At 72.0% G+C, this 96,049-nt stretch carries 82 protein-coding genes and 8 pseudogenes; 39 read left to right on the top strand and 51 right to left on the bottom strand.

Annotated elements, in window-relative coordinates:
- Positions 1-1,801: 1,801 nt before the first annotated feature.
- Complete coding sequence (locus ABZ854_RS12340) at positions 1,802-1,957, bottom strand: hypothetical protein (protein ID WP_361208304.1); 156 nt, start codon at positions 1,955-1,957, stop codon at positions 1,802-1,804.
- Positions 1,958-2,169: 212 nt separating this feature from the next.
- A complete protein-coding gene (locus ABZ854_RS12335; RefSeq protein ID WP_361208301.1) occupies positions 2,170-2,349 on the bottom strand; it encodes a DUF6233 domain-containing protein in 180 nt (59 codons plus the stop codon).
- A gap of 168 nt (positions 2,350-2,517) precedes the next feature.
- On the opposite strand from ABZ854_RS12335, the pseudogene ABZ854_RS12330 reads away from it, so the two are divergent.
- Positions 2,518-2,852: pseudogene (locus tag ABZ854_RS12330) on the top strand (transposase); the annotation flags it as partial.
- A 34-nt stretch (positions 2,853-2,886) separates the two neighbouring features.
- On the opposite strand, the pseudogene ABZ854_RS12325 reads toward ABZ854_RS12330, so the two are convergent.
- Positions 2,887-3,090: pseudogene (locus ABZ854_RS12325) on the bottom strand (hypothetical protein); the annotation flags it as partial.
- A 220-nt stretch (positions 3,091-3,310) separates the two neighbouring features.
- On the opposite strand from ABZ854_RS12325, the gene ABZ854_RS12320 reads away from it, so the two are divergent.
- A complete protein-coding gene (locus tag ABZ854_RS12320) occupies positions 3,311-3,937 on the top strand; it encodes an ABC transporter ATP-binding protein (RefSeq protein WP_361208298.1) in 627 nt (208 codons plus the stop codon).
- Positions 3,934-4,707, top strand: coding sequence for an ABC transporter permease (locus ABZ854_RS12315; protein ID WP_361208295.1), 774 nt, complete (start codon positions 3,934-3,936; stop codon positions 4,705-4,707). The genes ABZ854_RS12320 and ABZ854_RS12315 overlap by 4 nt, the downstream gene beginning before the upstream one ends.
- A 3-nt stretch (positions 4,708-4,710) precedes the next feature.
- On the opposite strand, the gene ABZ854_RS12310 is transcribed toward ABZ854_RS12315, so the two are convergent.
- From ABZ854_RS12310 to ABZ854_RS12280, 7 genes are read right to left on the bottom strand one after another with little or no spacing between them, the layout of a single operon-like run.
- Entirely contained in the window at positions 4,711-6,009 is a 1,299-nt protein-coding gene (locus tag ABZ854_RS12310) for an aldehyde dehydrogenase family protein (protein WP_361208292.1), read from the bottom strand.
- A gap of 42 nt (positions 6,010-6,051) precedes the next feature.
- Complete coding sequence (locus ABZ854_RS12305) at positions 6,052-6,888, bottom strand: hypothetical protein (RefSeq protein WP_361208289.1); 837 nt, start codon at positions 6,886-6,888, stop codon at positions 6,052-6,054.
- A 21-nt stretch (positions 6,889-6,909) separates the two neighbouring features.
- Entirely contained in the window at positions 6,910-8,133 is a 1,224-nt protein-coding gene (locus ABZ854_RS12300) for a beta-ketoacyl-[acyl-carrier-protein] synthase family protein (RefSeq protein WP_361208286.1), read from the bottom strand.
- A gap of 42 nt (positions 8,134-8,175) precedes the next feature.
- Complete coding sequence (locus tag ABZ854_RS12295; RefSeq protein WP_361208283.1) at positions 8,176-9,405, bottom strand: beta-ketoacyl-[acyl-carrier-protein] synthase family protein; 1,230 nt, start codon at positions 9,403-9,405, stop codon at positions 8,176-8,178.
- Positions 9,402-9,701 (bottom strand): phosphopantetheine-binding protein, encoded by a 300-nt coding sequence (locus ABZ854_RS12290; protein ID WP_361208280.1) that lies wholly within the window; start codon positions 9,699-9,701, stop codon positions 9,402-9,404. Before ABZ854_RS12290 ends, ABZ854_RS12295 begins: the two co-directional genes overlap by 4 nt.
- Positions 9,698-10,906, bottom strand: coding sequence for an SDR family oxidoreductase (locus tag ABZ854_RS12285; protein WP_361208277.1), 1,209 nt, complete (start codon positions 10,904-10,906; stop codon positions 9,698-9,700). The genes ABZ854_RS12290 and ABZ854_RS12285 overlap by 4 nt, the downstream gene beginning before the upstream one ends.
- Positions 10,903-12,123: a cytochrome P450 gene (locus tag ABZ854_RS12280; protein WP_361208274.1), complete on the bottom strand. Its 1,221-nt coding sequence runs from the start codon at positions 12,121-12,123 to the stop codon at positions 10,903-10,905. The genes ABZ854_RS12285 and ABZ854_RS12280 overlap by 4 nt, the downstream gene beginning before the upstream one ends.
- Before the next feature lie 555 nt (positions 12,124-12,678).
- Here ABZ854_RS12280 and ABZ854_RS12275 point away from each other — a divergent pair.
- Positions 12,679-13,608 carry an acyl-ACP desaturase gene (locus ABZ854_RS12275; RefSeq protein WP_361208271.1) on the top strand — a complete coding sequence of 310 codons (930 nt, stop codon included), beginning with the start codon at positions 12,679-12,681 and terminating at the stop codon, positions 13,606-13,608.
- Positions 13,609-13,956: 348 nt separating this feature from the next.
- Here ABZ854_RS12275 and ABZ854_RS12270 read toward each other — a convergent pair whose 3' ends face one another.
- On the bottom strand, positions 13,957-14,967 hold the full coding sequence (locus ABZ854_RS12270; protein WP_361208325.1) for a M20/M25/M40 family metallo-hydrolase: 1,011 nt from the start codon (positions 14,965-14,967) through the stop codon (positions 13,957-13,959).
- A gap of 325 nt (positions 14,968-15,292) precedes the next feature.
- On the opposite strand from ABZ854_RS12270, the pseudogene ABZ854_RS12265 reads away from it, so the two are divergent.
- Positions 15,293-15,534, top strand: a pseudogene (locus tag ABZ854_RS12265) (NADP-dependent oxidoreductase); the annotation flags it as partial.
- Between the two features lie 368 nt (positions 15,535-15,902).
- Here ABZ854_RS12265 and ABZ854_RS12260 read toward each other — a convergent pair.
- Positions 15,903-16,601, bottom strand: a complete 699-nt coding sequence (locus ABZ854_RS12260; RefSeq protein ID WP_361208269.1) for a TetR/AcrR family transcriptional regulator C-terminal domain-containing protein — start codon at positions 16,599-16,601, stop codon at positions 15,903-15,905.
- Between the two features lie 105 nt (positions 16,602-16,706).
- On the opposite strand from ABZ854_RS12260, the gene ABZ854_RS12255 reads away from it, so the two are divergent.
- Complete coding sequence (locus ABZ854_RS12255; RefSeq protein ID WP_361208267.1) at positions 16,707-18,101, top strand: serine hydrolase domain-containing protein; 1,395 nt, start codon at positions 16,707-16,709, stop codon at positions 18,099-18,101.
- Positions 18,102-18,216: 115 nt separating this feature from the next.
- Here ABZ854_RS12255 and ABZ854_RS12250 read toward each other — a convergent pair whose 3' ends face one another.
- A complete protein-coding gene (locus ABZ854_RS12250; RefSeq protein ID WP_361208264.1) occupies positions 18,217-19,074 on the bottom strand; it encodes a class I SAM-dependent methyltransferase in 858 nt (285 codons plus the stop codon).
- A 48-nt stretch (positions 19,075-19,122) separates the two neighbouring features.
- Here ABZ854_RS12250 and ABZ854_RS12245 point away from each other — a divergent pair, with 48 nt between their 5' ends.
- Positions 19,123-19,695 carry an XRE family transcriptional regulator gene (locus ABZ854_RS12245; protein ID WP_361208261.1) on the top strand — a complete coding sequence of 191 codons (573 nt, stop codon included), beginning with the start codon at positions 19,123-19,125 and terminating at the stop codon, positions 19,693-19,695.
- Between the two features lie 82 nt (positions 19,696-19,777).
- Here the strand turns inward: ABZ854_RS12245 and ABZ854_RS12240 are convergent, their stop codons facing one another.
- From ABZ854_RS12240 to ABZ854_RS12225, 4 genes and pseudogenes are all read right to left on the bottom strand, one after another.
- Entirely contained in the window at positions 19,778-20,842 is a 1,065-nt protein-coding gene (locus tag ABZ854_RS12240) for a helix-turn-helix domain-containing protein (protein WP_361208258.1), read from the bottom strand.
- Between the two features lie 207 nt (positions 20,843-21,049).
- Positions 21,050-22,846: a putative Ig domain-containing protein gene (locus ABZ854_RS12235; protein WP_361208255.1), complete on the bottom strand. Its 1,797-nt coding sequence runs from the start codon at positions 22,844-22,846 to the stop codon at positions 21,050-21,052.
- A 432-nt stretch (positions 22,847-23,278) separates the two neighbouring features.
- On the bottom strand, positions 23,279-23,665 hold the full coding sequence (locus tag ABZ854_RS12230; protein WP_361208252.1) for an SDR family oxidoreductase: 387 nt from the start codon (positions 23,663-23,665) through the stop codon (positions 23,279-23,281).
- A gap of 77 nt (positions 23,666-23,742) precedes the next feature.
- Positions 23,743-23,874: pseudogene (locus ABZ854_RS12225) on the bottom strand (SDR family NAD(P)-dependent oxidoreductase); the annotation flags it as partial.
- 89 nt (positions 23,875-23,963) lie between these two features.
- On the opposite strand from ABZ854_RS12225, the gene ABZ854_RS12220 reads away from it, so the two are divergent.
- The 4 genes from ABZ854_RS12220 to ABZ854_RS12205 all read left to right on the top strand — a co-directional run bounded on the left by ABZ854_RS12220 (position 23,964) and on the right by ABZ854_RS12205 (position 29,037).
- The gene (locus tag ABZ854_RS12220) at positions 23,964-24,299 is read left to right on the top strand and encodes a hypothetical protein (protein ID WP_361208249.1); all 336 of its coding nucleotides are present in this window, start codon (positions 23,964-23,966) and stop codon (positions 24,297-24,299) included.
- 729 nt (positions 24,300-25,028) lie between these two features.
- The gene (locus ABZ854_RS12215; protein ID WP_361208246.1) at positions 25,029-26,324 is read left to right on the top strand and encodes an alpha/beta fold hydrolase; all 1,296 of its coding nucleotides are present in this window, start codon (positions 25,029-25,031) and stop codon (positions 26,322-26,324) included.
- Positions 26,325-26,336: 12 nt separating this feature from the next.
- Positions 26,337-27,929, top strand: coding sequence for an alpha/beta fold hydrolase (locus tag ABZ854_RS12210; RefSeq protein WP_361208243.1), 1,593 nt, complete (start codon positions 26,337-26,339; stop codon positions 27,927-27,929).
- 28 nt (positions 27,930-27,957) lie between these two features.
- A complete protein-coding gene (locus ABZ854_RS12205; protein WP_361208240.1) occupies positions 27,958-29,037 on the top strand; it encodes a winged helix DNA-binding domain-containing protein in 1,080 nt (359 codons plus the stop codon).
- Positions 29,038-29,125: 88 nt separating this feature from the next.
- Here the strand turns inward: ABZ854_RS12205 and ABZ854_RS12200 are convergent, their stop codons facing one another.
- The 3 genes and pseudogenes from ABZ854_RS12200 to ABZ854_RS12190 all read right to left on the bottom strand — a co-directional run bounded on the left by ABZ854_RS12200 (position 29,126) and on the right by ABZ854_RS12190 (position 31,891).
- Positions 29,126-30,772: a ricin-type beta-trefoil lectin domain protein gene (locus ABZ854_RS12200; protein WP_361208237.1), complete on the bottom strand. Its 1,647-nt coding sequence runs from the start codon at positions 30,770-30,772 to the stop codon at positions 29,126-29,128.
- Between the two features lie 154 nt (positions 30,773-30,926).
- Positions 30,927-31,061: pseudogene (locus tag ABZ854_RS12195) on the bottom strand (beta-1,3-glucanase family protein); the annotation flags it as partial.
- A gap of 491 nt (positions 31,062-31,552) precedes the next feature.
- Complete coding sequence (locus tag ABZ854_RS12190; RefSeq protein WP_361208234.1) at positions 31,553-31,891, bottom strand: hypothetical protein; 339 nt, start codon at positions 31,889-31,891, stop codon at positions 31,553-31,555.
- Between the two features lie 536 nt (positions 31,892-32,427).
- Between ABZ854_RS12190 and ABZ854_RS12185 the strand changes: the two genes are divergently transcribed.
- Positions 32,428-33,858: a DUF4157 domain-containing protein gene (locus ABZ854_RS12185; protein WP_361208232.1), complete on the top strand. Its 1,431-nt coding sequence runs from the start codon at positions 32,428-32,430 to the stop codon at positions 33,856-33,858.
- A gap of 139 nt (positions 33,859-33,997) precedes the next feature.
- On the opposite strand, the gene ABZ854_RS12180 is transcribed toward ABZ854_RS12185, so the two are convergent.
- On the bottom strand, positions 33,998-34,357 hold the full coding sequence (locus ABZ854_RS12180) for a hypothetical protein (RefSeq protein ID WP_361208229.1): 360 nt from the start codon (positions 34,355-34,357) through the stop codon (positions 33,998-34,000).
- Between the two features lie 329 nt (positions 34,358-34,686).
- Between ABZ854_RS12180 and ABZ854_RS12175 the strand changes: the two genes are divergently transcribed.
- Positions 34,687-35,397: a VC0807 family protein gene (locus ABZ854_RS12175; RefSeq protein WP_361208226.1), complete on the top strand. Its 711-nt coding sequence runs from the start codon at positions 34,687-34,689 to the stop codon at positions 35,395-35,397.
- An 85-nt stretch (positions 35,398-35,482) separates the two neighbouring features.
- On the opposite strand, the pseudogene ABZ854_RS12170 reads toward ABZ854_RS12175, so the two are convergent.
- The 4 genes and pseudogenes from ABZ854_RS12170 to ABZ854_RS12155 all read right to left on the bottom strand — a co-directional run.
- Positions 35,483-35,908, bottom strand: a pseudogene (locus ABZ854_RS12170) (carboxymuconolactone decarboxylase family protein); the annotation flags it as partial.
- Between the two features lie 712 nt (positions 35,909-36,620).
- Positions 36,621-36,944 (bottom strand): annotated as a pseudogene (locus ABZ854_RS12165) (aromatic acid exporter family protein); the annotation flags it as partial.
- Positions 36,945-37,123: 179 nt separating this feature from the next.
- A complete protein-coding gene (locus ABZ854_RS12160) occupies positions 37,124-37,993 on the bottom strand; it encodes a class II glutamine amidotransferase (protein WP_361208223.1) in 870 nt (289 codons plus the stop codon).
- A gap of 99 nt (positions 37,994-38,092) precedes the next feature.
- Complete coding sequence (locus ABZ854_RS12155) at positions 38,093-38,329, bottom strand: DUF5133 domain-containing protein (RefSeq protein WP_361208220.1); 237 nt, start codon at positions 38,327-38,329, stop codon at positions 38,093-38,095.
- A gap of 162 nt (positions 38,330-38,491) precedes the next feature.
- On the opposite strand from ABZ854_RS12155, the gene ABZ854_RS12150 reads away from it, so the two are divergent.
- Positions 38,492-38,692 carry a type II toxin-antitoxin system VapB family antitoxin gene (locus tag ABZ854_RS12150; protein WP_129305048.1) on the top strand — a complete coding sequence of 67 codons (201 nt, stop codon included), beginning with the start codon at positions 38,492-38,494 and terminating at the stop codon, positions 38,690-38,692.
- Between the two features lie 159 nt (positions 38,693-38,851).
- Here the strand turns inward: ABZ854_RS12150 and ABZ854_RS12145 are convergent, their stop codons facing one another.
- On the bottom strand, positions 38,852-39,022 hold the full coding sequence (locus ABZ854_RS12145; protein ID WP_129305049.1) for a hydrophobic protein: 171 nt from the start codon (positions 39,020-39,022) through the stop codon (positions 38,852-38,854).
- A 172-nt stretch (positions 39,023-39,194) separates the two neighbouring features.
- On the opposite strand from ABZ854_RS12145, the gene coaD reads away from it, so the two are divergent.
- Positions 39,195-39,704 carry a pantetheine-phosphate adenylyltransferase gene (coaD, locus tag ABZ854_RS12140; RefSeq protein ID WP_361208216.1) on the top strand — a complete coding sequence of 170 codons (510 nt, stop codon included), beginning with the start codon at positions 39,195-39,197 and terminating at the stop codon, positions 39,702-39,704.
- Between the two features lie 3 nt (positions 39,705-39,707).
- On the opposite strand, the gene ABZ854_RS12135 is transcribed toward coaD, so the two are convergent.
- The 5 genes from ABZ854_RS12135 to ABZ854_RS12115 form a co-directional block, all read right to left on the bottom strand.
- Positions 39,708-40,202, bottom strand: coding sequence for a GNAT family N-acetyltransferase (locus ABZ854_RS12135; protein ID WP_361208214.1), 495 nt, complete (start codon positions 40,200-40,202; stop codon positions 39,708-39,710).
- A gap of 42 nt (positions 40,203-40,244) precedes the next feature.
- Complete coding sequence (locus ABZ854_RS12130) at positions 40,245-41,378, bottom strand: ferritin-like protein (RefSeq protein WP_361208211.1); 1,134 nt, start codon at positions 41,376-41,378, stop codon at positions 40,245-40,247.
- 221 nt (positions 41,379-41,599) lie between these two features.
- Positions 41,600-42,811 carry a glycosyltransferase gene (locus tag ABZ854_RS12125; protein WP_361208208.1) on the bottom strand — a complete coding sequence of 404 codons (1,212 nt, stop codon included), beginning with the start codon at positions 42,809-42,811 and terminating at the stop codon, positions 41,600-41,602.
- Positions 42,808-43,608 carry a MerR family transcriptional regulator gene (locus ABZ854_RS12120; RefSeq protein ID WP_361208206.1) on the bottom strand — a complete coding sequence of 267 codons (801 nt, stop codon included), beginning with the start codon at positions 43,606-43,608 and terminating at the stop codon, positions 42,808-42,810. Before ABZ854_RS12120 ends, ABZ854_RS12125 begins: the two co-directional genes overlap by 4 nt.
- A 263-nt stretch (positions 43,609-43,871) precedes the next feature.
- Positions 43,872-44,471, bottom strand: coding sequence for a TetR/AcrR family transcriptional regulator (locus tag ABZ854_RS12115; RefSeq protein WP_361208203.1), 600 nt, complete (start codon positions 44,469-44,471; stop codon positions 43,872-43,874).
- A gap of 288 nt (positions 44,472-44,759) precedes the next feature.
- Here ABZ854_RS12115 and ABZ854_RS12110 point away from each other — a divergent pair, with 288 nt between their 5' ends.
- The 3 genes from ABZ854_RS12110 (at position 44,760) to ABZ854_RS12100 (ending at position 46,895) form a co-directional block, all read left to right on the top strand.
- Positions 44,760-45,194 carry a hypothetical protein gene (locus tag ABZ854_RS12110; protein ID WP_361208201.1) on the top strand — a complete coding sequence of 145 codons (435 nt, stop codon included), beginning with the start codon at positions 44,760-44,762 and terminating at the stop codon, positions 45,192-45,194.
- Positions 45,195-45,235: 41 nt separating this feature from the next.
- Positions 45,236-46,312, top strand: coding sequence for an acyl-CoA desaturase (locus ABZ854_RS12105; RefSeq protein WP_361208198.1), 1,077 nt, complete (start codon positions 45,236-45,238; stop codon positions 46,310-46,312).
- A gap of 127 nt (positions 46,313-46,439) precedes the next feature.
- Positions 46,440-46,895, top strand: coding sequence for a pyridoxamine 5'-phosphate oxidase family protein (locus tag ABZ854_RS12100; RefSeq protein ID WP_361208195.1), 456 nt, complete (start codon positions 46,440-46,442; stop codon positions 46,893-46,895).
- A 40-nt stretch (positions 46,896-46,935) separates the two neighbouring features.
- Here the strand turns inward: ABZ854_RS12100 and ABZ854_RS12095 are convergent, their stop codons facing one another.
- Positions 46,936-47,595 carry a maleylpyruvate isomerase N-terminal domain-containing protein gene (locus ABZ854_RS12095; protein WP_361208192.1) on the bottom strand — a complete coding sequence of 220 codons (660 nt, stop codon included), beginning with the start codon at positions 47,593-47,595 and terminating at the stop codon, positions 46,936-46,938.
- A 383-nt stretch (positions 47,596-47,978) separates the two neighbouring features.
- On the opposite strand from ABZ854_RS12095, the gene ABZ854_RS12090 reads away from it, so the two are divergent.
- The gene (locus ABZ854_RS12090) at positions 47,979-49,940 is read left to right on the top strand and encodes an ABC transporter ATP-binding protein (RefSeq protein WP_361208322.1); all 1,962 of its coding nucleotides are present in this window, start codon (positions 47,979-47,981) and stop codon (positions 49,938-49,940) included.
- 52 nt (positions 49,941-49,992) lie between these two features.
- On the opposite strand, the gene ABZ854_RS12085 is transcribed toward ABZ854_RS12090, so the two are convergent.
- Positions 49,993-51,306, bottom strand: coding sequence for a phosphatase PAP2 family protein (locus tag ABZ854_RS12085; protein ID WP_361208190.1), 1,314 nt, complete (start codon positions 51,304-51,306; stop codon positions 49,993-49,995).
- 200 nt (positions 51,307-51,506) lie between these two features.
- On the opposite strand from ABZ854_RS12085, the gene ABZ854_RS12080 reads away from it, so the two are divergent.
- Positions 51,507-52,019, top strand: coding sequence for an SRPBCC family protein (locus ABZ854_RS12080; protein WP_361208319.1), 513 nt, complete (start codon positions 51,507-51,509; stop codon positions 52,017-52,019).
- Positions 52,020-52,055: 36 nt separating this feature from the next.
- Here ABZ854_RS12080 and ABZ854_RS12075 read toward each other — a convergent pair whose 3' ends face one another.
- The 3 genes from ABZ854_RS12075 to ABZ854_RS12065 all read right to left on the bottom strand — a co-directional run bounded on the left by ABZ854_RS12075 (position 52,056) and on the right by ABZ854_RS12065 (position 56,575).
- The gene (locus ABZ854_RS12075; protein ID WP_361208186.1) at positions 52,056-52,919 is read right to left on the bottom strand and encodes an NmrA/HSCARG family protein; all 864 of its coding nucleotides are present in this window, start codon (positions 52,917-52,919) and stop codon (positions 52,056-52,058) included.
- Positions 52,920-53,034: 115 nt separating this feature from the next.
- Positions 53,035-54,486: a cytosine permease gene (locus tag ABZ854_RS12070; RefSeq protein ID WP_361208183.1), complete on the bottom strand. Its 1,452-nt coding sequence runs from the start codon at positions 54,484-54,486 to the stop codon at positions 53,035-53,037.
- 226 nt (positions 54,487-54,712) lie between these two features.
- Positions 54,713-56,575, bottom strand: a complete 1,863-nt coding sequence (locus tag ABZ854_RS12065) for an arabinofuranosidase catalytic domain-containing protein (RefSeq protein ID WP_361208180.1) — start codon at positions 56,573-56,575, stop codon at positions 54,713-54,715.
- 330 nt (positions 56,576-56,905) lie between these two features.
- On the opposite strand from ABZ854_RS12065, the gene ABZ854_RS12060 reads away from it, so the two are divergent.
- The 3 genes from ABZ854_RS12060 to ABZ854_RS12050 are packed head-to-tail and all read left to right on the top strand — an operon-like array spanning position 56,906 to position 60,505.
- The gene (locus ABZ854_RS12060) at positions 56,906-58,288 is read left to right on the top strand and encodes a solute carrier family 23 protein (RefSeq protein WP_361208177.1); all 1,383 of its coding nucleotides are present in this window, start codon (positions 56,906-56,908) and stop codon (positions 58,286-58,288) included.
- Positions 58,289-58,328: 40 nt separating this feature from the next.
- On the top strand, positions 58,329-59,798 hold the full coding sequence (locus ABZ854_RS12055; RefSeq protein ID WP_361208174.1) for an amidohydrolase family protein: 1,470 nt from the start codon (positions 58,329-58,331) through the stop codon (positions 59,796-59,798).
- Complete coding sequence (locus ABZ854_RS12050; protein WP_361208171.1) at positions 59,795-60,505, top strand: sulfite exporter TauE/SafE family protein; 711 nt, start codon at positions 59,795-59,797, stop codon at positions 60,503-60,505. The genes ABZ854_RS12055 and ABZ854_RS12050 overlap by 4 nt, the downstream gene beginning before the upstream one ends.
- A gap of 54 nt (positions 60,506-60,559) precedes the next feature.
- On the opposite strand, the gene ABZ854_RS12045 is transcribed toward ABZ854_RS12050, so the two are convergent.
- Together ABZ854_RS12045 and ABZ854_RS12040 are read right to left on the bottom strand one after the other, a co-directional pair.
- Positions 60,560-63,190, bottom strand: coding sequence for a SpoIIE family protein phosphatase (locus tag ABZ854_RS12045; protein WP_361208168.1), 2,631 nt, complete (start codon positions 63,188-63,190; stop codon positions 60,560-60,562).
- Positions 63,191-63,323: 133 nt separating this feature from the next.
- Positions 63,324-64,424, bottom strand: a complete 1,101-nt coding sequence (locus tag ABZ854_RS12040) for a LacI family DNA-binding transcriptional regulator (RefSeq protein WP_361208166.1) — start codon at positions 64,422-64,424, stop codon at positions 63,324-63,326.
- A gap of 159 nt (positions 64,425-64,583) precedes the next feature.
- Here ABZ854_RS12040 and ABZ854_RS12035 point away from each other — a divergent pair, with 159 nt between their 5' ends.
- Positions 64,584-64,739: a DUF6131 family protein gene (locus tag ABZ854_RS12035; RefSeq protein WP_361208163.1), complete on the top strand. Its 156-nt coding sequence runs from the start codon at positions 64,584-64,586 to the stop codon at positions 64,737-64,739.
- Positions 64,740-64,765: 26 nt separating this feature from the next.
- Here the strand turns inward: ABZ854_RS12035 and ABZ854_RS12030 are convergent, their stop codons facing one another.
- The gene (locus tag ABZ854_RS12030; protein WP_361208316.1) at positions 64,766-65,911 is read right to left on the bottom strand and encodes an MFS transporter; all 1,146 of its coding nucleotides are present in this window, start codon (positions 65,909-65,911) and stop codon (positions 64,766-64,768) included.
- Positions 65,912-66,153: 242 nt separating this feature from the next.
- Between ABZ854_RS12030 and ABZ854_RS12025 the strand changes: the two genes are divergently transcribed.
- Complete coding sequence (locus ABZ854_RS12025; protein ID WP_361208160.1) at positions 66,154-66,567, top strand: SRPBCC family protein; 414 nt, start codon at positions 66,154-66,156, stop codon at positions 66,565-66,567.
- 27 nt (positions 66,568-66,594) lie between these two features.
- On the opposite strand, the gene glpK is transcribed toward ABZ854_RS12025, so the two are convergent.
- A complete protein-coding gene (glpK, locus tag ABZ854_RS12020; protein WP_361208157.1) occupies positions 66,595-68,109 on the bottom strand; it encodes a glycerol kinase GlpK in 1,515 nt (504 codons plus the stop codon).
- A gap of 44 nt (positions 68,110-68,153) precedes the next feature.
- Complete coding sequence (locus ABZ854_RS12015) at positions 68,154-68,921, bottom strand: IclR family transcriptional regulator (RefSeq protein WP_361208154.1); 768 nt, start codon at positions 68,919-68,921, stop codon at positions 68,154-68,156.
- Between the two features lie 242 nt (positions 68,922-69,163).
- On the opposite strand from ABZ854_RS12015, the gene ABZ854_RS12010 reads away from it, so the two are divergent.
- The gene (locus tag ABZ854_RS12010; protein WP_361208152.1) at positions 69,164-69,589 is read left to right on the top strand and encodes an ATP-binding protein; all 426 of its coding nucleotides are present in this window, start codon (positions 69,164-69,166) and stop codon (positions 69,587-69,589) included.
- Positions 69,590-69,618: 29 nt separating this feature from the next.
- On the opposite strand, the gene ABZ854_RS12005 is transcribed toward ABZ854_RS12010, so the two are convergent.
- From ABZ854_RS12005 to ABZ854_RS11990, 4 genes are all read right to left on the bottom strand, one after another.
- Entirely contained in the window at positions 69,619-70,941 is a 1,323-nt protein-coding gene (locus tag ABZ854_RS12005; RefSeq protein ID WP_361208149.1) for a PP2C family protein-serine/threonine phosphatase, read from the bottom strand.
- A 97-nt stretch (positions 70,942-71,038) separates the two neighbouring features.
- Positions 71,039-71,797 (bottom strand): IclR family transcriptional regulator, encoded by a 759-nt coding sequence (locus ABZ854_RS12000; protein WP_361208146.1) that lies wholly within the window; start codon positions 71,795-71,797, stop codon positions 71,039-71,041.
- Positions 71,798-71,887: 90 nt separating this feature from the next.
- Positions 71,888-72,712, bottom strand: coding sequence for a transferase (locus ABZ854_RS11995; protein ID WP_361208143.1), 825 nt, complete (start codon positions 72,710-72,712; stop codon positions 71,888-71,890).
- Complete coding sequence (locus ABZ854_RS11990; RefSeq protein ID WP_361208141.1) at positions 72,709-73,974, bottom strand: glycosyltransferase family 4 protein; 1,266 nt, start codon at positions 73,972-73,974, stop codon at positions 72,709-72,711. Before ABZ854_RS11990 ends, ABZ854_RS11995 begins: the two co-directional genes overlap by 4 nt.
- 105 nt (positions 73,975-74,079) lie before the next feature.
- Between ABZ854_RS11990 and ABZ854_RS11985 the strand changes: the two genes are divergently transcribed.
- The gene (locus ABZ854_RS11985) at positions 74,080-74,799 is read left to right on the top strand and encodes a DUF6215 domain-containing protein (RefSeq protein WP_361208138.1); all 720 of its coding nucleotides are present in this window, start codon (positions 74,080-74,082) and stop codon (positions 74,797-74,799) included.
- Positions 74,800-74,824: 25 nt separating this feature from the next.
- Here the strand turns inward: ABZ854_RS11985 and ABZ854_RS11980 are convergent, their stop codons facing one another.
- The gene (locus ABZ854_RS11980) at positions 74,825-77,437 is read right to left on the bottom strand and encodes a SpoIIE family protein phosphatase (protein WP_361208313.1); all 2,613 of its coding nucleotides are present in this window, start codon (positions 77,435-77,437) and stop codon (positions 74,825-74,827) included.
- 293 nt (positions 77,438-77,730) lie between these two features.
- Here ABZ854_RS11980 and ABZ854_RS11975 point away from each other — a divergent pair, with 293 nt between their 5' ends.
- From ABZ854_RS11975 to ABZ854_RS11955, 5 genes are all read left to right on the top strand, one after another.
- Complete coding sequence (locus ABZ854_RS11975) at positions 77,731-78,222, top strand: peptidylprolyl isomerase (RefSeq protein ID WP_361208135.1); 492 nt, start codon at positions 77,731-77,733, stop codon at positions 78,220-78,222.
- Positions 78,223-78,382: 160 nt separating this feature from the next.
- On the top strand, positions 78,383-79,108 hold the full coding sequence (locus ABZ854_RS11970; protein WP_361208132.1) for a TetR-like C-terminal domain-containing protein: 726 nt from the start codon (positions 78,383-78,385) through the stop codon (positions 79,106-79,108).
- Positions 79,109-79,148: 40 nt separating this feature from the next.
- Positions 79,149-80,309 carry an MAB_1171c family putative transporter gene (locus tag ABZ854_RS11965; protein WP_361208129.1) on the top strand — a complete coding sequence of 387 codons (1,161 nt, stop codon included), beginning with the start codon at positions 79,149-79,151 and terminating at the stop codon, positions 80,307-80,309.
- A 346-nt stretch (positions 80,310-80,655) separates the two neighbouring features.
- Entirely contained in the window at positions 80,656-81,096 is a 441-nt protein-coding gene (locus ABZ854_RS11960; protein ID WP_361208126.1) for a helix-turn-helix transcriptional regulator, read from the top strand.
- Positions 81,093-81,689 (top strand): toxin, encoded by a 597-nt coding sequence (locus tag ABZ854_RS11955; protein WP_361208123.1) that lies wholly within the window; start codon positions 81,093-81,095, stop codon positions 81,687-81,689. Before ABZ854_RS11960 ends, ABZ854_RS11955 begins: the two co-directional genes overlap by 4 nt.
- Before the next feature lie 10 nt (positions 81,690-81,699).
- On the opposite strand, the gene ABZ854_RS11950 is transcribed toward ABZ854_RS11955, so the two are convergent.
- The 4 genes from ABZ854_RS11950 to ABZ854_RS11935 form a co-directional block, all read right to left on the bottom strand.
- A complete protein-coding gene (locus ABZ854_RS11950; RefSeq protein ID WP_361208120.1) occupies positions 81,700-85,506 on the bottom strand; it encodes an aminotransferase class I/II-fold pyridoxal phosphate-dependent enzyme in 3,807 nt (1,268 codons plus the stop codon).
- Positions 85,507-85,546: 40 nt separating this feature from the next.
- Entirely contained in the window at positions 85,547-86,488 is a 942-nt protein-coding gene (locus ABZ854_RS11945) for an NAD-dependent epimerase/dehydratase family protein (protein WP_361208117.1), read from the bottom strand.
- Positions 86,489-86,577: 89 nt separating this feature from the next.
- Entirely contained in the window at positions 86,578-87,471 is an 894-nt protein-coding gene (locus tag ABZ854_RS11940) for a YegS/Rv2252/BmrU family lipid kinase (protein WP_361208114.1), read from the bottom strand.
- A gap of 128 nt (positions 87,472-87,599) precedes the next feature.
- Positions 87,600-89,192: an FAD-binding oxidoreductase gene (locus ABZ854_RS11935; RefSeq protein ID WP_361208111.1), complete on the bottom strand. Its 1,593-nt coding sequence runs from the start codon at positions 89,190-89,192 to the stop codon at positions 87,600-87,602.
- 82 nt (positions 89,193-89,274) lie between these two features.
- On the opposite strand from ABZ854_RS11935, the gene ABZ854_RS11930 reads away from it, so the two are divergent.
- Complete coding sequence (locus tag ABZ854_RS11930; RefSeq protein WP_361208109.1) at positions 89,275-89,874, top strand: TetR/AcrR family transcriptional regulator; 600 nt, start codon at positions 89,275-89,277, stop codon at positions 89,872-89,874.
- The gene (locus ABZ854_RS11925; protein WP_361208106.1) at positions 89,871-91,448 is read left to right on the top strand and encodes a glycerol-3-phosphate dehydrogenase/oxidase; all 1,578 of its coding nucleotides are present in this window, start codon (positions 89,871-89,873) and stop codon (positions 91,446-91,448) included. The genes ABZ854_RS11930 and ABZ854_RS11925 overlap by 4 nt, the downstream gene beginning before the upstream one ends.
- An 18-nt stretch (positions 91,449-91,466) precedes the next feature.
- Here the strand turns inward: ABZ854_RS11925 and ABZ854_RS11920 are convergent, their stop codons facing one another.
- The gene (locus ABZ854_RS11920) at positions 91,467-92,126 is read right to left on the bottom strand and encodes a family 16 glycosylhydrolase (protein WP_361208103.1); all 660 of its coding nucleotides are present in this window, start codon (positions 92,124-92,126) and stop codon (positions 91,467-91,469) included.
- Between the two features lie 184 nt (positions 92,127-92,310).
- On the opposite strand from ABZ854_RS11920, the gene ABZ854_RS11915 reads away from it, so the two are divergent.
- From ABZ854_RS11915 to ABZ854_RS11895, 5 genes and pseudogenes are all read left to right on the top strand, one after another.
- Positions 92,311-92,595, top strand: coding sequence for a hypothetical protein (locus ABZ854_RS11915; protein WP_129305084.1), 285 nt, complete (start codon positions 92,311-92,313; stop codon positions 92,593-92,595).
- A gap of 175 nt (positions 92,596-92,770) precedes the next feature.
- Positions 92,771-93,559: a polysaccharide deacetylase family protein gene (locus ABZ854_RS11910; protein WP_361208100.1), complete on the top strand. Its 789-nt coding sequence runs from the start codon at positions 92,771-92,773 to the stop codon at positions 93,557-93,559.
- Between the two features lie 321 nt (positions 93,560-93,880).
- Positions 93,881-94,636 (top strand): GNAT family N-acetyltransferase, encoded by a 756-nt coding sequence (locus ABZ854_RS11905; protein WP_361208097.1) that lies wholly within the window; start codon positions 93,881-93,883, stop codon positions 94,634-94,636.
- Between the two features lie 106 nt (positions 94,637-94,742).
- Positions 94,743-94,835, top strand: a pseudogene (locus tag ABZ854_RS11900).
- A gap of 65 nt (positions 94,836-94,900) precedes the next feature.
- Positions 94,901-95,902: a phosphotransferase gene (locus ABZ854_RS11895; protein ID WP_361208094.1), complete on the top strand. Its 1,002-nt coding sequence runs from the start codon at positions 94,901-94,903 to the stop codon at positions 95,900-95,902.
- Positions 95,903-96,049 lie beyond the last annotated feature (147 nt).

Raw genomic sequence — 96,049 nt, 5'->3', positions numbered from 1 at the left:
CTGCAACAACCCCTCCCCCGCCCCCGGGCACCCGCGCTCCGCGCGGCGGCCGGCAGCTCCGCTGCCGGGCGGACAACTCCGTTGTCCGGGGCTCGAATTGCTCCGCAATTCGAGCTGAACGGAATTCGCTCCGCGAATTCCGTTGGCTGGCTACAGGGTGGGCTTGTCGGGGTACCCAGTGGATTCGGTCTTCCTGATGTCTCGTCATTTTGGTTTGCAAAGAGGGCTGTTGGAATTCGTGATGAGAGTACGTTGTGCTGGCATTCCCGGGCAACCTGTGGCCAGAGGTCAAACGAGCCGTCCTCGCGCACTAGGTCCACTGCTGTCTCCGCTATGCCGGAGCTTCTCCGGCGAGGGAACGGTCCGTGAGAAGACGAAGGAGTAGTGTCGAACGACTCGGCTGGTGTGCAGCGTGCGGCTGCAGTGGGGGGTCTGTTCGGGCTGGTGGCCCGTGATGAGCTGGCGTCTGCTCATGTCCCGCTGGCGGCGGAGGCGTTGGGGTGTTCGGAGCGGACGGTGTGGCGGTGGCTGTCCGCTGGCCGCGCGAGCGTCCAGGGTGGGTGTCGGGCCGGCCGGTTCACGGTGACGGCGCAGATGCGGCGGCTGCTGGCTCTGTGGGTGGCAGGGCTTCCCGTGTGCACGCTGAGTTTGTCGAGTGCGCTCGGCTGGACACCCGTCGCACGGGTCGGTGCCGTCGTTGGCCACGCTGCATCGGGCGATCCGCCGGGACCCTGACGACGGGTGAGCGCCCGGGGCTGCGGCAGGGTGAAAGAGCGGCGGCGGGTTCATGGTGTGTCTGCCAGTCGGCCGGCTGGTCATCGTGATGCGGTGTGGCAGAGCGATCACAAGCGTGTCCCGGACGAGGCCGGCGTCGAGGGGGGGTTGGTCTGTGCGCGGGTGACCTGGCTCATCGACTGTGGGGCCAAGGTGATCGTCGGGGTGGCTGTCACGCCGCATGAGCCCAGCCTGGATGCGGTGCTGACGGTTGCGGTGTGCGATCGACCGGCGTGCCGACCTCGCCCCGTATCCTGTCCGCACACACCAACCCAACCACTGACAGATCAGTGACGAAAACCCACTGATAGAACAGCACAGAATATGTGCTCCGTTGCCGGGCGGACACCTCCGTTGTCCGGGGCTCGAATTGTTCCGCAGCTCGAGCTGACCGGAATTCGCGCTCCGTGAACTCCTGTGGCCGGTTGCAGGGTCGGCCTGCCGGGGTCTTTCCCTGGAATGAGTAGTTCTGGCTTTCCGTCATTTCAATGCGGAGTCCTCTGCTGTCTCCGCTGGTGACGGAGCTTTACCCGTGATGGGGCGGTCCGTGAGAAGACGAAGGGGTACCGGACGACTCGGCTGGTGCGCAGGGGTGCGGCTGTGGTGGAGTGTCTGCTCGGGCTGGAGGCTGGCGGTCAGCTGACCTCTGCTCATGTCCGCGTGCTGACCGAAGTGTCGGGGTGTCAGGGGCGGGACGTATAACGGTGGCTGGAGGCCGGCGCGCGCGGGGTGTCTCGGACGGGTGCCGGCGGGCCGGTGCACGGTGTCGGCGCGGCAACTGCCGGTTTGTGGGGGGGATCGCGCTTGCCGTGTGGACGCCAGGCTCGTCGAGCGCTCATGCGGGGTGCCACCCGCGGCGTCATCGCGGCCTGCCCCAGTAGCTACCGCCCGCAGCGGACACTACGAAGGGCCCAGCTGACGTGGCGGTGAGCTGGGCTGTTGGCACAGTCCGAGACACGGCGGCAGCCCACCAGCTAGGGGTGTACCGCCGTGTCTCGTTGTCCGACCAGCGTGATCCTTGTAGCGCTCAGCGGCCGAGCTCGATCAAGGCCGCGAGTGGGTCGCCGCTGGCGGCAGCCAGCGCCTTGACGGCTTCCTCCCTGCTGACATTGCCCTGGGTGCTGACCACGTGGATGTCCTCTTCACTGAACTCAGCATGCTCGGCGTCTCCGTGATCGCTCATGAAGCCCTTAACTCCTTTCAACGGCAGGCGCAGCCGGACGGCTGCGCACCAGTCCCAAGCTACGAACAACGCGTCCGCCACATGATCATTGCCGCAGCCGGTACATACGGACGAGGGGCGGTCTCGCACCCAAATGGAGATCGAGTCGCGGCCCCTGACAAGAGCTGCGGATCGCACGCGTCAGCCGCTTTGCTCATCGAGCGGATACGCGATCACCCGTCGAAGTAGCGCAGCTCCGTGTCCGGCTGGCACGCGCCGCACGCCGCGACTGCATCCGCGGGGGCCCACAGCGCCTCGTCCCGGCTGATGCCGCGGCTACGTTTCCCGAAGTTCCAGTAGTCGCCGCAGTGCACGTACACGGGCGGGCTGTGCCCGTTCAGGTCCTGCTCCAACAACCAGTCCGGCTGCGGGGGCCGGGCTGCCAGAAGGCGTTACCGTTCGGTTTCCCGGAGTTGCTCATCGGCGATCCACCGCCGGGTTTGTTGAAGGTCGCGCTGCTGTACGCGCTCTAGGAACCGGAGCAGCGCGAGACGCGACAAAATCTTCGTTCACGTGTTCGAGTCACTCTTCAGTCATGCCGGCGGTTCCGCAAGAACACCGTGCTCATCGTGGACGGCACTCTCGTCCCCACCCGCGACGGCACGATCGCCGAGCAGTCCAAAAACTGCCGCTGCTCCACCGCCCACCAGCTCGTCATCGACGCCCGACACCCGTCTGGTCGTCGTAGTCGGCCGGCCCTTGCCCGGCGACCGACATGACTCCCGAGGCTGGGAGGAATCTGGCGCCAAGGCCGCCGTGGGCGCCACGATGACGATCGCCGGCGACGGCTACCCAGGCACCGGCCTGGTTATCCCGCACCGCCGCCAGAGACGGGAGAGAGCTCCCAGCCTGGAAGCTAGCGGCACACACACCGCACGTTGCAATCCTGATCAGATATCTGACCAGGCTTGTATGGGTGTCAGAAGACGGCGGCCAAGAAGCAGCCGTCGGCCAAGAAGCCGGCGAAGAAGACACCCGCGGGGAAGAGCGTGCGTGAGCTGCCATCGGGCGGAGATGCCAGCGAGGGCCAGCGTGGCTTCGGCGAGCCCGAAGCGGTCGCCGATGCATTTGCGGGCACCGCCGGTGAAGGGGATAGGTCGTTCTGTACGCCATGGTCGCCCCGGGCACGGATCAGCACTGGAACCGGGACCTGGCCCGGGCAGGCGTCGAGTGTATGCCCATGGGTGATCATTCATGACGCGGTGCAGATGCCAACGGCCGGGCCGTCCATGGCGATGGGATTCACGGAACTACGGTCAGAGCCGTTTTCAAAGATTCCCATCACCGGCGGGTGGTGCCGTTCGTTGGCAGTGCATGAAGAACGTGAAGGTGCCGGTGGGGGCGGCCATGAGGGCTGTCGGGTTGCGGTACGCATACCGGCGGCATGCTGTGCTTGACGGTGTGGACCTGACGCTCGGCCGGGGTGTGCTGGCGGGCGTGGTCGGCGAGAACGGCGCCGGTAAGTCGACGTTGCTGCGGGTTCTTTCTGGTGAGCTGCGGCCGGATGGCGGTGCTGTCCAGATCGAGGGCCGTGTGGGGACGTGCCCGCAGCGTGCCGTCCTCCACCCGCACCTGTCAGTCAGGCAGCACCTTGATTTCTTCCGCAGTGCTTACCGGTTGCCGGGGCTGGGCCGTTCCGCAGAGCTGGTGGAGATGCTTGGTTTCGGTGATTTTCTGGATGTGCCGACGGGGCAGTTGAGCGGTGGCACGCGGCAGAAGGTGAATCTGACGCTGGCGTTGATGCATGATCCGCAGGTGCTGCTGCTCGATGAGCCTTACCAGGGCTTCGACTGGGAGACGTACCTGAGGTTCTGGGAGATCGCGGGGCGGCTGCGTGACGAGGGCCGCTCGGTGTTGGTGGTGTCTCACCTGGCCCATGACGCCGAGCGCTTCGACGAGTTGTGGCGGCTTTCCGACGGCGTCCTGCGGTGTGGGCGGTGATGGGCGGCATGAGGAGCGGTGGTCTGCTCACCGCGGCCCGGTACGCGCTGGTGGAGCAGGGCCGCAATCGCTTTGCGCTGCTGCTGGTTACGCTGTTCGTTCCGGGGTGGATCACCCTGGCGGGGTTCATGCTGCCCAGTGCGCCGGCGGTTTTCGTTCTGCGGTCGGCGGGGCTGGTGCTGCGGCCGGACGGGCGTGAGCTGTCCCAGGTGGCGGGTGCGCTGAACACCGCGACGCTGATCGCCGGGTTCATGATGTTCGCCGTCACCTTCAGCACGGGCGACTTCGACCGGCGGCTGGTTCTGGCCGGCAGCCGGCGCGTGCATCTTGTCGTGGCGAAACTGGTGGCTCTCCTGGCGGTCGCCGCCGTGGTGTGCGGTTATGCCACCGGGGTCCTGTGCGTGTTCTGGCCGCCGCGGCAGCCGCTGCTGCTGGCCGTGGCGTTGTTGAGCGCGTCGGCGACGTACGGCGTGCTCGGCGTGGCCCTGGGGACTGTGCTGCGCCGTGAGGTGGAGGGAATGTTCGCGATTGTCATGATCAGCATGGTGGATGTCGGGTTGCAGAACCCGGCGTTCAGCGGCGGAGCCGGGAGCGACGGCGTGCGGGTGCTGCCCTCGTACGGGGCCTTCCAATTGGCCACGGGTGCGGCGTTTTCCTCAGCCCGGTCGGGGAGTTGTCTGGTGCTGCAATCGGCGTGGTTCACCGGGGCCGTGCTGCTGGCCTTCCTGGCGTTTCGCGTGCGTTCGCGCAGCGCCCCGCGCCAGCCATGAGGCTCAGGGGAGGCTTGGGGTCCAGTGCGGAGTGCGGGCTGCGGTCGGCCGGGGTCTGCGGTGAAGGGGCGCGTTGATCGCGACGTCGTCGGCCGCGAGGCTGGCGAACTGCGGCAGCAGTTGGGAGGCGGCCGTGGTGGTGTGGATGCTGACGTGGCGTCCGCTGCTGCGAGCGAGGTCGAGTACCTGTGACCAGGAGCGGAACGGTACGAGGACGGCGAGCGGCCCCGGGGGGATCGCGGCGGGGTCCAGCGTCCACGTGTGTGGATGGGTCAGCACGACAGGGCCGTGGAGCGCAGGTGCGAGAGCGGGGCGGGGGCCGGCGTCGTACAGGATGTTTGTGCCGGCGGCAGGTGCGGCTCGTAGGTAGGCGCGCAGGCCTGCCGCCTGGCTCGCGTCGGCCAGAGCGCTGAGGGTCGAGTGCTCTTGTAGCGGTGGCAGGACCGGCAGGCGTGCGGCGGCGTGGGCGAACTCCTCGACGAAGCGCTGGTAGTGGCCGGTGTGGACGGCGACGACGGGGGTGCTGGTGCATACCCGTCCGGCGCCTGCGAAGCAGGTTTGCAGTGCCGCACGCAGGGCTGCCGGAAGCCGCGCGTCGTGGCGGATTGCCATCAGCGCGGGAGCAGTCGGGCGGGCCCCGCCCGGCCGGAGCGGGCAGCAGCCCGGCTGGTGGGTGTCGGTGTGCTCAGTGAGGAGAGCGTGGATCTGGTGGTCGGCTCCGAGGACGAGCTGCCAGGCGGTTTCGGGAATCCCGGCGTAGAAGGCCAGCGCCGCCAGGCGGGCTGCGACCACGGCCGTGCGCCGGGTCACCTGCGTAATGACGCAGGAGCCGGAGCAGAGCGCCGGGAGCACGGTTTCCAGAAGCGAGGTGAAGGGGCGGGCGTCGTCGGTGCGGGTGGACAGCACGGCGGCGTCCGCGTCTGCGAGGGGCTGGCGGCGAAACAGCTGCCAGCCGTTGGCGCGGGTCGCTGCGTGCGGGCGGGCTGCGGCGGCGAAGTCCGCGGCCGCGTCATGGTGGCTCAGAGCGCAGCTGTGCTGGGCGAGAGGAAGCAGAGCCTGCCTATCGGCGCGGACCAGCGCCAGGAGCCGGCCCAGAGCCTTGCGGCGGGCGGGACCGGGCGTGCTCGCCCAGAGGCGGCAGTGCTGCCGCGCGCGGTGCACGGTGGCCAGGATGTCGGCGGCAGTGCAGGTGGGAGCGACGCCGAGGTTTTCTCCGGTGAAGGCGCTGGTAAGCGGCAGAGGGGTCCCGCCTCCGGCGGTGAGGTGGCAGAGATGGTCGGCCCGTGGGGCGGGAGGAGGCATGGGGCGGTGCTCTCTGGATCGGCGTCAACGGAGGCAGGCGGGCTACAGCTGCTGGGCCTCTGAACGTCTGATCAGGGCTTTTGCTGGACGGAGCGCTGGGTTCAGGCTGCAGGTGGCGAGGGCGCGGGCCAGGGGGCCGCGGGGATGCAGGAGAGGGAGTGCCGTGATGGTGAACACGACGCAGCCCGCGGCTTCCCCCAGCATTCGCATCAGCAGGACCAGGCAGGCGGCGGCGAGGATCCCAGGACATGCCATGAAGGCGAGCAGGGCGGTGGCGAAGCGTGTTGCGGCGGCGGCGAGTCGTGGCCCTTGGCTCTGCTGCGCGTTCAGGCTGAGGCGGCGGAGCAGCCAGAACACGACGGGTGTCACGGTGGCGAGCATGACCGCGAGGGTGAGGGCGACGGAAGTGCCGACCCAGTGGCCGGCGAGATCTGTCACGCGGCTGCGGGCGGTGGCCGGCCACTGAGCGGGAGCGGCGGTGAGCAGGCGCCGCAGGCCCGTCCCGTCCCAGCCGTGCAGGAAGAGGGTGACGATGGCGAACGTGGGCCAGGCCGTCTGCAGGAGGGCGGCTTTGAACAGCCCGCGGCGCAGCAGATGCTCCGTTACCAGTACGCCGGCCGTGCCTGCGGTGAGAACGCCGGCGGTGAAGGCGAGGGCCAGCCATCCGGGTGGGTCGGGGATGACCTGCATGGTCTCCCAGGCGGGGAAGGCATGCAGCAGCCACAGGCCGCAGGGTACGAAGAGCAGCCCCAGAAACAGCAGCGTGGCCTTCAGGGCTGCGGGCCGCGGCGCTGAAGGTGTGGTGAGCGCCCGTGGCGCGCCGGCGAGGGCGAAGGCGGAGGAGATGCCGTAGGCGAGGAAAGGGTCGACTTGGATCAACGGCGGTGCTCTTCCCGCTAGTCAGGGGGTGGTCAGGACGAGTGCGGCGTTCTGTCCGCCGAAGCCGAACGAGGTCGACAGAACGGTCTCCAGTGGCAGGGCCCGTGGGTGGCGGACGACGATGTCGAGTTCCCGGCCCGCATCCTGGCGGACCAGGTTGGCGGTCGGTGGGACCTGCTGGTGTTCCATAGCCAGGACGCTCAACGCCGCTTCGATCGCGCCTGCCGCTCCCAAAGCGTGTCCGAGGACGCTCTTGGACGCGGTGACCGGGGGCGGCGTGCCCCGGTACAGGCGCAGGTAGAGCTCGGCTTCCACTGCGTCGCCGGCCTGGGTGGAGGTTCCGTGGGCGTTGATGTGATGGATGTCGTGGGGGCTGAGGCCGGCGTCCTTCAGGGCGGCGAGGATGGCCTGCTCGGCTCCGCGGCCGTGCGGGTGGGGTGCGGTCGGGTGGTGGGCGTCCGCCGAGGCGCCGAAGCCGCGCAGCAGGGCGCGGGCCCGGGCGCCGCGGCGGCGGGCTTGGTCGCGGCGCTCCAGGACCAGTACGGCGGCGCCCTCGGCAAGGACGAAGCCGTCGCGGTCGGCGTCGAAGGGACGGGATGCCTGGTGGGGGTTCTCGCAGCGGCGTGAGAGTGCGCGCAGTTGGTGAAAGCAGGTCGCGGTCATTGCCGACCGGGCGGACTCAGCGCCGCCGGCCAGGACGACGTCACAGGTGCCTGCCAGCAGCAGGCTCCGGGCGATGCCGAGGGCTGTGGCTCCCGATGCGCAGGCGCTGGAGACGGTGAAGTTCGGGCCCAGGAAGCCGAGATCGGCGGCTACTTCCGCGGCGGCCATGTTGGGTACGCTGCGCGGCAGGGCGAGGGGTGAGACGGAGTTGGGCCGGCCTTGGGTCAGGCGGTCGAACGCGGCCGGGTAGGTGTGCAGGCTGTTGCTGCCGACACCGAGAACCACTCCGATCCGTTGGGCGATGCGGCCGGCCGGCTCCAGTGCGGCATCCGCGGCTGAGCGGCGGGCGGCGGCCAGTGCCAGGTGGGTGAACCGGTCCAGGCGGCGCACCGTTCTGGCGTCGAGTTCCGTCCGGGCGTCGAACGGTGCCGGGCAGGAGATCGTGACTTCGAGTCCGTCCAGGACGGGGTCGTCGGCCGCCAGGCAGCGGCCGGCTGCCATCGTCTTCCAGACGCTGTCCGTGTCTGTGCCGGCCGGGGTGATGAGCCCGATCCCGGTGACGGCGATCTCAGGCGGCGGCATGTGCACGCTCCAGTCCCGCGTGCAGGGCGGTCACCAGGTCCTTCACGGGTGCTGGAAGATCACGACGGCGTTCTGTCCGCCGAAGCCGCTGGAGTTGCTGGCTACCGTGTTCATCCGGTGCGACCGTGGTTGCTTGGTGACCACGTCGAGGTCGATTTCGGGGTCCATCCGGTCGAGGTTCGCGGTCGGTGGGATGAGCTGGTGGTGCAGGGACAGTACGGAACAGACCGCCTCGATGGCGCCGGCGCCGCCCAGGGCGTGCCCGAGGACGCTCTTGGTCGCGGTCACCGGCGGCGGCGAGCCGAACACGGCGCGCAGAGCCGCTGCCTCGATGCGGTCGTTGAGGAGGGTTGAGGTCGCATGGGCGTTGACGTGGTCGATGTCGCTCGGCAGCAGCCCTGCCTCGGCCAGGGCGATTCGGAAAGCCTGCTGGGTGCCGAGCCCTTCGGGGTGGGGCGCGGTGGGGTGATGGGCATCGCTCGTTGCCCCGTACCCGGCCAGGCGGGCGTACGCACGGGCGCCGCGGGCGCGGGCATGTCCGGCACGTTCTAGGACCAGGACGCCGGCTCCCTCTGCCAGGACGAAGCCGTCGCGGTCGGCGTCGAACGGGCGTGAGGACGCCGCCGGGTCGTGCCGTCCGCTGGCCAGCGCGCCCATCCGCCAGAACGTCACCGCTCCCACCGGGGCACACGCGGACTCACAGCCTCCGGTCACCACCATGTCGCACAGACCTGTCCGGATCAGCAGGGCCGCCATGCCGACCGCGGTGGTACCGGAGGCGCATGCGGTACTGACGGACATGGTGGGGCCGAGCACGCCCAGTGCCCTGGCCACCTCGCCGGCGGCCATGTTGGGTGAGCAGCGAGGCACGGCGGTGGGCGTGACGGCCCGGTATCTGCCGGCTGCGATGGCTGCGTATACGTCCGTCGTGTGGTCCTGGCTGCTGCCGCTCACGCCGAGCAGTACGCCCACCCGGGTGGATTCGCAGGTTGAGGGGTCCAGCGCTGCGTCGCGGGCTGCCTCCTTTGCGGCGGCCAGGGCGAGCCGGATGAACCGGTCGGCGCGCCAGGCCAGACGAGGTCCGGCGGCCGCCGCCAGGGCGTCGTCGTCGACGCGGCAGGAGAAGGACACCGGCAGGCCGGCGAGCACGGGGTCAGGGGCGGCGGTGGATGCCCCGTCACACACTCGCTGCCAGGTGGACTCCACATCGGTGCCGGCCGGTGTGACCAGCCCCAGGCCGGTCACCACCACCTCGTGATCGGATACCGTCACCGGCTGTTCTCCTGGCAGGCGCTGTCGGTGCCACCCGTCTGCTCCACCATCCGGGACAGGGCCCGTCCGGCCTCGGCCAGAGTGGTGGACGGCCCCAACCCCAGCTCATTCTCCTGAAGTTCGACGCCCGTCTGCTCCTCAAGTACCACAACGAGTTCGAGGACGGCGAGCGAGTCCAGGTCGAGTTCCTCGAAGGTGGCGTCGGGGCGAATCAGGTCGGGGGAGACCTCCAGGTGCTCAGTCAGCAGGCGGCCCAGCATCGCCTCGTCGATCTGGATCGGGGTTGCCTGGGTCATTCGGCGTTCCTCAACTGTGAGTGGGACAGGGGAAGGCGGGCAGGGTTGGGGTGGCGGTCGCCGGTCGGGGGACGGGATGCGAGTGCGCCGTGCAGCGTCGCGTCCAGGTACTCGTCGTCCAGCCGGGGTGGCGGGGCGGCGCCGCGCGCGGCATCGGCGGCGTCGAGTGTCGCGCGGGCGTAGCGCCGCATCAGGCCGAAGTAGAGGTGGTAGCCGCCCGACATCGTCCGCAGGAAGACTTCGCCAGGGTTGGGAGCGGTGATGCGTTCCACCAGTTCCACCCTGAGCCAGGGCACAAGGCGTGTGGTGAGGTCCACCAGCGTGCGTACCGGAGTGTCGATGGGGTGCACGATGTGATGGGTGCGCACCGGCGTATCCTGCTCGAGTTCTGCGAGGTGGACCATGGCGTCCACCGCGTACTCGACCGGCAGGATGTTAAGGATTGCGTCCTGCCGGCCCTCCATCCGGATGCCGACCGTTGCGCCCTCTCCGGCGTCGGAGTTCAGGCCCAGCCGTCGGCGCATCGGCCCGGGGCCGCGCTGTGCCAGCAGCGAAAGCCGCGCGCCGAGCAGAGCGTTGGGGTGCTGGGGCGCCGACCTGGGCACAGGCCGGTTCGTCACCAACACACTGGGGCGGAAGACTGTCACACGCCGCCCCGCGCGCCGCCGGGCCCATGCGCGGACAAGGCGCTCGGCCGTGTACTTCGACTCCTCGTAAGGGCAGAGGAAGCCGTTGGCAGCGTCCAGGTCGTCCTCGCCCACCAGGCCGGAGCGGCGGCCACCTGCCACGAACGCGGTACTGATGTGACAGACCCGCGTAAGCCCGGTACCGGCCGACGCCAGCATCAGGATGTTGCGTGTTCCCATGGCGTTGACGCGGTGCACCAGATCCGATGGTGCCTCCAGGCCGGTGACCGCGGCGCTGTGCCAGATCACATCGGCCTCGTCGGCCAGCCGCCGGAACTCCGAGGGCTCCAGGCCGAGACCCGGCGCCTCGATCCGCACCGTCACCGGGCGCACCTGGGCGGGCAGCGCCGCAACGACCGGCGCCGGTGCACCCGTAGCCTGCAGTGCGGATGCGAGCCGCACCAGCGCCTTCTGCGGCGTGTCGCGTCCCAACGCCCTGACGGTGTGTCCGTCCGCCAGCAGACGTGCCAGCAGGTGGGAGCCGACGAATCCGGTGGCGCCCGTCATCACGATGTTCATGCCCGCACCCCCGGTGTCCCGGCCTCGCTCACAGGCTCCGCAGCTTTGCCGCCGCCGTCAGGCCCGTTGGTCAGCACCGGCACCGAGGAAAAGTGGCGCGCCACGTTCGCGCCCCCCGACAGACGGTGCGCAGCGACACCGAGACGCAGTTCAGGAAATCGCCGGAACAGTTCGACCAGCGCCGTGCGGACCTGCAGACGGCCCAGACCAGCACCGGGGCAGAAATGCGGGCCGTGCCCGAACGAAAGGTGCCGCCCTGCGCCCGGGCGCCCGGGTCGCAACTGCCAGGCCGAAGGCCAGGCCTTCGGATCGACATTGGCCGCAGGGAAGCAGAGCACCACCAGGTGGCCGACGTCGAGTTGATGTCCGCCGAGCGTCATCGGCTCGGCGGCGAAGCGCCACACGCCGTAGGTGAAAGGAGCAGCCAGCCGCAATGTCTCCTCGATGACGAGGTCTTCGTCGCCCAAACCCGCCGCCAGAGCCTGCCTGACCTCGCTGTGAGCCTCGTCGAGCAAGTGCACGGCGCCGGCGGGGATGACGGCGAGCGTCGAGTCCATGGCAGCGAACACCACGAAAGACAGCATCCCGAGCAACTCGTCGCCCGACATGAGCCCCCGCCGGTACGCCGCCACCAGCGCAGTGGCCAGATCATCCCCAGGCCTGCGCCGTGCCCGCGCCACCAGAGCCGCTAGCGCCTTGCTCATCGCTGCGGTGGCCGCGACCATCGACTCTTCCTGCGGATCCGTGCAGGAACTCAGCCGCAGACTCAACCCGACCAGCGTCTTCGCCTCCTCCACGCTCTGACCCAGCAGGTGCGCCACCGTCCGAGTCGCCACCGGCCGCGCGAGATGGGCCACCAGATCTCCACCACCGTGTTCCGCGAACCGGTCGAGGGCCCGGCCAACCGAGCGGCGCACCACCGGCGCGTGCCGTGCGATCGCCTCCGGTGTAAAGAACGGCCGCAGCAACGCCCGGAGCCGGACATGATCGGCAGCGTCGGCACTGAGAACGTGGCGGCTAGCGGAGACACCGTCCAGCGGGTAACGGCGCGACGCAATACCGTGCCCGGCGCCCACAACCCGCCTCGGGTCATGCACCAGTCGTCCATCCCGTGCCGCAGACCTGACCTCCGCATGCCCGGTCACAGCGAGAGCCGGCAGCCCTCCGGGAAGCACCACGCGATGAAAGGGCCCGGCCGCATGCAGCTGGTCGTACATCTGCCGCGCTCCCCACTCTGCAGTCCCCAGCGGGCAGAACTCCTCTTGCAGAGCTCCCGCCTGCGCCCGCGTACGAGCCACGACGTCACCTCCCGCACGCTTTCGCCACCGTGCATCCCGAGAACGTGAGAACGCCGCCAGCGGGACGGCTGCAACCTCTGTCACCTGCGATCTAGGGATATCAGGGCGGCGGACGACAGCGTGATGTCCATTCACTCCCGCGAACGGCATATACACAAAACCTGCACATAGCGGCTGTGAAACAGCAATAAAGGAATCTTCAGTTCAAAAGCCATACATCTTGGACATGCCGGCGCCGCCAGGACCGAGGGACGCTCCTCCCAGCGGCCGAACCCCGCCCGCCGGCGACAAGGATGTGATCGATGAGCGTCTCCGTAGGTGGCAACAGGTCCCTACCGTTGTCAGCGGCACGCATCCCGTAAGCGGGATACTTCTTCCCTATTGCGCCATGATCGCCCCAAAACACCCCTATCCCGGCGTCTGACGCAAGGGGTGCCGGACTCCCCGAGGCGCAAAAAGGAGGAACCCTCAGGCATGACCGCTGACGTCGACCTTCTCCCCGAACTCGAACCGAGCGTGGAACAACTCCTCGGGCGCCACCTGGCCACCTGCCAGGACTGGCTCCCCCACACTTACATCCCCTGGAGCACCGCCACCGACTACGACGGCCCCCTCGGAGGGGAGCCCTGGACAGCCAGCCAGTCCGGCATCGCTCCGGCCGTGCGAGACGCCCTCGTCATCAACCTACTGACCGAGGACAACCTGCCCAGCTACCACTTCGAGATCGCCACCCGGTTCGGGCGCCAACGGGCCTGGGGCGAATGGGTGCACCGATGGACCGCCGAGGAAGACCGGCACGCCCACGCACTGCGCGGCTACCTGCACGCCACCCGGGCCGTAGACCCCGTCGCGCTAGAGCGTCAGCGCATGCGCACCATGAGCGCAGGCTTCCACAGCGATCAGCCCACGCCACTGCACGCCCTCGCCTACGTCATGGTGCAAGAACGTGCTACCCGTGAAGCCCATCGCAACGCCGGAGCGGCCTGCAACGACCACCCGGGCCGCCTGCTGATGACCCGCATCGCCGCAGACGAAAACCTGCACATGCTCTTCTACCGCGACCTCTACGCCGACGCCCTGGACATGGCTCCCGACCTAGCAGCAGCTGCCCTGGCCGACGCGATCTGCAACTTTCAGATGCCCGGCACCACCATTCCCGGCTTCCAACAGCGGGCACTGCGTATCGCCGCAGCCGGCATCTACAACCTCACCATCCATCACGACCACGTCCTGCAACCCCTGCTGCGCACCCTGCGTGTCATGACCCGTAGCGACCTCGGAAAAGCGGGAGAACAGGCCCGCCAGCGCATCGCACGACACATGGAGCAGATGCAGGCCACTGCTGCACGCTTCAACGCCCTCTACCAGCGCAGGGGAGCTGGCCGCGCCGCCACATGCATGTGACGCCGTCGTTCGGGCATCGGCGTGAGCACGTCCGGCGGACAGCACCAGTGCGCTGACGGCTGTAGGCGCACGCGCCGTCATGCTCCAGGCGCAGAGACCTCCGTTTGGGCAACGGTCACCGTGCCGTTGCCCGAACTCTTTCCTGAAGTTTCTATTCCGGACTGGCGCGCCTTGACCTGCTGATACGAGGTTCAGGAGCAGGTACTCACCCCCGACGGCCGCTGCACCGTGCTGGAGATCGGCGCCCGCCTGGGCGCCGGGCACATCGGCCTGCTCATCCAACATGCCCTGGGCATCGACTGCTGGCGGGGGCCCTGTGGGACATCGCGCTCGGCCACCCGTCCAAGGTCACGGCACAGTCCCGGAGCTACGCGACGGTCCGGTGCCTGACCAGCCCCGGCGCGGGCCGCCTCGTGGCCGTCGACGGCCTGCCCCACATAGGGCAGCAGACCCCCGTCGTACACCCAGCCCGTCGAGCGTGGGGATCCCCGCCCCGGCGGTGAAGTTGCCGTCCGAGGCGCCGCCGACGGCCACCTCTGTCAACGGGCCGAGGCCCAGATCCGATGCCAGCCGCCGGGCCCGCGTGAACAGCGCGCGGGAGAGTGCGGCGGTCAGCGGCGGACGGTTGGGCCCTCCCTCCACTTCGACCGCGGCCCTTCCAGGCAAGCCGTCAGCCCGCGCATCGCCTCGTCCACACGACACTGCTCGTCGGCGTCGCGCACCCGCACGTCCACGTCCAAACGGGCCTCGGCGTGAACGGTGTTGGCGGTGGTACCCGCCTCCAGCCGGGTCGCGGTGACAGTGGTGCCGCGCCCGGGGTCGCCCAGCCGGCCGACGGCCAGGATCTGGTGCGCGGACTCCACCGGTGGCGTTCACCCCGCGCTCGGGTTCCAGTCCCGAGTGGGCGGCCCGGCCGCGCACTCGAACCAGATAGCGCGAGACTCCCTTGCGCTCGGTCTTCAGGGCGCCGCCGGGCCCGGCCCCCTCCAACACCAGTACCGCGGCGCAGCCGCTCGCCTCCCGCTCGATGAGCCCGCGCGAGGTGAGCGAACCGGGCTCTTCGTCACCGGTGGCCAGCAGCGTCAGTCCGTCCAGCCGCTTCACGCCGCCGTCGGTCGTCAGCGCCGCGAGCGCGTGGAACGCCATCACCAGCCCGGCCTTCATGTCGAAGCACCCGGGACCACGCAGCACTCCGCCCTCGGCACGCAACGGATTCCGCCCGAGGGAACCGAGTGGCCGCACGGTGTCGTGGTGGCCGAGCAGCAGTACGTGGGGGACGCCACCGAAACGCCACCGCAGATGCGTGCAGCCGTCGATGACGATCCGCTCGGGCTCCTCCCCGAGATACTCGGCGCCCATCCGGGGCACGGCCTCGGCGCTGCGAGCCACCGCCGTCGTGTCCTGCGAAGGGGACTCGCACCGCACCAGCCGCCCCACATCGGCCACCATCGCGGCCTCCTGCTCCCCGCCGCTCTCCGGCGGGGACTGCGCAAGCTCCTTGCGCTCCGTCACGCGAACACCTTCAGTCGCTGCCTCCGTACCAGCTTGGGGTGACGTACCGGAGCGCGGTCCGTGAGCGAGGCCAAGAGCCACGCGCCGTTTCCGTACGCTCCGATGAACCCCTTCATCGGGAAGCCGGATCACGGACGCGGAGGACTGGGCGGGGATCCGCCGGACGTATCGAAGGGACGGCGGCACGCCGGTCACCATCGCCGAGCCCCCGACCGTCCGCCCTGGGGACGGACGCGCTGCCTATTCCGTCGTCGAACCGGTCCGCGTCCGCCTGATCGACCTCGCCCGACGCGTGCGCGAGGGACGCCTCAAGCCGGTCATCGGTGACGTGCGGCCGCTCAGCGAAGCGGTCACCCGCGTTCACACCGGGACAAGCGGATCCACGGCAAGACGATCATCCGCGTGAGCCAGGACCGAAACCGGAGTACCGCCGGACCGCAACGGCTCGGCTCCCGACCGTGCAGTCGACCCTGGAAGTGCCCGTCGAGCCACCCACGCGAAAAGGGCGTTCGCCGGAACTGGCGCCTCAGGGCCAAGGTCACGGTCGTCGTCGCCGAGATCGACCAGGAGCGCAGGTGATCGGCGGTCGCCCCCCCCCGACTCCCTTGGCGCCGCGCGTCACCGGATGGCCCGGCGGACGACGCACTCGACCGTGCCGCCCTCTTCCTCACCCAGCAGCACGTTCATGACCGGGACACGGCACATGTCGGTCGATGAGGGCCGGTCCCGCCGATCACCTGGGAGAAGCGCGACGCGTCCTTTGTTCTCATGGCGGGCGTGGGTCACTTCCGCCGGCCGGCTCGACCGGCGGCGGCGAGGCGGGTCTCGAAGCCGTCGAGGAGGGACTGGAGGCCGAACTCGAAGGTGCTGTCGGGCGCTGCGGCGTACTCCTTGGCTGCCGTGGTGTCGAGGCGTTCGCGCAGATGCGGGAAGTGCATGGCGGTCTCGGTGGCGCGTGTCATGGCGTCGGCCATCAGTTGCTCGGCGTCTGCGCCGTTCTTGCTCAGGCGGCGGTTCAGCGAGACCTGGGCGGCGGGGCCGAGCGCGCTGCCGAGCACGAAGGTGAACACCGCGGCGGCCGCCTGGTCCGCGCCGTCGGTGGTGAAGCCCGCCTGTTCGTAGATGGCCAGGGTGAGGTCGTTGTACCGAGCCTGGCCTGGTCCGTGCAGGAGGTGGCTGCCGAACGCCTGGACGAGCCAGGGGTGCCGGGTGAGCATCGCGTGCATGCGGGTGGCATGAGTGGTGGCGGCCGTGCGCCAGTCGGTGGTGCCGAGATCCAGTGGTTCGACCTCGTGCCAGATCGCGTCGCCGGCGAGCCGGACCAGGTCGTCCTTGGTCTTGATGTGCCAGTAGACGGCCGTGGCGGCCGTGCCGAGCCGTTTCGCAAGGCTCCGCATGTTGAGGCCGTCCAGTCCCTCGTCGTCGAGCAGTTCGATGGCCGCGCGGACGATCCGGTCCGCGGTCAGGGTGTCTCTGGGCATGACCAGCACCTTACTTGAACTAAGTTCTTGGGCGACTCTTGCACTTTGTTCAAGTCGTATCTAGGCTGTGCTTGTACTTAGTTCAAGCGACTTGAGGGGGAAGCCATGCCGCAGGAGAAGCTGTCGGAGTTCGTCACGGCGCAGGCCACGGAACTCGGCGTTCCGGGGGTCGCCGTCGGGGTGCTCCTGGACGGGCAGGAGATCTACGCCTCGCACGGCGTGACGAGCCTCAGCAACCCGCTGCCGGTCGACGAGAAGACCCTGTTCCCTCTGGCCTCGGTGTCCAAGTCCTTCACGGCGACCGCGCTGATGCGCCTGGTCGCCGAGGGAAAGGTGGACCTGGACGCGCCGGTGCGCAGCTACGTGCCCGAGCTGAGGCTCGCCGACGAGCAGGCCGCGGCGCGGATCACCGTGCTGAACCTGCTCAACCACACCTCGGGTCTGGACTGGAACCTGATCGACGACGGCGAGGGCGACCGCTCCCTGGCCGGGCTCGTGGCGAAGCTGAACCAACTGCCGCTGATCGCGCCGCCCGGGGCCCGTGCCTCGTACAGCCAGGCCGGTTACAACCTGGCCGGGCGGATCGTCGAGAAGGTCACGGGCCTGCCCTTCGAGCAGGCCATGGCCTCACTCGTCCTGGAGCCGGTGGGCCTTGCGGACACCGTGTACGGCCTGTCCGAGGTGATGGTCCGCAAGTTCGCCGTGGGCCACAACCGCGGCGACGACGGTGAGCTGCGCCCCGCCCGGCCCTGGGCGGCGTTCAAGGAGGGCGCTCGCGGGGACAACCCCGGCGGTGGCCTCGCCTCCTCGGTCAGCGATCTGCTGCGGTGGGCGCGGTTCCAACTCGGCGACGGTGAAGGCGTGTTGCCCGCCGCGGAGCTACACCGCATGCGGGAGCAGACAGTCGGGCTGCGCGCCAGCACGCTCGGCGACGGCTTCGGTATCTGCTGGTTCCTGCACGACCTGGACGGCCTGCACGGGATCGGCCACGGCGGTTCGGGCAACGGCCAGTTCGCCGAGTTGCTCATCGTGCCGGAGCGCGACTTCGCGGTGGTCTCCCTGGCCAACGCCGGCCCGGACGGTTACCCCTTCAACCAGTCCGTCGTGCGCTGGGCACTCGAGCACTACCTCGGCGTCATCGAGAAGACGGCGGAGCCGGTCCCCTACGACGAGGGACGGGCCCGGCAGGTCGTCGGCCGCTACGAGATCGACGCCATGAACCTCGACATCGCCACCGACGGCACCCGCCTCACCCTGGCGGTCGGCATCAAGCCCGAGATCCGCGAGGCATCGGAGGAGGAAATGCCCCCGGACTACCCGGCCGCAGGGATCGGCTTCCTTCCCGGCGACGGCGACGGCGACGGCGACGGCGACGAGTACATCGTCACGGAAGGTGGCCTCGCGGGGCAGCGGGGTTACTTCTCCCGCGACGCCGGCGGCGCGATCACGGGCGTCGACCTCGCCGGACGGCTCTTCAACCGGGTCACGGAGGCATCCTGATCCAACCCCAGAACGGACGGACCCGATCGCCGCGGGACACGACCGGATCCTGCTGCCAGGGACCACGCTCGCCGAACTCGCCCTGCGCGGCCCCGCGTGACTGACTGCGGGGGGTTCAGGGGCGCCGGGCGATCCAGGTGGTGCGGGTGGTGCGCACGCTCACGTCGTCGCGGTGCGCGATGCTCAGCGGCTGCGTGTGGTCGAGAAGCGAGTCCCAGGCGGCCAGGTCCTCGGTGTCGAGGACGTCGGTGACGTGTGAGCGCAGCTTGGCCAGGCAGATCTGGGCGTAGGTGTTCAGGGCCGGCCCGGCCTCGGCGTGGTCCAGGCGGATCTCGACGGGGCGCGGCTCCTCGACGGCGAATCCGGCGTCCTGGAGCCGGCCGGTCCAGGCGTGGGGCGGCCGGGTGTTCGTGGCGGCGTGCAGGCGCGCCTCCAGGCCGGGCCGGCCGATGCCGGTGTCCTCGGGCAGGAAGCGGGGGAAGAAGTCCATCTCGGTGACGGCGAGGAGCCCGCCCGGGCGCAGGTGCGCGAACGCCTGGGCGAGGGCGTGGCCGGGGTCGGCGACGTGGTGCAGGAAGGCCGCGGCCCAGATCAGGTCGTACGGGCCGTCTTCCCCGAGGTCGTTCCACGGCTCGTCGAGGTTCGCCTCCCGGGTCGTGATCCGCTCGGCGAGGCCGAGTGCGGCCGCCTGCTTGTTCAGGCGGTGCAGCATCTGCGGGGAGATGTCCACCGCTGTGATCGCCGCCGAGGTGAAGCGGCGGGCGAGGGCGAAGGTGCCGGTGCCGGGGCCGCTGCCCAGGTCCAGGATCCGTATCGGAGCGGGGTCTGCCAGGGCGGCGAGCGAGCCGGTGAGCTGTGTGAGGAAGGGTTCCAGGACCTCGGCGTCGAGTTCCAGCAGCCGGGCCATGGCGAGGTCGGCGTCGCTCGCCCGCTCGTGTCCGGGGTGACCGTGAGCGCTGTGGTGTGTGTGCATGGCTCGACGGTAAAGCGGGCCTTGTCCTCGCGTCATATACTCTTGCCGGTGGAGCAAGAATCGACGTTGGACAGCATCGTCAGGGTCCGGATCAGGTCTTTGCGCAAGGCGCGGGGCTGGTCTCTGGACAGCCTCGCGGGGCGGGCGGGCATCAGCCCCTCCCAGCTCAGCCGCATCGAGACCGGGCACCGTCGCATCAGTCTCGACCAGCTCACCGCGATCTCCCGCGCGCTGGGCAAGTCCCTCGACGAACTCGTCGAGTCCCCCGACGACTCCGACGTCGTCATCCGCCCGGACCGCGACGAGCACCGCGGCGTGACCACCTGGCTGCTGAGCAACGACGGCGGGCCACACGGCCTGACCGTCGCCAAGATGCGCATCACCCACCAGGCGGGCGGCGTCGCCCCCGAGGACCTCGGGGTCCACCCCGGCCGGGACTGGTTCACCGTGCTGTCCGGCACGGTGGTCCTCCACCTCGGCGAACGCGTGATCCGCGTGGAAGCCGGGCAGGCCGCCTCGTTCTCCACCATGACCCCGCACGCCCTGCGCAGCGACCGTGGCCCCGCCGAGATCCTGTGCATCCTGGACCACAACGGGGAACGCAGCCATCTGCACACCTGAACCGCCCGCGCGCGCCACCGCGTCAGAGCGTGACCGTGATCTTTCCTTCCGATCGACGGCTCAGGGCCACGGCCCAAAACGGTCAGCGGTCGGAGTCCGGGCTCGGGCTGAGCCAGCCGCGGTGGGCCGCCTGGACACCTGCCTGGAAGCGGGTCGTGGCGTTCAGGGTGGTCATCAGGGCGTGGATGCGCCTGACGACGGTGCGTTCCGTGATGCCGAGGGCGCGGGCGATGGTGCGGTCCTTGGCCCCGGACGCCAGCAGGCGCAGGATGTCCCGGTCGCGGGGGCGCAGGGGCTGCGGGGAGTTCGGGGAACGGGGGGATTGCCCGGGCTGGTTGGGGTGCGGGGCGTCGCGGGAGCCGGTGTCCGTGGCCGAGGAAGGCGCGGGGTGCGCGCCGCCCAGGGGGGCGCCCTTCTCCCAGAGGGCGTCGAAGGTCACCAGGAGCGCGTCCAGCAGCGGCGAGGAGCGTACCAGCAGGCGGGTCGAGGCGTCGGCGCCGGTGAAGCTGAGCGGGATGAGTGCTTCGGTGCGGTCGGCGATGAGCATCTTCATTCGTACCTCGGGCAGGCTGCGGGCCTGCTCGCCGGCGGAGAGATACCGCTCCAGCAGGGCGAGGCGGTCGGGCAGGGCCAGCACGGGGGCGTGGTAGAGGGCCCGGTACCGTACGCCGCGCGTCAGGGCCTGGAGTTCGTTCGTGTTGAGCGCGCCGTCGTTGAGGTACGGCGGGCTGTCGATGATCAGCACTTCCTCGCGGGCGCCGAGTTCCAGCCGGGCGAGGGTTCTCAGGACCGCCTCGGCACCCTCCACCAGTTCGAGGAGCGGGCTGGACCCGTCGGCCACCGGGGCCCGACGCACAGTCAGCTCACGGGCCCTCGCGCGCAGTTCGTCGAGTACCTGGTGCTGGTGCAGGACCAGGGCGTCCAGGGCGACCTCGGGGGGCGCGGCGACGTAGCGGGCCGGGCGGCCCAGGAGCCGGTTGCACAGGGCCGCGGCGGTGAGTCGTTGCAGCGAGTGGCGGATGGTGGGAGTGCTCAGGGCCAGCGAGCGCGCGATGTCGGCGGGATCCGCCTGGCCGTGTGACAACAGGTACAGGTATACGTCGCTGTCGGTCGCGCCGAGGCCGACCGGTTCGAGCAAGTGGCCCATGCGGCGGACCCTAGGTCGCGGGACCTGGCCAGACGACCGGCTGTCATCAAAGGATGAGCCAAGGAATCCTCAAATCGACTGGTCAGCAGGGTGTTTGGGCATGGGTGTGCCGCCCGGCGCGGACGGGTTGTCCGTGCCGGGCGGCGGGAGGGCGCGCCTCGCGGCGGGGAGGCGCGCCGGGCCGCGGTGGCGGTGGCGGTGGCGGGGTCAGAAGCCCTGGTAGACCCGCCAGCCGAAGGTGGTGGACCCGGTGGACCCGTCCGTGTCCTTCGCCGTGATCCGCACCGTGTAGTAGCCGGCCCTGGTCGGTGTGCCGGTGATGGTGCCGGTGGTGGAGATGTGCAGGCCGGGCGGCAGGCCCGCGGCGGAGAAGGTCAGCGGTTCACCGTTGCTGTCGCTCGCCCGGACCGTGACCGGCTGGGCCTGGAAGCCGGTGAAGCCCCACTGGTCACCGGGGTTGGTGACGGTCACCGCGCCGCTGCCGCCCGAAGTGATGGTCCAGGTGAAGGAGGCGGTGCCGGTCTTGCCGTCCGCGTCCTTCGCGGTGAGCGTCACCTTGTAGGTGCCGGCCGTGCTGGGGGTACCGGAGACCGTGCCGGAGGAGGCGTCGACCGACAGGCCGGCCGGCAGGCCGTCGGCCGACCAGGTGTACGGCGCCGTACCGCCGCTCGCGGAGTTCTTCAGCGACACCGCCTTGCCGACACTCCCCTGCTGGTCGCCGGGGTTGCCGACCGAGACGCCGGACGGCGGCGGGGTGTCGCCGCCGGGTGTGAAGGCGCTGACACCCTCGGGGGTGCCGAGGCCCGTGGGGCCGTCCCATCCGGTGCGGGCGGAACAGGTCTGTGTGCCGCAGTTGCCGTTGCTGCCGGTGGTGACGTCGTTCAGCGCGGCGGTGTGCGCGTACGGGTACGACGCCGGGTTGTCCTGGGCGCCGGGAGTGCCGGCCAGCGCGTACATCGCGGTGATCAGGGGGGTCGCGAGGGAGGTGCCACCGTACTGCTGCCAGCCGGGAGCCTGGTAGGTGTCGTAGATCGCGAGTCCGGTCTGCGGGTCGGCGACCGCGGAGACGTCCGAGTTCGCCTTCTTCCCGCAGCCCGTGCCCACGTTCTTCTGCCACGCCGGCTGCGTCTGGTACGCCGAGCAGCCCGAACCGGCGCCGCTCCACGCCGACTCGCTCCAACCCCTGCTGTTCGACGACCCGTTGAGCGAGGTCCCACCGACGGCGAGGGTGTACCGGGAGGACGCCGGGTACTGCGTGCCGCCGTTGTAGCCGTTGTCGCCGGTGGCGAAGGCGAACAGGACGCCGGGGACGTTCCAGTGCTGTTCGTCCGCGGTCTGACCGGAGCTCTCCGGTGAACTCCAGGAGTTGGAGACGAACTTGGCGCCCAGCTTCACCGCCTCGTCGTCGGCGGCGTACATGTTGGGGTCGTTGTTGTCGTCGGACTCCACCAGCAGGATGTGACAGGCGGGGCAGGCGGCCGACACGGCGTCGAGGTCAAGGGTGATCTCCTCGCTCCAGCCGGCGTCACCCTGGGGGTAGTCGGTGCCGCCGCGCTGGTCCGTCTTGCGGAAGCAGCCGTTGGCCGTGGTGCACGCGGGGAGGCCGTACTGCTTGCGGTAGGTGGCGAGGTCGCTCTCGGCGTTGGGATCGTCGTAGGCGTCGACGATGGCGACGGTCACGCCGTCGCCGCCGTCCGGCAGGTTGTAGGCGGACTTGATGTCGGCCGGCCCGTAACCCGACGGCGCGGCGGGCAGCACGCCCTGGCCGCCGTGGGCGTCGTCCCGCCCCATCGCCCAGCAGTGCGCATGCCCGGCCTGGGTGTCGGCGCAGGCCCGGGACACCGTCGCCGGGGCCGTCCCGGACGAGGGCGGGGCGGGAATGGCGAAGGCCACGGCCGCCGTGGGCAGCACACCGAGTCCTGCCGTCAGGGCGGCGGCCATCGTCAGACCGGTCAGCACGGACGGGCGTCTGCGTATGCGGGAACGGGGCAACTTGCGTGTCATGGCGTCCCTTCCGGGTGTGGGGACGGCGCGCGTCGCCGAGCGTCCGACGGCGAGGTGGTCGCCGTCGGACGCCGGTGCCCGCGCCGAGTGCCTCGCACCGTAGGACCGCCTCGGCCCGCCGGGCAGGGAGGAGTACGACAATGTCGTCAACAGGACATCGGACGCCCCCCTGCCGCCCCTCCCTCCCGAAGGTGTGGCGGTCAAGGCCGTGCGGGCTGGGGTGCGGAGGCCAGCAGGCCCCCGATCACCCGCTCGGACTGGGCGGAGACCCTCTCCAGGGTCTGATGGACGGTCGGCTCGGCAGCGCACGACCATGGGTCCAGGCTCAGAGGGTCGAAGGGGACAGCGGCCGGCGCCGGGCGGAGGGGGCCGCCCTGTGGCGACTCCCTCCCGCACGGACTTGTTCGCCTGCCCGATGTCCGGGATTCCGGGTCAGGCGGTGTATCCGCCGTCCACGGCGAGACTCGTGCCGGTCACGTAGCGGCCGCCGGGCCCCGCGAGGAAGGCCACCGCGGCGGCGATGTCCTCCGCCTCACCGAAGCGTCCAAGGGCGGTCAGGTCCCGCTGGAAGTCGCCGGCGTCGCCTTCGGCCGGGTTCATGTCGGTGTCGATCGGGCCGGGGTCGACGGTGGTCGCGTTGATCCCGCGCGGCCCCAGCTCCCGGGCGAGCGCCTTGGTCATGCCGAGCAGCGCGGTCTTGGCCATGGCCTGGACGACGAAGTTGGCACCGGGGACACGCCCGTTGAAGCACGAGCCGATGCTGATGATCCTCCCACCGTCGCCCATGTGCCGGGCGGCGGCCTGGGCCGCCAGGAACACCGACCGGCTGTCCGCGGCAAGGCCCGGTCCAGGTCCTCGGTGGTCACCTCGGCCAGCGGGCCGTAGGCGAGGAAGCCGGCGTTGTTCACCAGGACGTCGATGCCGCCGAGTTCCTCGACGGTCCGCTCAACGGCCTGTGCGGCGGCGTCCGGCAGGATGAGATCGGCCTGGAGGACCGAGGCCGTACCGCCCTCCGCCTCTATCTCCATGGGGTGAGAAGCGGCGCGACGCCCTGCTGGCCGGCCTGGCGGCCGATGGCGACGGTGAGGACACGGCGGTCGAACGGCTGCGCCGGTGCATGATCGCCCTCGCCCGGATGAACGAGGGGCACCGTCAGGAGACCAACTCGCTGCTGATGGCGTGGGTGCGGGCCGGCCGGCCGCTGCTGGAGGACCCCTACCTGGCCGAGCTGTTCGCCACGATCGCCGCCGCCGGCCTGAAGAGCGGCGAGTTGCGGACCGAGGTCGGGGCCGAGCGGATCGGCCACTCCCTGCGCGACCTCTACCTCGGCGCGCTGTACCGCTGGTGCGGCAGTCCGGAAGAGGACGAGAAGGAGGCAGCGGCTGCCGGCGGCCTCACCACCGAACTGCTCGACATCCTCGACCTGACCCTGGACGGCATCCGGGCGACCTGACCCGCTCCGGCGCGGAAACGGCGACGGGGGCCGTCCAGTGCACGACGGGGTGGCCGGCGTCCGTTTCGCCGATGGCCAGGTGGACCATGAGCCGGTTCGGTGCGGCGCCGTGCCGGTGCTCTTCGTCGGCTCCGAACAGGACGAGGTCGCCGGGCGGGACGTGGATCGGGCTTCGGGTGCACCGACGCGTTGTGCGGCGGGCCCGCGTACGTGCCGGTGTGCGCGCTGCCCCCTCCGGGCGGGCCCCCGAGTGGCGCACACGAGTGGTGGGTGTCCCCCCGCTCGCACAGGCTGGCCACGCGTGGCCGCCGTAGGCACGCGTCGGCCGGCGAGGCGACGTGTGCCGGTCCGGACGGGCGGCCTCGGACGTATGAGAGACGGAGTCACATGGCGGAACAGGTCGTCGATCGATGGTGGCTGCCCTTCCCACGGGGCAGCGGCCGCCGGACAGGACACGCGGGGGCGCGACGTGCGCGCACGCGGCGGTACCTTCGGGGCGTGCGCGGCGGGGCCGCCCTCGCCGCAGCCGGTCTGACCCTCTTGGGCACGGCCGGCCCGGCCGCCGGCCGGGCCGCGTCACCCCTGGGCCGTAGTACCCGGCCAGGGCCTCCGGCGCGGTTCGTGCCCGGTCCGTGCCCGGTCGCTCCCCAACCGGTCCCCGGCCGGTGCGGGTTCCTGGAGGTGCCGGAGAACCGCGCCCGTCCGGGCGGGCGGACCATCCGACTGGCCGTGTCCATCGTTCCGGCCACCTCCGCGAAGCCGGCCAAGGACCCGGTCGTGTTCATGGAGGGTGGTCCCGGGGGCGACGCGATCGGGGCCATTCCCTTCCTCATCGACTCAGGGGTGAACCGGGACCGCGATCTCATCGTGATGGCCCAGCGGGGCACCCTCCACTCGCAGCCGAACCTCGCCTGCTCGGAGATCGACCGGTTCCAGGCAAAGGCCGTAGGGCTGCGCTACGACGCGCCGTCGACCGGACGGCTCCTCGTGCGCGCGACGGAGCAGTGCCGGAAGCGTCTGACGGCCGCCGGCATCGATCTGAGCGCGTACAACACCACCGAGAACGCGGCTGACTTCGCCGACCTGCGCACGGCGCTCGGCATCGGCCGGTGGAACGTCTACGGCTACTCCTACGGCACCGATCTGGCCCTCACCTATCTGCGCAGGCACCCCGCCGGGATCCGGTCGGTGGCGATCGACTCGGTCGCGCCTCCGCAGGTCGTGAGCCTGCCGTGGACCTGGGACAGCGCCAGGGAGGGGATCGACGCGATCTTCCGCGCCTGCGCGGCCCAGCCGCGCTGCAACAGCCGCTACCCCCACCTGCACCGCACTCTGACGGAGCAGGTCCGCCGGCTGGCGGCGCATCCCCTGACGGTGACGGCCGAGCCTCCCGGCGGAGGGGACCCGGTGAAGGTCGTCCTCGACGGGGGCGCGCTGGTGAACCTGCTGGTCGCCGACGGTGGCGCCCTGCCGGCCGTCGACGTCCCCGCCGCGCTCGACGAACTCGCCCACGGAAACCCGGAGCGCTTCGCCCGCGCGCGTGCCGCCGGTGCGACGCCCGCCATCGGCGAGTTCGCCTACGGCCTGACGAACTCGGTCGCCTGCAGCGAGTGGGTGCCCGGCTTTTCGCAGCGGGACGTGCTCGCGGCAGGACGCTCGAACTTCCCCGGGTGGCCCGACACGGTCCTGGCCCAGGCACCCCAACTCCCCTTCCAGTACGAGGCGTGCCGCGTCTGGAACGTTCCGGACCGCACCGCCGTCCAGCGGGTGGCCACGGTCAGCACGGTGCCGGCGCTCGTCGTGTCCGGCACGTTCGACGCGAAGACCGGGGCGAGTTGGGGGCTGTACGCGGCCCGTACCCTGTCGCGGTCGACCGCGGTGCTGATTCCCGGCATCGGCCACTGGGTGGTCCCCCAGTCGCCCTGTGCGCAAACCGTCCTGGCCTCCTTCCTCGCGCAGCCGGCCGCGCCCGAGACCGGGTGCGTGGCGGGACTCGCGCCGAAGCCGTTCACCATCACCCCCTGAACCGGAGACCGCATGTCGTCCCTTCGTCCAGCACCCTCCCGGCGCCTCGTGCGGCGACTCCCGGCGGCACTGTCCGGTGCGACGGCCGGCGTCCTCCTCGCCGGCCTCGCCGTGGCACCCGCCTCGGCCGGTCCCGCAGCCACCGCGCCCCTCGGCACGGTCGCCCGGACAGCGGGCCACGCCCGCTTCGTGCCGGGCCCCTGCCCGAGAACCGCGGACCCGGTTCCCGCTCTGGAGACCGCCCGCTGCGGCACGCTCACCGTGCCGGAGAACCGGGCACGGCCCAAGGGCCGGAAGATCACCCTCGGGGTCGCGATCGTGCCCGCGGCAACACGCAGACCCGCCTCCGACCCGATCGTCTGGTTCGCCGGCGGCCCCGGCGACGACGCGGTCTCGGAGATCCCGTTGGCGCTCGCCGGCGGCCTGAACCGCGACCGGGACGTGATCTTCATGTCCCAGCGGGGCACCTACTCGGCCGATCCGGCCCTCATCTGTCCGAACATCGACGAGTTCAACGCCCGTGCCGTCGGCCTCGTCTACAACGCGCCGTCGACGGGGCTTCTGCACGTGGAGGCTACGCGGGCCTGCCGTGAACGCCTGGCGAGCCGCGGGGTCGACCTCAGCGCCTACAACAGCACCGAGAGCTCCGCGGACTACGCCGACCTACGCAAGGCGCTGGGTATCCGACAGTGGAACGTGTTCGGGATCTCGTACGGCACCGACCTGGCGCTGCTCTACATGCGCCTGCACCCCCAGGGGATCCGGTCCGTGGGCATCGACGGCGTCCTGCCGCCGTCCCTGGCAGGTGGGGGCGTGACCTGGAAGGCCGCCCGAGAGGGCTTCGACGGTCTGTTCCGGGCATGCGCGGAGCAGCCCGCCTGCGACAGCCGCTATCCGCACCTCAAGGCCACCTTCGAACGCCTCGTCCTCCAGCTGGACGCCCGGCCGGTCACAACCACCGTCACCCTTCCGGACCGGCCCGAGCCGGTGAAGGTCGTACTGGACGGCGCGGCCCTGGTGACCTGGCTGACCTCGGCCACCCATGTGGCGGCCGGAGTGCCCCGCTCCATCGACGAGTTGGCCCACGGCCGCCCGCAGCGGATCGCCGAACAGTGGGCGGGCGGAAAGCTCAGCCCTCAGGCCATCGGCAGGGTCTCCCACGGCCTGGCCAACGGCGTCTTCTGCGGCGAGTGGACCCCGTACGAGAGCCAGGCCGACGTGATCAGGGCCGGACGGCGCGCGTTCCCGTCGTTCCCCCGCTCCCTGCTGGCCAACGCTCCGCAGCTGCCCTTCCTGTACCCGGACTGCCGGGCCTGGGACGTGCCGGCGGCGCCGCCCTCGGTCCGGGACGTGACGCGCAGCGACATCCCGACGCTCGTCGTGTCGGGCGGGTTCGACGCCCAGACCGCGCCCAGCAACGGCCCGTACGTGGCACGTACGCTGCGCCGGTCCATCGCGCTCACGGTCCCCTACGTCGCCCATGTCGCGTACGCCGAGTCGCCGTGCGCGCAGACGATCACGACGTCGTTCTTCGACACTCCGGCCTCGCCGGGCACACGATGCCTCGCGGGTCTCAAGCCGCCCACGTTCGACACCGGGACGTGAAGGCCGGTTCCGTGATGTGGTGGTGCCCATGCGAGCCCACGAGAGGGTCCGGCGGCTACGGGCCGAGGCGCAGGCCCTGGCCGGCGGAGCACGGGAGGCCTCTGCCGAGGCGGTCGTCCGGCGGGTCTTCGCCATCCAGGCCCAGGACGCCACGGCCGCCGACCTGGGCATCCGGGTGCGCGGCCGGGACGTCACCGCCCGCGCCATCCGCAGGGCGTACGAGGAGGACCGGAGCATCGTCCGCGGCTGGTACATGCGCGGCACCCTGCACACCGTCCCCAGCGACGAGGCCCACTGGGTCCTGAGGTTGCTGGCTCCGCGGATCCTTGCCGCAACCGGCCGCCGTTACGGGCAACTCGGCCTGGACGACGATCTGCGCGAGCGTGCCGACGATGTCATCCGGCACGTCCTCGCCGGGCACGGCCCGCTGACCCGGGCCGAGTTGACCGAGCACCTCACCACCCTCGGCGTCCCGCCGCACGGGCAGGCGCCCTTCCACCTCATCCGCCACGCGGCACTCACCGGCATCCTCTGCCACGGACCACGGCGCTCCGGTGAGGCCACCTATGTGCTGATCGACGACTGGCTGCCCCGCCCGGGGCGTTTCCGGTGGGAAGAGGACACCGCTCTCGTCGAGCTGGCCCGTCGCTACCTGGCCGCGCACGCCCCTGCCGGGGTGGAGGACTTCGCCACCTGGTCCGGACTGCCGGTCTCCTGGGCACGCAGGGCCTGGAAGCTGCTGGCGGAATCCGGCGCGGTGACCGAGTACGGCGGGTTGACCACGCTCGCCGGGCGGACGCAGGAACCCCCACCCCAAGACGCGTCCGACACCCCGGACGTCCGCTTGCTGCCCGCCTACGACAACTATCTGGTCGGCTACCGCACCCGCGAGATCTCCGTCCCCGCCGACCGTCGATCCCAGGTCTGGCCCGGAGGCGGCACCATCCGGCCCACCGTCATCGCCGAGGGCCTGGCCATCGCCACCTGGGCCCGTGGCTCCGGCCCGGCCCCAGTCAGAGTGGACGCCTTCGAGGACGTCCCCCCTCACATCCAGCAGGGTATCGACAGGGAGACGGGAGCCGTCGTCCGCTTCCTCCGGGCCACTTGATGTGACTGCTCTCAGTCCGCGCGGACTCGCGGCACCGGGCCCCCCGGTCCGGTGCCGTCCTCGCCTCGGGCCGGGACCCTCGTACCTCTCAGGCCAGGGCGAACTTCTGTGCGGCGGTGCCGTTGCAGTCCCAGATCTGCAGGCGTGTGCCGTTCGCGGTCGCGCCCGACGGGGAGTCGATGCACCGGCCTGTCGTCGGGTTCCTCATCGATCCGTCGGCGTTGGCGACCCAGTTCTGGTAGCCGCCGCCGTTGCACGTGGCGAGCTGGAGCGGTGTGCCCGCGGCGTTGTTGCCGCCGGCGATGTCCAGGCACCGGCCGAGAGTCCGCAGCGTCTGGCCGTTCCACGTCCACTTCTGGTCGAGCGAGGTGGCCTGCTGGCAGTCCCAGAGCTGGACCGCGGTGCCGTCGCCGCCGGCGTCGTCACCCGACACGTCCACGCACTTGCCGCCAGGGCCGTAGATGGGGGTGCCGATGGCGAACTTCTGGGCGCCGGAGCCGTTGCAGTCCCAGATCTGCAGGCGTGTGCCGTTCGCGGTCCCGCCCGACGGGGAGTCGATGCAGCGGTTCGAGGTCGGATTGCGCAGGGATCCGTCGGTCTGCCGCACCCACGACTGGTAGCCGCCGCTGTTGCAGGTCGCGAGCTGGAGCGGTGTGCCCGCGGCGCTGTTGCCGCCCGCGATGTCCAGGCACCGGCCGAGAGTCCGTAGCGTCTGGCCGTTCCACGTCCAGTGCTGGTCCTTGGCCCCTGCCTGGCAGTCCCAGAGCTGGACCGCGGTGCCGTCGCCGCCGGTGTCGTCACCCGACACGTCCACGCACTTGCCGCCCGGACCGGTGATCGCCCGGCCGGTCACCGAACCACCACCGCCCCCGGAGCCGGGGCCCTTGTTGTACACGGCCACAGAGTCGATGACGAGTTTGCCGCCGGAGACCGTGGCCGCGTTCGGGCCGCCGCCGAAGGCGTCGGGGAAGCCGCCGCCCATGGCCAGGTCGTAGATGATGAAGAACGGGTGGTCGACCGCGTTGGACCAGGTCGTCGCGTCCACCTGGCCGGCGTTGACGGTGTAGAAGTTGTTCCCGTCGAGGTAGAACCGGATCTGTTCCGGTGACACCGAGCGGTCGATCTCCGTCGCGTAGTCGTGGAAGCCCGTCTGGCAGCCCGGACAGGCGCGTTCACCAGAGCCGATGCCGGTCGACTCGTGACACGGGCCGCCCGGGTTCACGCCGCAGTGGAGGGTGCTGAAGACGGAGTTGCGGCCGTTGATGTCCTCCATGACGTCGATCTCGCCGGAGGCCGGCCAGGACACTCCGCTGCGCAGCGGGGCGCCGAGCATCCAGAAGGCCGGCCAGTAGCCGGCGCCGTCGGCGGTGGTGACGTCCGGCTGTTGAAGGACGGACTCGATGCGGACGACTCCGCCGGCCGGGGCGCCGAACGTCGCCGCCTGGGTTTCCACGCGCCCGGACGTCCATCCCGCGCGCGGGTCGGAACCGGAGTGGTTGGCCTGCAGCACCAGGTGGCCCTGGCCGTCGTAGCGGACGTTCGAGGTGCTGTTGGTCATGGTCTCTATCTCACCGGTGCCGAAGTTGCTGCCCGGCCCGGTGTCGTACTTCCACAGGTTCTGGTCGACGCCGGTCCCGGACGCGCCGTTGAAGTCGTCCCTCCAGGTGAGGGTGAAACCGGAGGGCGGCGAGGGGACGGCCGCATCGGCGGTGGTGGCGGTGGCGGTGATCGCCACCGTGACAGCGAGGACCGATAGGACTGAGAGCGCTCTCTTCATCGCACTGCGTCTGGGTCTCGCACCATGGGGTTGCATGTGTCGGCCCTTCCGAGGAAGTTGTGTGCTTTGACGGTCAGCGGCGTGGGTGCAGGTGGTGTCAGGTTCCGTCGGCGCCCAGCGTGATGCTCCACGAGGTATGGGCGCTGTCCTGGAGGTGTCCGTCGACGGGGGCGGCCCCGGTGGGGCCGACGTCGTCGTAGGGGAAGGCGTATCGGATGTCGGCGCGGTCGTGTACGAGCCGCGCGTAAAGGGGGCCGGACGCGCAGCCGACGATGTCGGTGGCACTGATGCAGGCGTGGACCACGTCGTGGCCGGAGTCGTTCGCCAGCCTCACGGGCAGCCGGGCAGCCGCCGCCCTCGCGGTGGCGGCAAGAGGGGAGAGCGGGCTGAAGGGGGCGGTGGCGGCAGGGGCGGTGGCGGCGCCGGCAGAGGCCCGGAAAGTGCGTCGGGAAACCACAGGGGCCCTCCCGGTGGGGGAATGGCTCGCCGGAGGACGAGCGGCGGTGTTGAGCCGTGTGCGGTTCTGTCCGAGGGGGACGCTATTGGACTGAACCAATACCGTCAAGATTCCGCGTCAGATCGCACCAACCGGCGTACGCAGAGGGCTGATCGGGTCGTTCTCGACCGGTCGCGGCGCCTCGGGGCGAGGAGCGCTACTTCGCGCGTCGGGGGTGTCCCTCGCGCGAGCCTGGGAGTGTCGGCGGGTACGGACGCTGCCGAACGTCGCGCGCCGGGGGCTCAGACGTCGTTTCCTGCGGCGGTTTTGGGGTCTGAGCCCGATGCGAGGGCGGCCAGTTGCCGCAGGCGCCGGAGATACCGAACTTTTTCTGCTCCCGTGATCAGGGCCAGGATCTGGTCCAGGTCTGCTACGCAGTCGCGCAGGATCCGGTGCCGTTCCGGGTCGAGAGAGCCACCGTGGTCCTGCCGGGTGGACACGCACCCGGCGATGGCCGCGTCGAGCAGCACGATGTCGATGCCGCCCGGCTCCGCTCCACGCAGCCCGGCGGGGAAGGCCGCGTGCAGGTGTTCCTGCCACAGAGACGCGATGGTGGCTGACTGCCCACTCGACCTGCTCATACGGCTCATCTGCCCGCAGGCACCCCGCCCTGGGCGTTCACTTTCCCGCTCAGGCGGCGGTGGCCGACGAGGCTGCGGCTGTGCCGGGCTCGGCGGCCGGGAACTGGTCCATTAGGCCAGGTCGGACGCCAGCGCCAGCCAATAGGCGCATGCAGGCTGTAGGCGGTGTCAGTGTGGTCGATCACGACGGGTACGGCCATGTGCGAGGCTCCTTTCGCGGCAGCGGTCCGCGGCCAGGGCGTCTGCGGCGCCCCCGTCCCGAGCGAGGCCCGCCGCGACGGCCGTCACACCGTGGGCAGCGGTGCCGAGAACTGCAGCGGCCCGCCCTCCCTCGCAAGGACTCCCGCTGGCCCCCGGTGGCCCCGCTTGCCGTCATGCCCCGCCGTTGCCGGCGGACGGACCCGGTGCGGACGTACGGGCCACGGGCCGGGGAGTCATGCGGGTTGCCCCTGGCTGTGCCCTCGGGTACCTGGCCCGGCCGCGGGTGGTCCGGGTAGGGATGGGAGGGAGTTGTCTGCCGCCATGGGAGAGGTCGCATGTACGCCGAAGAGCAGGCCAGGCCGGCCGGGGCACGCACAGGCCGGGCGCCGGCCCGTCCCTCACAGACTGCGGGCCGGACGCCGTACTCCGGCCTCCTCGCGCTGCAGGGCACACTCGGCAACGCGGCCGTCGTCCAGTTGCTCCGCCGGGCCGGACACGACTGGAGCCACGAGGAGCACCAGCACGGCGCCGGCTGCGGTCACCAGGAGACCGGACAGCCCGTGCAGCGCTCCACGGTCCATGACGTGCTGCGCACCGGTGGCCGTCCCCTCGACGACGGCACACGCAGCGAGATGGAAGCCCGGCTCGGCGCGGACTTCTCGGACGTGCGCGTCCACACCGGCAGCGCCGCGAGGGCTTCCGCCGCCGAGATCGGGGCGCGGGCCTACACCTCCGGCGCCCACGTCGTCCTGGGCGAGGGTGGCGGTGACAAGCACACCCTCGCCCACGAACTCACCCACGTCATCCAGCAGCGCCAAGGCCCGGTCGCCGGCACGGACCGCGGTGACGGGCTGCGGATGAGCGACCCGGGCGACCGGTTCGAGCGGGAGGCCGAGGAGAACGCGACCCGCGCGATGTCCGCGGCGTCCCCCTCCCCCGCCGCCGGGCCGGAGCAGCACGCCGCGGACAGCGGCGGGCACGAGGGGCACGCCGGCCACGGGGCCGGGGAGGCGGCGGTCCAGCGGGCGATCCTCGTGGTGGACCACGAGACGAACGACTACTCCGACATGATCGAGAACGGGAACGAGGTTCCCCGGCACCCTGCGTTCAAGGACCTGGGCCTGCCCGAGGACATGATGAACCACCTGAAGAGGCTGGCCGAGGACGAGGACGGCAACTACACGGTCGAGGAGGCGCTGGCGCGGGTACGGCACACGGTGACCGGTGGGGTCAACGTCGTCAGCAAGGAGGAGGCGGGCTTCCTGGGCGACCTCGCGCAGCGGCGCGGCAAGGTGTCCTCGTACGACCCGGACATGATGCCGATGGCACGGTCCGTCCTCAGCAACCTGGGCGTCCCCGCCGGTGCGGTGGAGGTTCACAAGGGGTCCATCACCGCGTTCGGCAGCCACGTGCCGCACACCGACATCTTCGTACCGCACCCGGGGCCGTGGACCAAGATGGAGCCGCCGCACGACCTCGCCTCCTGTCTGGACGAGGTGATGGGGGCCGCGAGCCATGCCTATGTGCTGACCGACAACGAACCCCAGCAGAATTTCGCCGAGAGCCTTCGCGAAGGCATCAACCGGGTCAACAGGGCCAACACCGGCGCCGAGGGCCACTCGCCCCTGACCGTCACCGTCAAGGAGTTGGAAGGGCCGGAGGGCACCGAGTTCGACATCGCGGACAGCAAGGAGCCGGGGGCCGACGTCCCGTACAGGGCCCACCACCGCCCCGACTACCGGCTGGTCCGCGTCTCCCGCGCCTGAGCACCGCGGCGCGGCGGCGTGTCCCACAGGGTTTTGGTGACGGTGCCGGTGACGCGTACGGTCTCGGCCGGACGTACCGCGCTCGGGCGGGCGGTCACCGCCGGGCGGTTGGCGAGGGCTTCACCCAGGGATTGCTAGGTCATCGGCCGGATTCCTCCTCGGAGCGGCCCGGTGGGTCGGCCAGGTCGGTGATGTGGATGTCGACGGCGGCGACGTCCAGACCGAGGCTCAGGTCGGCGCTTTCCTTCACGTGCCGGCGGACCTCGTCGGCGAGGACGGTGAGGTCGGGAGTGGACAGGGATGCCTGCACGCCGAGGTGGACGGTCACCTGATTCGTGTCGGCGTTCGGTCCGGCGATGATCCGGCAGGAACGCGTGCGCACGCCGGGAACCTCGTCGGCGGCGGCGCGCAGGGTGCGCGCGGCCGCCGACTCCATGATCCCCAGCCGCTCGTCTTCGTACGGCGAGGGTGTTCCGGACGGGTGGATGGGTGTGGTCATCGCCGGGCCCCCAGGGTGCTGGTGAGACGGCGTCGGGCACGGACGGCCTGCTCGGTGATGCCGACTGTCGCCGCGACGAGGTGGAGGAGCTGCCGTCCCATTCTCTCAGCACCCGGCAGGTCCGCTGCTCGGCCGACATGCCGCGAGGGCCTGGCGCAGTTTCCCGACCGCGGCGCGGCCTCCGGTGATCCGGTGTCGCCCCGGAAGAGCCGCCTCTAGCCATCGCAGTCCAAGATCAGCAAGAATACGCACGGTCCGGACGTCCGCCGGGCCACGCCGTGCGCTTCCGCACGCCGCGTTCCAAAGCATCAGTGTCCCGGGGGAAAAGCATGTCCGGTTCCGCTCCGCAGCCTCCTGCCCGAAAGCGGTCGACCGCCGCCGTCGGCTGGCTGATCACCATCGCCCTCAACGTGGTCGCACCGATCGTCCTCTACAACCAGCTGCACGACCACGGCTACAGCGAGTCCGTCGCCATCATCCTGTCCGGCCTCGGCCCGGCGCTGGACATCGTGATCTACCTTGCCTGGCACCGGCGGGTCGACGAATTCGCCATCCTCTCGCTGACGTTCGTGGCGCTCACCCTGGTCATCTCGCTCGTCGGGCCGGACGACCCGCGGCTGCTGCTGGCCAAGGACTCCTTCGTGACGGGCCTGCTCGGTGTGGTCTACCTGGCCACCCTGGCCGCGCCGCGCCCGCTGATGTTCTACTTCGGCCGCAAGTTCGCCACGGACGGAACGCCGCAGATGATCGCCTGGTGGAACGGCATGTGGCAGTACCCCGGATTCCGCCTGGTGCAGCGCAATCTGACGCTCGTCTGGGGTCTGACGTTCATCGTGGAGGCGGTGGTGCGCGTCGTGCTGGTGTACCAGCTGCCCCACAGCCAGATGGTGACCGTCAACAGTGTCCTGCCGTACGCCGTGATCGGCGCGCTGGTCTACTGGACGATGGCCTACGCCCGGCGGGCGAGCGCCCGCGGTCGCGCCGCGACCGCCGCGGCACAGGCCACCGCCGCGGAGGCCGTCGGCGCCGAATCCGCCTGAAACCCTGAAACAGGGAGTACTCGACACCGGGCGGGACTGCCGCGCGGCACACCCCGCCCGGCTACCGCGCCGACTGCGGGTCAGGTCAGTCCCATTGTTCGTCGGCGAGAGAGCTGACCGGCTGGGGCTTTCCGATGACGGCCAGCGCGACGTAGAAGCTGATCTGGCCGATGGCAATGGTGAGGGTGGCCAGCGCCTTTTCGTCATAGTGCTTGGCGACCTCGGCGTACAGGTCGTCCGTGACACGCTCCCTGCCGTGCGGCGCCGGCTGGAGAGTGGCCTCCACCAAGGCCAGGGCGGCACGCTCGGCGTCGGTGAAGTACGGCGCGTCCTGCCACGAGGAGACCGCGGTGATGCGCTCCTCCGACTCCCCCGCCTTGCGCAGGAAGCCGGTGTTCAGGACCGTCAGGTAGGTGTTGCCCACGATCTGGCCGGCGCGCAGGTGGACGAGGCTCATCGTGGTGCGCGGCACGGAGCGGTTGCCCGTGGCCCGGAACAGAGCGGCGCTGACGAGTACCTCGCGGAGGTCGTCGTGCGTCGCGCGGGCTTCCTCGGTCTTCTGCCTCAGGCGGGCCTGTACGTCCGGACGTGTACCGCCGGTGACGACCTCCCCGTAGTCGTCCACCGCGTCGGCGGCCTGGTGGAGGAAGAGGGCGTAGGGCGCCAGGGCCTCGCTGTGCGGACGCGCGGAGGCCGGGGCGTCGTCGTCCGCGGTTTCCGCCAAGGTGCGGGTCAGGTCGATGGCGTAGTCCGCGAGTGCCTCCAGGTCGAAGACGATGCGCCGGTAGGGCGGCTGGACTCGCCGCAGCTGGGCGCGCCGCCGGCGGTCGGGGTTCAGCCGGATGCTCTCCCCGCTGCGCTCCACGGCGGAGCGCGCCTGCCGGACCATGCGGAAGAGCCGTCGGGCCCTGTGGTGCCAGTCGCGCACCTGCCGTTGCCCCCATGCGTCCTCCAGCCCGTCCGCGATCGCGTGCAGCGTCCGTGCTGCCTCGTCGATCGCCGCCCGTACGGCGTCGTGCGCGCTCCGTAGGCGCGCCGGAGGCAGAACCAGCATGTTCACTCCTACGCCGACCAGGGCGCCCAGCAGCGACTCCGCGAGCCGCTCGACGGCCAAGTCGAAGCTGGGGCGGGAGGTGAGGACAGCGCCGTGGTCGCGCCGTAGATCCCCTGTCGCCGAGCCGGGGCCAGTTGCCGAGCAGGAGGACGGCCGGCAGGACCACCGCCATCGCCAGTGCGGGTACGCCGAGCGCCGTGCCGCCGGCGGTGGCCAGTACCGTGCCCAGCGCGATGGCGGCGAGTTGCTGGAACCCCTGGGCGAAGGACTGGTACACCGTCGTCCTGACCAGCACCACCGCCACCCAGGGCGCGATGAACGACAGCGGCGCGTGCAGCCAGCGGTCCGCGACCAGCCAGGCCACGAAGGCGGCCAGCGCTGCCTTCAGCGACTGGACGACCAGCACCCGCTCCCGCCCGGGGCCGGCCCACGCCCGCCGTGTCGCGCGGCCCACGGCCACGGCCTCGGCTCGCGCGGCCCGCGCTACGTCCATCCCTCGCACCATGTCCGTGCCGGTGCCACGCAGCCCGTGCGGCATTCCTCTTCGGCACGGAGGGCTCGGTCACAGAGGTGCGGCTCGTCCCTCCCGGCCGCTTCGGTGTACCCGAGCAGGTCTTCGGCGTCGGCCGGCGGCACAGTCTCGGCAGGGGGTTGTTTGTCAGGGGCGGTCCGTCAGGCGGCCTTCTGTGAGGCGGCGGCGTCGGGCCGCAGGTCAGCCAGGGTGAGTTGGTGTGCCGGCGGTTCGGGCAGGACCACGCGGTGGGTGGTGTGGAGGCCGGGTCCTGCGTGGAGCAGCTCGCCCGGCTCCATCAGGCGCCAGTCGGGATGGTCGTCCATGCGTTCGCTGGCGATCACCACGGCGGGGTGGTCGATCAGGTCGGCGGAGTGGACCCGCATGCGTCCCTGGCTGCCGCCGTGGTCGAGGTGGCGAGAGCCGTGCTGTCCACCCGCCGGGCGCTGGAGGACGTACAGCTCGTGCGTGTCCGGGTAGCGCAGGGCCCACATCTGGTCGGGTGTGATCAGGACGAGGTTGAGGGCGTACACGGGCAGGTGCTCAGCGATCCATCGGGCGGCGTGCCGGATCCCGGCGGTGAGGTCGCCGCCGTTCTGCCTGGTCTCCCGGGTGATCAGGGCGAAGAACCGCTCCGAGTCGGTGTCGCCGTGGACGAGGGACCGGTCCGGGCCCAGGTGGTCGTCGAGCTGGTCGAGGCCCTCGATGACGCCGTTGTGCGCGAAAAGCCGCCCTTCCTGTTCGAAGGGGTGGGTGTTGCGGTCGAGGAGGCTGCCCGTGGAGGCGTAGCGCACGTGGGCGACGAAGGTGGCCGCCTCCACCTGCCGGGCCTCCTCGGCGAAGGCCCGGTCCTGGTACGCGGCGATCGGTGCCTTGTCGACGTGCGGGGTCCCGTCTGCCGCGAAGTAGCCGAGACCGGTCCCGTCGGGGTCGTGGTGGCTCTGTTGGCTGAGGCTGTCGGGGGCGTCCAGCAGCCAGAAGGTCGCGTGGGTGCGGCGCGGCGCACTGCTGAGGCCGAACAGTCGGCACATGATCCTCTCCTCCGTCACCGGGCGGCCGGGGCGTTGCTTGCGGGGGGGGCGTACGGGCCGGCTGTACGGCGGTGACCGGTGACGGCCGCGTGGCTGGGCTCAGCTGCTGCCGGTCAGCACCGCGCCCTCCTGGGGCCGGACGGCGGGCAGCCGGCGGCGCGCCGCCGTCAGGGCCGCGTCGATGTCGCGGGTACCGGTGGACACGCACAGGGTGTAGGCGACGTCCTCCATGCGCTGCCGCACGCGCTCGCCGTCCGCCGCGGAGGCATGGAGGGCGGCGAGGGATTCGTACTCGTCGATCAGGTCCCGCAGTACCGTGGGGTGCGCCATCAACATCGCAGAGCTCCTTCCACGCTGCCCCCGCGATCGCGGGAAAGCCGTGCGCTCCGGTACCCAATTCCTCGCTTCCCATGCATCGCATGCCACTACGGCGCCGGGCCGCCCCTGTCCTCCGCCGGGAGCGGCTAGAGTGCGCGTCCGACGCGATGAGGGGGCACCATGGCCAAGGTCAACATCAGTCTCGACGCGGAACTCGTGGTGGAAGTGATGGTCCTCGCCGGGATCGGTTCGCCCCAGGACGCCGTCGAGGCGGTGGTGCGGGACTACATCGCACGGGGCCACCGTACGGAGGCCCGCACGGAGTCGAAGGACCAGAATCTGCGCGAGGTCGACGTCAAGCCTCAGGATCCGCAGGGCTGAGCCCTCCGTCGCCTGCCGCCGCTCGAACTGCCTGGCGCGACTTTCCTCGGATGAGCCAGGGCCTCACACGCGAAGCGGGGCCCGGCCGCATGGGCCGGACCCCGCTCAACTCGCGCTGTCACCGGTGTTCCTGGGCGCTCCTCTTCCCAAGGCCCGTGTCTACCAGCGGTACCAGCGGCCCCTGCGCCCCGCGCCGTCGGCGGAGCGGACGACGAAGCCCAGCAGCCACACGATGAGCACGATCACCGCGATCCACCACAACGCCTTCAGTGCGAAACCCGCGCCGAAGAGGATCAGAGCCAGCAGAAGAACCAGAATCAGGGGAACCATCGATATCAACCTCCTGGCCACCGAATGCCCTTACGCAAGGCTTACAAGCCCTGAAAATGCGAGTTACTTCTACGAGATGGGGGGCATATTCGCGCCCTGCATGATGCCCGCTCTCCGGTGTCTCACGCAGCACGAGCACCCCTCTCGATGCTCCTTGTTACTGTTTCCGGTCATGCGAGCCCTCTTCCCAGGATCATTCGACCCGGTCACTCAAGGGCACCAGGACGTACTCCGGCGCGCCTCCCTCCTGTTCGACGAGGTCGTCGTGTGCGTGATGTTCAACGCGAACAAGACCGGTCGCCTCCCCGTCACGGAACGGCTGCAGCGACTCCGTACAGCAGCTGCCGGCCTGAGCAACGTCACGGTCGACTCCCACACCGGCGGCCTGCTGGTCGACTACTGCCGTCGGGCCGGGATCGACGTCGTCGTCCGCGGAGTTCGGGGGCTTGCCGACCTGGACTACGAGATGCCGATGGCCCGCATGAACCACGAGTTGGCCGGAGTCGAGACGCTCTTCCTCGCGGCCGACCCCGGCCTGGCGCACATCTCCTCCACCCTCGTCACCGCGACACGTCACCAGGGCCGTATGCCGAAGGGGGATCCGAGCGGGCAGGGCCAGGGCGTCCCGACGGGAGCAGGAGGCGCAGCGGCCGACTTGGCCGACTTGGGGCTCACCACGTAAGGGCTACGCCTCGAGGTCGCGCTGGAACCAGGTGCCCGATCTGCCGCCGAGATCGGCGGGGCCCGCCGGGCCGACCGGGATGAATCCGGCCTTGTCCAGGACTTTCCGTGACGCGGCGTTCTCGTGGGAGGTGGCCGCCCGGAGTGTGCGCAGGCCGTGCCGTGCTGCCGCGAGCCGGCACAGCTCCCCGACGGCCGCGGTGGCCACGCCACGGCCGGCGGCCTGCTCCGCGACCCGGTAGCCGAGATGGGCGGTGCCGTTCTCGCAGTCGTACAGGTTGAACCTGCCGAGCACCGAACCGTCCTCGGCGAGGAGCAGGTAGAAGGCGCAGACGCCGGCCTCCTGCTCGGCCAGGGCGGCCTCGTACCGGTCGGTGAACCGGTCGAAGAAGTCGTCGCCCCGGTCGGAGATCGAGGCGGCGAAGTAGGCGCGGTTCGCCAGCTCGAAGGCCAGGACCGCCGGGGCGTGGCCGGCCTGCAGCCGCTTCAGCTCGGACATTGGCCCACTCTATCCACCCGGAGCGTGGCGGCCTCGACGTGGTCAGACGGTGTTACGCGCGGCGGGTGGACGGAACTGGGGCCCGTAGGAGCCGGGGCCGTCAGGGCGGGTGGTTTCCATGAGTTCGACGGCGGGCCCCTCCAGGCCGTGCATCGCGTGCACGGCGGCGTTCAGCGCACGCGGGTCGCCCTCGCTCCAGGCGCTCTCCAGATGATGCAGAACGGCGTGGTACGTCCCGTCGAACCGGCCGAGGAGCCGGCGCACCGCGGGCGACGGGCCGGGCCAGCCGCCGGCGGGGACGGCGGCCATGGGCCGGGTGCTGGGGAAGGGGATGGCCTGTCCGCTGAACTCCCACCGATGGCCGACGCGTTGCAGGCGCCGCTCGTGGTAGATCTCGCCGAACGCGTAGTAGTGGGCGGGTTGGTCGTCGCCGAAGGCGTCAGCGGGCGAGCTGGTCGTGCCCTCACCCTGTTCCTTGACGATGCCGATGGCGTGTTCGACGTCGTCGAGGCTTGCGACAGGCTTGAGGACGTCGGACCCGATGTGTTTCGCCAGCTGGCCCTCGGCCGACAGTTCCGGGCGGGCGCGCCGGAAGGCGGCGAGTACGGCGTCGTAGAAGTCCCCGATCCCCGACGCGGCGTCGGCCCTCGCGAGGGGCTGGTCCGGGGCCTCGATGGCCATCATCACGTCGTGCACCAGGGACTTGGTCAGGCCGGAGAGGTACACGGTCACGCCGGCGCGGACGCCACCCGGCAGCTGTCCGGGGTAGGACATCGCCGCGTCCATGATCCGTGGGCGGCCGCCCACGGCCACCAGCAGGTTGCTGACCACGCCGAGGTGGTACATCTCGTCGGCGACGACGCGCCGGATGAGGCGAGCGGCCTGGCTGGTGCGGTCGTGGATCGACCACCATCCGCACAAGTAGGGCGGAATGGTCGCCAGTTCGAGCTGCACGGCGATCTGCAGCGACTCCCGGATCCAGTCGACGTCGCGTCGGTGCTCGGGAACGGCCATCAGGCGGGGAACAGCACCGCACCCGGCGGCCGGCCCCGGCTCCTGCTCCGGCCCGGGAGGCGACTGGACGGTGTCGGCGTCGGCGTCCGTGGCTGCCGCGAGCGGAAGCGCGGCGGCCACCGCCGCCGATGCCAGAAACCCCCGGCGCCCGAACGGGAGCACTCTTGAATCGTCCGGACCGTGTCCGCTGTCCGCCACTGATCTCTCCGTTCACAGGCCCGGAACCCTTCGCCGCTCCTGAAGCTGCGAAGGGCAGGAAGATCAGCCAAGCTAGCGGCGGTCGCCGGCAGATCCCGGCATGAACAGCCGGTCAGCGGCATCGACCACTCCTGTGGCCGATTCCACGCCCGGTCGGCGAGGAAGGACACACGCGTCGCGTGGCCTCATCCGGCGGCCAGCTGCCGGATGGCCTCGATGGTCCGGGCCGCGCCGTCCTCGGTCGCCACATGGTCTGCCGCCGTCGCGGCGGCTCGGCTGTGCGCCTGCTGCCTCACCACTCGGTCGAGGGCGTCGGCAAGCCGTTCCTCGGTGAGGGCCCGGAAGGGGATCGGGCCGGTGGCGGTGCCGAGGGCGGCGAGTCGCCGCGCCCAGAACGGCTGGTCCGCGGTCACCGGCACGGGGACGGCGGGCACTCCGGCGCGCAGCGCGGCCGCCGCGGTGCCGGCCCCGGCGTGGTGGACGACCGCGGCCAGCCGGGGGAACAGCAGGGCGTGCGGCACGTTCCCGATGGTGAGCACGTCGTCCCCGTCGGCGGCGAGCCCCGCGCTGCCGGCTTGGAGGATCCCCCGCAGCCCGGCACGGCGCAGAGCGCGCACAGCGAGTTCGCTCAGCCGTTCCCCGTCGCCGGAGGCCATGCTCCCGAAGCCGATGAAAACGGGCCGGGGACCGGCGCCGAGGAAGTCCTCGAGCTCGGCGGGCAGCCGCTCGGTCACGTCGTGGTGGGGCCACCAGTTGCCGACGACCTCCAAGCCGGGACGCCAGTCGGAGGGGCGGGGCACCAGGGCTGTGCTGAATCCGTGCAGGACGGGCCAGTTCGCCCGCTCCTGCCGCCCGCGCGTCTGGGCCGGGCAGGCCGGAGGCAGTCCGAGGCGGCGGCGCATCTGTGCGACGGCCTGTGTGTAGAGGCGGTCGGTCATCCGCAGTGCGAAGCGTCCCGCTGCCCGGTTGGCGAGACGTCCCAGTGAGCGGGAGCCGGTCACGACGGGCGGGAAGTCGCCCGTGGGTGCGGTGGGCTGGAGGTACACGCCGAGGCTCGGTATGCCCGTGGCCTCGGTGAGGTGCCAGCCGAGCGGGGCCGTGGTCGTCGACAGCAGCAGGAGGTCCGTGCCCGTGTCCACCGCGTCGGCGAAGCCGTGACCCAGTTCGGTGATGAACCCGGCGGCGTTCCGCATGAGTTCACGTGTGCCGGTGCCGCCGCCTCGCCGGGTGTCGGCGGGCAGACGGCGGAATTCCAGACCCGCGTCGCTTACGAGGGGTGCGAACGTGTCGGGTGCGGCGAGGACGACGTCGTACCCCGCGCGGCGCAGTTCAGCACCCAGGCCCGTGTAGGGCGCGACGTCGCCGTAGGATCCGGCCGCGGTGATCAGGATCCTCATCGGTGCTCCTCGGGATCGGTGCTGTCCCCTGCGTGGCGGGCCGCGTTGGCGTGCACCGCCCGGCACGTGAAGGCGGCCAGGCCCGGGCGCTGTTGGGAGGGCGGTACGACCAGCGCGAAGGCGCGCGGATCGGCGACGAAGTCGTCCGCGATACGCCGGTGCATGTCGGGCGGGCAGGCGGTGAACCAGCGTGCGATGTGCAGACGGTGCTCCTCGGCGAGGTCCATGGCCCGCTCGCCGTCGCTCGGCTCCCCCTCGTCGAAGGCCGCGAGCAGTTCCGCTCGCCAGGCGGCGGCCTCGCCCATGAGCCGGCGCCAGTCCTCCTTGGAGTGGGCGGCGGCGCGGGCCATCGCCTCGCGGTGTCCCGCCGAGTGCGCCCACTTCAGCTCCGCCTCGGTGGCATAGCTCAGGTCGAAGGTGACCTCGCCGAAGACCTCGAAGCGCTCCTGAGGAGTGAGGGACACCCCGGTCTTGTGGACCTCCACCGCCCGTTCCGCCACCTCGGCCAGCCGTTGCAGCCGGGCGATCTCCTCGCTCAACTGTCGCTGCCGGGCCCGGAGCCGCTCCAGTGGATTCGCCTGCGGATCCTCGAGGATCGCGGCGATCTCGTCGAGGGGGAAGCCGAGTTCACGGTAGAAGAGGATCTGCTGGAGACGGACCAGGTCGGCCTCACTGTAGAGCCGGTATCCGGCGTGGCTGCGGTCGCTCGGTGAGAGCAGACCCGCCTTGTCGTAGTGATGCAGTGTCCGCACCGTCACCCCGGCGACGGCCGAGACCTGCCCCACTGAGTAACTCATCCACCTGCCCTTTCGTCGGCCCACAGCCTCAAGCCTGACGTAGGGGGAGGGTCAACTCGCGGGCGTGCGGCTGCGAGTGCTTCCGCCGAGCTGCTACGAGTGGTCCCGCCGGGCTGCACGGCCAGGATCGGCGCTGCCCTGAGATCCCGTGTCCATGGGGGGATTTGTTCGTGGCCGCTCGCGTAAGACATGCGTCGTGCGGCCCCGCCTCCGCGGTCCGCCTGACACCCTCCCGCACTGCCATCAGGCCGGGCGGGAGGGTGTCAGGGTTGTCGGGCAGTGGTCAGTTCCGACAGGTGCCGGGCGATCACGTCCCGCATGAGCGGCGGGGTGGCGCGGTCCGGGCGGATCACGCAGTGCACCACGAGTCCGTCGATGAGCGCGTACAGCCGCTCGGACTCCACCCTGAGGTCGGGGTCGGTACGCGGGTCGTGTCGCGTCAGGACCTCGACGAGCTGGTGGCACAGGTCTTGCAGGAGTTCGTAGCTGGTGTCGCGCAGGGCCCGTAGCGTCGGTTCGGTCTGGGCCCGGACGGTGAAGGCCAGCCAGACTTCCGCCTCGGCGCGGCGCTCCGCGTCCAGAGGGAGCAGTTCCTCGATGGCTCTCAGGACCGTCACGGCGGGGTCCGGCTGGAGTTCGATTGCCTGGACCCTGTCGCGGACCCGGTCGATGACCAGCTGCATCGCGAACACGAGTACGTCCGACTGGGTGGCGAAGTAGTGCCGGAGGGACCCTGCGGACAGGCCGGCCTCCTTCGCGACGCTGCGGACGGAGACGCCTTCCCACCCGCGGCTGAGGATCAAACGCCACACGGCTTCGGCGACCGCGGCGCGCCGGGCCTGGGGATCGACGACTTTCGGCACCCCTCCTTTTTAGCACGCCCGTGCTATCTTTATTTGGCACAGTCGTATCACATCAGGAGGTGCGGTGCCCATGCTGTACGTACTGATCGTCGGATGCGAGATCGCCTTCTGGGTTCTTCTGGTCGCCGGCCTCCTGTGCCGCTACGCACTGCGCCGGCGCCGGGCGAGTGTGGTCCTGCTGTTGATGGTGCCCGCGGTCGATCTTCTGCTCTTCGCCGCGTCCACAGCGGACCTCGCGAGCGTGCGGCACCGACGGCCGCGCACGGCCTGGCGGCGATCTACCTGGGCGTGTCGACGGCCTTCGGCGGACGGCTGGTGGCGTTCGCGGACGGCCGTCTCGCCCACCGGTTCGGCGGGCCGCCGCCCAGCCGTCCGCCCCGCGCCGGGCCGGAGCACGCCGCCCATGAACGCCGTATGTGGGGCCGCCACCTGCTTGCCTGGAGCATCGGCAGCTGTCTGATCCTGCTGGACGCCGCGATCGTCGACGACGCCCACCGCGTCGCCCCGCTGACCGGCGTCATCGGCTCGTGGGGCGTGATCCTCGCGATCGACTTCGTGTGGTCCTTCAGCTACACCGTGTTCCCCCGCACGCCCCGCCCCGACCGGCGCGGGCCCGCACAGGGCCCACCGGCACCGCTGACTGACGCAGGCACCGGTCGGCGCGCAGTGGTGGCAACACCAGGGCCGGAGTGGGGAAAGCCCCCCGTCCGGTCCGGTGACTGACCGGCTGTTCCGGTCGAACGGGCATGCCGAGACTTGACAGCATGACGACTTCCTCTCAAGCCTTGGCCACGGCCGAGGTACCGGCCGCCCGTTCTCGTACGTCCGACCCCGCGGCCGGCAGCGACTTCGCCCGGCTGTCACGGCGTATCGCCGAGGCCGGTCTGCTGCGGCGGCGCCCGGGCTACTACACGGCGCGGATCAGCCTGGTGATCTTGCTGACGGGGGCGGGATGGGGGGCGTTCCTCGCGCTCGGGAACACCTGGTGGCAGTTGGCCGTGGCCGCCTTCCTGGCGCTGATGTTCGGGCAGATCGCCCTGGTGGCACACGACCTGGCGCACCGGCAGGTGTTCCGGCGGGGCGGGCCGAGCCAGGCGTGGGGCCGGCTCTTCGGCAACCTCGGGATCGGCATGAGCTACGGCTGGTGGATGCACAAGCACACCCGCCACCACGCCAACCCCAACCATGAGGAGCTCGACCCCGACGTCGCGCCGGACATCCTCGTGTGGTCCACGGCGCAGGCCCGCGACAGCCGGGGCGTCGCCCGCCTGATCGGTGGTCACCAGGCATGGCTGTTCTTCCCGTTGCTCACCCTCGAAGGGTTCAACCTGCACGTCGCCGGCCTGCGGGCGCTGCGCTCACCGGCCATGAAGCACCGGCTGCTGGAAGGGTGCCTGCTCCTGCTGCACCTGGCCGCGTACGTGTCCGCGCTGTTCTGGGTGCTCCCGCCGGGCAAGGCCGTCGCGTTCCTGTTCGTGCACCAGTGCCTCTTCGGGGTCTACCTCGGCTGCACCTTCGCCCCGAACCACAAGGGCATGCCCACCTTCACCGGCGACGAACGGCCCGACTTCCTGCGCCGCCAGGTCCTCACCTCCCGCAACGTACGCGGCGGACGCTTCACCGATGTGATGCTCGGCGGTCTCAACTACCAGATCGAGCACCATCTCTTCCCCAGCATGCCCACGCCGCACCTGCGGCGGGCCCGGTCCATCGTGCGGGCCTACTGCGCGGAGATCGGCGTGCCCTACCACGAGACGGGCCTGATCCGCTCCTACCGCGAGGCCCTCACCCACCTGCACCGCGTGGGGGAACCGATCCGGCGCCGCCGCAGGACACGCTGACGACCCCGATGACGTACGCCCGCGCATACCGGCTCACCGCCGAACCGCTTCCATGGATGTCATCCTGCCCGAGTCCGGAACTGGTTCCCGTACGGCGGCTCGTGGCCGCTGCTGCGAGGATGTGGGGATGGCGACGTGGCAGCGGTTCGAAGAGGAGGCGGCCTGGTTGGCCGCGGAGGTGCGCGCACGGTTCGAGGCACATGAGACCCACGTCCTCGCGACCCTTCGCAAGGACGGCTCGCCCCGGGTGAGTGGCAGCGAGGTGGATTTCAGGGGAGCCGAGCTGACGTTCGGCTCGATGCTCGGCGCGGTGAAGGCGCGTGACCTTCGACGTGACGGCCGGTGTGCGATTCACGCTCATCCCGGTGAAGGTGACGCCAAAGTCGCGGGATCGGCCGTCGAGGTCGTCGACCCCGCGGAGAAGCGGGCCATGACCACCGGCACGGAACCGCCCGGTGACTTCCACGCCTTCCGTCTCGACCTCACGGAGGCCGTCCTCACCACCGTGGACCAGGAGGAACAGCTGCTGGTCATCCACCTCTGGCGGCCCGGCCAGGCGGTGAAGGTGATCAAACGGCGCTGAGGGGGCGGCCTCGGTCGGCGGCGGGCCGGTCGTCCGCGGCTCACGGCCGGGGGGTGCCGTCCCAGCGCCAGGTCGTCGGGCGGGGGCGTCCGGGCAGGTCGGCGCGGCCGGTGGCCCAGAGGAGGGTGCGCCAGGCCTCGCCCGTGGACGGCGGTGCGTCGGGGAACAGGCGGTCGAGTACGCGCGAGCAGAGATCCTCGGGAGGAGTCCAGGGGAGATCGAGCCCCTGTGCCAGGTCGTGCGTGTGCACCAGGGTCTCCACGATCCCCATCGCGGCGAAGCCCTCGGTGTCCGAGACGCCGAAGACGTGGTGGGCGCGGGTTTGCGGCGGGGTCGTGCGCACCATGGCGACCAGCAGCGCACCGCTCGCTTCCAGGACCTGGAGCAGACCGGCCGGGCCCGCCTCGCGGTTCGCGTGAATGACGTTCGCCGGGCCGCCCGGCCTCCGGCTCCACCACAGGAAGGGCACCTCCCCGCCCGAGGGCGGTGGTGTGGGGCCGAGCTGCGCGGCATAGGCGAAGAGGTCGTCGCTGAGATGCTCGACGGTTTCCCAGCAGTCCCATTCCAGGGAGCCGGCCTTGCCTTCCCAGGCCGTGGGAGGCGCTTCGCGGAGGGTTGTCACGGCGAGCCGCACCGCGAGCTCGAGATCGTCGGCGGTGACGGGGGGCCGGGAGAGACCGGGGTCGGCTGATCGGGACATGGCAGGACCGTACCGCGCCCGGACCTGAACACCGACCGCGTAGTCAATGGCCCCCGTCCTCCTCCCACTTGGGCGCGGGACACGGCACATGCTCGGCGTTTCGGCCACCGGCGCCGCAGCGCCCGCTCCTTGCGGGGCAAGGGTCGATGCAGTCCGCATATTCCGGCGTGCCCTCAATCGCGGGGTGGTCGACGCGACCGAAATACATGTGTTCGAAGCCTTGGTTGACTCGTTGAACAGCGTGAACCAGCCGTGCGACCGTCAAGGGGGACCGCGTTGACTTCGGCCACCGCAGCAGTAACAGCACCAGCACCAGCGACGACGCTCGATGAACTGCCCGCGCCGGGAGGTGACCGGTGAAGAGGTTCTTCGGGCGGGTGCGGATGGCCGAGCCGGCGGTCTCCGACGCCGAGCAGGAGCTCTTCGGCGGCCCCCTGCGTTACGACCTCGGCTGGTCGGAGCACGAGCATGCCCGGCTCGATCAGACGATGCTGTCGGCTCTGCGTTCGATGCCCGGGCTGGTCGGGGCGACATTGCGCATGGCGTGGCAGGCGGACCGCCGCGCGCTGGTCACGGTCGCCCTCAGTGAGATCGGGCAGGGACTCGCCGCGGCCGTCGGGTTGCTCGCGGTCAACGCCGTCATGCACGCGCTGCTCGGCTCGGGCGCCCCGGGAGAGAGGCTGCAGGCGGTGCTGCCCGGTGTGCTCGCCGGCGCCGGGGCGGCCGTGGTCAACTCGGGGCTGGCCGGCTGGTCCACCTCGCGGGCGGGCCGACTGGAACCCCTGGTGGAGCGCATCGCCACGACCCAGTACCTAGCGGCCGCCGCGTCGGTGGAGCTGGAGGCCATCGAGGACCCGGAGTTCCGCCGGCTGATCGACGTCGCCCAGTACGGCGCCGCATCCGCCCGGCGCATGATCAGCGCGTGCGTGGCCGCCCTGAACGGGACCATCTCCCTGGTCTCCACGGCCGGCGTGCTCACCATCCTGCACCCGGCGCTCCTGCCGATGCTCATCCTGATCGCGGCGCCGCGCGGGTGGGGTGCGATGCGGGTGGCGCAGGAGCGGTACGTGTCGGTGATGAGCTGGGTCGAGCACGTGCGGGCCAGCCGCCTCATCGGCAACCTGCTCACCGAACGGACGGCCGCGCAGGAAGTGCGCATCCACGCCGTCGGGCCGTTCCTGCTCAGCCGCTACGAGCGGATGGCCGAGAGCGCCGAGGCCGAGCAGGAGCGGCTGGCCGCCGGCAAGGCCGTCACCGAGTGGGCGGCCGCCGCGCTGTCCGGCCTCGCCATGGCGGCGACGTACGCGACCATGTTCGTGCTGATCAGGAGCGGGCACATGAGTCTGGCCGTGGCGGGGACCGCCGTCGTCGCCGTCCGGTCGGGGTCGGCGAGTCTGGGCGCGCTGGTGATGAACGTGAACCAGCTGCACGAGGAATCCCTCTACGTCCGCGACCACGCCCGGTTCCTGGACGAGGCGGCGCGCCGCACCATCCCCGGCGGGGGCGCGCCGGTGCCGCCCCGGGTGAGACAGGTGGCCCTCGACCAGGTCGGCTACCGCTACCCGGACCGGGAGACACCGGCCCTCGACGGGGTGTCCCTCACGCTGCCGATGGGTTCGGTCACGGCGGTGGTCGGCGAGAACGGGTCCGGCAAGAGCACGCTGATGAATGTGTTGTCAGGGCTGCTGCTGCCGCAGAGCGGGCGTGTGCTGTGGGGTGACGCCGATGTCGCCTCCCTCGACCGCTCCGAGGTCTTCGACCGGGTCGCCCTGCTCACCCAGGACTTCCAGCGCTGGCCCGTGACGGCCGCGCTGAACATCCGGATCGGCCGGCCCGGCCGGGAGGCCGGTCCCGGGGACCTGCAGCAGTCCGTGGACTACGCGGGTGCCGGTCCGGTCGTCGCGAGGCTCCCCGACGGACTGCGGAGTCTGCTGGCCCGGATGTTCCGCGGTGCGAGCGAACTCTCCGGCGGCGAGTGGCAGAAGATCGGGCTCGCCCGGACGCACTGGCGCAGCTCCACCTCGGACGCCGACGGCGTGCTCATCGTGGACGAGCCCACGTCCGCCCTCGATCCGGAGGCCGAGATCGCCGCCTTCGACCGCATCCGCCGGCTGGCCTCCCCCGGCCGGGCCGTCGTCCTGGTCACCCACCGCATGTCCGGCGTCCGGCACGCCGACCGCATCTACGTCCTGCACCAGGGGCGACTGGTCGAGCACGGCAGCCACGGCGAACTCATGGCCGCCCGGGGGCGATACGCCTCGATGTTCGACGCTCAGGCCGCCCAGTACGCCCCTTCCGGGACCGTTCCCCGCCCCGGCTCCCCCACTGTCGTGGACCCGGCGTGACCTGTCCGTCCACACGGCCGGCAGGAGGCTCCCGGGTGCGTGGGGGAAGAGGTCAGGCCGGCTCGGGTTGCGGGATCGGCTGGGGTGCCGGTGCGGTCCGCGGCTCCCAGAGCCTGGTGGTGCGGGTGTAGCCGTAGATCACCGAGGTCATGGCGAGGAGGAGAAGTGGTCCGGACAGCCAGGGGTGTTCGGCCATGCGCAGCGGCAGGAAGCGGTACGACAACAGGAGGGCGGTGAAGACGGCCGTGCCATGGACGACCAGGTGGAGCCCCGGCCGGTCCCAGCCGCGGGCATGGGCGCGCAGTGCCGCTTCGACGGTGAGCGCGAAGACGACGCCGGCGACGAGATCCACCCCGTAGTGGTAGCCGAATCCCAGGGTCGCGGTGAGGGTGGCCACGAGCCAGAACGCGCCGGCGAAACGCAGGAGCCTCGGGCCCTTGCGGGAATGGATGAAAATGGTCGTCGCCCAGGCCGTGTGCAGGCTGGGCATGCAGTTGCGCGGGGTCATCCCGTCGAATCGCATCGGGTGCGGAGCGTGCACCGGGGTCGGTGTGTGCGGCCAGAGGGTGGCCATCGCCCAGTGTCCGCCGTCCGCGCCGAAGGCGAAGACCGGACCGACCACCGGGAAGACCATGTAGACGGCCGGGCCGAGGACCCCGATCGCCAGGAAGGTGCGGACCAGGTGGTGGCGGGGGAAGCGGCGCTCGTCGGCGACGTTGCGGAGCTGGTACAGCGCTACGACGACCGCGGCGACGGCGAGCTGGATGTAGACGTAGTCGAGGAGGTGTGAGCCGACGGGGCCGGAGGCGTTCACCAGGCGGCCCACCAGCCAGGACGGGTTGCCCAGGGCGTGGTCGGCGGTCGCGGTGTACTGGTCGAGGACCGAGGGGCGGGTCTTGGAGGTGATCAGCAGCCAGGTGTCGCCGGTCTTGCGGCCGGCGACGAGGAGGAGTCCGAGTCCGACGCCCTTGAGGAGCAGGACGCGTTCGGCTCCCGTGCGGCGGGTCACGGCTATGACGCCGTAGCCGAGCATCACCCACAGCGCGCCGTTGCCGAAGGGATGGCCGTCGGTCACGGTGATGCCGGCCGCCCACCGCACCAGGATGACAGTGACGTCGATCCCGATCGCGGTACCGGCGGCGATGAGCCGTTCACGCCAGGTGAGAACCACCATCATCAGCGCCAGGCTGGCGTAGAGCAGAAAGCCGGACTTCGGCGGGAACACCACCTCTCGCGCCTGCTCCGTGATCGGCCCCGGCATTCCGTAGTGGCGCGCGGCGAGTTCCAGCGCGATCAGGAATCCGAGGACCACGACCCCCGCGGCGGCCCACAGCACCACCCGCGGCCTGCGCCCCCCGGCGGACATGACTATGCGGCTTATTCGCGGGAACACCCGCGCTCCTCTGGTTATCAATTGGTTTGACCGATTTGTCAGTTATTGGATGAACAGGTCGCTACTCGTGCCCGACAGTATGGCAAACCGGTCGCGGACCAGGGTGAACACCAGCCCCCATGGCATGATTCCTACTCGACAGTAATTCCGTGTTCCCGACGGGAGGCATCGCCGTGGCCCGAGTGTTCACCGTGAGCGGCAGCATCGTCATCGGTGTCTCGCCGGACACCGCCTACCAGGCCGTGAGCCGCCCCGCCGACATGGGCCGCTGGAGCCCGGAGAACCTGGGCACGACACCGAATTCGGCCGCCGGCTCGGCGCCGTTGGGCGCCACGTTCGTCGGTCGCAATGTGCGAGGCAGGTTCCGGTGGGTGACGCTGTGCACGGTCACGGCAGCCGATCCGGGCAGCCGCTTCGCCTTCCGCGTCCACGCGATCGGGATCCGGCGCCCCCGCCTGCGGGCGCCGATCGCCACGTGGGAGTACCGCTTCGAGCCGACCGGCGACGGCGGCACGCGCGTGACGGAGATCTGGACGGACGACCGGCGCGCGTGGCCGGAGTTCGTGGCCAACGCCTTCGACCGGCTCGCGACGTCGGGCCGGACGTTCGCCGTCTTCCAGGCCCGGAACATCGAGACGACCTTGCGCAACCTCAAGCGGGAGCTGGAGCGGGAACACGCCGTCTGAGGCGTACGGCGGACCGGGCCGACCGGGCCGCCCCCGTCAGGCGAGCAGGGTCCGCCAGTCCTGGGCCGCCGCCCAGTCGGCGAAGGAGTGCCAGCCGACCTCTGGGTGGGCCCGGCGCAAGGCGGCGGTGTCGACGTCGAGGCCCGGGCTGGTGAAGTAGGCGAACATCGCCGCCAGGTCGGACGAGTGCGCGCGCACGGCGGCGAGGGGTGTCCGCCGGTGTGTGACGGACCGGCCAGTGGCCCGGGCCAGGATCTGTGCGATCTGCTCGGGTGTCAGCGCGTCGGAGGCGATGTCGATGCGGCGGCCCGTGAACTCGCCCGGGCGCGTGAGGGCCAGGGCGGCGAACGCGCCGATGTCCTCGGCCGGTATCAGGGCCAGGGGTGTCCCGGGTGGCATGGGCCAGCCGAAGACGTCCTCCCGCAGGCCCTCCAGCGTCCAGTGCGAGGACCAGTTGTCCATGAAGGCGGCCGGCGCGATGACCGTCCAGGGAACGCCCGACGCCCGCAGGTGGCGCTCGATCGCGAACTTGCTGTCGTAGTGCGGGATGCCGGTCCGGCGGTCGGCGTGGGCGGCCGAGGTGAACACGATGTGGCCGACCCCGGCGGACACCGCTTCGTCCACCAGGTACCCGCCCTGGCGGACCTCGGCGGAGGTGTCCGCCTCGAACGGTGTCGTCACGGCGAACAGGGCGTCCGCGCCGGTGAGCGCGGCGGCGAGGGACGTACGGTCCTCGAAGTCCGCCCGGTGGACTTCGGCGCCGAGGTCCCGCAGCGCGGTGGCGGCGGATGAGGTGGGGCTGCGGGTCAGGGCGCGCACGCGGTGGCCTGCGGCGAGGAGGGCGCGCGCCGTGGCGCCGCCCTGGGCGCCGGTCGCACCGGCGACAGCGATGACGGACATAAAGGACTCCAACCGGTGAATTAACTGCGTCACGCAGTAGAGTAGCAGCAGTTCACTGCGTCGCGCAGACAATTGCGGGCCCCCGGTGGCCTCCGGACACCTCGCCCTCGTCGGCTCAGGGCTCCTGGTGGTCGTGCGCGGCTCGTTCCAGCGCCTCCGCCTCCTCTTCCGCGAGGCGGGCCTCGGCGGCCACGTCGATCGAGCGGGTCAGCCACCAGTAGAGGACGGCGGAGACGGGCAGCCCGATGAACAGGGAGATGTCGGCTCCGCCGAGCGCCTTGGCCGCGGGGCCCGCGTAGAGGGTGCCGACGGAGAAGAACGGGATCATGGCGGCGAAGCCGGCCAGGTAGGCGATGATGCCGTGCCAGCCCCAACGGCCGTAGATACCACGGGGGTTGAAGATCTCGGCGATGGCGTAGTGGCCGCGGCGCACGACGTAGTAGTCCATCAGGTTCACGGCGGTCCAGGGGATGAACAGGTAGAGCACCAGCAGCAGGAAGTCGTTGAAGTTCGCCAGGAAGTGGGAGGTGGCGGACAGGGCGCCGATCAGGGAGAGCGCGGCGGTGAGGCCGATGGTCAGCAGGCGGGCGCCCAGGGTCGGCCGGATCCGCTTGAAGGAGTCGATGCCGCTGATGAGGGTGAGGGAGCCGCCGTACATGTTCAGCGCGGTGACGGAGACCAGGCCGAGGGCGGCGAACAGCAGCACGATCGCGCCGAACCCGTCGAAGACCTTGTCGCCGGCGGCGTTGATCGAGGTGATCGTCTCGAAGTCCTTGCCCGCCCAGGCCGCGAGCAGGGTGCCCAGCACCATGAGCCAGATGCCGCCGAGGGCGGAGCCGAAGTACGTCCAGTAGAAGGTCTTGCGAACCGTCACGTGCGGCGGCAGGTAACGCGAGTAGTCGGAGACGTAGATGGCCCAGCTGATCTGGTAGCCGGCGACGACGCCGAACTGGGCGAGGAACGGGGTCCACTTGAAGGCGCCGAGGTCGAAGGAGCCCGCCGGGTAGTGCAGGGTGACGAGGACGCCGACGGTGAAGATCCCGAAGATGACCAGGAAGGTGTACGTCAGGAAGCGCTCGGCCTTGTGGATGATGTCGTAGCCGACGAGGGCGATGACGAGCGCGACGGCGGTGACCACGACGACCCACAGTTTGACGCTGCCGTGCAGGGTGGTGTGCAGGGCGTCGGCGGCCAGGATGCTGTTGAAGACGTTGAACCCCGCGTACTGGACGTAGGCGAAGATCCAGACCAGCAGGGCGCCGACGTAGCCGAACTGGGGGCGGGACTGGATCATCTGGGGCAGGCCCAGCTGGGGGCCCTGGGCCGAGTGGAAGGCCATGAAGAAGGTGCCGATGACGGTGCCGGCCACGATCGCGAGGAGCGACCAGACGAGGTTGCCGCCCTCGGTGATGCTGATCAGTCCCACGGCCAGCGTGGCGATCTGCGCGTTGGACATGAACCACAGCGGGCCCAGGTGCCACAGCTTGCCGTGCCGTTCGTCCAGGGGGACGTAGTCGATCGACCGGACTTCCAGGCCGGAGACCCTGGGTTCCGCTGGCTGGTTCATTCCGCCTCCCGAGACCTGTGACGCCTCTGCGGTCACATTCTTCCCCCGCCGGGGCCCGGTGACGAGGAGGAGGACGTGCCTGGTCGGTGGAGGTGCGGGGGGTGATTCGGGGGAGGTGCCGGGGGCGGCGGTCCGGTGGAGGTGCGGGGGGGCGGTGGAGGTGCCGGGGGGGCGGCGCCGTCCGCGTGGCCGGCCGGCGCCGCCCCGTTCCGTTCCGTTCCGTGTGTCAGGTCAGGCCGAACTTCTGGGCCGGTGATCCGTTGCAGTCCCAGATCTGCAGCCGGGTGCCGTCGGTGGTGGCGCCGCTCGGCGAGTCCAGGCAGCGGCCCGACTGCGGGTTCAGCAGCGAACCGTCCGCCTGCCGCACCCACTTCTGACCGCCCACGCCGTTGCAGTCCCACAGTTCGGCCTTCGCCCCGTTCGCCGTCCCGTCGCCGACGACGTCCAGGCAGCGGCCCAGTGTCGTCAGGGAGCCGTCGGAGCGGTGGAACCAGTGCTGGTCGACCGCCCAGGACTGGCAGTCCCACAGCTGGACGGGAGCACTGTTGGTGCCCGTGTCATCGGCCGCCACGTCGACGCACTTGGCTCCGGGGCCGGTGACCGGGGCTCCGCCGTCGACCGAGAACTTCTGGGCCGGTGATCCGTTGCAGTCCCAGATCTGCAGCCGGGTGCCGTTCGCGGTGGCGCCGCTCGGGGAGTCGAGACAGCGGCCCGACTGCGGGTTCAGCAGCGAACCGTCCGCCTGCCGCACCCATTTCTGGCCCCCGACGCCGTTGCAGTCCCACAGCTCGGCCTTCGCCCCGTTCGCCGTCCCGTTGCCCTCGATGTCCAGGCAGCGGCCCAGCGTGATGAGGGAGCCGTCGGGGTTGTGGGTCCAGTGCTGGTCCTCGGCGTAGGACTGGCAGTCCCACAACTGGACGGCGGCGCCGTTGGTGCCGGTGTCGTCGGCGGCGACGTCGACGCACTTGGCTCCGGGGCCGGTGATCGTGCCCTGCGGTCCGTTGGGCACGTTCGTCTCGCCGGAGTAGCCGACGGAGACGATGTTCGCCTGTACGGCGTTCTCGGCGGCGTCGGTCGGGTAGCCCGAGACCATCACGCCCTCGAAGAAGGTGCCCCGGTTCCAGTTGCTGTTGTCGCCGCCGGTGCCGAGGATGATGCCGCCCTCCTGGTGCATGGGCCGGTAGCCGCCGCGGGTGGGCAGGCCGCCGTCCCACCAGGTGGTCAGTGCGCCGGACTGCGAGTTGCCGCCCTTGAGGGCGTACCTGGTCTGTCCGTCGTTCTTCAGCACCGCCGTGACGAAGGGGCTGTTGTTGCCCCGGTTCGCGGCGTTGGAGCCGTTGTCGCCCTGGAACATGCCGTTCTCCATGTCGGCCTCCACCCAGGGACCGGAGCCGGTGCACGGTGCGAAGTAGCAGGTGGTGGCGATGCTGACGGCGTCCATGTGGCCGTTGCCGGTGTCGGCGGGCGTGCGCTCGGCGTTGCCGTAGTCGAAGCAGCAGGCCGAGCCGACGTGGGTGCCGCTGGCGACCATGTAGGCGCCCTCGGCCCGGCCGTCGACGGCCACGCCCGAGGCGACGCCGGTGTAGCGGTAGCCCACGCCGGGCGAGATCCAGACGCCGTAGACCTTGTGGCCTCCCGCGGTGACGGCGATCTCGGAGGCGTCCGCTCCGCGGTCGGCGCCCATGCCGGAGGTTCCGGCGGGGCCTGGCGTGAGGTCGTTGTGCCGGGAGGTCTGGTCGTAGATCTTCGTGATCCGGCAGGTCGTGCCGCCGCAGAAGCGGTCCTGGGCGGCGGCGTCGGCGTAGCCGCCGGGGGCGAGCAGGCCGATGTCGGCGCCGGCGCCGTCCGAGGCCCGCGTGACGCGGTACAGGGGGCCGTCGTAGGCGGCGAACAGGGCGCGCACCGTGCTGTGCGCGGCGACGCAGGGGGTGCCGGCCGTGCCGTAGATGTCGCAGGGCCCGGAGCCGGCCGCCCGCGCAGGTGCGGCCAGGCCGACGAGCGCGGCCAGCAGCAGGGCGAGGGCGGAGAGGGCTGCGGTGGCGCGTCCGCGGGGGCGGGGTGGCCGGGCGGTGGGTCTCGTCGCGTACATGGTCTGCTCCTCGGGCCGGGGGTGGCGGGGCGTCAACTCGTCGAGGGGTCCGTGCGGTTGGGCGGCGGACCGGTGCCGGTCCGGGCGCGGTGGGGGACGGTGCGGAACGTACGCAGGATGGTGGGTCACGTCAAGATTTGTTGCTTCTGGCTTTTTTGAAGCTTTGGACTTGTCTCGAAGTGTTGCCTCGTGTGGGGCCCGACCCCCTTGACCGCGACCCGCTCCGGGGCTTCATACTGGCGGCCAAATCGATTTGGCCCCATCGTTTTGGCCGCCGTCCACGGCCGGATCGTCGAGGCCTGAGCCGAGCGAGCCGAACGGAGCCCGCGCGTGTCCAGTCCCGTACATCCCGTCCGAGAGTCCAGCCCCACCCCGGTCCATCCCGTCGACGAGTCCCGCCCGGTCGGGCGGATCCTGCTCTTCGGCGTTCAGCACGTCCTCGTCATGGCGGCGACCCCGATCTCCGCGATCTTCCTGATGAGCGCCACCCTGCGGCTGAGCCCCGGGCTCACCGTCGACCTGCTCTCCGCGGCCCTGCTGCTGTCGGGGGTCGGATCGCTCATCCAGTCCCTGGGGCCCTGGAAGTTCGGGCCCAGACTGCCGTTCGTGATGCTGCCCGGCGGCGCCCCGCTGATCCTGTTCCTGTCGATCGCCCAGGCGCACGGCCTGCCCACGGCCACCGGGGCGGTGCTCCTCACCGCCGCGTTCACCTTCGTCGTCCTGCCGCTGTTCGCGCGGCTGCTGAGGTTCTTCCCGCCCCTCGTGATCGGCACGATGATCGTGATCGTCGGGGTCAACCTCGTGAAGGTCGGGGCGCTGCTCGTCACCGGTCAGCCCGGCACCCCCGGCTTCGCCGACCCCGGCGCGCTCGGGCTCGCCTTCGCCACGATCGGCCTGATCGTCGTCTTCACCCGGCTGCTGCGCGGGGTGCTGCGGCAACTGGCCGTGCTGCTCGGGCTGGTGGCGGGCACAGTCCTGGCCTTCGCCCTCGGCCAGGTCCACCTGGGCTCGCTCACCTCGGGGCAACTGGTCGGCCTGCCCCGGCCGTTGCCCTTCGGTGCGCCCGTCTTCGACGTCCTCGCCGCGCTGCCGCTGATGCTGTACAGCCTGGCGTCCATGGCGGAGGCGACCGGTCAGACCGTCATCAACGCCGAGGCCGTGGGCAAGAAGATCGACATCCGCAAGGACGTGCCGCGCACGGTGCGCGGTGACGCGCTGACCTCCCTGCTGGGCGGCTTCCTCGGGCTGCCGCTGATGGTCACCAGCGGGGAGAACATCGGCATCGTCCGCGTCACCGGCGTGCGCAGCCGGTACGTCACGGCGGCGGCGGGCCTGGTCCTCGTCGTGCTCGGCTTCCTCACCCCCGTCGCGCGGGCCATCACCGTGATGCCGCCGGCGGTCGTCGGGGGCGCCGCGATGGTCGTCTTCGCGGTGATCACCGTGCTGGGCGTGCAGATGCTGCAGCGGGCCCGGCTGGAGGACCACACGTCGATGGTCACCTGTGCCGTCGCGCTCGCCCTGGGCCTCCTGCCCATCCTCGTTCCCGGCGTGTACGACGGGTTCCCGTCCGGCGCGCGGATCCTGCTGGGCAGCGGGGTCGCCGTGGGCGCCTTCACCGCCGCCCTCCTCAACATCGTCTTCCACCATCTGGGCCGCCGCCGGGACGAAACCGTCCTGCCGGCCGAGGCGCCCGGCGCGGCCGCGCGGGTCTGAGCCACTCCCCCGCCGCCCCCATCCCGATCAACGGAGAACCATGAGCGACCTGACCCCCGACCTGCTCAGCCACGCGGAGCTGCTGCTGGTCCCAGACGTGACACTGACCCCGGACGGCCCCGTGGCCGGGCACGCGGTGGTGGTGCGCGACGGCGTCTTCGCCGACGCCGGCCCGGCCGAGCGGATCGTCCGCGCGTACCCGGCGCTGACACCGATCAGGCTGCCGCACCATGTGCTGATGCCCGGCTTCGTCGACACCCACCACCATCTGACGCAGAGCTTCGGCGGCTCGCTGGCCTTCGGGGAGCCCTCGGAGATCTTCCGCCGGGTGTGGGTGCCGCTGGAGGGCGCGCTGGACGAGGAATCGGCGTACGTGGCGGCGAAGTTGGCGGCGCTGGAGTCGCTGCGCGGCGGGTTCACCACGGTCGCCGAGGCGGGCACGCGCGCCGCGGTCGACGCCGACGTCTTGGCGTCGGCGGCTCGGGACGCGGGCATCCGCTGTGTCCTCGGCCTCGTCTGCAACGACACCTCGGACGGCACCGGCCCGGACGCCGATCCGGGCGCCGTGCTCGCCGCCGCCGAGAAGCATCTGGCCCGCTACGCGAGCGACGACCTGGTGCACCCCTCCCTCGCCGTGTCCGTGCCGGAGGCCGCGACCGCGCAGACGCTGGCCGCGACGGCACGGCTCGCCGCCGAGGCGGGAGCGGTCGTGCAGATCCACGTCAACGAGCACCTCGTCGCCGTCGAGCGGTCCCTCGTCCGGCATGGGCTGCGGCCGCTGGAGTACCTGCGTCATGTGGGCGCCCTGGGGCCGCAGTTGCTGGCCGCGCACGCCACGCTGCTCACCGCGTCGGAGATCAGTCTGCTCGCCGACAGCGGTACGGCGGTGAGCTATAACCCGGTCGCCAGCGCCTGGAAGGGCAACGCGGTCGCACCGGCCACCGTGTTCGCCGAGCGCGGCATCCGGTTCGGGCTGGGCACCGACGGCACCCGCGGGGACGGCTTCCGCCTCGCGGACGCCGCCGAGTTCGCGCAGCGGCTCACCTACGGCCTGGCCGCCGGGGACTCCTCCTGCGGGGCCGGCTGGACCTGGCTGGACCGGGCCGCCGCGGGCGGTGCCGACGCGGCCGGGCTCGGCCGGCTCACCGGGCGGATCGCGGCCGGCGCCGCCGCCGACTTCCTGCTCGCGGACATCGGCGGACCCGAGATGCAGCCGTCCTGGGACCTGCCGTGGGAACTGACCCGCCGGGGCAACCGGGACCAGCTCACCGCCGTGTTCGTCGCCGGGCGGCTGAGGTTGTGGCGGGGCGGACCGGTGGGCTGGGACGGTGCGGCGCTGGTGCGGCGCGCCGCCGAGCTGGCGCCCCGGGTGGTACGGCGTGCCGGGGTGACCCGGGCGCATCCGACGTCGGTGGTGGCACGGGAGCGCGCGGCGACGCAGGGGCCGGCGCCGCAGCGCGGGCGGGACGCCGGTACGGCGGCTGCCGGGACCCGGAGTGGTCGGCGATGAGCGGGGACGCGCTGGCCGTGCTGGCCGTGACCGTGGCGGTGGCCGCGTTCGTGCAGGGCACCAGCGGGCTGGGGTTCGCGCTGATCGTGGCGCCGGTCGCCGGGCTGCTCGACCCGGGGCTGCTGCCGGTGTTCGTCCTGACCGCGATGATCCCGCTCAATCTGTACGTCGCCTGGCGGGAGCGGCGCAGCCTCGATGTGCGCGGCGCGGGCTGGATCACGGTGGCACGGCTGACGGCGACGCCGGCGGGGCTGGCCCTGCTGTGGATCGTCCCGGAGGGGCGGCTCGGCGTCCTCGTGGGCGTGTCGACCGTGCTGGCGGCGGTGGTCAGCCTCTTCATGCCGTCGTTCGTGCCGGGGCGTGCCGCCTATCTGGGCGCGGGTGTGGTCACGGGGCTGAGCGAGACGGCGACCGGGGTGGGCGGGCCGCCGCTGGCCCTCGTCTACCAGCACCGGCCGCCGGGTGAGCTGCGGGCCACCGTGGCGGTGTGCTTCCTCGTCGGTGAAGTCGCCTCGCTGGCGCTGCTGTTCGCGACCGGGCGGGGGCATGCGGGGGACATGGGGCGGGCGGTGCTGCTGCTGCCCGCGCTGGCGGCCGGGGCCTGGTTGAGCCGGCTGGTGCACACGCGGGTCGACGCGCGGAAGATGCGGGGCTTCGTGCTGGTGTTCGCGCTGGTGTCGGGGGTGGTGCTGATGGCCGGGGGCTGAGGCACGGCGCTGCCACCCACCAGTCGGCGTCACCGGCCTGTCCGGTCGGCACACCTAGAGCAGGGGGGTCGGGCGGAGGGCGAGTATGGCGATGTCGTCGGCGTTGTCGGCGCCCAGGCCGATGAGAAGTTCGTCGCAGAAGGTGTCGAGCGGTTCGCGGGCCAGGGCGGCGGTGCGCCGACTGAGGGTGGACATGGTCTGGTCGAGGGGTTCGTCGCGTCGTTCGATCAGACCGTCGGTGTAGAGCAGGACGGTTGCGTGGGGAGGCACCCAGACGCGAGCCGAAGGACGGGCGGCGCAGGGGTCCATACCGAGGAGCAGGCCCATGCCGTCCTGGAGATAGCGTGTGGTGCCGTCGGGCATCGTGAGGAGGGGCGGCAGGTGCCCGGCGGATGCGTACTCCAGTTCCCACGGGCCCCGCGCCGGGCCCCTGATGAGACCGTAGATGCAGGTGGCGGTGGCTTCCTGACCCAGTGTGTGGTTCGCGAGGTCAAGGCGGCGCAGGACTTCCGCGGGGGGTTCCTGACGGTCGGCCGCGATGCCGCGGAGCATGTTCCGCAGCTGGCCCATGGTGACGGCGGCCGTCAGGTCATGGCCGGCGACGTCGCCGATGACCAGGACGGTCTCGCCGCCGGGGAGAATGAAGCTGTCGTACCAGTCGCCGCCGACCTCGGCGGTGGCGGAGGAGGGTGCGTAGCGGGCGGCCAGTTGCAGATGGTCGCTCCGGGGCAGGTCGGGCAGGAGCGAACGCTGGAGGCGCTCGGCGATGTGCTGGGTCTCCTGGTGCAGACGGGCATTGTCCACCGCCAGGGCGAGTCCCTTGACCAGGTCGGACACCTGGGCGAGATCGCCGACGTTGAAAGGGGGTTGTCCGCTGACGCGGGCGAGGGTCAACGCCCCGAGGATGGTACGGCGCACCCGCAGCGGGGCGACGACGGCACTGTCCGCCTGCAGGACCTCGAACAGTTCGAAGTGCCGTGATTCCAGGGCTGTTGTGGCCTGGGCCGGCCATGGAATCTCGGTGAGCAGGAGTGGTCCCGCCCCACGCAGTACCCGGGCCAGGGGCCCTCGCGCGGCATCGGTCAGAGGCGGGAGCACACCTTCGTAGACCGCGGGAGTAAGCGCCTGTGGCCGGCGGTGAACGACGCAGGCGCGGTTCACGTGATGGTGTTCGTCCAGCAGGTCCACCGCGCACCACTGCGCCAGTTGCCGGGTCAGTCTCCGGCCCACGCGTCGCAGCCCTTCCTCGAGCGTGGGCGCGGTGGTCAGCGCGCTCGTGGTGTCGACCAGCAAGGACGACCACGCCGGTGCCGGCATCTCGCTGGGCTCGGCAATCCCCGTGGGGGCGGTTTCGGCGGGGCGAGGGCGCTCCTCCCGCCCGTGCCTGGTCGCGGGTGCTGATTCGGCGCCGGAAGGGGAGGTCATGAATGCGGACGTACGTGGGATGAGCTGGGCGACGAACACGGTGCGGCCGTCGGCCGCCTCCTGGGTCTGGATGAACAGGCGGACCGGCACGAGCCGGCCGTCGCGGTGGAGCGCGGGCAGAGGCACGGAACGGCCCAGGATGTGCGGCTCGCCGGTCAGCAGCAGGCGGCTGAACGATGCCACGTGACGTTCCCGGAGATGTTCGGGGATCAAGGCGGTGAGGCGTCGGCCGATCAGCTCCTCCACCGGCCAGCCGAGCAGATTCGCCACCGGTTCGTTCGCCGCGACGATCCGGTTGGCGTCGTCGGCCGCGATGGTCGGGATCCTGCTGGTCCGCACATCCCCGGCCTGCCATGCCGCCAGCTCCGCGGGCCGGGCGCTCGGCTCACGGGGCACCAGCGTCCACGCGTTGGGGTGCTCCCCCGCGAGCTGGCCGGTGATCTCGTCCAGCAGCCAGTCACGGAAGGCGCGGAACTGCGGCAGGGCCGGCCGAGTGAGCAGGTCGGCCTGCCGCGCCGCCCGTTCGGCCGCGTCGAGCACCCGGCGCAGGGTGAGAACGGCCGCTGTGGCATCCGCGGGAAAGGACAGATGCACGGACCGGACATCGGCGGGAGAGGGCTGCTGGGTCAGCGCGGCCGTCACACACGCGCAGATCGCGTTGTTGATGTCGTACGCCGTGGCCAGGTCCTCGGCACGGATGCCCCACCGGTCCCCGACGGACGTGGACAGAACGAGCTCACGCAGCAGGGCGTTTTGGTGTTCCTGGGATGCCGCGTGCAGGACGCACGGCAGGTCGACCAGCGTCACGTTGTCAGCCGGGCCGCACAGAGGCGAGGTCGTCGCGTGCCATCCCGGTGACGGCGGTGGCGGTCCGTCGGGCCACAGCTCGAACCAGACGGTCTTGCGGCCCTCGTCGTACTCGGCGCCGTAGCGGGAGGCCAGCCGCTCCACCATCGACAGCCCCCAGCCGGTGCTGGTGTACACGTGACCGAGCTGCGGCACCAGAGCGCGGTCCGGTCGGCCGTCACCGATCCGCACGTGAACCGCGGTCCCCGTCGCCCAGGCCTGGACCTCGATGCCGGTGCGCGCGTGCAGCAGCGCATTGGTCACCAGTTCGCTGGCGAGGAGCTCGGCGGTGTCCACCGCGTCCGCGGCAGCGCCCGCCACCGCTTCCCGTACGAACCGCCGCGCCGCCGTCGCGCTGTCGGGCCGGGGAGCGAATTCCCTCGACGGCGCCCCCGGCGGCGGGTTGATGGCCATACTCCCAGTGTGGGGCATGCCACCGCGACGTGTCTTCGCACGCTCGCCCGGTCGGGGGGCGAGCGCCGCCGAGCCCCTTCTCCGTCAGACCACTTGGCAGTGCCGCCGACCGCACCGCTGTCGCGGCCGTATGTCAGCCCTGGCCGGCGGTCGCTCCCTGTTCCGGGGCCGTTGTGGCCCCCGGCTGCGCACCGCGCCAGGACGAAGCCCGGGGTACGAGTCGCGGGACGGACGCGGACGTGTCGCGGTGCGTTCCGGTCGCGGCACCGGCGGGCGGCGGGGTGCCGAGGCGGGTCAGGAGGAGTTCCACCGCGTCGCCGGCTGCCCGGTCCAGGCGCAGGTCGACCGCGGTGAGCGGGGGTTCGCAGGTACGGGCGCGCAGCCCGTCGTAGCGGGTGACGACCATGACGTCGTCGGGGATGCGGCGGCCCGCCTCCCGCAGCGCCCGGACCGCGCCGACGGCGAAGGCGTCGACGAGGACGCACAGCGCGTCGATCCGGGGGTGCTCCGCGAGCAGTTCGGCGCAGCGGTCGTGCCCGGCCTGTTCTCCGCCGTCCTCCGGCACGGCGGCGACGATCGGCGTCCAGCCGTGGGCGCGGGCCGCCCGTTCGTAGGCGGCGCGGGCGTCGAGGGAGGAGTGGCGGGTGCCGGCGCCGACCATGAGGGCGGGGCACCGGGCGCCCTGGGCGTGCAGGTGGTCCAGGAGCAGTTCGGCGACCGGGCCGCCGTGCAGGTCGACGTAGGGGGCGTCGTCGCCGGCCGCGGTGGGCCGGCCGAGGGTGACATACGGCAGTCCGCGTTCGCGGAGTTGGGCGACGGCGGCGTCGTCGGCCTCGGGCTCGACGACGATCGCGCCGTCGATGTCCACGGAGTACAGCGCGGACCCGGACTGCACGGGCGGGATCAGGACGAGCGCGTAGTCGTGGACGAGGGCGCGTTCGGCCGCGGCGGCGGCGACCTCCATGTAGAAGCCGAGCCGGGAGGGGCCACCGGCGACCGCGAAGGGCATCGAGGAGACCAGCGCGATCGCCCTGGCCTCGCCCCGGCGCAGGCGCTGGGCGCGCAGGTTGGGCCGGTAGCCGAGTTCGGCGGCGACCGCCTTGATCCGTTCGCGGGTGCGGGGGTCGACCTTGCCGATGCCGTTGAGGGCGTGGGACACGGTCGTCCGGGAGACCGACGCAGCCTCGGCGACGTCGGCGATGGTGGGCCGGCGGGCGCCGCGGGACGTGGTCATGCGCCCATCTTCCCAACTCGCCTCCCCCGGGACCAGAGACCCCCCTCCGCGGGCTCGCGCCGGACCGGGGGAAAGTTTCGCGGACCCGGGTGAGATGACGGCGCCGGATCGGGGCATCCGGAAGGGCAGGGGGGCAGGGCCAACGGCTGGAGGCACGTCATGATCGCCCTCGGAGTCATCCTTCTCATCATCGGATTCATCACGGGCATAGCGATCCTGTGGACCATCGGCATCATCCTGGTGGTGATCGGCGCCGTGTTCTGGATCCTGGGGTCCATGGGGCACGCGATCGCCGGCCGCAGGCACTATTGGTGACCGGAACACCCGACCGCTCCTCGTGACTACGAAGGGCTCGTGCCCTCGCCCAGGGCGCGGGGCGGGTGACGGCCGACGCGCAGGCCGACAGCCGCGACGAGCAGGACCGCGCAGCAGGTGAAGACCATGCCTGCGGTGCGCACGCCCAGCGTCACGGCCAGCGCGCCGACCCCGACGACCGGCAGCGAGATGCCCAGGTAGGCGACGACGAAGAACGCGGAGATGGTGGCGCCGCGGCGCTCGGCGGGTGCGGCGGAGCCGACCGCGGTGAGTCCGGCCCGGAAGGCCATGCCCTGTCCCACGCCTCCGGCGACCGCGCCGAGCAGCAGCAGGGGGAAGGACTTCAGCAGCAGCGAGGCCCCGACGAGGAGCAGTCCGGCGACGAGGACGCCGCAGCCGCGGGGCAGGGCACTGCGCGCGCCGAGCCTGCCCATGAGCAGCTGGCCGCAGGTCGAGGCGCAGAACACGCAGAAGACGACGGCGCCCGTCACCGCCAGGTTGTGCTCGCCGAGGGTCTGGGCGAGGAAGGCGGGCGCCACCGCGGTGAACAGGCCGAGCAGGGAGAAGCCGGCGAAAGCGGCCAGCGCGCAGGGGCCGAACACCCCGCTCACCTCGGGCGGAACGGTCATGCCCTGGGGGCGCAGCGGGGGCCGCGGGCCCGTGTGGTGCACGGTCTCGGTGGCCAGACAGGTGACCAGGAAGGCGACGGCCAGCAGGGTGAGGTGGACGAGGAAGGGCAGCACGAGGGGCTCGGGCGCGTACTCGGCGAGGAAGCCGGCCAGCAGCGGGCCGAGCCCGAGGCCGCCCATGTTGGCCGCGGTCGCCGCGAACGCGGCGCGTGCCCGGCGTCCGGGTGGCGCGAGGTCGAGGACGGCCGCCGTGCCGGTGCCGCTGAACAGGCCCGCCGAGAAGCCGGACAGCACCCGGCCGGCGTAGAGCAGGGGCAGTCCGCCCTCGAACAGGAAGCAGACCGCGCTGAGCGCCGACAGGCCGAGGGCGCCCATCAGGACGGGGCGCCGCCCCAGGACGTCGGAGAAGCCGCCGGCGACGAGGAGGGCGGCGATGACGCCGACCGCGTACACGGCGAAGACCACCGTGACGATCAGTTCGGAGAACCCGATCTGCTGCCTGTACAACCCGTACAGCGGTGTCGGCAGGGTGGTGCCGAGCATCCCGACGGCGAAGACGCCCGCGACGGCCTTGTATCCCGGGCGGCGGCGCTGCGGGCCGGGCCCCGCGTCGGTGCTCATCGGGCCACCTTAGGCCGGAAGCCGGCGGTGGTCCGGCAGGGGCGGGGGCGCTCCGTGTCCGTTTCCGCTGTTCCGGCGATCCGTGGTCCGGGGGGCTTTTCGGGCGGGACGGACGGGGCACGCGGGCGGGGTACGGACCGACGACTTCCAGGGTGGTGCCAGCGATGTCCGAGTACGAGCGTTCCCGCACGATGCCCGCGCAGCCCGAGCAGGTCTTCGACCAGGCGGCCAATCTGGGCCAGCTCGACGCCTGGCTGCCGGACGAGCTGCATGTGCGGGTGGACGACCCGCCCGCCGTCACCGTGCACGAGGACCGCGCCGGCCAGGACACGGCCGCCCTCGTGCGGGCCGAGGGCGAGCAGATGCGCCTGGAGTGGGGGACCCGCGAGCAGGGCGCCTACGCCGGCTGGCTGCAGGTCGCCGGGATCGGCAGCGGCGCCAGCGAGGTGACGGTGCACCTGTCGTTCTTCGAGGACAGCCACGACCCCGGTGAACAGACGGTCGGTGACGCGCTCGAAGGCAGTCTGCGGCGTCTGGAGGAGCAGGTGCGGCTCCGCGTGGACAACACTGCGGGCTGAGCCCCCGCCGCACCGGTCCCGGTGCGGTCAGGGGGGTGCCGGTGGTCTGATCCAGTCCAGGGAGCGCTCCACGGCCCGGCGCCAGTTGTCGTACTCCGTCTCCCGGTGCCCGGGGTCCATGGCGGGCAGCCACTGGGCGGCCCGGTGCCAGTTGCCGCGCAGGACCTCCAGGTCGGACCAGTAGCCGGCGGCGAGCCCGGCGGCGTAGGCGGCGCCCAGGGAGACGGTCTCGGCGACCATGGGACGGACCACGGGGACGTCGAGGACGTCGGCGACGTACTGCATCAGCAGGTTGTCGGCGGTCATCCCGCCGTCCACCTTGAGCCGGCTCAGCGGTACGGCGGAGTCGGCGTTCATGGCGTCGACGACCTCCCTGGTCTGCCAGGCGGTGGCCTCCAGGACGGCGCGCGCGAGGTGCCCCTTGGTGATGTAGGAGGTCAGGCCGACGATGACGCCGCGTGCGTCGCTGCGCCAGCGGGGGGCGAAGAGCCCGGAGAAGGCGGGGACGATGTAGCAGCCGCCGTTGTCGTCGACGGTGCGGGCGAGGGTCTCGATCTCGGGGGCGCTGCAGATCAGGCCGAGGCGGTCGCGGAACCACTGGACCAGGGAGCCGGTGACGGCGATGGAGCCCTCCAGGGCGTAGACGGGGGCCCGGTCACCGATCTTGTAGGCGACGGTGGTGAGGAGCCCGTGCCGGGAGCGGACGACGTCGGTGCCGGTGTTGAGCAGCAGGAAGCTGCCCGTGCCGTAGGTGCATTTCGCCTCGCCCGGCGAGAAGCAGGTCTGGCCGAAGAGGGCGGCCTGCTGGTCGCCGAGGGCGGCGGTGACGCGGACGCCGGGCAGGAGGGTGCGGGCGGTGCCGTAGACCTCGGCGGAGGATCTGATCTCGGGGAGCATCGGGCGGGGCACGCCGAAGAAGGCGAGGAGTTCCTCGTCCCAGGTCAGGGTGTGGATGTTCATCAGCATGGTGCGGGAGGCGTTGGTGGCGTCGGTGAGGTGCAGGCCGCCGTGGGCGCCGCCGGTGAGGTTCCAGATCAGCCAGGTCTCCATCGTGCCGAACAGCACGTCGCCGTCGCGGGCGCGCTGGTGGAGGCCCTTGACGTGGTCGAAGAGCCAGCGCAGCCGCAGGGCCGAGAAGTAGGTGGAGGGTGGCAGCCCGCAGCGTTCGAGGAAGAAGGCGTCCCCGGGGTCGCGGGCGAGTTCGTCCACGAGGGGCGCGGTGCGGGTGTCCTGCCAGACGACGGCGCGGCCGAGCGGGGCGCCGGTGTGCCGGTCCCACAGGACGGTCGTCTCACGCTGGTTGGCCAGGCCGACCGCGGCGATCTCGTCCGCGCGGACGCCGGCGTCGGCGAGTGCCTCGGGTACGACGCGCCGCAGGTTGTGCCAGATCTCGACGGCGTCGTGCTCGACCCAGCCCGGCCGGGGGAAGTGCTGCTGGTGTTCCCGCTGCGCGACGGAGACCAGGCGCCCGCGGTGGTCGAACAGGATGCATCGGGTGGAGTTGGTGCCCTGATCGATGGACATCACATACCGTTCAACCATGATCGGGTCTGCCTTCCGAGGGGACGAGGAGGCGTCGGGAGGGCCTACCAGCGGGCGGCACCGAGGTCTTTGGAGATCGCCCGGGCGGCCTCCCGGATCAGGGTGATCAGGCTCGGCCGGGGGTGCCCCTGGCTGTCGCAGATCCGCTCGACGGCGCCGGAGAGACCGATGGCGCCGACGACGAGGCCGCCGTGTCCCCGGATCGGTGCGGCGAGCCCGGCCTCGCCCATGCTCATCTCCTGGATCTCGGCGGCCCAGCCGAGCTCCCGGACCTCGGCGAGCGCCCGGGTGAGCTGTTCGGCGCTGTCCAGGGTGTGCCGGGTGTAGGTCTCCAGTCCCGCGTCCCGGGCCGGTTCCAGGGCGACGGTGCCGTAGGCGAGGAGGACCTTGCCGAGGGAGGAGGCGTGCAGGGGCAGCAGGGCGCCGACGTCCAGGGTCTGGAAGGTGTCGTCCGGCCGGAACACGTGGTGGACGACGAGGACCTTGCCCTCCAGGGGGGTGCCGAGGCGCACCGCTTCCCCGCTGCGGGCGGCCAGGGCGTCCGCCCAGTTGATGGAGCGGGAGCGCAGTTCGTTGACGTCCAGGTAGCTCGTGCCGAGGTGCAGCAGGGCGGCTCCGAGCTGGTACTTCCCGGTGGCCGCGTCCTGCTCGACGAAGTCCACGTGCTGGAGGGTGCGCAGGATGCCGTGGGCGGTGCCCTTCGCCAGCCCCAGCGAGGCCGCCACCTCGCCGAGTCCGAGCCGGCGCGGCCCGCCCGCGAGCAGGCGCAGGATCGCCGCCGCCCGTTCGATCGACTGGACCGGTCCGGCCATGAGGCGAGCCTATTACCGCCGCGGGCGGTTCGCCCGGCCTGCGCGGACGGTTCGCCCGGCCCTGCCGCGGACGGCCCGCCCGGGGTCCGCGCCCTTCCGCCACGGCAGGGCGGGCAGCGGCGTTCGGTAATGCCGACCGGGGTTCATTGACCGGCCGGGACCGGCTTCCTAACGTGCTCTGCGACTCGGCAACGCGCCGGGCCGGACCACAGGCCCGCGGCGCCGAACCCCCAGGAGAGACCATGGCGGCACAGCTGAACACGCTGTTTCGGGAGGCGTTCCACGAGGTGTGTCCGGTGCCGCCCGTCGCCGGTGCCGTGCCGGCCGTGCGTCGGCGGGTGGGCAGGCTCCTCGCGGAGTGGGACGTGTGCCCGCGGATCGTCGACGACTCGCTGCTGGTGGTGTCGGAGTTGCTCACGAACGCGTTCGTGCACGCCCTGCCGCCGGCGGTGCTTCGGCTGTCGTGGCGTCCCGGTGACGGGGCGGGCACCTTGCGCGTCGAGGTGACGGACGCGGGCTCACTGCGTCCGTCGGGCGCCTCGCCGACGGGGGTGGACCCCGACGAGCACGGCCGGGGCGAGCACATCGTGCGCGCGCTGGCCACGCGCCACGGCATGCGTGTGCACGACGGCGGCGTGACCCGGTGGGCGGACCTCGTCACGGCCTGAGCGTCATGCCGCTGAGCCGGGTGGGCCGGTCAGGTCTGCGGTTCGGGGACGGCAGGTTCCGGGGCGGATTCGCGGGCACCGGATTCGCGTGTGCCGGGTCCCCGGGTGGGGGGTTCGGAGATGGCGGCTTCGTGGACGGTCTGTGCGCGGTCGGCCGTTGAGCCGGGGTCCGAAAGCCCCGGGGCGGTCTCCTCCCCCCTGGTCCGCTGCCGCAGCAGCAGCAGGGCGGCGTCGTCGTGCAGCCGGCCGCCCACGTGCGCGAGCAGCTCGCGGTGGAGCGCGGCGAGGGTGCGGGCCGGCTCGTCGCCGGCGTGACGGGCCACCCCTTCGGCGAGGGGATAGAACTCCCGGGCGTGGTCGCGGGCCTCCGTGACGCCGTCCGTGTAGAGCAGCAGCTGGTCCCCGTCGGCGAAGGGCAGCAGTTCGAGACGCGGGGTCTCGCCGGACAGGGCGCGCAGCCCGAGGGGCGGGGAGGGGTGGGCCGGTTCCACCGCCATGACGCCTCCGTCGGCGGATATCAGCAGCGGCGGCGCGTGTCCGCAGTTGACGACCTCCAGGTGGCCGGGGCCGGGATGGCCGACGACCACGGCGGTGACGAAGTCGTCCGTGCCGAGGTTGCGGGCGAGGCTCCGCTCGATCCGGGCGACGACGGCGAGCAGGTCGGGCTCGTCGTAGGCGGCCTCACGGAAGACACCGAGCACGAGCGCGGCGGTTCCGACGGCCGGCAGCCCCTTGCCGCGGACGTCGCCGACGATCAGCCGGATGCCGTGCGGGGTCGGCACCAGGGCGTAGAGGTCTCCACCGATCCGGGCCTCGGCGGCGGCCGCGCTGTAGTGGACGGCCACCTGGAAGGGGCCGACGGTCTCCGGCACGGGCTTGAGGAGGGCGTGCTGGGCGGCCTCGGCGACGGAGCGGACGGCGGCCAGCACGCGTTCCCGGCGGCTGCGCAGGGCACTGGCCAGTCCGCTCGCCAGCGTCACGGCGACCAGGGCGGACAGCACGGCGGCGAGTTCCCCGCCGGGGATGCCGTCCCGGACGCCCAGTGCCGCCCCGAGCGCCGCGGCGAGGACTCCGACGCACACGACACCGCGCGGCCCGTTGGTGGCGGCCGCCAGCGCGGGCCCGGCCGCCAGCAGCGGCAGCCACATCGTGCCTGCGCCGCCGAGGACGTCGACGAGGACGACGACGCAGACGATGACGACCGGGAGGACGGGGATGCCGGTGGCCAGTTGGGCGGCGCGGTGTCTGTGGGCCGGCGTCCGGTGACCGGCCGCCCCCTCCCCCGCCGTTCGTTGACGGGCCGCGCCCTCGCGGGCATGTCGCGACGGCCCGTGCTGCTGCGCCTGACTCATGTGTACGTCCGCGGTCCTCACGTTGGGGATGCACTCCCGGTATGTCCGTTTCATCCAGGAAACGGGCTGGGCCGGGCCGGTCACAAGGTGAGGGATTTCAGATAGTGAGCGACAGGCTCCTGGTCACACGGCTCGCGGCCGGCAGCAGTCGCCCCCGCACCTCGCCGAGCCGTGAGACGCGTTCCGCGGGCAGGGAGACGCCCAGCGAGCCGAGGGTGTCACCGCTGTAGACGGGCACGGCGACGCACACCGTGCCGAGGGCGTACTCCTCCAGGTCCGTGACGGCCGGGGCCAGCGGGGCCGAGTCGAGCCGGCGCAGCAGTTCGGGCGGGCTGGTGACGGTGCGCGGGGTGAGGTCGGCGAGGTGGTGGCGGGAGAGGTAGTCCCGGCGGGCGTCGTCGTCCAGTTCCCGCAGGACGGACTTGCCGAGAGCGGTGGCGTGTCCGGCGTCCGCGAAGCCGACCCACAGGTCCACGCGGGGCGCCCGGGGGCCGTCCACGATCTCGGCGACCCGGATCTCGCCGTCTTCGTAGAACGTGAGGTAGGCGGCGCCGGCGAGTTCGTCGCGCAGGGCGGCGAGGGCCGGCCGGACGCGGCTGAGGAGCCGCTGGGCGCGGCCGTCGGTGTGCAGGGACTGCAGTTTGTCGCCGAGGACGTAGCCGCCGTCGTCCAGTTTGCGCACGTAGCCGTCGTGGACCAGCGTCCGCAGCAGGTGGTAGGCGGTGGCGAGGGGCAGGCCCGTGTCGCGCGCCAGCTGTTTCGCCGGCGCGCCGTTCTCGTGTGCGCTGACCTCCTCCAGCAGGCGGAGGGCGCGCTGCACGGACGTGATGAGCGTGGGGCTGTCGCGAGCAGCCATGGGACCAGGGTGCGCCGGGCACCGGGCGCGGGCAAGACGGGTCCGCGGCCCGGCGCACGAGCCGGGCCGGTCCGCCGACGCCGCGCGGGCTCAGCCGGCCGCGCGTACCTGGAAGGAGAGGTCGTTGTCGACCGTGTAGTAGGCCCGCACCTCGGTGCCGTCGGTGCGGGCGGACGGGTAGACGAACGATCCCTTGCGTTGCTCGACGTCGTCCAGGAGCCGGGCGACCCGGACGGGGGGTGCGTCGGCGGCAGGGTGGACGAAGACGTCCCAGAAGCCGCCGCCGGCCGACGTGCCGGTGGCCAGCGCCCGGTGGTCGACGGTGAGGCGGAAGTCCCTGCCGTCGGCGCCCGCGTCGACCGGCGCGCTCTGCTCCCCGTCGCCACCGCTGCCCCGCGGGCGCAGCCGTACGACCGCTCCGTCGGCGAGGCGGGTGCCGTGCAGCCGGGCGTGGACGGTCGTGGACCGGTCACCGACCTCGATGCGGCCGGCTTCCGCGTGGGCCGTGCGCAGCCAGGTCCGCAGCGCGAGGTAGCCGTCCTTCGTCGGGTAGGGGATCCGCGCGGCCACGGGTGATGTGCGGTCCCTGAGGTGTCCGTCGACGAGGGCCCGCAGATCGCGCAGACCTGTGCGCAGGCGTTCTGGCTCGGCGTCCGGTGCGCGCAGCAGGTAGAGGTCCCAGCGGCCCTCGGCCAGCGGCGGGAGCCGGTCCAGGACGGCTTGTGTCTCGCCCTCCGTACCGGTTTCCAGGGCGAGGAGGCGCCGCTCCGTGTCGGGGCTGCCGGTGCCCGTTCGCCGTCGCAGCAGGAGCTGGGCGCGGGGGTCCGGCAGGGGTGCGGCGAGGGTGAAGGCGAGGTGGCCGTCGGGGCCGGCCAGGCAGTGTGCGCGCGGTTCCGTTCTGTCGTCCCCGGTCATCGGTGGTCCTTCCGCAGGGTGCGTCGGGCGCGGGCGGCGGCCGTCAGGGCGAGGTCGCGGGCGGCGAAGCCGTGGCCGAGCAGCGCGCGGGTCCGGCCGCGCGGCGGCCGCGGCCTGCGCCGGCCCGCCGCGCGGGCGGCGACCGCCTCGGTCAGCAGGTGTTCCGCCTGCTCCACCACGGTGTCCAGGGCGAAGCGGCCGGCGTTCTCGAGGGCCGCCCGTCCCATGGTCCGGCGCCGTTCGTCGTCGCGGACGAGGTCCAGGAGGGCCGCGGCGAACGCGTCCCGGTCCCCGGTCGGGACCAGCCGGCCGTCGGTGCCGTCGGCGATGATCTCCGCGGGTCCGTGGGGGCAGTCGGTGCTCACGACGGGCAGGCCGCAGCGCATCGCCTCGACGAGCGTCATCCCGAACGGCTCGAAGGAGGCGGCGGACGCGGCGATGGACGCCTTCACCCACTCCGCCTCCATGGGGGTGACGGCGCCCATGAGGAAGGCGTTGTTGCTCAGGCCGAGCCGCTCGATGAGGGCCCGCAGCGCGTCCCGCTGCGGGCCGGTGCCGTAGATGCGCAGGCTCCAGTCGGGGTGGGCGGCGGCCACGGGGGCGAACGCGTGGATGAGCAGGTCGTAGCGCTTGACCGGGACGAGCCGGCCGGCCGCGACGATGAATTTCGCGCGGCCGTCCGCGGGCGGCAGTACGGGGTCGGGGACGCTGTTCGGCAGTGCTTCGACGCGGACGCGCGGCAGGCTCATCATGCGCCGGTAGGCGCGGGCGTCCGCCTCCGTGACGGTGGTGAGGACGTCCAGTCGGCGGTAGGCCGGGCGCAGGGCGGTACGCAGACGCGGTGAATGGCGCTCCAGCGTGAGGTGTTCCTGTCCGATGCGGGCCACCCGGTCCGGTGCCTGGAGGGCGAGGTGCACGTTGAGGCCGGGGCGGGTGCCGACGACGGCGTCGGCGTCGGTCGTCTCCAGGTACGCGGCGATCCGCTGGTCGGTGAGCCGGCTGTACTCCCGGTAGCGGTATTCCGCGGCGGGGAACACCCTGGCCGGTTCCCGGTACAGGGCGTCGTCCTTCTCGTGGCGCTGGTCGACGAGGAAGCGCAGCGCGATCCGCGGGTCGGGGGTGAGTGCCGGCTGGTCCCGGCTGCGCAGCACGGAGACGATCTCCACGTCGTGCCGGTCGGCCAGGGCCCGGGCCAGGTTGAAGGTGGTGGTGATCGTTCCTCCGATTCCGCACACGTTGTGGATCAGGAATGAGATCTTCATGCCGGTCCAGACCCCGTCAACCCGCCCGTGGTTGCGTGCCGTTACCACTTCGTGGCCCGTTCGGCCGTCCGGCGCCTCGATCGGCGGGTTACGCTCCCCCGGCATATGCCGGGGGAGAACAGCGAGGTGGGGGGCATGGTCGAGGGCGTGACGCCCGCGGCGGAGAAGCAGCCGCGTCCGGGGGTTCAGGCCGTCGTGGCGGTGGTGGCCATGGCGGGGCTCGTGGGCGGGCTGTGGGGGCTCGCGAAGGTTCTGCCCGGCCAGTCCGAGCAGGGGCCGGCCGCGTGCTCGCACTCGGACGAGCATCTGCCGGCGCGGTACGTTTCCGGGGCGAAGCTGTGCGCGGCGCTGAACCGGCCGGACCTGCCGACGCTGCTGGGCACGCCCGCGGAGCAGGCGGAGACGGCGCAGGGCACCGGGAACTGGATCACCATGGCCGACGGGGAGAAGATCCCCGACCCGGAGGCGGAGGTCAGGCTGACGACGTACGCCGTGCAGCTGTCGGCGTCGTACGACGGCCTGCCGGTCGGGCGGACGGCGCGGCTGCTGAGCGCGGACGCACGGTCCACCACGGTGCTGGGGCATCCGGCGGCGCTCTATTCGAGCCGCACCGTGCAGTTCACCTTCCGCTTCGACGGCGGGAAGTCCCGTGCCGATCCCGGCGGCGTCGCCCGCTGCCTGCTGGTGGCCAGGGACGTCAAGGACGGCGGCGGGTCCTTCGAGATCGTCGTCTGGCGGCAGGACGACGTGGTGCCCGACGACGCGGCGCTGCTGCGGGTGGCGCGGAAGGTCCTGCCGACGGTTCCGGGCTGGTCCGGCGGCTGACAGGGCGCCGTCCGGGACGCCGCCGTCACCAGGCCAGTTCGTCGAACAGTGCCGTCGGGTCGGGTTCGGGGGCCTCGCCCAAGTCCTGTTCGGCCCAGATCACCTTGCCGCGGGCCGCGTAGCGGGTGCCCCAGCGGGCGGCGAACTGGGAGACCAGGAACAGGCCGCGGCCGCCCTCGTCGGTGGTGGCGGCGCGCCGCAGCCGGGGCGAGGTGTTGCTGCCGTCGGAGACCTCGCAGATCAGGGTGCGGCCCAGGAGCAGCCGGACGCGGACGGGCGGGGCGCCGTAGCGGATCGCGTTGGTGAGCAGTTCGCTCAGGATGAGTTCGGTGGTGAACGCCGGCTCCTCCAGTCCCCATTCCGCGAGCCGGCGGCTGACGTCGGTGCGGACCCGGGAGACGGCGGTGACGTCGGACGGCACCTCCCAGGTGGCGACCTTGGCCGGGTCGAGCAGCCGGGTCCGGGCCACCAGCAGGGCCACGTCGTCGCTGGGGCGCCCGGGGAGCATGCGCTCCACCAGGACGCGGCACGTCTCCTCCGGGCTGGGGTCCGCGTCGGCGGCGGCCCGGCGGAGCATCCTGAGCCCCTCGTCGATGTCCCGGCTGCGGTCCTCGACCAGCCCGTCGGTGAACAGGATGAGCCGGCTGCCCTCGGGCAGGGTCAGCTCCCCCGTCTCGAAGGGGTGGCCGCCCACGCCGAGCGGCGGTGACAGGGGCAGGTCGGGGAAGGTGACCCGGCCCTCGGGGCCGACCACGGCGGGGGCGATGTGTCCGGCGCGGGACAGGGTGCACAGGCCGCCGACCGGGTCGTAGATGGCGTACAGGCAGGTCGCCCCGGTGAGGGGCGCGCGATCGTCGGCGGTGTCGGCGGTGTGGGTGTCCAGACGGGCCACCATCTCGTCGAGGTGGCCGAGCAGTTCGTCCGGGGGCAGGTCGAGGGAGGAGAAGTTGAGAACGGCGGTGCGCAGCCGGCCCATGGTGACGGCGGCGTGCATGCCGTGTCCGACGATGTCGCCGACGACCAGGGCCACCCGGAAGCCGGGCAGCGGGATGACGTCGAACCAGTCGCCGCCCACACCGGACTGGGCGGGCAGATAGCGGGAGGCTATCTCCAGGGCGTCCTGGTCGGGCAGGTCGCGGGGCAGCAGACTGCGCTGCAGGGTGACGGCCATGGCGTGTTCGCGGGAGTAGCGGCGGGCGTTGTCGATGGCCACGGCCGCCCGGGCGACCAGCTCTTCGGCGACCGCGATGTCCTCCTCCTCGAACCGGGGGGTTCCGGCGCCGCGCCAGAAGTTGACCATGCCGAGGACCACGCCGCGCGCCCGCAGCGGCACCGTGATCAGCGAGTGGATGCCGTAGTCCAGCGCCTGCCGGGCGCCCTCGGGGTCCTGGGCGCGCCAGTCCTGCGCGGTGTGCAGGTCGGGCACCAGGACGGCCTTGCCGCGGTGCAGGGCGGCGACCATGGGGGTGTCGGCCACGACGAACTGGATCAGGTCGCCGACCGGCTGGAGCGGATGGCCGGCCTGTGACTCGCTCAGCGCGGTGCGCCGCATCAGATTGACGGCGCCGGTGGGTTCCTCGCCGCGCAGCACGGAGTCGAGGACTTCGACGGTGACGAAGTCCGCCATGCGCGGGACGGCGACCTCGGCGAGTTCCTCGGCGGTGCGCCGCACGTCGAGGGTGGTGCCGATGCGGACCCCGGCCTCGTACAGCAGGGTGAGGCGTCCCTGGGCGAGTTCGGCCTGGCCGGTGAGGGCGCGCAGTTCGGTGGTGTCGCGGAAGGTCGCGACGAGGCCCTGGGCGCCGCCGTAGGGAGCGGTGAGCCGGGTGTTGACGGCCAGCAGCCGGTCGCCGGCCGGGAGGACCTCGTCGGTTGCGGCCACGCCCGAGACCAGGAGCCGGGTCAGGGCGGGCCCGAGCCCGAGGTCGGTGACCTGCCGCTGATCGGCGTCCGCGGGCAGGTCGAGGAGGCGGCGGGCCTCGTCGTTGGCGAGGAGCAGGCGGCCGTCGCCGCCGAGGATCAGCACGCCCTCGCGGACGGCGTGCAGGACGGCGTCGTGGTGTTCGTACATCCGGGTCATCTCGGCCGGGCCGAGGCCGCGGGTCTGGCGCAGCAGGCGCCGGCTGACCAGGGCGGCGCCTCCGGTGGCGAGGACGAGCACGCCGGCCGCGGAGCCGAGCAGCACGGGCATCTGCTGGTTGAGCACGTGCCCGAGGGTGTCGAACTCGATGCCGGCGGTGACGATGCCGATGACGTTGCCGTGGGCGTCCATGACGGGCACCGCGGCGCGCACGGCGTCGGTGGGGGCGCCGTGGAAGGTTTCGGTATAGGTGTTCCCCTGCTCGGCGGGGCCGACGTCCTGGGCCTTGGTGCCGATCAGTTCGGGGCGGGGGTCGGTGAGCCGGACGCCGTCCTTGTCCAGCACGGTGATGAAGTCGACGCCGGAGCCCTTCCTGGCCGCCTCCGCGTCCGCCTGCAGCCGGGCGGTCGGGTCCGGCGAGCGCAGGGCGACGGCGGTGCCGGGCGCGTGGGCGAAGGCCTCGGCGGCGGCCAGCGAGCGGTTCCTGGCGTTGCGCTCACCGTCGTGGCGGCCCTGCACGACCAGCGCGGCGGCGGCCCCCGCGACGAGCAGCAGCATGAGCAGCGCCTGGAGCAGGAAGACCTGCGCGGCGAGCGTGCGCACGCTCAGGGAGGGCAGCAAGCGGTGTCCGGGGACGCGCCACGACCTCGGACGACGGGACGGACGGGGCGGGTGCCGTGCGGTGGGCGGCGGCTCCACCCTCGCCCGGAACCCACGGGAACGTCCGCTCATGTCTACTTTCTAGCATCGGGGCTCCCGGGTGGGCGACCGGTGGGGCGGGGCGACACAGTGCGTGAGGAGGGGGGACCCATGCGAACGGCGCGGTGGTGATCGACGGTAGGTTGACCGTCATGAGCGAGAACGTCTACTTCGACATCACCATCAACGACCAGCCGGCCGGCCGGATCGTCTTCAGCCTGTTCGACGACGTGGTCCCGAAGACCGCCCGCAACTTCCGTGAGCTGGCCACCGGCCAGAACGGCTTCGGCTACGCCGGTTCCTCCTTCCACCGCATCATCCCCCAGTTCATGCTGCAGGGCGGCGACTTCACCGCGGGCAACGGCACCGGCGGCAAGAGCATCTACGGCGAGAAGTTCGAGGACGAGAACTTCACCCTCAAGCACGACCGGCCCTACCTGCTGAGCATGGCGAACGCCGGCCCGGGCACCAACGGCTCGCAGTTCTTCGTCACCACGGTCGTCACCGGCTGGCTCGACGGCAAGCACGTCGTCTTCGGCGAGGTCGTCGAGGGCAAGGAGCTCGTCGACCAGATCGAGGCGCTCGGCAGCGGCAGCGGCTCACCCAAGGGCAAGGTCACGATCTCCGCGAGCGGCACGGTCTGAGCCGTCTCGCACCGGTGAACCGGACGGAGGGCGGCCCGCGCCGGGCCGCCCTCCGGGTCGCCTTCCGGGGGCCTTGCGGGTGGCCTGATCACCACGCATGATCGAGTCGAGCGGACGGCCGCCCTCCGTACGGGTGTGCGGCGGCGGGTACGGTTCGGCCATGGCAGTTTCTGAAACGGGTGCCGCCCAGGAGGACTTCGGGTCCCCGGCGGCCGTCAAGGCGGTCGCGCGGCGGCTGCTGACCGAGGCCGGCGCGGGCGGGTTGTCGCCGGAAGCCGTCGCCCGGGAGGGCTCCCTCCCCGCCGACGACGTGCGGGCCGTCTTCCCGCACCGCGACGACCTGCTGACCGCCCTCGTCATCGACGCCTACGACGCGTCGGGCGCCGCGATGGAGAAGGCCGACGAGACCGCCCGGGAGGCGGGTGCGTCGGCTGGTGCGCGGCTGCTCGCGGTGGCACGGGCCCTGCGGGCGTGGTCGTTCGCCAACCCCGGCGAGTTCACGTTGATCTACGGCTCCCCCGTCCCCGGCTACCACGCGCCCCCGGACACGGTGCCGCCCGCGTCACGCACCCCCGCGGTGCTGGCCGGCATCGTGCGCGCGGCGCTGGAGGGCGGCGAGCTCACCCCGCCCCGGCGTGCGGTCCCGGGTCCGCCGCTGCTGCTGCCGGAGGCGGTGCAGCTGTTCGGCGGGGTTCCCGAGGCTCCGTTCTCGGACATCATCGAGCGCGGCATCGTGCTGTGGAGCGGTCTGATCGGGCTCCTGGTGTTCCAGGTCTTCAGCCGTACGCACGACAGTGTCCGCGACGAGTCCGCGTTCTTCGACTACGCCATCGCCGTGGCGGCCGAGAGCATCGGGCTCGAGGTCCCGGGCGACTCCTCCCACTGATCCGTTCGCCGCGTGCGCGGCGCCTGCAGGGAATCGGGCCGTGAACACCACTAGAACCCTCTGCTTCGTCATAGCGGCGCTGTCGTCGTACGCCGCGCTGGTCTACCGGCTGGGCCAGGCGCGGCGCAGCCGGCGGGACAGCGCCTACCGCACGCTGGTCGTCACGCTGGTGCTGCAGTGCCTCACCTTCACGATGGGCGCCGTCGCCATGGGCGACGGGAGTTTCCTGGGCGTCGGGAACCTCGCCATCCTGGTGATGCACCTGTCGGCGGTGGCGTTCTGCGTCAGCGCGCAGATCATCCTGCTGCGCTGGGCGAGCGCCGGCGAGGAGGCCGCCCGCCGGACCCGTCACTGGCTGGTCACGGGGGTCGCGCTCACGGTCCTGCTGACCGTGCTGTTCTTCGTGGCGGACGGACCCGGCCGGCCGGCGTCGGACTTCGACACCGGCAGCGGCCGACCGCTGGTCCTCACCTACCTCCTGGTCTTCATCGTGTCCCAGGCGGTGCCGTGCGTGACCATCTTCCGGCAGTGCGGCCCCTATGCGCGGATGACCGACAAGGCGCAGCTGCGCCAGGCCCTGCGGCTGTTGTCGGTCGCCGCGGTGATCCTGTTCCTGTACTGCGCGGCGCGGACGGTCAACATCCTGACCGCGGCCGCGGGGCTGGACATCGGGGCGTGGACGGTGGCTCCGTCGGTGTTCAGCGCGGCGGGCATCGTCGCCCTGTCGCTGAGCCTGACCCGGCCGTCCTGGGGTGCTCCGGCGGTCAAGGTGCTGGACTGGGCGGACAGTTACCGCTCGTACCGGGTGCTGTATCCGCTGTGGCGGGATCTGTACGAGTCGTCGCCGGACATCGTCCTGGAGCCGCCGGCCGGGGCCGCGGTCTCCGATCTGAACTACCGGCTGCACCGGCGGGTCGTGGAGATCCGGGACGGCTGGCGGGATCTGCGCCCCTACATCGACCGCGCGGTGGCGGCCGCGGAGGAGCGGCCGGGGCCGGGTGCGAGCGCGGAGTCCCGGCAGGCGTTCGCCGAGGCGGCCCGGATCCGGCAGGCGCTGCACGCCAAACGCACCGGCACGATGCCGGACGACAACATGGACGCCGGTGACTTCGACGACCGGGATACGGACAACTTCACGGCGGAAGTGGCCTGGCTGACCCAAGTCGCGTCCGCCTACAGTAAACTCGGCAGCGCGGGTTGAGAGCTCCCGCCCGGTCTGCATCCCCCGTCAGACCGGGCGGGTTTCCCCCATTTCCACCCCCGGGTTCCCCCGTACTCCCCCGTGGGTACTCCCCCGTGGTTTCCCCGTTCGGTCGCTCCGGACGAGTGGCTCCCGTCCGGACTGGCTCGACCCATCCCCCGAGGGTCGGGCCAGTCCGCCGTCACCGGCATCCAACTCGGCCACCCCCGTGAGCCAAGTTAGCTGTCAGCTATCGGCGAGCACCAACGTTGGCTCAGTCCAGGCCGATTGTCAACTGACCGCTAATCTGGAAAGCTGACGGATAGCCGAGGGCTATGCCGAGGAGGTGACGGGAGGGAGAAACGCGATGTCCGAGACCGAGGACCGGCCTTTGCTGGCGGTGCGGCTGGACGACCTGTTCAGGACGGTGCGCCCCAAGGGCAGGCACTGGACCAACGCCGAGGTGGCGGAGGAGCTGAAGCGGGCCGACCCGGAACTCAAGGTCGGGGGTGTGTATCTCTCCCAGTTGCGGACGGGCAAGCGCTCCAATCCCTCGCCGGACCTGCTGGCCGCCCTGGCCCGCTTCTTCGGCGTGTCGGTCGCCTACTTCTTCGACGACCAGGTGGCCGAGTCGGTGCTCGGCGAACTAGCCGCCCTGGAGGCGCTGCGGCAGTCGGGGGTCCGGGCCGTGGCGATGCGGGCGGCCGGGATGAAGAAGGAGAACCTGCAGGCCATTACCGCCATCATGGACCAGTACCGGCAGATGCAGGGACTGCCGCCGGTCACCGACGCCTCGGAGGCCGAGTGAGGCGCGGCAGGAGGCAGCAGCCGGCCGACCAGGAACGGCACAGCCGGCTCAAGCGTCTGCGGAAGGCGGGCGCGCGCAAGCTCGCCGAGCTGGACCTGCCCAAGGTGACCGACGTGGCCGAGCTGTGCCGCTACCTCGGTGAGGTCCGCGGCCGCCCGATCACGCTGGTGCCCATGCAGATGCCCGCCTCGCACCCGTGCGGCATGTGGGTCGCCGCCCGCGACGAGGACCTGATCTTCTACGACGCCAACACCACCGGCGCGCATCAGGAGCACATCATCTTGCACGAGCTGGGTCACATCATCTGCTGCCATCGCGGGGCGGGCTGGCTGGACGAGGCGACCGCCCGTCTGCTGTTCCCCAACCTCGACCCCGACCTCGTGCGGGACATGCTCCTGCGCGCGACCTACGACGACGTCCAGGAGCAGGAGGCCGAGATCATCGCGTACCTGCTCTCCCAGCGGGTCGGCGGCGCCGAGCCGGGGCACACGGCGCCGTCCGCCGGGGAGCAGGGGGAGGGCGGGACGGGCAGGACCGGCGGGGACCCCGGCCAGGACGCCCTGCTCAGCCGGATAGAACGCACCCTGATCTGAGGTGCGCGGCTCACCCGCCGGCGGACCTCACCTCCTCGGCCACGACCGACACGGCGCGCCGGATGTCGTCCTCGCGGTGCTCGCCGGTGATGAAGAACCGCAGCCGGGCGAGGCCCTCCTCGACCGCCGGATGGAAGATCGGGTCGGCGACGACACCGCGGGCGAAAAGTCGGTCGGCGAGGTGCAGGGTGCGCGCAGAGTCACCGAGGAGGACCGGCACGATCGGTGTGTGGGCGCTGGTGCCCGTCGCCAGTCCGGCCTTCCGCGCGAGGTCCAGGAACAGCGCCGCGTTGCGGGCGAGTGCGCGGACCCGGTGGGGTTCGGCGACGATCAGCTCGGTGGCGGCGAGCGCCGCGGCCGCGTTGGGCGGGGTCAGACCCACGCTGTAGACGAAGCCGGGCAGGGTGTGACGCAGCCAGCGCACCATGCGGGCCGAGCCGCCGAGGTAGCCGCCGCAACTGGCGAACGCCTTGGACAGGGTGCCCATCCACACGTCCACGTCGGTGCGGTCGACGCCGAAGAACTCGCCGACGCCGCGGCCCTGTTCGCCCACCGTGCCGATGCTGTGCGCCTCGTCCACCATCAGCAGGGCGCCGTGGCGCTTCTTCAGCTCGATCACCGCGGGCAGGTCGACGAGGTCGCCGTCCATGCTGTACGCGCCCTCGACGACGATCAGGACGCGGCGGAAGCGGGACCGGTTGAGCCGCAGCAACTGCTCCAGCCGGTCCAGGTCGTTGTGGGCGAAGGGCCGCCGTGCCGCCCCGGACAGGGTGCAGCCCTGGAGGATGCTGTCGTGGGCGAGCGCGTCGTGGAGGACGAGGTCGCCCTTGCCGACGAGGTGCCCGATGGCGGTGACGTTGGTGGCGTGGCCGCTGACCAGGGCCAGGCAGTCGTCGACGCCGAGGAAGTCGGCGAGCGCCCGCTCCAGCCGTACGGTCAGCTCCCGTTCGCCGGACAGGACGCGGCTCGCGGAGACCGAGGTGCCGTAGCGGTCCACGGCCCGGTGGACGGCCTCGTTCACCGCCGGATGGCCGGACAGGCCGAGGTAGTTGTAGCTGCCGAACGACAGGAACGAGCGGCCGTCGATCACGGTCGTGTCGCGGATGTTGCCCTGGTGCACCCGGAAGTACGGGGTGCCGGCACCGCTGGCGGCGACGGCTGCCAGGCGTTCCTCGAACTGGCGGACCTCGGGGAAGTCGTCGATGCGCGCCGTCCCGGTGTCCGGTCTCTGCGGGGGCGTCGGGCCGGGCAGGGCGTCGAGAGGGGCGGTCGGGCCGGTGAGGTGGGGGGCGACGAGTGCGATCAGCCGTTCGAGGGTGAGGGCGGGCGTGAACAGCTCGTCGGTGCGGAACCCCGGTGCCCGCTTGGCGATGTTCACCTCCAGCTCTTGCAGCATCAGCGAGTCGAATCCGAGATCGTGCACCAGTGTCATCCGCTCGTTCAGGTCGGAGACGGGGAAGACACCGGCGCGGGACACCTCTTCCAGGACGACGGCCGCGGACGCCGTGGCCGTGCGAACGGGCGGGGCGGCCGGCGTGGTGCGGGCGCTCTCCGGGGACGCGGCCATGCCGGCGGCCACCGGGGTCGACCGGGAGTACGCGGGTTCCGGACGCGCGGACGCGACGGCGGCCACGGTGGTGGAGTCGTCCAACGGCACGCGTTGTGCGGGCACGTGCACCGGTTCCCGTTCCGCGGGGGTCTCGACCGTGTCGCGGGCCGAGGCGTCGACCACCCAGTGGTGGCGCGGGGAGAGCGGGCTGGGCGGCAGGGTGCACGGGGGTATTCGCTCGGTCCCGGGTCGGACGTCCAGGCCGGTGACCGCCTGTTCGGCGAGCCGGGTGAGAGCGGCCGCGCGGTCTCCTGCGGACAGCGCCCCCGGCGCCGGAACGGCCGATTCGCCGCCCGCCGCACCGGCCGGCACGGTGCCGGCCCACTGTCCCGGCCCGAGCGCTCCGGTACGACCCGCCGCCAGCGCCTCGGCCGCCTCGGTCAGCCGGGTGACCGCCTCCGCGGTGTCCCGCGCCACGACCGCGAGACGTTCGTTGAACGGGGTACGGCGGGCAAGGGTGTCCGCCACCCAGTCGGCCGGCAGCCGGTCCTCGGCAACGGTCCGGGCGATCTCCCGTGCGTACCGCACGAGCCCGTCCCGGTCACGCGCACTGAGGACGAGCAGGTGCGACACGCCGTCCGGGGCGGAGGGGACGGCACCCGGGCCGTCCAGCGCGGGGCGCTCGGAGCCGACGCGGTCCTGCACGTGTTGATCCGGGGCCGGGCGTTCCGGCGCATGGCGGTCCGGCGCATGGCGGTCCGGATTCAGGCCTTCCGACCCGTCGCCGTCCGGGGCTGCGCACGACCGTGCGAGGCCGTTCGATGCCGGGCCGGCCGGTGCCGGACGGACCAGGGGCGGGCGGTCCCGGGTACAGCCGTCCGAGGTGGGGTCGGTGGGCGCTGTGGGTTCCTCCACGACGACGTGGACGCCGGTGCCGCCGAAGCCGAAGGCGCTCACGCCGGCGCGGCGTGGCCGGGCGGGGCCGGGCCAGGTGACCGGGGTGACCGGGACGGTGAGGCGGGCGGCGTCGAGTCCGGTGCGGTCGGCGAGGTCGAAGGCGGGCTGGGGCGGGATGACGCCCCGGTGCACGGCCAGCACGGTCTTGACGAGTCCGGCGATACCGGAGGCGTTCAGCGAGTGTCCGACGACCGCCTTGACCGCGCCGAGGTAGGCGGACTCGGCCCGCTCGCCGCGCAGTTCGCGCAGGACGTCGACCTCCACGGGGTCGCCGACGGTGGTCCCGGTACCGTGCGCCTCCAGGTAGCCGACGGCGCCCGGGGGCAGGCCCGCGTCGCGGTAGGCGCGGCGCAGGGCCCGCAGCTGTCCGGAGGGCTGCGGGTGCAGGCCGCCCTGGACGGTCCCGTCGTTGGCGGTGCCCACCCCGCGGATCACGGCGTAGACCCGGTCCCCGGCGGCCAGCGCGTCGCTCAGGGGCCGCAGGACGAGGACTCCGCCGCCCTCCCCGAGGACGAAGCCGTCGGCCCCGGCACCGAAGGGCAGGCAGCGGCCGCTGCGCGAGATCGCGCCGATCCGGCACAGCCCCACCAGCAGGTCGGGGGTGAGGACGAGTTGGGCGCCGCCCGCGAGGGCGATACGGCAGCGGCCGGCGCGCAGCGCGAACACGGCGTTGGCGACGGCCATGAGGCCGCCCGAGCACGCGGAGTCCAGGGCGTAGCTCTCGCCGTGCAGGTCGAAGACCGAACTGATCGTGTTCGGACCCATGTTGAGCAGGAGTCCGGCCACGGAGCTGCCGTGCAGGGGATCGACCCCGCGGACCGTCTCCTGCAGACCGGGCCCGGCCGGACGGGCGCCGAACTCACCGCCGGCCAGCTGCCGCATTCGGACCCGCAGGGTGCTGATCTCGCGGTAGCCGCTCTCGGTGAGCGAGGTGATGACGGAGGTCTCCTCGCGGTCGAAGCCGTCGGCCTCCCACCCGGCGTCCTGGATCGCCTCGCGGGCGAGGTCGATCAGCAGCCGGTGCTGGGGGTCCATCGCCCGGGCCCGGCGCGGCGGGATGCCGTAGTGCGCGGCGTCGAAGTGCCCCACGTCCGGCAGGAGCGCCATGGTGTCCGTGTAGGCGGCGGACGCATCGCGGAAGTCGTCGCTGCGGAAGGCGGCGCCGCGCCACCGGGTGTCGGGCACGGTGGAGAACTGCGGTCGCGGGTCCGTCAGGAGCCGCCAGTACTGGTTGACGTTCGGGGCCCCCGGGAACCGGCAGGCCATGCCGACGATGGCGACGTCGTCGCGCCGCCGCTCAGTTGAACCCACTGTGGAATCTTTCGCTCTCTCAACTGTCAGGTCAGGTAGGTCACCCGGTGGCGCCGGACCGTTCGCGCCACCAGTCGACGGTCGCCTTGACCTGTTCGTCGAGGGGGGTGGCGCGGACGGTGAACTCGGCCTCGTACGCACATGAGTCGACCACGAACGGGCGGTCGAACTGGTAGCGGATCTCCTTGAGTTCGCGGATCAGCGGGGAGACGAGGGAGAGGGCGCCCAGCACGGCCGGGGGCAATGCGCGGACGGTGACCGGGGCGGTCCCGGCCTCGGTGGCCAGGCGGCCGGTCATCTCCCGGGTGGACAGGGCGGGTCCGGTCGGGACGTGCCAGGCGCGTCCCCAGGCCCGTTCCTCGCCGGCGATCTCGGTCAGGACCCGGGCGACGTCGGGGAGGTAGGTCCAGCTGTGCGGGGCGTCCGGGTCTCCGAGGACGGAGACCGGCTTGCCGCGCAGCAGCCGGGGCATGACGCGGGCGGCCAGGTGGCCGCCGTCGGTCACGCCGGGCCCGAAGAAGTCGGAGGCCCGCACCTCGACGGCCTTGATCCGGCCCTGCCGGTGCAGGTCCCGTGCCTGCTCCCAACCGGCGGCCCGCACCCGTCCCTTGGGGCCGGTCGCGGCGAGCGGCAGGTCCTCGGTGAGGGGGCCGTCGACCGGGCCGTAGCCGTAGAGGTTGCCCAGGAGGACCAGGACGGCACCGGTCTCCTCGGCGGCCGCGCAGACGGAGGAGACGAGGGGCGGCCACTGGGCCGCCCAGCGGTGGTAGGGAGGTGCCGCGCAGTGGTAGAGCGCGTCGGCGCCCCGCACGGCGTCGGTCAGGCGCCGGGGGTCGGCGGCGTCCAGGGCGATGTGCTCGATGCCCGGTTCGGGGCTCCGGCCCGTTCTGGTGATGACCCGTACCGTATGCCCCTGTTGGGTCAGCAGCCGCGCTGTGGCCGCTCCGGCGGGACCGTTTCCGATGACGACTTGAAGGCTCACGGGCGCACACTAGCGCGCGTGTGTGTCAGTCCTGTGTCAGCTCTGTCCTGGGCCGGAACGGGTGACCACGCGGCTGGTCAGCGGGCTGGTCACGGGGCGGGCCGGTACAGGACGGGCAGGTCGGCGGGGCGTACCCGGACCGTCACGGGCAAGGTGGCCTCGACCTCGCCGTCGGCGCCGTAGGGGACGGGCCGGGCGGCCTCGATGCGGATCTCGCGGCCGCGCAGGACCTGCACCTGGGGGCGGTGCACGTGGGCGCCGGTCTTCAGGTCGTTCATGAGGGCGAAGAACAGCAGGCGCGGGGCGTGCCGGATCAGCACCAGGTCGAGCAGTCCGTCGTCGACGCGGGCGTCGGGGGCGATGAGCCGGTCGAAGCCGTAGTAGGGGGAGTTGGCGGCCACGACGGTGTAGCCGCGGTGGGTGTGTTCCTCGCCGTCGACGGTGATGCGGTAGTCGGCGGGCCGCCAGGTGGTGACGGCGCGCAGGCCGCCCGCGTAGTAGGAGGCGGCGCCGCGCAGCAGCCTGCTGTGGTTGGCGTGCCGGTTGGCGAGCGCGTCGACGCCGGCGTAGACGCTGCCGAGGACGACGGTGCGCGGGTGGACGGCCGACTCGACCTCGATGGTGTCGACGGGCCGCGGTTCGGCGTGCAGCAGGACGTCGGCGAGGGCGGCGGGGTCGCGGGGCAGGCCCAGGGCGCGGGCGAAGTCGTTGCCGCGTCCGGCGGGGACGAGGCCGAGGACGGCGCCGGTGCCGCTGAGTGCACCGCCGATGCCGCCGGCCATGCCGTCGCCGCCGACCGCGAGGACCACCCGGCCGCGTTCCCCGGCCCGCCGGGCGAGGTCCCGGGCGTGGTCGAGGCTGTGGCTGTACTCCGTGTCCAGGCCGGCGCCCGCCTCCCGGAGCAGGCGGGCCACGTGGAGCAGCGTCGCCGCGCCGGTGGAGCCGCCGGCGGTGGGGTTGACGACGGCGGTGAACTGTCGCATGGATGTGCCTCCGGGCGGTCACGGTAGGGACAGGCTACGGCTGCGGGGCCGAGGGCCGGCGGTCGGCGGGACGGTGGAGCGGCGGGGCGGGGTGACGCGGGTCGTTCGGCCGGGACCGGTCGCCGGGGTCAGTCGGTGGGGAGCAGGACGCCGGGGTTGAGGAGTCCCTCGGGGTCGAGGCGGCGCTTGACGGCGCGCAGGGCCTCGATGCCGAGCGGTCCGGCCTCCTGGACGTACCAGTCGCGGTGGTCGGTACCCACGCCGTGGTGGTGGCTGATGGTGCCGCCGGCGGCCACGATGGCGTCGTTGGCGGCGTGCTTGGCGGGCGTCCAGTGGGCGACGGGGTCCTCGCCCTGGGCGCTGACGACGGTGAAGTACAGGGAGGCGCCGTTCTCGTACACGTGGGAGATGTGGCACATCACCAGCGGCGGGGTACCGGCCTCGGTGAGGGTGTCGGTGAGCGCGGTGCGGACGGCGGCGTAGAGGGCGGGGACGCGGGACCAGAACGCGGCGGTCTCCAGGGTCTCGGCGAAGGCGCCGGCGTCGAGGAGGGCGTCGCGCAGGTAGGGCGCGGAGTAGCGGCCGTGGGCCCAGCGGTCGCCCGGCTCGGTGCCGACGAGGGTGCCGCCGCAGGCGCGCAGGACGGCCGCGGCCTGCTCGCGGCGCTGTGCGGTGTCCTCGGGTGTGCCCTCGTAGCCGGTGACGGCCATGCAGCCGGCTTCGCTCTGCGCGAGGTTGCCGCCGATCGCGTCGGGCTGGGCGAGGCCGATGAGGGTCTCGGTCTCGTCGGACAGACGCAGCACGGTCGGCCGGGGCCCGTCCTGGGCGAGGCGGCGCAGGGCGGCGGCGCCCTCCTCGAAGGAGGCGAACCGCCAGCCCTCGTAGACGCGGACCTCGGGCAGCGGGCGGATCCGTACGGTGACGGAGGTGATGACGCCGAAGGCGCCCTCGGAGCCGAGGACCAGCTGGCGCAGGTCGGGTCCGGCGGCGGAGCGGGGGGCGCGGCCGGTGTCGAGGGTGCCCTCGGGGGTGGCGAGGGTGAGGCCGAGGACCATCTCGTCGAAGCGGCCGTAGCCGGCGGAGGCCTGTCCGCTGGAGCGGGCGGCGGCGAAGCCCCCGATGGTGGCCCATTCGTAGGACTGCGGGAAGTGGCCGAGGGTGAAGCCCTGTTCGGCGAGGAGGGCCTCGGCCTCGGGGGCGCGCAGGCCGGGCTGGAGGACGGCGGTGCGGGAGACCGGGTCCAGGTCGAGGAGGGCGTTCATGCGGCGCAGGTCGAGGGCGACGAAGGCGCTGCGCTCGGGGGCGAGTCCGCCGACGACGGAGGTGCCGCCGCCGAAGGGGACGACGGCGAGGCTGTGCTCCGCGCAGGCCCGCAGGACGGCGAGGACCTCGTCGTGGGAGGCGGGCAGGACGACGGCCTGGGGGACGTCGGCGAGGTCGCCTGTGCGGATGCGGAGCAGGTCGGGCGTGGACTTGCCGCGGGTGTGCCGGATCCGGCTCACCGCGTCCGTGCGGACGTGCTCGTCGCCGCCGGCGGCCCGGGCGAGCGCCGCCAGGGCGGCGGGTTCGGCCGTGGGGGCGGGCAGGCGGATGTCCTCCAGGGCGAGCGTGGGGGTGGTGCGCGGCTTGACGCCGAGCAGGTCGCGCAGCAGTCCGGTCACCGTGTCGGGCAGCGGGGCCGCCTTGGCCGGGTCTCCCCAGCCGTTCCACAGCATGTCCATTGAACGGTCGTCCTCACAAGGTCGGTGTCTCGGTTCGCGGCGGCGTGGTCCGCGCGGCCCCCGGGGCGTTACACTGTGACACATGACGCCTATTCGTCACAACGGCTCGGACAAGGACCACGTGCTCGACGCGGTGCGCGACTGCGTACTCGCCGTCGGGGTGCGCCGCACCACGCTCGCCGACGTGGCCCGCCGCGCGGGCGTCTCCCGGATGACGCTGTACCGGCGCTGGCCGGACCTCAGGACCCTGGTGGGCGACCTGATGACCCGGGAGTGGATCGACGTGGCCACCCGCGCGATCCCCGAGCCGGTCCCCGGCACCGAGACGCGCGGGCGCATCGTGACCGGGCTGGTGGCCGGGGTGGAGGCGTTCCGCGCGCACCCCCTCTTCCGCAAGATCGTCGACGTCGATCCCGAACTGCTGCTCCCCTACGTCCTCGACCGGCGCGGCGCGAGTCAGGAGGCGCTGCTCGCCCTGCTCGCCGACGGGCTCCGCGAGGGCCACGCGGACGGTTCGGTGCGCGTCACCCACCCCGAACGGCAGGCGCGCGCCGTGCTGCTGCTCGTGCAGTCGTTCACGCTGTCGCTGCGCACGATGACGGACGAGGACGACCCCGACCTCGACGCGCCCGCCTTCCTCGGCGAACTGCGCATCCTTCTGGAGAGGACCCTGACGCCATGAGCAACTCCACGGCCCTGCCCGGCTCGTCCCTCGACGCGGGCCGCCGGGTGCGGGAACTCGCCGAGGCGACGGACGGCCGTACGGTCGACGTCCTGGTCGTCGGGCTCGGCGCCACGGGGGCCGGAGCCGCCCTGGACGCGGCGGCCCGCGGCCTCGACGTCGTCGCGGCCGACGCCCACGACCTGGCCTTCGGCACCTCCCGCTGGAGCTCCAAGCTGATCCACGGCGGGCTGCGCTATCTGGCGTCCGCGCAGTTCGACGTGGCGCACGAGAGCGCGGTGGAACGCGGGGTGCTGATGACCCGTACCGCCCCGCACCTGGTGGGCGCCCAGCCGTTCGTACTGCCCCTGACCTCCCTGGTGTCCCGGGCGCAGGCATCCCTGGCCTGGGCCGGGTTCCGGGCCGGCGACATGCTGCGGCTGGCCGCCCGCACCCCGCGGCAGGTCCTGCCGGCGCCGCGCCGGCTGTCGGCGACCGAAGCGCGGCACCTCGCTCCCGCGGTGCGCGCGGACGGGCTGCGCGGCGGACTGCTGTCCTGGGACGGCCGGGTGACCGACGACGCCCGGCTGGTCACGGCACTGGCCCGGACCGCGGCGGCGCGCGGAGCCCGGGTGCTGACCCGGCTCCGGGTGGTCCGGATGACCGGCTCGGGCGCCGTGGTCCGTGACGAACTGACCGGCGAGGAGGGCGAGATCAGGGCCCGCGCGGTGATCAACGCGACCGGGGTATGGGCCGGGGAACTCGTCGAGGGCATCCGCATCCGCCCGTCGCGCGGCACCCACCTGGTGCTGCGCTCGGAGCGGCTCGGCGCCCTGCCGGCCGGTCTGCACGTGCCCGTCCCCGGCGAGACCAACCGGTTCGTGCTGGTCCTGCCGCAGGGCGACGGCCGGGTCTACGTCGGCCTCACCGACGAGCCGGTGGAAGGCCCCGTACCCGACGTGCCCGAGGTCCCGGAGTCCGACATCGGCTTCCTGCTGGACGTCCTCGGCTCCGTCCTGGACGTCCCGGTGCGCCGGGACGAGGTGGTCGGCGCGTTCGCCGGGCTGCGCCCGCTGCTGGACACCTCCGGTGACGGCGCGCACGACGGGACGCAGGCGCGGACGGCGGACATCTCCCGCCGGCACGCGGTGCTGACCTCGGACGACGGGGTGACGACGATCGTCGGCGGCAAGCTGACCACCTACCGGCGGATGGCCCAGGACGCCGTGGACGCGGCAGTCGCGGCCCGCGGTCTGTCCGCCGGCCCCTCCCCCACGGCCGCGCTCCCGCTGGTCGGTGCCGCCGCGCCCGAGCGGCTGCGCGGCCTGCCCGCCCCGCGCCGGCTGGTCCGGCGCTACGGCACCGAGGCGGTGGCCGTCCACGCCCTGGCGGCCGGCGATCCGGCTCTCGCCGAGACGGTGCTGCCCGGACACCCGGTCACCCGCGCGGAAATCCTCTGGGCGGCCCGGCACGAGGGCGCCCTGGACGAGTCCGACCTGCTGGACCGCCGCACCCGCATCGGCGTGGTGCCCGAGGACCGGACGCGGGCGCTGAAGACGGCCAGGGAGTCGCTGGCACAGGCGGCGACCGTCTGACCGCGGCCGGCCGGGGTGTCAGTGCGTTCCGGCCTCCGGCGGGCTGACGGTGAGTCGGCTCACCTCGTACGACATCTCGGTCGTCCCGGGCTCGGGCGGCGGATGGTAACGGCCCGCGCTCACGGACAGGTTGACGATGAGGTAGGCGTGCCAGGCGTGGCCCACGCCCCGCCGGTCGGCGAAGACCTGCTCGCCGTTCACCCACCAGACGACGGAGTGGACGCCGAACTCGGTGCGCAGGTCCACCCAGGCGCCGGGGTGGACGGCGTCGTCGCGGAACGAATGTCCCGCGCCGCGGACGTGGTTGGTGAACTCCAGCAAATCGGGGTTGTCCGGGTGGTACTCGAAGACGTCGATCTCCTGGTCGCCGTCGCGCCACGTCCAGATGGCCGGCCAGGCCCCGGTCTCCTCGGGCAGCCGTACACGTGCCTGGAGCACGTCCCCGGACCGCACCATGAAGGCGTCCTCGCTGCCCTCCGTGGTCAGCAGCCCCGTGTTCCACTTGCCGTCCGGGCGCTTCCTCGCCCGGAAGACGCCCGAGCGGCTGTACTCGGGGTCGGCCACCAGGTGGTCCAGTTTGTCGTCGCCGGGATTCTCCGGGCCGCCGTCCGGGTACGCCCAGGACCGCCCGGCGACCCAACTCCGGGTCGAGCTGAAATCCGCTGTGAACACCCGCATGACCGAAGGTTCACCGCCCTCGGCGCCCCCATGCGGACACGCCGGGACAGCACACCGGTAACCACTCGTCCGGGTGACATGTCCGGGGCCTCGGGGGCGGGGACGCGTCCAACCCGGGTACGCCCCGCGGCGGCACCCGCGCGGGGCGGCCTCTGCGGGACGGGATGATGGGAACCTGCGCCCCATGAACAACCTCCCTCCCAGCATCGACCAGTACGTCGACCAGGTCACCGCGGGTCCCGGCGGTGTGCTGACCTACGAGGCCGGCGTCCTCACCGGCACGCTCACCGTCGCCACGATCCTCCAGGCGCAGGGCCGTACCGTGCGCGTCGTCCTCCAGCAGTCCGGCGGCGAGACCTGGTACACCCTCGCCGGCAGCCCTGCCCCCATCCCGGCGGGGGGCCTCGCCGCCTACCACCGCGACCTGCTGGGCCGTATCCGCCGAGGAGGCGGCACCCGCGCCACTTAGAGCGTGTTGTGCCGGCGGAGGCGGAACTCGGCCACCCGGGTGGCGGGTTGACGCCACCATGTCCGCAATCGCTCGTTTAATTGTCCGTGATTCGTAACAGAGGGATCCGGCAGGGGTTCTGCCTCGTCCTGGCAGGTGCACGGATTTCATCGGGACGGCAAGGGGCGGGGCGGACATGGCGCGTCATGGCGGGCGGGGCTGGTACGGCCGGGTGGTTGCGGCGGCGGTCGGAGTGACGGCGGTGGCCGCCGCCACCTCGGTGTGGACCGCGCAGGCCGGCCAGAGCACCGGCGGCCACCGCCCGCCGGCCGGGGCGCACGCGAACGCCCCGGGCCGGCACCACGCGGCCGAGCCCGCGACCGTCTCCCCCGTCATTGCGCACTCCTCGGACGGCGGGGCGCACGCGGTCAACATCACCATCGACGACGGCCCGGACCCCGTCTGGACGCCGCAAGTGCTGCAAGTGCTGCGGGAGAACGGAGTGAAGGCGACGTTCTGCATGATCGGCCCGCAGGCGCAGGCGCACCCCGACATGGTGAAGAAGGTCGTCGCGGCCGGGCACCGGCTGTGCGACCACACGGTCTCCCACGACGTGACCATGGACCACAAGTCCCAGGCGTACCAGTCCAAGGAGATCCTCGACGCCGAACGCATGATCACGACGGCCTCCGGCGGAGTGCGCCCGCAGTACTACCGCGCTCCCGGCGGCGCCTTCACGCCGTACAGCCGGCACCTGGCCGCCTCGCACGGCATGCGGCCGCTGGGCTGGAACATCGACTCCAAGGATTTCGAACGGCCCGGCACGGCGGCCATCGTGGCCACCGTGAAGAGCGAGATCGCCAACGGCCCGACCCTGCTCTTCCACGACGCGGGCGGCGACCGGTCCGAGACGGTGGCCGCGCTGCGCCAGGTGCTCCCCTGGCTGAAGCAGCAGGGGTATTCGTTCGGCTTCCCGGTCCGCTGACGCCGACTCATGTACGGTCGGGCGGCGGATGCTCTCAGCGGCGGTGGCCGTACGGTCCGCCGCTCCGTTGATCTTTTGTCTCCGTGCGTTGATCTTTTGTCTCCGTGCATGGAAGAGTGCGGCACGCCCCCTCACTGTCCCCACTCCGGCGAAGGACTGAAGCCAATGTCCCCGGCGTCCCGCAGCGGCCGCCGTCGGCGCTGAACCGCCTGCCCTCCGGCAGCGGCCCGGCGCCCGCAGCCAATCCCACGGCGGCCCCACGACAGCGGTGCCCGGCGCACCGCCTCCGGCTCCCCTGCCATCCAACGTGAGGTCATCATCGTGGACACCGATGTCCAGAGCTTTGCCGTCGCCCACCTGCGCCGTCGTCCCGAGGCGCTCGAACTGGGCGGCTTCGTCGCGGGTTTCGACCCGACGTCGACCAGCCCGTACCTCAACTACGCGACCCCGCTGCCCGGCGCGCGTCCCAGCGGCCGGGACGTCGCCGCGCTCGTCGAGGCGTTCCGCGACCGGGGACTGCGGCCCCGGCTGGAGTTCGCGCCGGACGCCGCGCCTAAGGTGGAACCGGCCCTGCGGCGGGCCGGGTTCGTCACCGAGGCCGTGCACGAGTACCTGGTGTGCACGCCCTCCACGCTCACGCCGCCGCCGGCCGCGGGATTCCGGGTGGAGACGCCGGCCGACGACGAGGAGTACCGGGCGATCGACGCCGCGCTGGCCGAGGCGTTCGCGGGAGACGTCGTCGCGTCGCCGGAAGGCGCCGCGCGGTTGCGGCGCGTCCAGGACGCAGGCGGCGCCGTCCGCTTCGTCAGGTCGCCGGACGGCGGGTGCGCCGGGGCGGCGATGTGCTCGGCTCCGGCCGGGAGCACGGCGGAGCTGGCCGGGGTGGGCACCCGACCCGGCCATCGCGGCCGTGGTGTCGCCGCGGCGGTGACCGCGGAGCTGGCCGGCGCCATGTTCGCCCGGGGCACGCGCTCGGTGTGGCTGGAGTACTCGGGCGAGGGGTCCCGACGGGTCTACGAGCGCGTCGGCTTCCGGCCGCGCGGGACCCGTCTGTATCTGGTGCTCGGCAAATCGTGACGAGGTGACCGGCCCGGGCCCCGCGCGCGGGACGTGTCAGCGTCGTGTCAGCGAGGGCTGGCACTGTTGTCCATGTGAACGGCACGGGGAACCGGGCCGGGAACGAGGAGAGGTGCCCGGAGCGGCTGATCGGGGACCGGAGCACAGCTCATGGTCGGGTCTTTCGAGGCCCACGCAGGTTCGAATCCTGCCCTCTCCGCCCAAATACGGCAGGGCCGTGGAAAACCGCTGGTCGCCGCATGCTTCTGGTGCTGGGATGGCGCCATGCGACACGAGGCGTCGACGACCGTCGACCGGGGCCGGTACGAGGATGCCGTGACCCCCTGGGAAGAGGAGTCCTGGCGGACCGCGGCGTTCGGCTGGGCGGAGGATGAACTGGCCGCGGGCGGACTGCGGGTGGACGGCACCTGGCAGGTGCGGGTGCGTCCCTGGTCCGTGCTGGTGCGGATCCCGGTCGCCGTGGGCGGACCCCTCTGGTTCAAGGCCAATCCGCCCGCCAGCGCCTTCGAGGGCCCGCTGACCGCGGCCCTGGCCCGCCTGGTCCCCCGGCACGTGCTCCGGCCGCTGGCCGTCGACGCCGAGCGCGGCTGGTCCCTGCTGCCCGACGGTGGGGCCCTCTTCCGGGACGTGCTCGTGCGGGACGAGGCCGGTCCGGGCGCGTGGGAGGACCTCCTGCGGCAGTACGCGAGCATGCAGGTGGCCCTCGTCCCGCACGCCCGGGACCTCGAACTGCTCGGCGTGCCCAGCGCCCGGACGGCCGCCCTCCCCGCCCTCTTCGACACGCTCCTCGCCGAGAACACCGCGCTCTCCCCCGAGCAGCGCACCCGGCTCGGCGCGCTGCGGCCCCGGCTGGTGGAGTGGTGCGAGGAACTCGCGAGCCTGGGCGTCCCCGACACCCTGGACCACGCGGACCTGCACGACGGGCAGCTGTTCCATCCCGAGCCTGGCCGGTTCACCTTCTTCGACTGGGGCGACGCGGCCGTCTCCCACCCGTTCTGCAGCCTGCTCGTCCCGGCCCAGTGGGCCGCCGAGCGTCACGGCGCCGCGGTCGTGCCCCGGCTGCGGGACGCCTACCTGGAGCCGTGGACGGGCCACGGCCGCACGGCGGCGGAGCTGCGCAGCGCCGTCCGCCCGGCCTGGCGCCTGGGCGCCCTCGGCCGTGCGCGCGCCTGGGGGCGGCTGTTCCCGACGGCGACGGACACCGCCGCGGTCGCCGGGCACGCGGCCGAGTCGCTGCTGCAGTTGTTCGCCGAGCCGCCGCTGTAGCGGTTGCGCCGCACGGACCGGTCTCGGGACGCTGGACCGGGGACCGAGCCGGGCGCATCCGGGAGGCGACGTGAGGCCAGCGCAGGACACCGGGGCGGCGGGCGGCCCCGAGCGGGGCTTGGGCGGCCCCGGGCCGGGTCCGGGCGG

This window comes from Streptomyces sp. NPDC047028 (genome assembly GCF_040644095.1).
In the GTDB taxonomy this organism is placed as follows: domain Bacteria; phylum Actinomycetota; class Actinomycetes; order Streptomycetales; family Streptomycetaceae; genus Streptomyces.
Note: the sequence above shows the minus strand (reverse complement) of the source record. Positions and strands in the feature narration are given on the sequence as shown.

Bases quoted from the DNA above. Each gene is read 5' to 3' on its own strand.
- ABZ854_RS11990 (WP_361208141.1), bottom strand. From the start codon at position 73,974: ATGAAGATCTCATTCCTGATCCACAACGTGTGCGGAATCGGAGGAACG.
- ABZ854_RS12340 (WP_361208304.1), bottom strand. From the start codon at position 1,957: ATGAGCGATCACGGAGACGCCGAGCATGCTGAGTTCAGTGAAGAGGAC.
- ABZ854_RS12250 (WP_361208264.1), bottom strand. From the start codon at position 19,074: ATGCACACACACCACAGCGCTCACGGTCACCCCGGACACGAGCGGGCG.
- ABZ854_RS12255 (WP_361208267.1), top strand. From the start codon at position 16,707: ATGCCGCAGGAGAAGCTGTCGGAGTTCGTCACGGCGCAGGCCACGGAA.
- ABZ854_RS12040 (WP_361208166.1), bottom strand. From the start codon at position 64,424: ATGACCACGTCCCGCGGCGCCCGCCGGCCCACCATCGCCGACGTCGCC.
- ABZ854_RS11975 (WP_361208135.1), top strand. From the start codon at position 77,731: ATGAGCGAGAACGTCTACTTCGACATCACCATCAACGACCAGCCGGCC.
- glpK (WP_361208157.1), bottom strand. From the start codon at position 68,109: ATGGTTGAACGGTATGTGATGTCCATCGATCAGGGCACCAACTCCACC.
- ABZ854_RS12155 (WP_361208220.1), bottom strand. From the start codon at position 38,329: ATGTTGATGGCGCACCCCACGGTACTGCGGGACCTGATCGACGAGTAC.
- ABZ854_RS12010 (WP_361208152.1), top strand. From the start codon at position 69,164: ATGGCGGCACAGCTGAACACGCTGTTTCGGGAGGCGTTCCACGAGGTG.
- coaD (WP_361208216.1), top strand. From the start codon at position 39,195: ATGCGAGCCCTCTTCCCAGGATCATTCGACCCGGTCACTCAAGGGCAC.
- ABZ854_RS11980 (WP_361208313.1), bottom strand. From the start codon at position 77,437: ATGCTGCTGCTCGTCGCGGGGGCCGCCGCCGCGCTGGTCGTGCAGGGC.
- ABZ854_RS12320 (WP_361208298.1), top strand. From the start codon at position 3,311: ATGAAGAACGTGAAGGTGCCGGTGGGGGCGGCCATGAGGGCTGTCGGG.
- ABZ854_RS12275 (WP_361208271.1), top strand. From the start codon at position 12,679: ATGACCGCTGACGTCGACCTTCTCCCCGAACTCGAACCGAGCGTGGAA.
- ABZ854_RS11960 (WP_361208126.1), top strand. From the start codon at position 80,656: ATGTCCGAGACCGAGGACCGGCCTTTGCTGGCGGTGCGGCTGGACGAC.
- ABZ854_RS12085 (WP_361208190.1), bottom strand. From the start codon at position 51,306: ATGTCCGCCGGGGGGCGCAGGCCGCGGGTGGTGCTGTGGGCCGCCGCG.
- ABZ854_RS12050 (WP_361208171.1), top strand. From the start codon at position 59,795: ATGAGCGGGGACGCGCTGGCCGTGCTGGCCGTGACCGTGGCGGTGGCC.
- ABZ854_RS12185 (WP_361208232.1), top strand. From the start codon at position 32,428: ATGTACGCCGAAGAGCAGGCCAGGCCGGCCGGGGCACGCACAGGCCGG.
- ABZ854_RS12055 (WP_361208174.1), top strand. From the start codon at position 58,329: ATGAGCGACCTGACCCCCGACCTGCTCAGCCACGCGGAGCTGCTGCTG.
- ABZ854_RS12160 (WP_361208223.1), bottom strand. From the start codon at position 37,993: ATGTGCCGACTGTTCGGCCTCAGCAGTGCGCCGCGCCGCACCCACGCG.
- ABZ854_RS12300 (WP_361208286.1), bottom strand. From the start codon at position 8,133: ATGCCGCCGCCTGAGATCGCCGTCACCGGGATCGGGCTCATCACCCCG.
- ABZ854_RS12000 (WP_361208146.1), bottom strand. From the start codon at position 71,797: ATGGCTGCTCGCGACAGCCCCACGCTCATCACGTCCGTGCAGCGCGCC.
- ABZ854_RS11895 (WP_361208094.1), top strand. From the start codon at position 94,901: ATGCGACACGAGGCGTCGACGACCGTCGACCGGGGCCGGTACGAGGAT.
- ABZ854_RS12180 (WP_361208229.1), bottom strand. From the start codon at position 34,357: ATGACCACACCCATCCACCCGTCCGGAACACCCTCGCCGTACGAAGAC.
- ABZ854_RS12045 (WP_361208168.1), bottom strand. From the start codon at position 63,190: ATGGCCATCAACCCGCCGCCGGGGGCGCCGTCGAGGGAATTCGCTCCC.
- ABZ854_RS12150 (WP_129305048.1), top strand. From the start codon at position 38,492: ATGGCCAAGGTCAACATCAGTCTCGACGCGGAACTCGTGGTGGAAGTG.
- ABZ854_RS11935 (WP_361208111.1), bottom strand. From the start codon at position 89,192: ATGGACATGCTGTGGAACGGCTGGGGAGACCCGGCCAAGGCGGCCCCG.
- ABZ854_RS12145 (WP_129305049.1), bottom strand. From the start codon at position 39,022: ATGGTTCCCCTGATTCTGGTTCTTCTGCTGGCTCTGATCCTCTTCGGC.
- ABZ854_RS11940 (WP_361208114.1), bottom strand. From the start codon at position 87,471: ATGCGACAGTTCACCGCCGTCGTCAACCCCACCGCCGGCGGCTCCACC.
- ABZ854_RS11995 (WP_361208143.1), bottom strand. From the start codon at position 72,712: ATGACCGGGGACGACAGAACGGAACCGCGCGCACACTGCCTGGCCGGC.
- ABZ854_RS12065 (WP_361208180.1), bottom strand. From the start codon at position 56,575: ATGTACGCGACGAGACCCACCGCCCGGCCACCCCGCCCCCGCGGACGC.
- ABZ854_RS12260 (WP_361208269.1), bottom strand. From the start codon at position 16,601: ATGCCCAGAGACACCCTGACCGCGGACCGGATCGTCCGCGCGGCCATC.
- ABZ854_RS12310 (WP_361208292.1), bottom strand. From the start codon at position 6,009: ATGCCTCCTCCCGCCCCACGGGCCGACCATCTCTGCCACCTCACCGCC.
- ABZ854_RS12135 (WP_361208214.1), bottom strand. From the start codon at position 40,202: ATGTCCGAGCTGAAGCGGCTGCAGGCCGGCCACGCCCCGGCGGTCCTG.
- ABZ854_RS12220 (WP_361208249.1), top strand. From the start codon at position 23,964: ATGATCGCCCTCGCCCGGATGAACGAGGGGCACCGTCAGGAGACCAAC.
- ABZ854_RS12095 (WP_361208192.1), bottom strand. From the start codon at position 47,595: ATGTCCCGATCAGCCGACCCCGGTCTCTCCCGGCCCCCCGTCACCGCC.
- ABZ854_RS11930 (WP_361208109.1), top strand. From the start codon at position 89,275: ATGACGCCTATTCGTCACAACGGCTCGGACAAGGACCACGTGCTCGAC.
- ABZ854_RS11915 (WP_129305084.1), top strand. From the start codon at position 92,311: ATGAACAACCTCCCTCCCAGCATCGACCAGTACGTCGACCAGGTCACC.
- ABZ854_RS12030 (WP_361208316.1), bottom strand. From the start codon at position 65,911: ATGCTCGGCACCACCCTGCCGACACCGCTGTACGGGTTGTACAGGCAG.
- ABZ854_RS11970 (WP_361208132.1), top strand. From the start codon at position 78,383: ATGGCAGTTTCTGAAACGGGTGCCGCCCAGGAGGACTTCGGGTCCCCG.
- ABZ854_RS12125 (WP_361208208.1), bottom strand. From the start codon at position 42,811: ATGAGGATCCTGATCACCGCGGCCGGATCCTACGGCGACGTCGCGCCC.
- ABZ854_RS12090 (WP_361208322.1), top strand. From the start codon at position 47,979: ATGGCCGAGCCGGCGGTCTCCGACGCCGAGCAGGAGCTCTTCGGCGGC.
- ABZ854_RS12100 (WP_361208195.1), top strand. From the start codon at position 46,440: ATGGCGACGTGGCAGCGGTTCGAAGAGGAGGCGGCCTGGTTGGCCGCG.
- ABZ854_RS12285 (WP_361208277.1), bottom strand. From the start codon at position 10,906: ATGAACATCGTGATGACGGGCGCCACCGGATTCGTCGGCTCCCACCTG.
- ABZ854_RS12280 (WP_361208274.1), bottom strand. From the start codon at position 12,123: ATGTACGACCAGCTGCATGCGGCCGGGCCCTTTCATCGCGTGGTGCTT.
- ABZ854_RS12205 (WP_361208240.1), top strand. From the start codon at position 27,958: ATGCGAGCCCACGAGAGGGTCCGGCGGCTACGGGCCGAGGCGCAGGCC.
- ABZ854_RS12025 (WP_361208160.1), top strand. From the start codon at position 66,154: ATGTCCGAGTACGAGCGTTCCCGCACGATGCCCGCGCAGCCCGAGCAG.
- ABZ854_RS11920 (WP_361208103.1), bottom strand. From the start codon at position 92,126: ATGCGGGTGTTCACAGCGGATTTCAGCTCGACCCGGAGTTGGGTCGCC.
- ABZ854_RS12175 (WP_361208226.1), top strand. From the start codon at position 34,687: ATGTCCGGTTCCGCTCCGCAGCCTCCTGCCCGAAAGCGGTCGACCGCC.
- ABZ854_RS12210 (WP_361208243.1), top strand. From the start codon at position 26,337: ATGTCGTCCCTTCGTCCAGCACCCTCCCGGCGCCTCGTGCGGCGACTC.
- ABZ854_RS12120 (WP_361208206.1), bottom strand. From the start codon at position 43,608: ATGAGTTACTCAGTGGGGCAGGTCTCGGCCGTCGCCGGGGTGACGGTG.
- ABZ854_RS11985 (WP_361208138.1), top strand. From the start codon at position 74,080: ATGCCGGGGGAGAACAGCGAGGTGGGGGGCATGGTCGAGGGCGTGACG.
- ABZ854_RS12005 (WP_361208149.1), bottom strand. From the start codon at position 70,941: ATGAGTCAGGCGCAGCAGCACGGGCCGTCGCGACATGCCCGCGAGGGC.
- ABZ854_RS12290 (WP_361208280.1), bottom strand. From the start codon at position 9,701: ATGACCCAGGCAACCCCGATCCAGATCGACGAGGCGATGCTGGGCCGC.
- ABZ854_RS12270 (WP_361208325.1), bottom strand. From the start codon at position 14,967: ATGGGCGCCGAGTATCTCGGGGAGGAGCCCGAGCGGATCGTCATCGAC.
- ABZ854_RS12015 (WP_361208154.1), bottom strand. From the start codon at position 68,921: ATGGCCGGACCGGTCCAGTCGATCGAACGGGCGGCGGCGATCCTGCGC.
- ABZ854_RS12240 (WP_361208258.1), bottom strand. From the start codon at position 20,842: ATGGGCCACTTGCTCGAACCGGTCGGCCTCGGCGCGACCGACAGCGAC.
- ABZ854_RS12035 (WP_361208163.1), top strand. From the start codon at position 64,584: ATGATCGCCCTCGGAGTCATCCTTCTCATCATCGGATTCATCACGGGC.
- ABZ854_RS12235 (WP_361208255.1), bottom strand. From the start codon at position 22,846: ATGACACGCAAGTTGCCCCGTTCCCGCATACGCAGACGCCCGTCCGTG.
- ABZ854_RS11925 (WP_361208106.1), top strand. From the start codon at position 89,871: ATGAGCAACTCCACGGCCCTGCCCGGCTCGTCCCTCGACGCGGGCCGC.
- ABZ854_RS12075 (WP_361208186.1), bottom strand. From the start codon at position 52,919: ATGTCCGTCATCGCTGTCGCCGGTGCGACCGGCGCCCAGGGCGGCGCC.
- ABZ854_RS12190 (WP_361208234.1), bottom strand. From the start codon at position 31,891: ATGAGCAGGTCGAGTGGGCAGTCAGCCACCATCGCGTCTCTGTGGCAG.
- ABZ854_RS12105 (WP_361208198.1), top strand. From the start codon at position 45,236: ATGACGACTTCCTCTCAAGCCTTGGCCACGGCCGAGGTACCGGCCGCC.
- ABZ854_RS11910 (WP_361208100.1), top strand. From the start codon at position 92,771: ATGGCGCGTCATGGCGGGCGGGGCTGGTACGGCCGGGTGGTTGCGGCG.
- ABZ854_RS12070 (WP_361208183.1), bottom strand. From the start codon at position 54,486: ATGAACCAGCCAGCGGAACCCAGGGTCTCCGGCCTGGAAGTCCGGTCG.